The organism is Streptomyces sp. NPDC001536, from assembly GCF_042894505.1.
In the GTDB taxonomy this organism is placed as follows: Bacteria; Actinomycetota; Actinomycetes; order Streptomycetales; family Streptomycetaceae; genus Streptomyces.
Genome location: NZ_JBIAVQ010000007.1, coordinates 1 through 110,813 on the forward strand (window position 1 = coordinate 1; position 110,813 = coordinate 110,813).

Annotated in this window: 105 protein-coding genes and 1 pseudogene (1 of these 106 running past the window's edge); 60 read left to right on the forward strand and 46 right to left on the reverse strand. The window is 71.5% G+C overall.

Features of this window, described 5'->3' with window-relative positions:
* From ACFY0U_RS19930 to ACFY0U_RS19965, 8 genes are all read left to right on the forward strand, one after another.
* Positions 1 to 264, forward strand: a 264-nt coding sequence (locus ACFY0U_RS19930; RefSeq protein WP_388637228.1) for an alpha-glucosidase C-terminal domain-containing protein, incomplete at its 5' end; no start/stop codon positions are given.
* Positions 265 to 292: 28 nt separating this feature from the next.
* A complete protein-coding gene (locus ACFY0U_RS19935) occupies positions 293 to 1,657 on the forward strand; it encodes a maltokinase (RefSeq protein WP_388637231.1) in 1,365 nt (454 codons plus the stop codon).
* 4 nt (positions 1,658 to 1,661) lie between these two features.
* Positions 1,662 to 3,866 (forward strand): 1,4-alpha-glucan branching enzyme, encoded by a 2,205-nt coding sequence (glgB, locus tag ACFY0U_RS19940; protein ID WP_388637234.1) that lies wholly within the window; start codon positions 1,662 to 1,664, stop codon positions 3,864 to 3,866.
* Positions 3,867 to 3,928: 62 nt separating this feature from the next.
* A complete protein-coding gene (locus ACFY0U_RS19945; protein WP_388637237.1) occupies positions 3,929 to 5,014 on the forward strand; it encodes a glutamate--cysteine ligase in 1,086 nt (361 codons plus the stop codon).
* 154 nt (positions 5,015 to 5,168) lie between these two features.
* The gene (locus tag ACFY0U_RS19950; RefSeq protein ID WP_388637240.1) at positions 5,169 to 7,073 is read left to right on the forward strand and encodes an AMP-dependent synthetase/ligase; all 1,905 of its coding nucleotides are present in this window, start codon (positions 5,169 to 5,171) and stop codon (positions 7,071 to 7,073) included.
* A 144-nt stretch (positions 7,074 to 7,217) separates the two neighbouring features.
* Positions 7,218 to 7,592 (forward strand): ATP-binding protein, encoded by a 375-nt coding sequence (locus ACFY0U_RS19955; RefSeq protein ID WP_388638249.1) that lies wholly within the window; start codon positions 7,218 to 7,220, stop codon positions 7,590 to 7,592.
* 220 nt (positions 7,593 to 7,812) lie between these two features.
* On the forward strand, positions 7,813 to 9,156 hold the full coding sequence (locus tag ACFY0U_RS19960) for an NAD(P)/FAD-dependent oxidoreductase (RefSeq protein WP_388638251.1): 1,344 nt from the start codon (positions 7,813 to 7,815) through the stop codon (positions 9,154 to 9,156).
* Positions 9,157 to 9,208: 52 nt separating this feature from the next.
* Positions 9,209 to 11,413: an FUSC family protein gene (locus ACFY0U_RS19965; protein ID WP_388637243.1), complete on the forward strand. Its 2,205-nt coding sequence runs from the start codon at positions 9,209 to 9,211 to the stop codon at positions 11,411 to 11,413.
* Between the two features lie 12 nt (positions 11,414 to 11,425).
* Here the strand turns inward: ACFY0U_RS19965 and ACFY0U_RS19970 are convergent, their stop codons facing one another.
* From ACFY0U_RS19970 to ACFY0U_RS19985, 4 genes are all read right to left on the reverse strand, one after another.
* Positions 11,426 to 12,271: a DUF1206 domain-containing protein gene (locus tag ACFY0U_RS19970; protein WP_388637246.1), complete on the reverse strand. Its 846-nt coding sequence runs from the start codon at positions 12,269 to 12,271 to the stop codon at positions 11,426 to 11,428.
* A 55-nt stretch (positions 12,272 to 12,326) separates the two neighbouring features.
* The gene (locus ACFY0U_RS19975) at positions 12,327 to 13,178 is read right to left on the reverse strand and encodes an ANTAR domain-containing protein (protein WP_388637249.1); all 852 of its coding nucleotides are present in this window, start codon (positions 13,176 to 13,178) and stop codon (positions 12,327 to 12,329) included.
* A 58-nt stretch (positions 13,179 to 13,236) separates the two neighbouring features.
* On the reverse strand, positions 13,237 to 14,064 hold the full coding sequence (locus tag ACFY0U_RS19980; RefSeq protein WP_388637252.1) for a SigB/SigF/SigG family RNA polymerase sigma factor: 828 nt from the start codon (positions 14,062 to 14,064) through the stop codon (positions 13,237 to 13,239).
* A 189-nt stretch (positions 14,065 to 14,253) separates the two neighbouring features.
* The gene (locus ACFY0U_RS19985) at positions 14,254 to 14,673 is read right to left on the reverse strand and encodes an ATP-binding protein (protein ID WP_388637254.1); all 420 of its coding nucleotides are present in this window, start codon (positions 14,671 to 14,673) and stop codon (positions 14,254 to 14,256) included.
* 192 nt (positions 14,674 to 14,865) lie between these two features.
* On the opposite strand from ACFY0U_RS19985, the gene ACFY0U_RS19990 reads away from it, so the two are divergent.
* The 3 genes from ACFY0U_RS19990 (at position 14,866) to ACFY0U_RS20000 (ending at position 17,335) form a co-directional block, all read left to right on the forward strand.
* The gene (locus tag ACFY0U_RS19990; RefSeq protein ID WP_388637257.1) at positions 14,866 to 15,090 is read left to right on the forward strand and encodes a hypothetical protein; all 225 of its coding nucleotides are present in this window, start codon (positions 14,866 to 14,868) and stop codon (positions 15,088 to 15,090) included.
* A gap of 29 nt (positions 15,091 to 15,119) precedes the next feature.
* A complete protein-coding gene (locus tag ACFY0U_RS19995) occupies positions 15,120 to 16,607 on the forward strand; it encodes an aminotransferase class I/II-fold pyridoxal phosphate-dependent enzyme (RefSeq protein WP_388637260.1) in 1,488 nt (495 codons plus the stop codon).
* 275 nt (positions 16,608 to 16,882) lie between these two features.
* Positions 16,883 to 17,335: a cyclic nucleotide-binding domain-containing protein gene (locus ACFY0U_RS20000; RefSeq protein ID WP_388637263.1), complete on the forward strand. Its 453-nt coding sequence runs from the start codon at positions 16,883 to 16,885 to the stop codon at positions 17,333 to 17,335.
* A 4-nt stretch (positions 17,336 to 17,339) separates the two neighbouring features.
* Here ACFY0U_RS20000 and ACFY0U_RS20005 read toward each other — a convergent pair whose 3' ends face one another.
* Together ACFY0U_RS20005 and ACFY0U_RS20010 are read right to left on the reverse strand one after the other, a co-directional pair.
* Complete coding sequence (locus tag ACFY0U_RS20005) at positions 17,340 to 18,635, reverse strand: MFS transporter (RefSeq protein WP_388637266.1); 1,296 nt, start codon at positions 18,633 to 18,635, stop codon at positions 17,340 to 17,342.
* Between the two features lie 104 nt (positions 18,636 to 18,739).
* A complete protein-coding gene (locus ACFY0U_RS20010; protein WP_388637269.1) occupies positions 18,740 to 19,357 on the reverse strand; it encodes a LysE/ArgO family amino acid transporter in 618 nt (205 codons plus the stop codon).
* Positions 19,358 to 19,426: 69 nt separating this feature from the next.
* Here ACFY0U_RS20010 and ACFY0U_RS20015 point away from each other — a divergent pair, with 69 nt between their 5' ends.
* Entirely contained in the window at positions 19,427 to 20,323 is an 897-nt protein-coding gene (locus ACFY0U_RS20015) for a LysR family transcriptional regulator ArgP (protein ID WP_388637272.1), read from the forward strand.
* 64 nt (positions 20,324 to 20,387) lie between these two features.
* Here the strand turns inward: ACFY0U_RS20015 and ACFY0U_RS20020 are convergent, their stop codons facing one another.
* Positions 20,388 to 21,107, reverse strand: a complete 720-nt coding sequence (locus ACFY0U_RS20020) for a TetR/AcrR family transcriptional regulator (protein ID WP_388637275.1) — start codon at positions 21,105 to 21,107, stop codon at positions 20,388 to 20,390.
* Between the two features lie 116 nt (positions 21,108 to 21,223).
* Here ACFY0U_RS20020 and ACFY0U_RS20025 point away from each other — a divergent pair, with 116 nt between their 5' ends.
* Positions 21,224 to 22,444 carry a saccharopine dehydrogenase family protein gene (locus tag ACFY0U_RS20025; RefSeq protein WP_388637278.1) on the forward strand — a complete coding sequence of 407 codons (1,221 nt, stop codon included), beginning with the start codon at positions 21,224 to 21,226 and terminating at the stop codon, positions 22,442 to 22,444.
* A gap of 109 nt (positions 22,445 to 22,553) precedes the next feature.
* Positions 22,554 to 22,808, forward strand: coding sequence for a WhiB family transcriptional regulator (locus tag ACFY0U_RS20030; RefSeq protein ID WP_388637281.1), 255 nt, complete (start codon positions 22,554 to 22,556; stop codon positions 22,806 to 22,808).
* Here ACFY0U_RS20030 and ACFY0U_RS20035 read toward each other — a convergent pair.
* Genes ACFY0U_RS20035 through ACFY0U_RS20050 form a run of 4 tightly spaced genes read right to left on the reverse strand, consistent with a single transcriptional unit; the run spans position 22,764 to position 27,451 of the window.
* Positions 22,764 to 24,596, reverse strand: coding sequence for a sensor histidine kinase (locus tag ACFY0U_RS20035; protein ID WP_388637284.1), 1,833 nt, complete (start codon positions 24,594 to 24,596; stop codon positions 22,764 to 22,766). The two genes, ACFY0U_RS20030 and ACFY0U_RS20035, sit on opposite strands and share 45 nt — an antisense overlap.
* Entirely contained in the window at positions 24,593 to 25,273 is a 681-nt protein-coding gene (locus tag ACFY0U_RS20040; protein WP_388637287.1) for a response regulator, read from the reverse strand. Before ACFY0U_RS20040 ends, ACFY0U_RS20035 begins: the two co-directional genes overlap by 4 nt.
* 19 nt (positions 25,274 to 25,292) lie before the next feature.
* Positions 25,293 to 26,024 carry a L,D-transpeptidase family protein gene (locus tag ACFY0U_RS20045; protein ID WP_388637290.1) on the reverse strand — a complete coding sequence of 244 codons (732 nt, stop codon included), beginning with the start codon at positions 26,022 to 26,024 and terminating at the stop codon, positions 25,293 to 25,295.
* 41 nt (positions 26,025 to 26,065) lie between these two features.
* A complete protein-coding gene (locus tag ACFY0U_RS20050; protein WP_388637292.1) occupies positions 26,066 to 27,451 on the reverse strand; it encodes a M1 family metallopeptidase in 1,386 nt (461 codons plus the stop codon).
* A 141-nt stretch (positions 27,452 to 27,592) separates the two neighbouring features.
* Here ACFY0U_RS20050 and ACFY0U_RS20055 point away from each other — a divergent pair, with 141 nt between their 5' ends.
* Complete coding sequence (locus ACFY0U_RS20055) at positions 27,593 to 27,940, forward strand: DUF488 domain-containing protein (RefSeq protein ID WP_388637295.1); 348 nt, start codon at positions 27,593 to 27,595, stop codon at positions 27,938 to 27,940.
* Between the two features lie 21 nt (positions 27,941 to 27,961).
* Here the strand turns inward: ACFY0U_RS20055 and ACFY0U_RS20060 are convergent, their stop codons facing one another.
* The gene (locus ACFY0U_RS20060) at positions 27,962 to 29,635 is read right to left on the reverse strand and encodes an FAD-binding dehydrogenase (protein ID WP_388637298.1); all 1,674 of its coding nucleotides are present in this window, start codon (positions 29,633 to 29,635) and stop codon (positions 27,962 to 27,964) included.
* A 16-nt stretch (positions 29,636 to 29,651) separates the two neighbouring features.
* Positions 29,652 to 30,371: a TetR/AcrR family transcriptional regulator gene (locus ACFY0U_RS20065; RefSeq protein ID WP_388637301.1), complete on the reverse strand. Its 720-nt coding sequence runs from the start codon at positions 30,369 to 30,371 to the stop codon at positions 29,652 to 29,654.
* 119 nt (positions 30,372 to 30,490) lie between these two features.
* Between ACFY0U_RS20065 and ACFY0U_RS20070 the strand changes: the two genes are divergently transcribed.
* From ACFY0U_RS20070 to ACFY0U_RS20080, 3 genes are all read left to right on the forward strand, one after another.
* Positions 30,491 to 31,117 (forward strand): alpha-ketoglutarate-dependent dioxygenase AlkB, encoded by a 627-nt coding sequence (locus ACFY0U_RS20070; protein WP_388637304.1) that lies wholly within the window; start codon positions 30,491 to 30,493, stop codon positions 31,115 to 31,117.
* 224 nt (positions 31,118 to 31,341) lie between these two features.
* The gene (locus ACFY0U_RS20075; protein WP_388637306.1) at positions 31,342 to 32,088 is read left to right on the forward strand and encodes an MBL fold metallo-hydrolase; all 747 of its coding nucleotides are present in this window, start codon (positions 31,342 to 31,344) and stop codon (positions 32,086 to 32,088) included.
* Between the two features lie 41 nt (positions 32,089 to 32,129).
* The gene (locus ACFY0U_RS20080) at positions 32,130 to 33,365 is read left to right on the forward strand and encodes a DUF4032 domain-containing protein (protein WP_388637309.1); all 1,236 of its coding nucleotides are present in this window, start codon (positions 32,130 to 32,132) and stop codon (positions 33,363 to 33,365) included.
* Position 33,366: 1 nt separating this feature from the next.
* Here the strand turns inward: ACFY0U_RS20080 and ACFY0U_RS20085 are convergent, their stop codons facing one another.
* Positions 33,367 to 34,239 carry a universal stress protein gene (locus ACFY0U_RS20085; protein ID WP_388637312.1) on the reverse strand — a complete coding sequence of 291 codons (873 nt, stop codon included), beginning with the start codon at positions 34,237 to 34,239 and terminating at the stop codon, positions 33,367 to 33,369.
* 62 nt (positions 34,240 to 34,301) lie between these two features.
* On the opposite strand from ACFY0U_RS20085, the gene ACFY0U_RS20090 reads away from it, so the two are divergent.
* The 5 genes from ACFY0U_RS20090 (at position 34,302) to ACFY0U_RS20110 (ending at position 41,167) form a co-directional block, all read left to right on the forward strand.
* Positions 34,302 to 34,661 (forward strand): VOC family protein, encoded by a 360-nt coding sequence (locus tag ACFY0U_RS20090; protein WP_388637315.1) that lies wholly within the window; start codon positions 34,302 to 34,304, stop codon positions 34,659 to 34,661.
* Positions 34,662 to 34,726: 65 nt separating this feature from the next.
* On the forward strand, positions 34,727 to 36,403 hold the full coding sequence (locus ACFY0U_RS20095) for an FAD-dependent oxidoreductase (RefSeq protein ID WP_388637318.1): 1,677 nt from the start codon (positions 34,727 to 34,729) through the stop codon (positions 36,401 to 36,403).
* A complete protein-coding gene (locus ACFY0U_RS20100) occupies positions 36,400 to 37,857 on the forward strand; it encodes an ATP-binding protein (RefSeq protein ID WP_388637321.1) in 1,458 nt (485 codons plus the stop codon). The genes ACFY0U_RS20095 and ACFY0U_RS20100 overlap by 4 nt, the downstream gene beginning before the upstream one ends.
* Entirely contained in the window at positions 37,854 to 38,207 is a 354-nt protein-coding gene (locus tag ACFY0U_RS20105; RefSeq protein WP_388637324.1) for a UBP-type zinc finger domain-containing protein, read from the forward strand. The genes ACFY0U_RS20100 and ACFY0U_RS20105 overlap by 4 nt, the downstream gene beginning before the upstream one ends.
* A 41-nt stretch (positions 38,208 to 38,248) precedes the next feature.
* On the forward strand, positions 38,249 to 41,167 hold the full coding sequence (locus tag ACFY0U_RS20110) for an AAA family ATPase (protein WP_388637328.1): 2,919 nt from the start codon (positions 38,249 to 38,251) through the stop codon (positions 41,165 to 41,167).
* Here ACFY0U_RS20110 and ACFY0U_RS20115 read toward each other — a convergent pair whose 3' ends face one another.
* The 4 genes from ACFY0U_RS20115 to ACFY0U_RS20130 are packed head-to-tail and all read right to left on the reverse strand — an operon-like array spanning position 41,168 to position 47,719.
* Positions 41,168 to 42,367 (reverse strand): SGNH/GDSL hydrolase family protein, encoded by a 1,200-nt coding sequence (locus tag ACFY0U_RS20115; protein ID WP_388637331.1) that lies wholly within the window; start codon positions 42,365 to 42,367, stop codon positions 41,168 to 41,170.
* Complete coding sequence (locus ACFY0U_RS20120) at positions 42,364 to 44,712, reverse strand: glycoside hydrolase N-terminal domain-containing protein (protein WP_388637333.1); 2,349 nt, start codon at positions 44,710 to 44,712, stop codon at positions 42,364 to 42,366. The genes ACFY0U_RS20115 and ACFY0U_RS20120 overlap by 4 nt, the downstream gene beginning before the upstream one ends.
* Before the next feature lie 20 nt (positions 44,713 to 44,732).
* Positions 44,733 to 46,526, reverse strand: coding sequence for an alpha-galactosidase D (locus ACFY0U_RS20125; protein WP_388637336.1), 1,794 nt, complete (start codon positions 46,524 to 46,526; stop codon positions 44,733 to 44,735).
* A 26-nt stretch (positions 46,527 to 46,552) separates the two neighbouring features.
* On the reverse strand, positions 46,553 to 47,719 hold the full coding sequence (locus tag ACFY0U_RS20130) for an ROK family protein (RefSeq protein ID WP_388637339.1): 1,167 nt from the start codon (positions 47,717 to 47,719) through the stop codon (positions 46,553 to 46,555).
* Between the two features lie 95 nt (positions 47,720 to 47,814).
* On the opposite strand from ACFY0U_RS20130, the gene ACFY0U_RS20135 reads away from it, so the two are divergent.
* Entirely contained in the window at positions 47,815 to 48,555 is a 741-nt protein-coding gene (locus ACFY0U_RS20135) for a hypothetical protein (RefSeq protein ID WP_388637342.1), read from the forward strand.
* Between the two features lie 15 nt (positions 48,556 to 48,570).
* Here ACFY0U_RS20135 and ACFY0U_RS20140 read toward each other — a convergent pair whose 3' ends face one another.
* A complete protein-coding gene (locus ACFY0U_RS20140) occupies positions 48,571 to 50,328 on the reverse strand; it encodes a M4 family metallopeptidase (RefSeq protein ID WP_388637345.1) in 1,758 nt (585 codons plus the stop codon).
* A 303-nt stretch (positions 50,329 to 50,631) separates the two neighbouring features.
* Here ACFY0U_RS20140 and ACFY0U_RS20145 point away from each other — a divergent pair, with 303 nt between their 5' ends.
* From ACFY0U_RS20145 to ACFY0U_RS20165, 5 genes are all read left to right on the forward strand, one after another.
* Positions 50,632 to 51,858: a serine hydrolase domain-containing protein gene (locus tag ACFY0U_RS20145; RefSeq protein WP_388637348.1), complete on the forward strand. Its 1,227-nt coding sequence runs from the start codon at positions 50,632 to 50,634 to the stop codon at positions 51,856 to 51,858.
* A gap of 82 nt (positions 51,859 to 51,940) precedes the next feature.
* Complete coding sequence (locus ACFY0U_RS20150; RefSeq protein ID WP_388637351.1) at positions 51,941 to 53,359, forward strand: CAP domain-containing protein; 1,419 nt, start codon at positions 51,941 to 51,943, stop codon at positions 53,357 to 53,359.
* A gap of 57 nt (positions 53,360 to 53,416) precedes the next feature.
* A complete protein-coding gene (locus ACFY0U_RS20155) occupies positions 53,417 to 54,094 on the forward strand; it encodes an AIM24 family protein (protein ID WP_388637355.1) in 678 nt (225 codons plus the stop codon).
* A gap of 99 nt (positions 54,095 to 54,193) precedes the next feature.
* Complete coding sequence (locus ACFY0U_RS20160; RefSeq protein WP_388637358.1) at positions 54,194 to 55,153, forward strand: threonine/serine dehydratase; 960 nt, start codon at positions 54,194 to 54,196, stop codon at positions 55,151 to 55,153.
* A 120-nt stretch (positions 55,154 to 55,273) separates the two neighbouring features.
* Positions 55,274 to 56,884 (forward strand): serine/threonine protein kinase, encoded by a 1,611-nt coding sequence (locus tag ACFY0U_RS20165; RefSeq protein WP_388637360.1) that lies wholly within the window; start codon positions 55,274 to 55,276, stop codon positions 56,882 to 56,884.
* Here ACFY0U_RS20165 and ACFY0U_RS20170 read toward each other — a convergent pair.
* Entirely contained in the window at positions 56,876 to 58,288 is a 1,413-nt protein-coding gene (locus ACFY0U_RS20170) for a serine hydrolase domain-containing protein (protein WP_388637363.1), read from the reverse strand. The genes ACFY0U_RS20165 and ACFY0U_RS20170 overlap by 9 nt on opposite strands.
* Before the next feature lie 84 nt (positions 58,289 to 58,372).
* Here ACFY0U_RS20170 and ACFY0U_RS20175 point away from each other — a divergent pair, with 84 nt between their 5' ends.
* The 3 genes from ACFY0U_RS20175 to ACFY0U_RS20185 all read left to right on the forward strand — a co-directional run bounded on the left by ACFY0U_RS20175 (position 58,373) and on the right by ACFY0U_RS20185 (position 60,967).
* On the forward strand, positions 58,373 to 59,347 hold the full coding sequence (locus ACFY0U_RS20175; protein WP_388637366.1) for an LLM class F420-dependent oxidoreductase: 975 nt from the start codon (positions 58,373 to 58,375) through the stop codon (positions 59,345 to 59,347).
* A 97-nt stretch (positions 59,348 to 59,444) separates the two neighbouring features.
* Positions 59,445 to 60,476 carry a hypothetical protein gene (locus tag ACFY0U_RS20180; protein WP_388637369.1) on the forward strand — a complete coding sequence of 344 codons (1,032 nt, stop codon included), beginning with the start codon at positions 59,445 to 59,447 and terminating at the stop codon, positions 60,474 to 60,476.
* Positions 60,477 to 60,541: 65 nt separating this feature from the next.
* Positions 60,542 to 60,967: an SsgA family sporulation/cell division regulator gene (locus ACFY0U_RS20185; protein ID WP_388637371.1), complete on the forward strand. Its 426-nt coding sequence runs from the start codon at positions 60,542 to 60,544 to the stop codon at positions 60,965 to 60,967.
* Positions 60,968 to 61,047: 80 nt separating this feature from the next.
* On the opposite strand, the gene ACFY0U_RS20190 is transcribed toward ACFY0U_RS20185, so the two are convergent.
* A complete protein-coding gene (locus ACFY0U_RS20190) occupies positions 61,048 to 61,536 on the reverse strand; it encodes a DUF6328 family protein (RefSeq protein WP_388637374.1) in 489 nt (162 codons plus the stop codon).
* A gap of 58 nt (positions 61,537 to 61,594) precedes the next feature.
* On the reverse strand, positions 61,595 to 62,578 hold the full coding sequence (locus tag ACFY0U_RS20195; RefSeq protein ID WP_388637377.1) for an aldo/keto reductase: 984 nt from the start codon (positions 62,576 to 62,578) through the stop codon (positions 61,595 to 61,597).
* A gap of 138 nt (positions 62,579 to 62,716) precedes the next feature.
* Between ACFY0U_RS20195 and ACFY0U_RS20200 the strand changes: the two genes are divergently transcribed.
* Complete coding sequence (locus tag ACFY0U_RS20200; RefSeq protein ID WP_388637380.1) at positions 62,717 to 64,396, forward strand: cholesterol oxidase substrate-binding domain-containing protein; 1,680 nt, start codon at positions 62,717 to 62,719, stop codon at positions 64,394 to 64,396.
* Here ACFY0U_RS20200 and ACFY0U_RS20205 read toward each other — a convergent pair.
* From ACFY0U_RS20205 to ACFY0U_RS20215, 3 genes are all read right to left on the reverse strand, one after another.
* Positions 64,393 to 64,977: a TetR family transcriptional regulator gene (locus ACFY0U_RS20205; protein ID WP_388637383.1), complete on the reverse strand. Its 585-nt coding sequence runs from the start codon at positions 64,975 to 64,977 to the stop codon at positions 64,393 to 64,395. The genes ACFY0U_RS20200 and ACFY0U_RS20205 overlap by 4 nt on opposite strands.
* On the reverse strand, positions 64,974 to 66,428 hold the full coding sequence (locus ACFY0U_RS20210; protein ID WP_388637386.1) for an MFS transporter: 1,455 nt from the start codon (positions 66,426 to 66,428) through the stop codon (positions 64,974 to 64,976). Before ACFY0U_RS20210 ends, ACFY0U_RS20205 begins: the two co-directional genes overlap by 4 nt.
* Before the next feature lie 79 nt (positions 66,429 to 66,507).
* The gene (locus ACFY0U_RS20215) at positions 66,508 to 67,719 is read right to left on the reverse strand and encodes an FAD-dependent monooxygenase (RefSeq protein WP_388638253.1); all 1,212 of its coding nucleotides are present in this window, start codon (positions 67,717 to 67,719) and stop codon (positions 66,508 to 66,510) included.
* Positions 67,720 to 68,032: 313 nt separating this feature from the next.
* Here ACFY0U_RS20215 and ACFY0U_RS20220 point away from each other — a divergent pair, with 313 nt between their 5' ends.
* Positions 68,033 to 68,398, forward strand: coding sequence for a tyrosinase cofactor (locus ACFY0U_RS20220; protein WP_388637389.1), 366 nt, complete (start codon positions 68,033 to 68,035; stop codon positions 68,396 to 68,398).
* 31 nt (positions 68,399 to 68,429) lie between these two features.
* Positions 68,430 to 69,254 carry a tyrosinase family protein gene (locus ACFY0U_RS20225; RefSeq protein ID WP_388637392.1) on the forward strand — a complete coding sequence of 275 codons (825 nt, stop codon included), beginning with the start codon at positions 68,430 to 68,432 and terminating at the stop codon, positions 69,252 to 69,254.
* On the opposite strand, the gene ACFY0U_RS20230 is transcribed toward ACFY0U_RS20225, so the two are convergent.
* Entirely contained in the window at positions 69,255 to 69,956 is a 702-nt protein-coding gene (locus ACFY0U_RS20230) for a ribonuclease H (protein ID WP_388637394.1), read from the reverse strand. It lies immediately after the preceding gene.
* A gap of 33 nt (positions 69,957 to 69,989) precedes the next feature.
* The gene (locus tag ACFY0U_RS20235) at positions 69,990 to 70,787 is read right to left on the reverse strand and encodes a VOC family protein (protein ID WP_388637397.1); all 798 of its coding nucleotides are present in this window, start codon (positions 70,785 to 70,787) and stop codon (positions 69,990 to 69,992) included.
* A gap of 145 nt (positions 70,788 to 70,932) precedes the next feature.
* Between ACFY0U_RS20235 and ACFY0U_RS20240 the strand changes: the two genes are divergently transcribed.
* Entirely contained in the window at positions 70,933 to 71,937 is a 1,005-nt protein-coding gene (locus ACFY0U_RS20240; RefSeq protein WP_388638255.1) for a zinc-binding alcohol dehydrogenase family protein, read from the forward strand.
* On the opposite strand, the gene ACFY0U_RS20245 is transcribed toward ACFY0U_RS20240, so the two are convergent.
* Positions 71,894 to 72,316: an STAS domain-containing protein gene (locus ACFY0U_RS20245; protein ID WP_388637400.1), complete on the reverse strand. Its 423-nt coding sequence runs from the start codon at positions 72,314 to 72,316 to the stop codon at positions 71,894 to 71,896. The two genes, ACFY0U_RS20240 and ACFY0U_RS20245, sit on opposite strands and share 44 nt — an antisense overlap.
* A gap of 221 nt (positions 72,317 to 72,537) precedes the next feature.
* Here ACFY0U_RS20245 and ACFY0U_RS20250 point away from each other — a divergent pair, with 221 nt between their 5' ends.
* The 3 genes from ACFY0U_RS20250 (at position 72,538) to ACFY0U_RS20260 (ending at position 75,865) form a co-directional block, all read left to right on the forward strand.
* Positions 72,538 to 73,212, forward strand: a complete 675-nt coding sequence (locus ACFY0U_RS20250) for a response regulator transcription factor (protein ID WP_388637403.1) — start codon at positions 72,538 to 72,540, stop codon at positions 73,210 to 73,212.
* 9 nt (positions 73,213 to 73,221) lie between these two features.
* Positions 73,222 to 74,880 carry an ATP-binding protein gene (locus ACFY0U_RS20255; protein WP_388637406.1) on the forward strand — a complete coding sequence of 553 codons (1,659 nt, stop codon included), beginning with the start codon at positions 73,222 to 73,224 and terminating at the stop codon, positions 74,878 to 74,880.
* Between the two features lie 79 nt (positions 74,881 to 74,959).
* Positions 74,960 to 75,865 carry an SGNH/GDSL hydrolase family protein gene (locus tag ACFY0U_RS20260; RefSeq protein ID WP_388637408.1) on the forward strand — a complete coding sequence of 302 codons (906 nt, stop codon included), beginning with the start codon at positions 74,960 to 74,962 and terminating at the stop codon, positions 75,863 to 75,865.
* 3 nt (positions 75,866 to 75,868) lie between these two features.
* Here the strand turns inward: ACFY0U_RS20260 and ACFY0U_RS20265 are convergent, their stop codons facing one another.
* Complete coding sequence (locus tag ACFY0U_RS20265) at positions 75,869 to 76,348, reverse strand: VOC family protein (protein WP_388637411.1); 480 nt, start codon at positions 76,346 to 76,348, stop codon at positions 75,869 to 75,871.
* A 123-nt stretch (positions 76,349 to 76,471) separates the two neighbouring features.
* Here ACFY0U_RS20265 and ACFY0U_RS20270 point away from each other — a divergent pair, with 123 nt between their 5' ends.
* The 3 genes from ACFY0U_RS20270 (at position 76,472) to ACFY0U_RS20280 (ending at position 79,030) form a co-directional block, all read left to right on the forward strand.
* Positions 76,472 to 77,677 carry an epoxide hydrolase family protein gene (locus ACFY0U_RS20270; protein ID WP_388637414.1) on the forward strand — a complete coding sequence of 402 codons (1,206 nt, stop codon included), beginning with the start codon at positions 76,472 to 76,474 and terminating at the stop codon, positions 77,675 to 77,677.
* A 110-nt stretch (positions 77,678 to 77,787) separates the two neighbouring features.
* The gene (locus ACFY0U_RS20275; protein WP_266831408.1) at positions 77,788 to 78,426 is read left to right on the forward strand and encodes an ATP-dependent Clp protease proteolytic subunit; all 639 of its coding nucleotides are present in this window, start codon (positions 77,788 to 77,790) and stop codon (positions 78,424 to 78,426) included.
* Position 78,427: 1 nt separating this feature from the next.
* Positions 78,428 to 79,030: a ClpP family protease gene (locus tag ACFY0U_RS20280; protein WP_388637417.1), complete on the forward strand. Its 603-nt coding sequence runs from the start codon at positions 78,428 to 78,430 to the stop codon at positions 79,028 to 79,030.
* 14 nt (positions 79,031 to 79,044) lie between these two features.
* On the opposite strand, the gene ACFY0U_RS20285 is transcribed toward ACFY0U_RS20280, so the two are convergent.
* Positions 79,045 to 79,434, reverse strand: a complete 390-nt coding sequence (locus ACFY0U_RS20285; protein ID WP_388637420.1) for a helix-turn-helix domain-containing protein — start codon at positions 79,432 to 79,434, stop codon at positions 79,045 to 79,047.
* 362 nt (positions 79,435 to 79,796) lie between these two features.
* Between ACFY0U_RS20285 and ACFY0U_RS20290 the strand changes: the two genes are divergently transcribed.
* Complete coding sequence (locus ACFY0U_RS20290) at positions 79,797 to 80,684, forward strand: RNA polymerase sigma factor SigF (protein WP_388637423.1); 888 nt, start codon at positions 79,797 to 79,799, stop codon at positions 80,682 to 80,684.
* 34 nt (positions 80,685 to 80,718) lie between these two features.
* Here the strand turns inward: ACFY0U_RS20290 and ACFY0U_RS20295 are convergent, their stop codons facing one another.
* Together ACFY0U_RS20295 and ACFY0U_RS20300 are read right to left on the reverse strand one after the other, a co-directional pair.
* On the reverse strand, positions 80,719 to 81,174 hold the full coding sequence (locus ACFY0U_RS20295; RefSeq protein WP_388637426.1) for an ATP-binding protein: 456 nt from the start codon (positions 81,172 to 81,174) through the stop codon (positions 80,719 to 80,721).
* A 114-nt stretch (positions 81,175 to 81,288) separates the two neighbouring features.
* Positions 81,289 to 82,554, reverse strand: a complete 1,266-nt coding sequence (locus tag ACFY0U_RS20300; protein WP_388637429.1) for a DUF6777 domain-containing protein — start codon at positions 82,552 to 82,554, stop codon at positions 81,289 to 81,291.
* Positions 82,555 to 82,715: 161 nt separating this feature from the next.
* Here ACFY0U_RS20300 and ACFY0U_RS20305 point away from each other — a divergent pair, with 161 nt between their 5' ends.
* Positions 82,716 to 84,020, forward strand: a complete 1,305-nt coding sequence (locus ACFY0U_RS20305; RefSeq protein ID WP_388637432.1) for a streptophobe family protein — start codon at positions 82,716 to 82,718, stop codon at positions 84,018 to 84,020.
* A complete protein-coding gene (locus ACFY0U_RS20310; RefSeq protein ID WP_388637435.1) occupies positions 84,017 to 84,430 on the forward strand; it encodes a nuclear transport factor 2 family protein in 414 nt (137 codons plus the stop codon). Before ACFY0U_RS20305 ends, ACFY0U_RS20310 begins: the two co-directional genes overlap by 4 nt.
* On the opposite strand, the gene ACFY0U_RS20315 is transcribed toward ACFY0U_RS20310, so the two are convergent.
* The 4 genes from ACFY0U_RS20315 to ACFY0U_RS20330 form a co-directional block, all read right to left on the reverse strand.
* The gene (locus ACFY0U_RS20315; RefSeq protein WP_388637438.1) at positions 84,417 to 85,406 is read right to left on the reverse strand and encodes a serine/threonine-protein kinase; all 990 of its coding nucleotides are present in this window, start codon (positions 85,404 to 85,406) and stop codon (positions 84,417 to 84,419) included. The genes ACFY0U_RS20310 and ACFY0U_RS20315 overlap by 14 nt on opposite strands.
* Positions 85,396 to 85,935 carry a hypothetical protein gene (locus ACFY0U_RS20320; RefSeq protein WP_388637441.1) on the reverse strand — a complete coding sequence of 180 codons (540 nt, stop codon included), beginning with the start codon at positions 85,933 to 85,935 and terminating at the stop codon, positions 85,396 to 85,398. Before ACFY0U_RS20320 ends, ACFY0U_RS20315 begins: the two co-directional genes overlap by 11 nt.
* Positions 85,936 to 86,032: 97 nt before the next feature.
* A complete protein-coding gene (locus tag ACFY0U_RS20325; RefSeq protein WP_388637444.1) occupies positions 86,033 to 88,372 on the reverse strand; it encodes an FHA domain-containing protein in 2,340 nt (779 codons plus the stop codon).
* A 52-nt stretch (positions 88,373 to 88,424) separates the two neighbouring features.
* Entirely contained in the window at positions 88,425 to 88,835 is a 411-nt protein-coding gene (locus ACFY0U_RS20330) for a hypothetical protein (protein WP_388637447.1), read from the reverse strand.
* A 393-nt stretch (positions 88,836 to 89,228) separates the two neighbouring features.
* Here ACFY0U_RS20330 and ACFY0U_RS20335 point away from each other — a divergent pair.
* A pseudogene (locus tag ACFY0U_RS20335) lies at positions 89,229 to 89,339 on the forward strand (nuclear transport factor 2 family protein); the annotation flags it as partial.
* A gap of 62 nt (positions 89,340 to 89,401) precedes the next feature.
* Positions 89,402 to 89,689, forward strand: a complete 288-nt coding sequence (locus ACFY0U_RS20340) for a DUF1905 domain-containing protein (RefSeq protein ID WP_388637450.1) — start codon at positions 89,402 to 89,404, stop codon at positions 89,687 to 89,689.
* Here ACFY0U_RS20340 and mgrA read toward each other — a convergent pair.
* Entirely contained in the window at positions 89,679 to 90,674 is a 996-nt protein-coding gene (mgrA, locus tag ACFY0U_RS20345) for an L-glyceraldehyde 3-phosphate reductase (RefSeq protein WP_388637453.1), read from the reverse strand. The genes ACFY0U_RS20340 and mgrA overlap by 11 nt on opposite strands.
* A 147-nt stretch (positions 90,675 to 90,821) precedes the next feature.
* Between mgrA and ACFY0U_RS20350 the strand changes: the two genes are divergently transcribed.
* The 3 genes from ACFY0U_RS20350 (at position 90,822) to ACFY0U_RS20360 (ending at position 93,844) form a co-directional block, all read left to right on the forward strand.
* The gene (locus ACFY0U_RS20350; RefSeq protein WP_388637456.1) at positions 90,822 to 91,739 is read left to right on the forward strand and encodes a LysR family transcriptional regulator; all 918 of its coding nucleotides are present in this window, start codon (positions 90,822 to 90,824) and stop codon (positions 91,737 to 91,739) included.
* 67 nt (positions 91,740 to 91,806) lie between these two features.
* Complete coding sequence (locus ACFY0U_RS20355) at positions 91,807 to 93,306, forward strand: carotenoid oxygenase family protein (RefSeq protein ID WP_388637459.1); 1,500 nt, start codon at positions 91,807 to 91,809, stop codon at positions 93,304 to 93,306.
* 28 nt (positions 93,307 to 93,334) lie between these two features.
* Complete coding sequence (locus ACFY0U_RS20360) at positions 93,335 to 93,844, forward strand: DUF664 domain-containing protein (RefSeq protein WP_388637461.1); 510 nt, start codon at positions 93,335 to 93,337, stop codon at positions 93,842 to 93,844.
* Here the strand turns inward: ACFY0U_RS20360 and ACFY0U_RS20365 are convergent.
* The gene (locus tag ACFY0U_RS20365) at positions 93,832 to 94,896 is read right to left on the reverse strand and encodes an adenosine deaminase (RefSeq protein ID WP_388637464.1); all 1,065 of its coding nucleotides are present in this window, start codon (positions 94,894 to 94,896) and stop codon (positions 93,832 to 93,834) included. The two genes, ACFY0U_RS20360 and ACFY0U_RS20365, sit on opposite strands and share 13 nt — an antisense overlap.
* 57 nt (positions 94,897 to 94,953) lie before the next feature.
* Complete coding sequence (locus tag ACFY0U_RS20370) at positions 94,954 to 95,349, reverse strand: VOC family protein (RefSeq protein ID WP_388637468.1); 396 nt, start codon at positions 95,347 to 95,349, stop codon at positions 94,954 to 94,956.
* A gap of 173 nt (positions 95,350 to 95,522) precedes the next feature.
* Here ACFY0U_RS20370 and ACFY0U_RS20375 point away from each other — a divergent pair, with 173 nt between their 5' ends.
* Both ACFY0U_RS20375 and sph read left to right on the forward strand, forming a co-directional pair.
* Complete coding sequence (locus tag ACFY0U_RS20375) at positions 95,523 to 95,981, forward strand: pyridoxamine 5'-phosphate oxidase family protein (protein WP_388637471.1); 459 nt, start codon at positions 95,523 to 95,525, stop codon at positions 95,979 to 95,981.
* Positions 95,982 to 96,112: 131 nt separating this feature from the next.
* On the forward strand, positions 96,113 to 97,087 hold the full coding sequence (gene sph, locus ACFY0U_RS20380; RefSeq protein ID WP_388637474.1) for a sphingomyelin phosphodiesterase: 975 nt from the start codon (positions 96,113 to 96,115) through the stop codon (positions 97,085 to 97,087).
* Here the strand turns inward: sph and ACFY0U_RS20385 are convergent, their stop codons facing one another.
* The 3 genes from ACFY0U_RS20385 to ACFY0U_RS20395 form a co-directional block, all read right to left on the reverse strand.
* Positions 97,088 to 97,981 (reverse strand): aldo/keto reductase, encoded by an 894-nt coding sequence (locus ACFY0U_RS20385; protein WP_388637477.1) that lies wholly within the window; start codon positions 97,979 to 97,981, stop codon positions 97,088 to 97,090. It abuts the gene before it with no gap.
* A gap of 179 nt (positions 97,982 to 98,160) precedes the next feature.
* Positions 98,161 to 99,483: an aldehyde dehydrogenase family protein gene (locus ACFY0U_RS20390; protein ID WP_388637480.1), complete on the reverse strand. Its 1,323-nt coding sequence runs from the start codon at positions 99,481 to 99,483 to the stop codon at positions 98,161 to 98,163.
* Positions 99,484 to 99,605: 122 nt separating this feature from the next.
* Positions 99,606 to 100,043, reverse strand: coding sequence for a MarR family winged helix-turn-helix transcriptional regulator (locus ACFY0U_RS20395; protein WP_388637483.1), 438 nt, complete (start codon positions 100,041 to 100,043; stop codon positions 99,606 to 99,608).
* 78 nt (positions 100,044 to 100,121) lie between these two features.
* On the opposite strand from ACFY0U_RS20395, the gene ACFY0U_RS20400 reads away from it, so the two are divergent.
* From ACFY0U_RS20400 to urtE, 6 genes are all read left to right on the forward strand, one after another.
* Positions 100,122 to 101,234, forward strand: coding sequence for a substrate-binding domain-containing protein (locus ACFY0U_RS20400; protein ID WP_388637486.1), 1,113 nt, complete (start codon positions 100,122 to 100,124; stop codon positions 101,232 to 101,234).
* A 241-nt stretch (positions 101,235 to 101,475) separates the two neighbouring features.
* Complete coding sequence (urtA, locus tag ACFY0U_RS20405) at positions 101,476 to 102,717, forward strand: urea ABC transporter substrate-binding protein (RefSeq protein WP_388638257.1); 1,242 nt, start codon at positions 101,476 to 101,478, stop codon at positions 102,715 to 102,717.
* 60 nt (positions 102,718 to 102,777) lie between these two features.
* Positions 102,778 to 103,674: an urea ABC transporter permease subunit UrtB gene (urtB, locus tag ACFY0U_RS20410; RefSeq protein WP_388637489.1), complete on the forward strand. Its 897-nt coding sequence runs from the start codon at positions 102,778 to 102,780 to the stop codon at positions 103,672 to 103,674.
* On the forward strand, positions 103,671 to 104,759 hold the full coding sequence (gene urtC, locus ACFY0U_RS20415) for an urea ABC transporter permease subunit UrtC (protein WP_388637492.1): 1,089 nt from the start codon (positions 103,671 to 103,673) through the stop codon (positions 104,757 to 104,759). Before urtB ends, urtC begins: the two co-directional genes overlap by 4 nt.
* Positions 104,756 to 105,517, forward strand: coding sequence for an urea ABC transporter ATP-binding protein UrtD (gene urtD / locus ACFY0U_RS20420; protein ID WP_388637494.1), 762 nt, complete (start codon positions 104,756 to 104,758; stop codon positions 105,515 to 105,517). Before urtC ends, urtD begins: the two co-directional genes overlap by 4 nt.
* Positions 105,517 to 106,209, forward strand: a complete 693-nt coding sequence (gene urtE, locus ACFY0U_RS20425; protein ID WP_388637497.1) for an urea ABC transporter ATP-binding subunit UrtE — start codon at positions 105,517 to 105,519, stop codon at positions 106,207 to 106,209. The genes urtD and urtE overlap by 1 nt, the downstream gene beginning before the upstream one ends.
* Here urtE and ACFY0U_RS20430 read toward each other — a convergent pair.
* Together ACFY0U_RS20430 and ACFY0U_RS20435 are read right to left on the reverse strand one after the other, a co-directional pair.
* Entirely contained in the window at positions 106,199 to 107,365 is a 1,167-nt protein-coding gene (locus ACFY0U_RS20430; protein ID WP_388637500.1) for an RNA polymerase sigma factor, read from the reverse strand. The genes urtE and ACFY0U_RS20430 overlap by 11 nt on opposite strands.
* Positions 107,365 to 107,721, reverse strand: a complete 357-nt coding sequence (locus ACFY0U_RS20435; RefSeq protein WP_388637503.1) for a YciI family protein — start codon at positions 107,719 to 107,721, stop codon at positions 107,365 to 107,367. The genes ACFY0U_RS20430 and ACFY0U_RS20435 overlap by 1 nt, the downstream gene beginning before the upstream one ends.
* Positions 107,722 to 107,824: 103 nt before the next feature.
* Here ACFY0U_RS20435 and ACFY0U_RS20440 point away from each other — a divergent pair, with 103 nt between their 5' ends.
* Together ACFY0U_RS20440 and ACFY0U_RS20445 are read left to right on the forward strand one after the other, a co-directional pair.
* Positions 107,825 to 108,883, forward strand: a complete 1,059-nt coding sequence (locus ACFY0U_RS20440) for an acyl-CoA dehydrogenase family protein (protein ID WP_388637506.1) — start codon at positions 107,825 to 107,827, stop codon at positions 108,881 to 108,883.
* Positions 108,880 to 109,122, forward strand: a complete 243-nt coding sequence (locus ACFY0U_RS20445; protein ID WP_388637509.1) for a hypothetical protein — start codon at positions 108,880 to 108,882, stop codon at positions 109,120 to 109,122. Before ACFY0U_RS20440 ends, ACFY0U_RS20445 begins: the two co-directional genes overlap by 4 nt.
* Here the strand turns inward: ACFY0U_RS20445 and ACFY0U_RS20450 are convergent.
* The gene (locus ACFY0U_RS20450; protein WP_388637512.1) at positions 109,119 to 110,264 is read right to left on the reverse strand and encodes an LLM class flavin-dependent oxidoreductase; all 1,146 of its coding nucleotides are present in this window, start codon (positions 110,262 to 110,264) and stop codon (positions 109,119 to 109,121) included. The genes ACFY0U_RS20445 and ACFY0U_RS20450 overlap by 4 nt on opposite strands.
* Before the next feature lie 46 nt (positions 110,265 to 110,310).
* Positions 110,311 to 110,813, reverse strand: the end of a protein-coding gene (locus ACFY0U_RS20455; protein WP_388637515.1) for an SfnB family sulfur acquisition oxidoreductase. The gene runs 682 nt beyond the window's last position; only the last 503 of its 1,185 coding nucleotides appear in the window; the start codon falls outside the window, past its right edge; its stop codon occupies positions 110,311 to 110,313.

The window sequence follows — 110,813 nt, forward strand, 5'->3', positions numbered from 1 at the left end:
CTCCAGTCGTCCAACCCCGCCGTCATCGCGTTCCTGCGCGAGTACGAGGACGACCTCGTCCTGTGCGTGCACAACTTCTCCCGCTTCGCACAGCCCACCGAACTCGATCTCCGTGTTTTCGACGGACGCCACCCCGTGGAACTCATCGGAGGGGTCCGCTTCCCCGCCATCGGTGAACTGCCGTACCTGCTGACCCTGGCAGGACACGGCTTCTACTGGTTCCGGCTCGCCCGAGTCGCATCCCGCATCGGCCGCCGAGCTTGAGCGACCGCCGATGAAAGGAGGCGTCACCATGCCGAAGACCGCATTCCCCCATCCAGGCGGCACGACCGCCACCGGGCCCATGGCCTCGCTCGCCGGGCTGCTGCGCGAGTGGCTGCCCCGGCAGCGCTGGTTCGCGGGCAAGGACCGGCCCGTCACGGACCTCTCACTGCTGTCCATGACGGAGCTGTTCCCGGGCTGTCTGCATCTGCTGGTGCAGACCGCACACACGCCCGTCCCCGCGCCCGGCGGCACCACCGCCACGGCCGGCGACTGCTACCAGTTGCTGCTCGGCGTACGCAAGCACCTGTCGCCGCGCCTGGGCCGCGCCCTCATCGGGCGGGCGGAGGACGGGCCGCTGGCCGGGCTGACGGTCTACGACGCGCTCCAGGACCCGCGGGTCGCACAGCTGCTCCTGGAACGGCTGCGGCACCCCGGCACGGCGGGCCCCCTGAGTTTCGAGGCCGACCCGTCCGTGTCCGTCCCCGCGGGACTCGTGCCGCGGATGCTGGACGCCGAGCAGTCCAACTCCTCGCTGGTGTACGGGGACTCGTTCATCCTCAAGGTCTTCCGGCGCATCCAGCCCGGCGTCAACCCCGACCTGGAGGTCCCGGGCGCGCTGGCCGGGCAGGGGTGCCGACGGGTGCCGGCACCGGTCGCCTGGTTCCGGACGACGCACCCGCAGGAGGCGACGCTGGGCGTGCTCCAGCCCTTCCTGCCCGACGCGTCCGACGGCTGGACACTGGCTCTCCAGGCGCTCGCCTCCGGCGACGACTTCACGGCGCAGGCCCGCGAGTTGGGGCAGGCCACGGCGGAGGTGCACCTCGCGCTGGCCTCGGCCTTCCCGGCCCGGGCACATGCCGAGAACGGCCGGACGGCGACCGCGATGACCGAGCGGCTCGGCGCCGCCGCGCACTGCGTACCGGCTCTCCAGCCGTACGTCCCCGCGCTCCAGACCGCGTTCGCCGCCCTCACCACCTGCGACCCCGGTCCGCCCGCCCAGCGCATCCACGGTGATCTGCATCTGGGGCAGGTGCTGCGGGCCGGCCGCGAGTGGTTCGTGATCGACTTCGAGGGTGAACCCTCCCGTCCCCTCGCCGAGCGCCGCAGCACCCACTCCCCCGTGCGCGACATCGCCGGGATGCTGCGCTCCTTCGACTACGCCGCCCGCCAGCGCCGCCCCTGGCGCCCGGAGTGGGCGCGCCGCTGCCGAGAGGCCTACTGCGCGGGATATGCCTCGCTCGCCGGGTGGGACCCGCGCAAGAAGCACGGTCTGCTGCGCGCCTACGAGACGGACCGCGCCGTGTACGAGGTGCTGTACGAGGCCCGGCACCGCCCCGACTGGCTGCCCGTGCCGATGGCGGCGATCGAACGTCTCGCCGTGAGAGGAGCCTGACGTCATGGCACTGCGCGACATCACACCCCCCGAGGCCGGCGGCCCGCTCCCCTGCCGGGCCGCACCTCCCCTGGACCCCGCCGACCGCACGCGGTTGCTGTCGGGCGCCCACCACGACCCGCACGCGTTGCTCGGCGCCCACCCGGTACCGGGCGGGATCGCCTTCCGGGCGCTGCGGCCCTTCGCCCGTGCCGTGGAGGTGGTCGTCGACGGGGAGCGCAGCAGCCTCTCGTCCGAGGGCGACGGTCTGTTCTCCGGCGTACTCGCGCTGGAGGCGATTCCCCCGTACACCCTGCTGGTCTCCTACGAGGACGACGCCGGGCAAGAGGTGCACGACCCGTACCGCTTCCTGCCGGCCCTCGGTGACATCGACCTGCATCTCATCCGCGAGGGCCGGCACGAGGAGCTGTGGAAGGCCCTCGGTGCCGAGCCCATGACCCATCAGGGCGTGACCGGGACCCGCTTCACGGTGTGGGCGCCCAACGCACAGGGCGTGCGGGTCACCGGGGAGTTCACCTGCTGGGACGGGACGGCGTTCCCGATGCGCTCCCTCGGCGCGTCCGGGGTGTGGGAGCTGTTCCTGCCGGGGATCGGCGAGGGCGCACGGTACAAGTTCGAGATCACGTCCCGCTCCGGCGACCGCTTCCTCAAGGCCGACCCGATGGCACGCCGTGCCGAGGTGCCGCCCGCGACGGCGTCCGTGGTGACGGCCTCCCACTACGAGTGGGGCGACCAGGAGTGGCTGGCGCGGCGCGGGGACGTGCCGGTGCACGAGGCTCCGTTCTCGGTGTACGAGGTCCATCTGCCGTCCTGGCGACCGGGGCTGACGTACCGTCAACTCGCCGAGCAGCTCCCGGCGTACGTCAAGGACCTCGGGTTCACCCATGTCGAGCTGATGCCGGTCGCCGAGCACCCCTTCGGCGGCTCCTGGGGCTACCAGGTCACCGGGTTCTACGCGCCGACCTCGCGGCTGGGCTCGCCGGACGACTTCCGGTATCTGGTGGACGCGCTGCACCGGGCCGGACTCGGTGTGATCATGGACTGGGTTCCGGCTCATTTCCCCAAGGACGACTGGGCGTTGGGGCGGTTCGACGGGGAGCCGTTGTACGAGCCGGGAGACTCGCGGCGGGCCGAGCATCCGGACTGGGGGACGTACGAGTTCGACTTCGGGCGGGTCGAGGTGCGCAACTTCCTCGTCGCCAACGCCGTCTACTGGTGCGAGGAGTTCCATATCGACGGGCTGCGGGTGGACGCGGTCGCCTCGATGCTCTACCTCGACTATTCGCGCGACTCCGGTCAGTGGACGCCCAATGTGTTCGGCGGGCGCGAGGATCTGGACGCGATGGCGTTCCTCCAGGAGATGAACGCGACCGTGTACCGGCGGGTGCCGGGGGTCATGACGATCGCCGAGGAGTCCACCGCGTGGGACGGGGTGACGCGGCCCACGGAGAGCGGCGGACTGGGCTTCGGTCTGAAGTGGAACATGGGCTGGATGCACGACTCCCTGGGCTACATCCAGCACGAGCCGGTCCACCGCAAGTACCACCACCACGAGATGACCTTCTCGATGGTGTACGCGTACAGCGAGAACTACGTCCTGCCGATCTCCCACGACGAGGTCGTCCACGGCAAGCAGGCACTGGTGTCGAAGATGCCGGGCGACTGGTGGCAGCAACGCGCCACCCACCGCGCCTACCTCGGCTTCATGTGGGCCCACCCCGGCAAACAACTCCTCTTCATGGGCCAGGAGTTCGCCCAAGGAGCCGAGTGGTCGGAGGCCGACGGCCCGGACTGGTGGCTCCTCGACCCCGGCTACGGCGCCGAGCCCGATCATCGCGGGGTACGGGATCTCGTCCGCGACCTCAACACCGTCTACCGCGCGACGCCCGCTCTGTGGCAGCGGGACACGAGCCCCGACGGCTTCCGGTGGATCGTGGGAGACGCGGCAGACGACAACGTCTTCGCCTTCCTCCGCCTCGACGCCGGTGGAGCCCCCCTGCTCGCCGTCTCGAACTTCTCCCCCGTCGTCCGCCACGACTACCGGCTGTGCGTCCCGGGTGACGTCCCGGCCTGGCGGGAGGTCCTCAACACCGACGCGGAACGCTACGGCGGCGGTGGCGTCACCCGGTCCGACCCGGTGAAACCGGAGGACGGTGTCGTACGGCTCACTCTGCCCCCGCTCGCAACCGTGTGGCTCTCGCCCGTGTGATCAGCCGTCCGCTGGGCAGTCGGGCCGTACACCTAGTCGTCACGGCAGAAGGGCGGCATCACGTGCGCACCGTCGGAGTGGAGGAGGAACTCCTCCTGGTCGCCCCGGAGACCGGCGAACCACGAGCGCTGTCGGCCGCGGTGCTCGCCCGTGCCGCGCACGACGGCCCGAACGGTGGCGTCTTCGAGAAGGAGCTCCACAACCAGATGCTCGAGTTCGCCACCCATCCCCAGTCGGAGATGGCGGAACTCGGCGCGGAGATCGTCCGCTGCCGCAAGGAGGCGGCCCGGCACGCCGGGGAGATCGGCTGTGCGGTGGTCGCCCTGGCGTCGTCGCCGCTGCCGGTCAGCCCTTCGGTCGGCATGGGGCAGCGCTATCAGTGGATGGCGGAGCAGTACGGCATCACCAGCAATGATCTCGTCCTGGGGTGTCATGTCCATGTGTCCGTCGAGTCCGACGACGAGGGCGTCGCCGTGATCGACCAGATGCAGCCCTGGCTGCCGGTGCTGGCGGCGCTGAGCACCAACTCCCCGTTCTGGCAGGGTGAGGACACGCGGTACAGCAGCTATCGCAGCCGGGTGTGGCAGCGGTGGCCGTCGACCGGTCCGACCGAGGTGTTCGGCTCGGCCGAGTGCTATCACCGGCGGGTGGCGGACATGGTCGCGACCGGCGTGATCCTCGACGAGGGGATGATCTACTTCGACGCCCGGCTGTCCCGGCGCTATCCGACGGTGGAGATCCGGGTCTCGGACGTCTGTCTGCACGCGTCCACCGCCGCGCTCATCGCCACCCTCGCCCGCGCCCTCGTGGAGACGTCGTCGCGTGACTGGCGCGCGGGCCGCAAGCCGTGGGGACACAGTGTGAGCCTGCTGCGACTGGCCGCCTGGCGGGCCGCCCGGTCCGGCCTGACGGAGGAGCTGCTCCACCCGGCGACCATGCGGCGGCTGCCCGCGGAGACGGTCGTACGGGCACTTCTGGACCACGTCGGCGACGCACTGTCCGACAGCGGTGACCTCGAGCGAGCGCGGGAGGGCTGTGCCGAGTTGCTGCGGCACGGCAACGGCGCGCGCATCCAACGGGAGCTGCTGGCGCGGACCGGAAGCCTGCGGGAGGTCGTCACGGAGTGCGTGCGCCACACGCAGGAGTAGAGCGGTCCCCGGACCCCCGGCCCCTCCCCGGTCATCAAGTCGGTTCCAGTTGTCGAATACCCGCATCGAACGCGCTCACCTCGGCTAGATTCGGGCACCGCCGATAACAGTTCTCATCGGCGGAGTCACACCCCGTACACACCAGGAGCAGCGCATGCGCGACGTCGCCCTCGCTCCCCCGTCCGTCTCGCCGCTGACGGGCGGACTCGCCGACAGCGTCTTCGAGACAGCCGCCCGCAACCCCACCGTCCCGATGCTCGCGCGCCGTCCGCACCCCTCCGCCACGACCTGGGAGGAGGTGACCGCGGTGGAGGTGCGCGACGAGGTCGTCGACCTCGCCAAGGGCCTGGTCGCCTCCGGGATCGCCCCGGGCAACCGCGTGGCGATCATGGCGCGCACCCGGTACGAGTGGACGGTTCTCAGCCATGCGCTGTGGGCCGTCGGCGCCGAGGTCGTGCCGATCTATCCGACGTCCTCGCGCGATCAGGTCGCCTGGATCCTGCGGGACGCGGACTGTGTCGGCGTGATCGTCGAGGACGAGCAGAGCGTGATGACGGTCGGCTCGGTGTGCGCGTCACTGCCGCGGCTGCGCCATGTCTGGCAGCTGGACGACGGGTCGCTGGAACAGCTCGTGAAGCGGGGCGAGTTCATCCCGCTCACCACGGTCGAGTCGCTGCGTCGCATCGTGATGCCGGACTCCACCGCGGCCGTCGTCTACACCTCCGGCACGACGGGCCGGCCGCTGGGCTGCGCGCTGAGCCACCGAAGTCTGGCGAGCGCCTGCGACACCCTGCTGGAGGGGTGGGGCCACACCGTGGTGCCGCCGGGCGGTCAGGGCTCGGTCCTCGCTTTCCTGCCCTTCTCCCATGTCTACGGCCTGTTCGTGCAGAGCCTGTGCATCCGCGGCGGCATGGTGATGGGCCACGAGCCGGATCTGAGCCCCCAGACGCTGTCGGCGTCCCTGCTGTCGTTCCGGCCCACGTACTTCTGCGGCGTACCGTCGCTCTTCGAGAAGATCTACAAGAACTTCCTGCGGATGGCCCAGCAGGCGGGCCGCGGCGCCCTGTTCGAGCGGGCCGCGGAGACGGCACGGGACTTCGCGGGGGCCGTCGAACGCCACCGGCTGGGGCTGGGGCCGGGTCCCGCCCTGGATCTGCGGCTCCAGCACGCGCTGTACGAGCGGACGGTGTACCGCAGACTGCGGGCCGCGCTGGGGGGCCGGGTGCTCCGCGCGGCCTCGGGCGGGTCGCCGCTGGGCCGCGAACTCTGCCTGTTCTACGAGGGCATCGGCCTCTATGTGAACGACGCCTACGGGCTGACGGAGACGAGCGGCGGCGTCACGGCACAGCCCGTGGGCCGGGAGAAGGCGGGCACCGTCGGCCGGGCCCTGCCGGGCACGGACATCCGGGTGGCCGACGACGGGGAGATCCTGGTGCACGGCCCCTCGGTGTTCCAGGGGTACGTCAACGACGAGTCCGCCACCCGCAACGCGCTCGGCAGCGGCTGGCTGGCCACGGGCGACCTCGGGCGGCTGGACGCCGAGGGCTATCTCACGATCACCGGCCGCAAGAAGGACGTCGTCATCACCAGCGGCGGCAAGAGCGTGGCGCCGGCCTTCCTGGAGCAGCGGCTGCGGATGCATCCGCTCATCCATCAGGCGGTCCTCGTGGGGGACAACCGGCCCTGTGTGGGCGCCTTGATCACCCTGGACCCGGAGTTCCTCGCCCACTGGCGCGGCGGACTCGCGATGCCGGGTGACGCGCCGAGCCGGGAGGCGCGCGAGGCGAACGCGCTGCGGGAGGAGATCGGGCGCGCGGTGGCCGCGGCGAACAGTTCCGTGTCCCGTTCGGAGTCCATCCGCGTCTTCCGGGTGCTGCCGGAACCCTTCGACCGCACGAGCGCGCTGCTCACCCCGTCGATGAAGCTGCGTCGCGACGCGATCGTCGAGCACTACGCGTTCGAGATCGACGCGATGTACCAGGCACGCTCGCGCGCCCCGCGGCAGCAGCTGCCGGACGAGGTCACCGGCTGGGACGACTCGGACAACGTGTTCCGGTGACCTTGATCGGGTCCCGGGAGTCCGATTGACCTCAGCGACCCCGGGAACCCGCAGAAGTGGCGCCCACGAGGAGCGCCGGACAGGACTGGCACGCGAACCAGGCAGGAAGCACCATTGGCCTCCGTGGAGATCCCGAGTCGCACCATGAGCTTTGCCGGTGAGCCGCAGAGCGTCACCGCTGCGCGGATCGCCGCGGACGAGTTCCTGTACACGCTCGCGCAGGCCTCGGCGCCTGCGACGCCCGAGCACTGGGACGACATCCTGCTCGTCGTCACGGAGCTGGCCGCCAACGCCGTCCAGTACGCCCCGGGCCCTTTCGACCTGTCCATGCGCCGCACCTTCGACGGCGTCCATGTGACGCTGCACGACACGAATCCCACACCGCCGGCCCCGCGTTCCTTCCATCCCAGGACCGGTGGCGGCGGTGTCGGATGGCATCTGATCCACGCCCTGTGCGACCAGGTGAGTGTGGTGACGGAGGGCAACGGCAAGGACGTGCACGTGTTTCTGCCCTGGTGAGACACACGACATTCACTCGCAGCCGGTGCGCGGGAGCACCGCGACGGGCAAGGTGGTGCACGACGCGTTCGTCTGGCTGCCGCGCCCGGCTGGCGGAACGGCTTGAGGCACGGTGGGATCGATGTTGCGAAGCGGAGATCCAGGGCAGGCGAACGGCATCCGACTCGGACCGCCGGAGCCGCAGAAGGGAAGAAAGACCGTGACACGACCCAGGATCCTGGTGGTTGGCGCAGGCTTCGCCGGCGTGGAATGCGTTCGCCGGCTGGAACGCAAACTCGCCCTCGACGAGGCCGACGTCACGTTGGTGACGCCGTTCGCCTACCAGCTCTATCTTCCGCTGCTCCCCCAGGTCGCCTCCGGGGTGCTGACGCCCCAGTCGATCGCCGTCTCGCTGCGCCGCAGCAAGAAGTACCGCACCCGGATCATCCCGGGCGGTGCCATCGGCGTGGACCTCAAGTCCAAGGTCTGCGTCATCCGCACCATCACCGACCAGATCATCGACGAGCCGTACGACTACATCGTGCTGGCCCCCGGCAGCGTCACCCGCACCTTCGACATCCCCGGCCTCACCGATCACGCCTTCGGCATGAAGACACTCGCCGAGGCCGCCTATGTCCGTGACCACGTCATCGCGCAGCTCGACCTCGCCGACGCCAGCCAGGACGAGGCCGAACGGGCCTCGCGGTTGCAGTTCGTGGTCGTCGGCGGCGGCTACGCGGGCACCGAGACCGCGGCATGTCTCCAGAAGCTCACCCACGCCGCCGTCAAGCGCTACCCGCGTATCGATCCCGGGCTCATCAAGTGGCACCTGATCGACATCGCGCCCAAGCTGATGCCCGAGCTGGGCGACAAGCTGGGCAGCGCCGCCCAGCAGATCCTCACCAAACGCGGCATCGAGATCTCGCTGGGCACGTCCATCGCCAAGGCGGGCCCCGAGGAGGTCACCTTCACCGACGGCCGGGTGGTCCCGACCCGCACCCTGATCTGGACCGCCGGCGTGGTGGCGAGCCCGCTCATCGCGACGCTGGGCGCGGAGACGCTCCGCGGAAGGCTCGCGGTCACCGCCGACATGAACCTGCCGGGCCACGACGGGGTGTTCGCGCTCGGCGACTCGGCCGCGGTGCCCGACGAGGCCAAGGGCGAGGAGGGCGCGGTCTGCCCGCCCACGGCCCAGCACGCGATGCGGCAGGGCAAGCACGTCGCCGACAACGTCATCGCCACCCTGCGGGGACAGTCGACGACGCCGTACAGCCACAAGGACCTCGGACTCGTCGTCGACCTCGGCGGCAAGGACGCCGTGTCCAAGCCGCTCGGCATCGAACTGCGCGGTCTGCCCGCCCAGGCCGCGGCCCGCGGCTACCACTGGGCGGCGCTGCGCACCAATGTCGCCAAGGTGCGCGTCGCGACCAACTGGACGCTCAACGCGCTCGCGGGCGACGATTTCGTGCGCACCGGCTTCCAGGCCCGCAAGGCCGCCAAGCTGCACGACTTCGAGTACACCAACGCGTATCTGACGCCGGAGCAGGTCCAGGCGCACGTCGAGGGGACGGACCGTCAGGAGTAGTCCGCTCGGGGCGCGGGAGACGGGTCGTCCGGGGCGGGCGCGGCTGCGGGACGTGGTGGCCGCGTCCGACCCCGGACTGCTGCGGCTGGCGGCCGGGCTGCGGACGGTGGGCGCCATCGCGCTCACGCTGGCCGTGCTGGGCCTGGCGGGGGCCGAGGTGCCCCATCTGGTGGCGGGGGCGATCGCGGCCATGGTCGCCACCTTCGCCATCCGGGAGAAGCAGCGCGCCCGGCAGGCCGTCACCCTCGCGCTGGGCCTGCCGGTGGCGCTGGCCGCCGTCACCCTCGCCGCGCTGCTGCGCTCCCATGTGGTGGCCGGCGACCTGTTCTTCGTCGCGTTGATCTTCTGCGCCGTCTACGGGCGCCGGTACGGCGACCGGGGCACCTCGCTCGGACTGATCGGGTTCCAGGTCTACTTCGCGTCCCTGTTCGTCGGCGCCACCGTCTCCGCGTTGCCCCAGCTCTACGGCACTCTCGTCGTCGCCTTCCTGGCCAGTGCCGTGGCGCGATTCGCGCTCGTGCCCGAGACGCCTTCGGGGATGCTGGAGCGGCTGCGGGGGGCCTTCCGGGCCCGGCTGGCCCAGCTGGTGGCGGCGCAGCTGGAGCTGCTGGACGCGGCGGGGCCGGAGGAGGCGGAGAAGGCTCTGGAGCATGTGCGCGACGGCACGGCCCGGCTGCACGAGACGGCGCTGCTGATCCAGGGCCGGCTGGAGGAGGGGACCGCCGACGAGGCGGTGGCGCGGCTCGTGCAGCGGCGGGTCGCGGACGCCGAGGTCGCGGCCGAGCGGCTGGGCCTGTTGCTGCTGACCGCGCGCAGCGCCGAGCGGGCGGACACGCTCACCCTGCATCTGCCCGGTGCGCCCGTGCCGCCGGCCGGGCCGCTGCCGGTGCGGGACCAGGCGAAGGACACCCTGCGGCGCGATCTGGAGGCGCTGCGACTGCTCGTCCTGCGGCCGGTCTCCGCGCGGCCCGGAACGGGGCTCTCCCAGGTGCGCAACCGGCTGCTGGGATACCGGGACGAGGAGAACCTCCCGGCCGCGCCACCGGCTGTCCAGGACGTCTTCCGGGGCATCGGCGAGGCGAGCCGCGCGGTGCTGGGGCTGCGGATCGCTCTCGACGGGCCGCAGGACGAGTCCGACGACAGCCCGGCCACGGCCCGTTCGCGTGAGGAACTGGACGCGGAGGACGCGGCCATCGACGCCGGCGAGGAGCCCGCCCAGGAGGCACCGGCGGGGTTGCGGCGGCCCACGACTCGGGCGGCCGTACAGGTCGCGGTGGGGTCGTCGCTGGCCATCGTGGGCGGTGAGCTGCTGTCCAGTCAGCGCTGGTACTGGGCGGTGCTGACCTGCTGGATCGTGTTCATCAACACCGCCTCCACGGGCGAGATCCTGGTGAAGGGCTACCGGCGGCTGCTGGGCACCGTGCTCGGGGTGGTGGCCGGCATCGGCCTCGCGGGGCTGGTCGGCCACCACACCTGGACGGCGTTCGCGGTGGTGCTGGTCTGCGTCTTCCTGATGTTCTACACGGCGCCGCTGTCGTACACGCTGATGTCCTTCTTCGTCACCGCCGCGCTGGGCGTGCTGTACACCCTGCTGCACACCTACAGCCTGTCGGTGCTGGTGCTGCGGGTGGAGGAGACGGCTCTCGGGGCGGCCTGCGGGGTCCTCGCGGCGGCGCTGGTACTGCCGGTGCGCACGGACCGCCGGACGAACGACCTTCTCGTCGAGGTGCTGGACCGGCTCGCGGAGGTCACCGAGACGGCGGTGGACCAGCTCAGCGGCGGGCCTCCGGCCGAGCTCCTCGACAAGGCCCGCGACCTGGACCAGGCGCTGGCCGACCTGCGGGCCGCCACCCAGCCGCTCACCCACCCCGTCACCCCGCTGCGGGCCCGGCGGGACACCGCGCGGTACGTCGTCGCGCTGCTGGAGACCTGCGCGTACCACGCGCGTGCCCTGGCCGCGACGGCCGAGCTGCTGCCCACCCACCCGTCGATCGCGGCGGATCCCCGGCTCCGTGGGGCGGGGCGGCGCATCCTGCACAACATCGGTGCGACGGCGGCCCACGTCGCGGACGAGCGGTCCACCGAGGAGGTGGAGACGGGGCCGAGCATCGCTTCCCTGCTGGAGCCCGCCGTCCCCGGGTCACCGCGCTTCGGCCGGGTCACCGACCGGGTGCTGCGGCATCTCCAGCGGCTGGACGAGGGTGTGGTGGGGCTGGCCCGCCCGCTGCGGGTGCCGGTGGCGCGGCCCAAGGGCTGACGCCGGGGCGGCTCACACCTTGCGCCAGCGTGCCATCGCGAAGGAGAAGAGGCCGAACAGCACCAGGCCGACGGCCACGAGGGCCAGCAGCCAGGGGCCGAGCGGGGTCTCGGCGAAGGAGCGGAGCGTGTCGTCCAGGCCCTTCGCCTTGTCGGGTTCGTAGTCGACGGCGGCCCGTACGGCGAAGGCGCCGGCGGCCGCGAACACCAGCCCGCGGGCCGTGCCGCCGCCCACCCCGGTCACGTCCACCAGCCGCCGTACCCGCGGCGACATCTCGCCGAGCTTGAACTTGTCGCGGTAGGAGCGCATGACGGCCCGGGCGGCGAGCCACACACCGGCGACGGCGATCCCCACGCCGGCCGCGCCGACGATCCACTGCCCGGCGGGCATGTCCAGGACCTTCGCCGTGACGTCCTTGGACTGCTTGTCGCTCGATCCGCTGCCACCGCCGCTCGATCCCGCGCCCGCCGCGAACGAGATGACGGAGTAGGCGACGAACGCGTAGAACACGAACCGGGCCAGCGCCAGCAGGCGCTTCTTCGCCTTGCGTCCGTCCGGGCCGACCGAGCCGAACACCACCTCGGACAGCCGCCACAGCGCCATGCAGACCAGGCCGATGCCCAGGGCCCACAGCAGGACGGCGCCGAAGGGCTTGTCCGACAGTTCGGCGAGCGCGCCGCCGCGGTCGGCCTGGCGTTTCCCGTCGCCGAAGGCGATCTGGAGGGCCAGCAGGCCGACCAGCAGATAGATCACGCCGCGTGCGACGAGTCCCGCGCGGGCGGCACCCTCCGTCGCCGAGCGGCGGGTCGAACGCCGGGCCGCGATCCGGCCTGTCCATGCGCTGGCAGTCGAGTTCATTTTCGGCCTCCCGCACTCCGAATGCCCCGGTCACGGCCATGCACACACCGCGGGCCTACGGCTGGGCGCTCCCGTTGCCCAGGGCGTGCAGGTGCTCCAGTGCGTCCAGGACCACGGTGCGCTCGTGCCAGACGAGCCATTGACCCGCCTGCGCGCCCACCGCCTCCAGCGCCTTGAGCTGCGCCGTCGTCAGTCCTTCCAGGGTGTGGTCGACGTGGGCGGAGACCATGCCCACACACCGGCCGGACGGGGTGGTCAGCGGCACGCTGTGGCAGGCCCGGCTGCCCGCCGCGAGGATCGCCTCGCGGGCGGACGCGGTGAAGACCGGATCCGCCTCGACGTCGTGCACCGTGACCTGGGCGACGTCGCGTGCGGCCTGCGCACAGGACGTGCCCTGCTCTCCGACATGACTGAAGAAGTCGACGAAGTCGTCCGTGAGTCCGGTGTGCGCCTCGATGCGCAGGCCGCCCCTGACCCGGTCGACGAGCTGGACGTTTCCCATGTCCGTGCCGACCACGGCGAGCGTCTGGGTCAGTACGGCCTTCAGGACGCCGCCGCGGTCGCCGGGCCCGACCCGCCGTGCCGCCGGGAAGCCCAGGGCGGGCTGGGCCAGCCGGGCGCGCCGTGGGAACCACAGCGCGTCCCGGTCCTGGGGGCGCGGGGCGGACAGCAGGGTCTCGGCCAGGGTGCGCATCTTGACGTTGTACCGCTGGGACGCCAGCCGCATGAGCGTGAACGCCCTGTCCGCGTCGGCCAGGGCATACCGCTCGCGCAGCATGCCCTGTGCCTCCGCGATCAGGGCGTGGGCGCGGGCCCGGGCGCGCAGATCGCGCACCTCGGCCCGCAGCCGTTGGTTTTCGTCGTGCTCCGCTCCGTCGTCTGCGGCTGTCCGTGCGGGCTCCGTCATGGGACTCCTCTGTTCCGTTCTCCCGAAACAGACGCCTGCCCGCATCCCGCCCGGACAGTCAGGCGCCGGTGCGTTCTCCCAGCGCCTCGGCGCGCACCCGGGCGCAGCTGCGGCTGATGAGCCGGGAGACGTGCATCTGGGAGATGCCGAGCTGGTCGGCAATGCGGCTCTGTGTCATGTCCTCGAAGAAGCGCATGTAGAGGATGGCGCGATCGCGTTCGGGCAGCCGGCGCAGGCCCGCCTTGGCCGATTCGCGGTCGACCACGGTGTCGTACGAGGAGTCGGCGGCGCCCAAGGTGTCGGCGAGGCTGTATCCGTCGTCGTCGGAGGAGAGTTCGGCGTCCAGGGACAGGGCGCTGAAGCTCTCCAGCGCCTCCATTCCCGTGGTGACCTCGTCCTCGGTCAGGCCCGTGTGGGCGGCGACGTCCGCGACGGTGGGTTCGGCGCCGCCCGGCGTCTGGGTGAGCTCGCGGCGGGCCACCCGCACCTTGTTGCGGAGTTCCTGCACCCGACGCGGCACCCGCAGGGCCCACATACGGTCGCGGAAGTGGCGCTTGACCTCGCCCGTGATGGTCGGGACCGCGTAGCTCTCGAAGGCGCCGCGCTCCGGGTCGAAGCGGTCGACCGCCTTCACCAGGCCCAGGGCCGCCACCTGGCGCAGGTCCTCGATGGACTCGCCGCGCTCACGGAAGCGGCCGGCGATGCGGTGGGCCATGGGCAGCCAGGCGGTGACGAGTTCGTCGCGTACGGCCTCCCGCTCGGGGCCGTCCTCAAGGGCGACCAGCCGGGCGAAGAGACCCGCGGTGTCGGGAGCGTCGTCGTGGCGCCGTCGGGGGGCCGCGGTGGTGGAGGTGCCGGGACGGCTTGTCGACATGTCAATTGGCATGCGGAATCGCTCCTGAACGGTGTTTTCAGGGAATTGCCGCGGGAACGGGCCGTCGACCGGACACCGGAAGGGGGCCCTGGAGCAGCCGTACCGCTCCCGCTGGCGCGCCTCCGGTCCGAAGCACGAAACTGCGTCTGCCCGCACCCCGGGGGAACAAACTCCGCTTCGCCCCGAAAGAGCGGCCACGTGTCAGGACAGGGGGACGACCGCGGTGATGCACTTGCCTCCGGAGGGCAGGTCGGTGACCCGTACGTCGCGTGCCAGCCGGCACACGATGGGCCAGCCGAGCCCGCCGATCCGGCGGCGCCCGTGCGGGTCGAAGGGTTCCGCGGCCACGGGAAACGCGTCGCTGCGGTCGCTCACCGAGACCCGTACCCCGGGCTCGCCCACATCGACGCTGAAGTCGGTGACTCCGCCGCCGTGCAGGATCGCGTTGGTGGTGAGCTCCGAGGCGACGAGCAGGGCGTCCCCCAGGGCTTCACGGTCGCAGTCGGTATGGGTGAGGCGGCAGCGTTCGGCCACGGCACGCTCGACGGCGCGGCGCGCCTCTGCCGGCTGGCACGGTCGTCGGCGCCGCTCGACAGATTCGGTCCTGCGCTTCTCGCACATCCCTGGGCTCCCTGTTTCGGTGGGGGGCAGGCCAGGGCGCTCGCGGACAACACGGCATTCGCGCCTTGCGGCAGCGGATCCGGCACGCTCCGCGAGCACCGCAGGTCTTGTCCTTTCGGCTCACCTCTGCGGGCCGTATCAAACCTCGTACGCCCGGGCCATCCGAAGTCATCCTCGGGGTACCCGGGTGACATGACGGATGTCGTGGATGCGGATGAACTGTTGCGGCGCATGCAGCGTGCCCGGGCCTGTGCGCTGGAGGAAGAGCGTGCCTGGCGGTCCCGCAGCGAGAGCCTGCGGCCGGACGATCCGGAGGGCTCGCGCGAGGCGGCCGTGCGGACGCTGACCTACGAGGCGGTGCTCAGGGTGCTGGACGAGATCCTGACGCCGGGCCGGCGACCCGGGCCGGCCGATTGACGGCGGTGCTCCCGGGAACCCGGCCCACCATGACTGTGGATCACACCGAGGCACCGGTACTCGAAGCGCTGGACGACTACCACCGCCAGGGGCGGCTGTCGTTCACTCCGCCCGGGCACAAGCAGGCCCGGGGCGCCGATCCGGCGGTGCGGGAGGTGCTGGGCGACGCGGTGTTCCTCGGTGACGTCCTGGCGTCGGGCGGTCTCGACGACCGGCTGACCCGGGGCCGGGTGCTGGAGCGCGCCGAGGAGCTGATGGCCGACGCCGTGCACGCGGAGCACACGTTCTTCAGCACGTGCGGCAGTTCCCTGTCGGTGAAGGCGGCGATGCTGGCCGTGGCGGGACCGCACGAGAAACTGCTGATCGGGCGGGACGCGCACAAGTCGGTCGTCTCGGGGCTGATCCTCTCGGGCATCGAGCCCGTGTGGGTCGAGCCCCGCTGGGACGCCGGGCGGCATCTGGCGCATCCGCCGTCCGCCGCCGAGTTCGACAAGGCGTTCGCCGACCATCCCGACGCGAAGGGCGCCCTGGTCACCAGCCCGACCCCGTACGGCAGTTGCGCCGATCTGGGGGCCGTCGCCGAGGTGTGCCACCGCTACGGGCGCCCGCTGATCGTGGACGAGGCCTGGGGCGCGCATCTGCCCTTCCACCCCGATCTGCCGTCCTGGGCGATGGACGCGGGCGCCGACATCTGTGTGACCAGCATCCACAAGATGGGCAGCGGCCTCGAACAGGGCTCGGTCTTCCATCTGCGGGGCGATCTCGTGCCGCCGGAACTGCTGCGGCTGCGCGCGGATCTGCTGGGCACCACCAGTCCGTCGGTGCTGATCTACGCCGGACTCGACGGCTGGCGGCGGCAGATGGCCCTGCGCGGCAAGGAACTCATGGGCGCCGCGCTGGAGCTGGCCGCCGACGTGCGGGCCGCCGTCGAGGAGATCGAGGGGCTGCACGTCGAGGACCGGGACGACTTCTGCGGTCGGGGACTCGCGGACGGCTTCGACCCGCTCCCCGTCGTCATCGACCTCGACGGCCTCGGCATCACCGGCTTCCAGGCGGCGGACTGGCTGCGTACGCACCGGAAGATCGACGCGCACCTCACCGACCACCGCCGGATCGGCATGCAGATCACCCATGGCGACGACGAGGGCACGGCCGGGCAGCTCCTCGACGCGCTGCGGGACCTGGCGCGGTCCGCGCCCGGACTGCCCGCGGCTCCGCGGGTGGAGGTGCCGCCGCCGTCCGAGCTGCGGATGGCACAGGCCGTCCTGCCGCGCGACGCGTTCTTCGGCCCCACCGAGGAGGTGCCGGTACGGGAGGCCGCCGGCCGGGTCGCGGCGGAGATGGTCACGCCGTATCCGCCCGGGATCCCGGCCGTGCTGCCCGGCGAGCGGCTCACCGAGCCCGTGCTGCGCTATCTGACGACCGGACGGGCCGCGGGGATGAACCTGCCCGACCCGAGCGATCTCGGCCTGGAGACGATCAGGGTGCTGGCGGCGGACCGGGCCGGCACGGAGTGAAACGGGTCACGTGCCCGGCTTTCGTATACGCACAATGCTCCGAGATGGTTTACGGTTCATCCATAGGTCGTCATGGAGTCGACGGTACACGTCCTTCGTAGATCACCTCTCATACGGCCCTGGCTGGCCTCCCCCGTCCAGCCAGGGCTTTTTTCATGCCCGCGCGACGACAGCACGGGAAGTGTCCGCCGCCGAGGTGCCCTGGTCGTCCGCAGCGGCTGAAATGGGCGTAGGGAAAGCACCGGAACCGAATCGCCGGCGAGGAGCCCCGCGTCATGACCAAAGCGACGAAACTGCTGACCGCCCTGCCCCCGCCGCAACGGCAACGCCTGATGGCCCTGGCCCAGGAGGTCTCCTTCCCGGAGGACGCCCGCATCTTCGAACCAGGGGGTACGGCCGACCGCTTCTGGGTCATCCGCTCTGGCGCGGTCTCCCTGGACCAGCAGGTGACGTCCCTGCAGCGGGTGACCGTGGCCAGTCTCGGCTCGGGGGATCTGCTCGGCTGGTCGTGGCTGTTCCCGCCGCACCAGTGGGACTTCGGCGCGGTGGCCTTCAGCCCCGTGCGGGCCTATGAGTTCGACGCGGCGGCGGTGCTCGGTCTGTGCGAGGAGGATCCCCAGCTCGGCCTGATCCTCGTGCGCAGTGTCGCCGAGATCCTGGCCTACCGGCTGGAGACGACCCGCGGCAAGCTCCTGGAGCAGTACTCGATCAGCAGGCGTGCCCGGTGAGCGCTCAGACGCGGTAGCGGCGCAGCGCCGGTACGGCGGCCGCCAGGACCAGCATCACGGCCACCACGAGGAGGCCGCCGCCCGCGACGGCCGCGCGCGGTCCGAAGGCCGAGCCGGCGGTGCCGTGCAGGACGTCGGCCAGACGTGGCCCGCCCGCGACGACGACGGTGAAGACGCCCTGCATGCGGCCGCGCATCTCGTCGGTGGCGGCGGACAGCAGGATCGCCCCGCGGAAGACCATGGAGACCATGTCGGCCACCCCGGCCAGGGCGAGGAACGCGACCGCGAGCCAGAGGCTGTCGCTCAGCCCGAAGCCGGTGATGGCGGCGCCCCAGGCGACGACCGCGCCGATGACCATCCAGCCGTGCCGGCGGGCCCGGGAGAACGTTCCGGAGAACAGCCCGCCCAGCACGGCCCCGATGGGGATCGCCGCGAACAGCAGACCGAGGGCCAGACCCTCGCCGTAGGGCGCGTAGGTCTGCGAGGCCAGCTGCGGGAACAGGGCGCGCGGCATGCCGAGGACCATCGCGATGATGTCGGCGAGGAAGGACAGCAGCAGCACCTTGTGCAGGGAGATGTACCGGAACCCGGCGGCGATCTCGCGCACTCCCGCGCGGCGCTTGGTCGGCGACGCCAGGGGCGGCAGCGCGGGCAGCCGGTAGACCGCCCACACCGTGACGCACAGCGCCAGGGCGTCGATGAGGTAGAGCTCCGGCAGACCGATGACCGGGATCAGGGCGCCCGCCAGGAGCGGGCCGACCACCTGGCCCGTCTGCATGACGGTCGAGCCGAGGGCGTTGGCGGCGGTCAGCTCGTCGGCGGGCACGAGCCGGGCGATGGAGGCGTTGCGGGCCGGCGCGTTCAGACCCCAGAACGCCTGCTGCACCGCGAGCAGGACCATCAGCACGGCCACCGACTCCAGGCCGGTGACGGCCTGTATCCAGAAGAGCAGCGAGGTGACGGCGATCCCGGTGTTGGTGACGAACAGCAGCTTGCGGCGGTCCATGCTGTCGGCGATCGCGCCGCCCCACAGCGCGAACACCATCAGCGGCAGCAGCCCGGCGAGACTCGCGTAGCCGACCCACGCGGACGAGCCCGTGATGTCGTAGATCTGCTTGGGCACCGCGACCGCGGTGAGCTGGCTGCCGACGGCCGTGACGATGGTCGACGTCCACAGCCGGCGGTAGGCCGGGCGGCGCAGCGGGCGGGTGTCCATCGCGAACCGGCGCCAGCCGCGCCGGGCGGACTCCCGCTTGGGGGCCGTCGACTGCTCTTCGGTGCTGCTCTCGCTCGTGTCCACGGGCTTCCTGGTTGGTCGTTACATCTTTCGGAACCAGGGATCACTATGGCAGCTCCGTCTGAGCATGCGGGACCCGCAATCTCAGCTTCCGGACAGGGAGTTGCTCAGGCCCCGGCGATCAGCATCCCGCCCATGGTGATCATCGTCGCGGCGACCAGTCCGTCCAGGACGCGCCAGGCCATGGGCCTGGCCAGGAAGCGGCTCAAGAGCCGGGCACCGAAGCCCAGCGCCGCGAACCAGCACAGGCTGGCGAGCACGGCGCCCAGTCCGAAGGTCCAGCGCAGCGCGCCGCGGTCGGCGGCGACGGAGCCGAGCAGGAACACCGTGTCGAGGTAGACGTGCGGGTTGAGCCAGGTCAGCGCCAGACAGGTGAGGACGGCCCGCTTGCGGGAGCCCGCCGCCTCGCCCTCCGTCCGCAGGGCGTCACCGGCCGGCCGGAACACCCGGCGGGCGGCGAGGGCGCCGTAGCAGAGCAGGAAGACACCGCCGATCCAGCCGACCGCGGTCAGCGCCTGCGGCCACGCCACCACCACCGCTCCCAGTCCGCCGACACCCAGGGCGATGAGGGCCGCGTCCGAGAGGGCGCAGATGCCGACGACGGCGAGGACGGAGTCGCGGCGGACGCCCTGGCGCAGGACGAAGGCGTTCTGGGCGCCGATGGCGACGATGAGCGAGAGGCCGGTGCCGAATCCGGCGGCAGCGGCGGTGAGCGAAGCGGTCATGGCATCGACGCTAGGCGGGCTCCGATCTGGAGTACAGCTAAAGATTCTTACGTATCATTAGCGCTCGTGATGACAGAGCTTCCCCTCGATCAGGTCCGGACCCTGCTGGCGGTGGTCGACGAGGGCACCTTCGACGCGGCCGCCGCGGCCCTGCATCTGACGCCGTCGGCGGTGAGCCAGCGCGTCAAGGCCCTGGAGCAGCGCACCGGGCGGGTGCTGCTGGTGCGCACGAAGCCGGTGCGGCCGACCGAGTCGGGCGAGGTGATCGTGCGGTTCGCGCGGCAACTGGCGCGGCTGGAGCGGGACGCGCGGGCCGAGCTGGGCATGAGCGCGGTCGGGGAGTCCACGCGGGTGTCGGTCGCGGTCAACGCCGACTCGCTGGCGACGTGGTTCCTCCCGGCGCTGAACCGCGTTCCGGACGGGCTCCGGCTCACCTTCGAGCTGCACCGCGAGGACGAGGAGCACACGGCGACGCTGCTGCGGGAGGGGCTGGTGATGGCGGCGGTGACCTCGTCGCCGGACGCCGTGTCGGGTTGCTCCGTGCGTCTGCTGGGGCGGATGCGGTACTTCGCCGTGGCCAGCCCGGAGTTCGTCGAGCGGTATCTCGGCGGCCCGCTGCGGGACGCACTCGCGGAGGCGCCCTCGGTGGCCTTCGACCGGCGCGACTCCTACCAGGACCGTTTCGTACGGAGCCTGCGCCGCGGCCGGGGCGGCGCCAGCCCCGCCCGCCACTACGTCCCCACCTCCGAGGGCTTCGTGGCGGCCGTCGCGCTGGGCCTGGGCTGGGGCATGGTCCCCGACGTCCAGGCCGACCCGCTGCTGGCCACGGGCCGGCTGGTCCACCTCGCGCCCGACCGCCCGATGGACGCGCCCCTGTACTGGCAGCAGTGGAAGCTGGACTCGCCCGCACTGGCGTCCGTGGCCGAGGCGGTGGCCACCGCGGCTGCGGAGGCGCTCACCTTCTAGGCGCCGACCTCCCACCTCCGAGGTGCGCCGGCCGCGTGTGTTCGCGAGAGGCTGGCGAGCCGCATCACCGGCTCGTTCCGCTCAGCAGCGCGGTCAGTTGGGCCTCGGCGCTGTCCAGGAGCATCTCCAGTGCCGTCGGATAGGCGCTGTCCACCATGCGCGACGCCAGCAGGGGCGCCGCCTCCGCGATCCGGGGGTGCGTGGTGCGGGGCAGACGGGCGTACGTCGAGCGCCACATGTCCTCGTCGGCGTGGAGCGCGGCGCTGGGCAGGGCCAGGGAGGCGGCGTCGAGGGCGGCGAAGGCCAGGGTCTGGTCGATGAAGGCGTGGTAGATGCGGACCGTGTCGGGCAGCGGGAAGCCCGCGGTGCGCAGCACGTCGAGGACCGCCTCGTCGGCGGCGAGCTCGTGGGGCCGCCCGGTGACCCGGTTCGTGGTCAGCACGGCGGCCTGCGGATGGGCGAGGTAGGCGGCGTGGAGGCGCAGCCCGACCGCGCGCAGGTCCGCCCGCCACCGCCCCGTCGGCTCCCAGCCCCGCAATGCCTGTCCGATCAGCGCGTCGCCGATCGCCAGGGTCAGGTCGTCCATGCCGCGGAAGTAGCGGTACAGGGTGCTGGGGTCGGCGTCCAGGGCCAGGCCCAGGCGGCGGGCGGTGAGCCCGGTGCTGCCGTGTTCGCGCAGCATGCGCAGCGCGGTCTGGACGATCAGCTCCTCGGACAGCACGGTGCCGCTCTTGGTGGGGCGACGCCGGCGCCGCTTCTCCTCGGGTACGACCGCTTTCGGCATGCCGCTCCTCCTTATGCCAACGCCATTGACCTTATGCGAGCGGGCGGCGTTGTATCTCCGTCAGGGGCCCCTTCGATGTCTTCGACCTTCGACCTTCGACCGACGGAGTGCTTGTCATGCGTGTACTGCTCGTGGGAGCCGGTGGAGTGGGCACCGCCATCACCCGGATCGCGGCCCGGCGGCCGTTCTTCGAGGCGATGGTGGTGGCGGACTACGACCTGGGCCGCGCCGAGGCCGCCGTCGCCGCACTCGGCACCGAGGGCGACCGTTTCCGGGCCGAGCGCGTCGACGCGAGCGACGAGGCGGCCGTGGCGGCGCTCCTTGAGCGGCACGCGTGCGACGTCCTCCTCAACGCGACCGACCCCCGCTTCGTGATGCCGTTGTTCCGGGCGGCCCGCGCCGCCGAGGCGACGTATGTCGACATGGCGATGTCACTGTCCCGCCCGCACCCCGAGCGCCCCTACGACGAATGCGGGGTCAAACTCGGCGACGCCCAGTTCGAGGAGGCGATCGGCTGGGAGAAGGCGGGGGTGCTGGCGCTCGTCGGCATGGGGGTGGAGCCGGGTCTGTCGGACGTCTTCGCGCGGTACGCGGCCGATGAACTCTTCGACGAGATCGAGGAGATCGGCATCCGCGACGGCGCGAACCTCACCGTCGACGGCTACGACTTCGCGCCGTCCTTCAGCATCTGGACCACCATCGAGGAGTGCCTGAACCCGCCCGTGGTCTACGAGGAGGAGCGCGGCTGGTTCACCACGCCACCGTTCAGCGAGCCCGAGGTGTTCGACTTCCCCGAGGGCATCGGCCCGGTGGAGTGCGTGAACGTCGAGCACGAGGAGGTGCTGCTCGTCCCCCGCTGGGTCGACGCCAAGCGCGTCACCTTCAAGTACGGCCTGGGCGAGGAGTTCATCCAGACGCTGAAGACGCTGCACCTGCTGGGCCTGGACCGCACCGAGCCGGTCACCGTGCCGAGCGCGGACGGACCGGTCCGGGTCTCGCCCCGGGACGTGGTCGCCGCCTGCCTCCCCGACCCGGCGACGCTGGGCGAACTCATGCACGGCAAGACCTGCGCGGGCACCTGGGTGAAGGGGGTCAAGGACGGGGCGCCGCGCGAGGTGTACCTGTACCACGTGGTGGACAACCAGTGGTCCATGGCGGAGTACGGCTGCCAGGCGGTGGTCTGGCAGACGGCGGTGAATCCGGTCGTCGCCCTCGAACTCCTCGCCACGGGCGCCTGGTCGGGCTCGGGCGTCCTCGGCCCGGAGGCCTTCCCCGCCGGTCCGTTCCTGGATCTGCTGACCGCGTACGGCTCTCCGTGGGGGCTGCGCGAGCAGTGAGAACCGTCTCTCCCAGAACTCCGTTGTTTCACTTGCGCATCGACAGGTGACCCGAAAGCGAGTAAGCCATCCGCGAGGGCACGGACGACTTAGGGCGCAGGTGACATCGATGGAAAACTGGCGAGAGCGTGCCGTATGCCGCCACGAGGACCCGGACCTCTTCTTCCCGATCGGAAACACGGGTCCGGCACTGGTGCAGACGGAACAGGCGAAGGCGGTCTGCCGCCGCTGTCCCGTACGAGAACGGTGCCTGGAGTGGGCCATGGACACCGGGCAGGCGATCGGTGTCTGGGGCGGTATGAGCGAGACCGAACGACGCTCACTGCAACGGCGCCGGGCCAGGGCCGGGCGCACCGCCGGGTAGTCCCGGCACCCGGAGGGTGAAGACACTGCCCGCGCCGGGTTCGCTCGTCGCCCGAGCCGTGCCGCCGTGCGCGGCCACCAGGTGGCGGACGATCGGCAGACCGAGACCGCTGCCGCCGGTACGACGGCTGCGGGACTTCTCGGCCCGCCAGAACCGGTCGAAGACATACGGGAGATCCTCGGCGGCGATCCCGCTGCCGGTGTCGGCGACCTCGAGGACGACATCGTCACCCTCGCACCGTGCCGCGAGGGTGACGATCCCGTCCGCGGGCGTGTGCCGCAGGGCGTTGGAGACGAGGTTGCCGAGCGCCTGCCGCATCCGCACCGGGTCGGCGTCCAGCCACGGCGTGCCCTCCGTCTCGGTGCGCAGGGCGACGCCCGCCGTGTCCGCGGCCACCCGGTACGCCGCGGCGACCTGACCGATCAGCTCGTCGGCACGGACGGGCTCGCGGTGCAGCCGCAGCGTGTCCGCGTCGGCGGCGGCGAGGTCCTGGAGGTCGTCGATGACGCGCTGGAGGACGAGGGCCTCCTCGTGCAGGGACGCGAGCAGTTCGGGGTCCGGTGCCACCACCCCGTCCTTGGTGACCTCCAGCCACCCGCGGATGTTGGTGAGCGGGCTGCGCAGTTCATGGGCGATGTCGCTGACCATGGCCTTGCGCTGCGCCTCCAGGCGTTCCCGGCGTTCGGTGAGGTCGTTGAAGGCCGCGGCCAGGATGCCGGTCTCGTCGCGCGTGGTCACGGGCACCCGCACATGCAGCTCCGGCGGCTGCTGGGCCGCCGCGGTCAGCGCGCGGAGCGGCCGGACGAGCCGCGTGGCGACGACGGCTGTCACGGCGACGGTGACGGCGAGGACCAGCCCGGCGACGCCGACGACCTTGGCCTTGTTGGCCGGTGACATGTCGAACCGCACGGCGGTGCGGTCCCCGCCGCCCAGGAACAGCTCGGCGGTCGGCGCGACATAGGGGTCGAGCTGGGCGCGGCGCGCGTCGTCGACACAGTTCCGCACGGTGCGGGCGGCCTCGGACCCGGGCCGTACGTCGAACTTGCCCAGCTGGTAACGGCCGTCCAGGCCCTGGGTGGTGACGTCGACGGAGACGAACAGCGGCGCGACGAGCTTCAGGTCGTTGCGGCCCAGGCAGCCGCGGGCCCGTTGCGTCAGGTCCGCGAGGGCCTTCTCCTCCCCGGCGGTGGGGGTGTTGAGCTTCCCGTCGGCGCATTCGAGGGGCGTCTCGGTGTTCTCGCTGAGGACCGGCCGGCCGCTCGGCGTCTCGACGATGTCGGCCTCGACGCCGTAGCGGGCGAAGCACTGCTGCCGTATCAGGGCCAGCTTGCCCAGCCTGGCGCGCTCCTTGTCCGTCAGCCGGTACGGCCCCACCACCCGCGGATCGATGCCGCTGCGCTGGGCTCCGCGCTCGGTGTAGGTGTCGGTGCGCAGCGGGTCCACGGTGGCCGCGGCGCGCGGCGGCAGGGAGGTGCCGGGCGGCGCGGAGTCCACGATGGTCCGGCGGTCGGTGGTGGTCAGGGCGATACGGCGGCCCGTCTTCTCGGACAACGTGCGGACCATCGACCCGACTCCGCGCCATTCCGGGTGCGTTGCCGCATAGCCGCTGAGCCGGGCGAGGACGTCCATGTCCTCGGCGAGGACCTGCCCCTGCTCCTCCCGCAGCGCACGGGTGGTGGTCTCCACCGCCAGCCAGGCGGTCGCGGCCACCGAGCACACGGCGATGAGCACGGAGGTGATCAACAGCCGGACCGAGAGGCGCTTGCGCAGGGGTATGCCGCGGCTCATCCGCGGCCGCCGCTGAGCTTGTAGCCGACGCCGAACACCGTCAGCAGCCGGGTCGGCCTGCGCGGATCCGTCTCGATCTTCCGCCGCAGGTTCATGATGTGGACGTCCACGGCCCGCTCGGTGGACGCCCGGTCGATGCCACGGGTGCACTCCAGCAACTGCCGCCGGGAGAACACCCGCTCGGGTTCGGCGGTCATGGCCAGCAGGATCGCGAACTCGGCGGGCGTGCACTCCACGTCCTCGCCCTCGCACCGCACCTCGTGCCGTACGGGATCGACCTGCACCCCCGCGGCCCGGACGAGTCCCGCGGTGCGTCCGCTGCGCCGCAGGACCGTGCGGATCCGGGCCATCAGCTCTCGCGGGCTGTAGGGCTTGGTCATGTAGTCGTCGGCGCCGACGTCCAGGCCGAGCAGCACGTCGTCCTCGGTGGAGCGGGCGGTGAGCATGAGCACCGGGATGTCGTCCGCCCGCCGCAGCGCCCGGCACACGCCGAGGCCGTCGACCACGGGCAGCATCAGGTCCAGCACGACCAGGTCGGGCCTCAGCCGCCGCACCGCGTCGAGGGCGGCGGCGCCGTCGTGGACCACGGTGGCGGTGTGGCCCTCCGCCAGCAGGGAGCGGCGTATGAGTTCGGCCTGCATCTCGTCGTCCTCGGCGACCAGCACATGTGCGCACACCTGGCGGATCCTAAGCCGCTCAGCGGGTCAGGGAGTCGGCGTCGCCCATGACGACGACCGGGTGGCGGGCCGGGTCCAGTGCCCGGAGGAGCTCCTTCATGTGCTTCTCGGCGATGCTGACACAGCCGTGGGTGGGCCCGTCGTGGTCGACGTGCAGCCATATCCCGCCGCCGCGGCCCGCGCCGAGCGGGCGGGTCCAGTCGAGGGGTGAAGTGCCGGGCTCGCGGTTGTAGTTGATGGCGATCACGTAGTCGAAGGAGCCCGCCAGGGGTTCGCCCTCGAAGCCGGTGCCGGTCGCGGTGAAGCCGCTGCCGTGGTCGTACGGCAGCCGGGTGCCGGGGTCGCGGAGCCGTCCGCCGGCGTCGGTGAGGCCGAAGACGCCGATGGGTGAGCGCAGATCGCCGGCGCGGTGGTCGTCGGTCCAGCCGCGCAGCGCGTTGTGCGCGGGCCAGGTCCGCCCGGCCTGCCATCCCGCTTCGGTGCGCTCGTACAGGACGACGGTGGACCGCGGGGAGTTCTTGCCGCGTCCGGTGACGACGACGGCCTGGCGGGCGTCGTCGGGCACCTTCGCCCACGTCTTGGGCCCCAGGCCGGGCAGTTGCTGCGGGGCGACCTCCAGGGAGAGGGTCGGCGCGGGCTGGATCGTCGTGGGAGTCGGCGGCCGCTCGGGGGTCGCCACCGCCCCTCCCCCGCACCCGGTGAGCACGAGGGAGACGGCCAGCAGCGCGACGTGGGGTCTGCGTGTGATCATGCGTCGACCTTCGCCGACAGTTGTTTGGAACTCGTCAGGTTCTAGGGAGAGGTGGGCTTGCCCTGCCCGTACACCCACTTCTGGAACAGCCCGTCCAGGTCCTTCCCGGACTCCCGCTCGGCCAGACGCACCAGCTGCGCGGTCGTCCCGTGGCCGTCGCGGTGCTCGGTGGCCCAGGCCCGCAGGATCCGGAGGAACACCCGGTCCCCGACGGCCTTGCGGAGCTGGTGCAGGGCCATCGCGCCACGGGCGTAGACGGGCGTGCCGAAGATGTTCGCGCCGCTGCCCGGATCGCCCGGCGGGAACTCCCACAGCCCGTCGCTCGCGGGCCGGGCGTACAGCGCGTCGAAGGTCTTCTGCGCGCTGTCGCCGCCGTGCTGTTCGGCGTAGAGCCACTCGGTGTAGGTCGCGAAGCCCTCGTTGAGCCAGATGTCCTTCCACGAGGTCAGGCTGACGGAGTCGCCGAACCACTGGTGGGCGCTCTCGTGGACGAGGGTGCTCAGGTCGGGGGCCTGGTCGTACACCGGCCGGGTCTGGGTCTCAAGGGCGTACCCGACGTTCGGGGCCCGGTCGACGATCGAGCCGGCGGCCTTGAACGGGTAGGGCCCGAAGAGCTCGCTCTCCCAGGCCAGGACGGACGGCAGCTTCTTCAGGACGGGTGCGGCGGCGTCGGCCTCGCGCGGATCGACGGCGTTGTAGACCTGGATGCCGTCGCGGGTGGTGTACCGCTCGACCTTGAACTTCCCGACCGTCGCCGTGGCCAGATAGGCGGCCATGGGCTCGGACTGGCGCCAGCGGAACGTGGTCCGCCCGTGGGCGGTCGTCTGCCCCAGGAACACGCCGTTGGCGACGGCGGTGCGCCCCTTGGGGACGGTGATCGTGAAGTCGTACGACGCCTTGTCCTTGGGGTGGTTGTTCGCGGGGAACCAGGTCATCGCGCCCTGCGGCTCCCCCGCGACGAAGGCGCCGTCGTCGGTGGGGATCCAGCCGTCGAGGGAACCGTCCGGGTCGGTGACCGGGGCCGGTTCGCCGTGGTAGGCGACGTTGACGCGGAACCACTGCCCCTTCTCCAGGGCCTTGCGCGGGGTGACCACGAGTTCCTGGCCGTCGCGACGGAAGTCCGCCTTGTCACGGCCGACGGTCAGGCTCGTGACCTTGAGCCCGTTCAGGTCGAGGTCGAAGCGGCTGAGCTTCTGGGTGGCGCGGGCGTACAGGACGGCCTTGCCGTCGAGCCGGCGGCTGTCCGTGTCGTAGCGCAGGGTCAGGTCGTAGTGGCCGACGTGGTAGCCGCCGTTGCCGGCCAGCGGGAAGTACGGGTCGCCCGCGCCGGACGAGCCGGCCGACGGGGGTGCGGCCGCCCCGAGCAGCGCCACCAGGGCGACGGGGACGGTTCCGAGGACGACGGTGCGTCTGACGGCCTGCGGCACGTGCGCTCCTGCGGTTGGGGGGTGGCAGACGGTTTCACACTAAGGGTGATCTCGGGGGAACTCACCCTTGAGCCGGTCAAGTCCCGCCGCTCCCCGAAGTACGCTCCCGGCACGTCACCACCCCCGTGGAAGGGCCCCATCATGAGCGTTCGCGTGCGCCGCGTCTACGAGCCGCCCGAGCCGCAGGACGGTGTCCGCGTCCTGGTCGACCGGCTGTGGCCGCGCGGCCTGTCCAAGGACGCGGCGCGGGTCGACGAGTGGCCCAAGGCCATGACGCCCTCGACCGAGCTGCGCCGCTGGTACCACGCGGGTGAGGGGTCCTACGAGGAGTTCGCCGGGCGTTACGAGGCGGAGCTGGCCGCCCCCGAGGCGGCCGAGCTCCTGGACCACGTGCGCGACCTGGCCCGCAAGGGGCCCCTCACCCTGCTGACGGCCGCGAAGGCTCCTGAGGAGAGCCACGCGGCCGTGCTCGCACGCCTGCTGGACTGACCGAGGCGCAGCCGGTGTGCCTCAGCCGGTCTGCCGTGCCGCCGCCCGTCCCGCCGCCCGTCCGGAGAACAGGCAGCCGCCGAGGAAGGTGCCTTCCAGCGCGTTGTAGCCGTGCACACCGCCGCCGCCGAAGCCGGCCACCTCACCGGCCGCGTACAGGCCGCCGATCGGACTGCCGTCGGCGTCCAGGGCGCGGGAGTCCAGGTCGGTCTGGATGCCGCCGAGGGTCTTGCGGGTGAGGACGTGCAGCTTGACGCCGATCAGCGGGCCGGCGTCCGCGTCGAGGATGCGGTGCGGGGTGGCGACCCGGCCGAGCTTGTCGCCGATGTAGCGGCGGGCGTTGCGGATGCCCTGGATCTGGGCGTCCTTGCTGTACGGGTTGGCGATCTGGAGGTCGCGTGCCTCGATCTGGCGGCGCACGACGGCGGCGTCGAGGAGCGGCTTGTCCGTCAGGGCGTTCATCTTCTCGACGAGTTCGTCCAGGCCGGGCGCGGTCACGAAGTCCGCGCCCTTGCGCAGGAACGCGTCCACCGGACCCGGGGCGCCCTTGCCCAGGATCCGCTCCTTGAGGAACCCGACCCGGTCCTTGGCGGTGATGTCGGGGTTCTGCTCGGAGCCCGACAGCGCGAACTCCTTCTCGATGATCTTCTGGGTGAGGATGAACCAGGAGTGGTCGTAGCCGGCGATGTCCTCGGTGGTGCGCAGGTACTTCAGGGTGCCGAGGGTGTCGTAGCCGGGCAGACACGGGTCGGGCAGCCGGCGGCCCAGCGCGTCGAACCACATCGAGGACGGGCCGGGCAGGATGCGGATGCCGTGGCCGGGCCAGATCGGGTCCCAGTTCTGGACGCCCTCGGTGTAGTGCCACATGCGGTCGCGGTTGACCAGGCGTACGCCCGCCTCGGCGCTGATGTCGAGCATGCGCCCGTCGACGTAGGCGGGGACGCCGGTGACCATCTCGGCGGGCGGGGTGCCGAGGCGCTCGGGCCAGTAGCGGCGCACGATGTCGTGGTCGGCGCCGATGCCGCCGGTGGTGACGACGACGGCCTGGGCGGTGAGTTCGAAGTCGCCGACGCGGTCGCGGTTGGACTTCACGCCCCGTGCCGAGTGGTCCTCGGCGAGGACGGTGCCGCGCACACCGCGCGCCTGCCCGTCCTCGACGACGAGCTCGTCGACCTGGTGGCGGTAGTAGAAGGTGAGCAGCCCGTCGCGGGCGGCCTGCTTGGCGTAGTTGACGAACGGCTCGACCACGCCCGTGCCGGTGCCCCACGAGACGTGGAAGCGCGGCACGGAGTTGCCGTGTCCGTGTGCGCGCAGGTCACCGCGTTCGGCCCAGCCCACGGTCGGCAGGAACTTGATGCCGTGCCCCTCCAGCCAGGACCGCTTCTCCCCCGCCGCGAACTCGACGTAGGCGCGCGCCCAGCGCACCGCCCAGGAGTCCTCGTCGTCCTCGCGGTCGAACCGGGCGCTGCCCTGCCAGTCGTTCCAGGCCAGGTCGAAGGAGTCCTTGATGCCGAGGCGCCGCTGCTCCGGGGAGTCGACGAGGAAGAGCCCGCCGAAGGACCAGAAGGCCTGGCCGCCGAGGTTGGCGGCGTTCTCCTGGTCGACCAGCGCGACCCTGCGGCCCCGGCTGGTCAGTTCATGCGCGGCGACCAGGCCCGCGAGCCCCGCTCCGACGACGATGACGTCGGCATCCATGGCGACCGTCCCTTCCTTATGCGGTGATGTTGTTCGGACGTGGTTCGCGCGATCCGCGCCGGCCGTCCGCGCCGGCCTGTCCTTCTGCCGCCGGTCCGGGGGGCGTCCCCCGGGACGGTGCGGTGCTGCCGTCGGTCAGCAGCGCGGTGAGCAATTGCTTGAGCCAGGCGCGGGCCCGCTCCAGGTCCCGGTCCAGCAGCAGTTGGGTGGTGACGCCGTCGTAGGCGGCGACCACGGCGTGGGCGGCCCCGTCGAGGTCGCCGAGGACCGCGGGCAGCGGGGTGTGGCCCTGCGCCCGGGCCAGCCGTTCGGCGATCGCCCGGCGCAATCGCTCCCGGTGCTCCAGCAGGGTCTGCGCGACGGCCGGTTCCCGGGCGGCGTGCACCAGGAAGTCCGTCTTCACCAGCAGCCAGTCCCGGTCCAGGAGCAGCACCTCGGTGACGCGGTCGACGGCGGCGGGCACGTCGAGGTCGGGTCCGTCGAGGGCCAGCGCGCCGGAGACCTGGTCGGCGATCAGGTCGGCCCGCTGCTGGTAGAGGGCGAAGAACAGCTCGTCCAGGCTGTCGAAGTTCGAGTAGAAGGCGCCCCTGCTGTAGCCGGCCGCCTCGCAGACCTCCTCGATGGAGACCCGCCCGAAGCCCTTGGCGGCGAAGACCGCGAACGCGGCGTCCAGGAGGTTGGCGCGCGTGCGGACCCGGCGCTTGGTCACGCGCTTGGCCGTGCCCTCCAGTGCCATGTCCGGCCCTCCGTTCGATACGGGAATGTATCCGATACAACGATGCATCGAAAGAGCCGGATTCCGAGACACCGCCACACGATGGGAACACATTTTCGAATTAGGAGTACGCTGGATCCATGACCACGCACCTCCAGGCCTCGCTCTTCGACCAGACGGACGAGCTCCGGCTCGGCCGCCTCGACGGGATCCGACGGACCGCGCTCGGACACGGCGCCTGGATCGACGTACTCCCTGGTTGGCTCGGCGGCTCCGACGCACTGTTCGAACAACTCGCCTCGAAGGTTCCGTGGCGGGCCGAGCGCCGGAAGATGTACGACCACGTCGTCGACGTACCGCGCCTGCTCGCGTTCTACGGCGTGGACGACGTCCTGCCGCACCCGGTGCTGGCCCAGGCCCGCGAGGCGCTCACCGCGCACTATGCCGAGGAGTTGGGCGAGCCGTTCACCACGGCCGGGCTCTGCTTCTACCGCGACGGCCGGGACAGCGTCGCCTGGCACGGCGACCGGATCGGCCGGGGCGCCCGTGAGGACACCATGGTCGCCATCCTCTCCGTCGGCGCGCCCCGTGATCTCCTGCTGCGTCCGATGCGCGGCGGCGACACCGTGCGCCGCCCGCTGGGCCACGGCGACCTGATCGTGATGGGCGGCTCCTGCCAGCGGACCTGGGAGCACTCCATACCGAAGTCGACACGCGCCGCGGGACCACGCATCAGCGTCCAGTTCCGCCCGCACGGCGTGCACTGAGGCAGAGAGGCGGCTGCTTCGGAAGCACGCAGGGGGCTGCCTCCGGCGGACGGCGCCGGAGGCAGCCTTTCCGCCGGGTGCGCGTCCTTCCGCCGGGCCCGCGTCCGGTGTTCTTCCGCGCGGCGACCACCGTGTTCGGGACGCGACCGGACCGGTCGCCTCCGCCTCCCTGCCGGTCTGCTTTGCTGGGCCTGTCGAGCAGGCCCTCACCCCTCGGGACGATCATGCAGACGGACGTGCAGCAAGTCGCCGACGGCACCTACCTGGTGCACGGGAGCAACACCAACTGGGTGATCCTCACCGAGGGCGACGCCGTCACCCTGGTCGACACCGGCTACCCCGGGGACCGCGAGCAGGTGCTCGCCTCCCTTGCGCGGGTGGGCGGTTCACCGGAGGCGGTCGCGGCGGTGCTGATCACGCACGCCCACAACGACCACCTCGGTTCGGCCGAGTACCTGCGCGCCACGTACGGCACCCCCGTGTACCTCCATGACGCCGAAGTGCCGCACGCCCGCCGGGAGTTCCTCCACCAGGTGACCGTCGCCGACGTCGTGCGCAACGGCTGGCGGCCGGGTGTCCTGCCGTGGGCGCTGCACGCGATCCGCTCCGGCGGCAAGGCACACGTCCCGGTCACCGCCCCCGAGGCGTTCCCCTCCGAGGGCGCGCTCGATCTGCCGGGCCGGCCGGTCCCCGTGCACACGCCGGGCCACACCGACGGACACGCCGCCTTCCACCTCCCCGGCACCGGCGTACTGATCTCCGGTGACGCCCTGGTGAGCGGCCACCCGACCTCGCGGGTCAAGGGGCCCCAGCTGCTGCCCGACATGTTCCACCACGAGCGCGCCCGTGCCGTGGGCTCACTGGACGTCCTCGCCGCGCTGGAGGGCGACCTCCTGCTCCCGGGCCATGGTCCGGCGCACCGCGGTCCGGTCCGTGAAGCGGCACTTCAGGCCAAGGAGCGTGCCCTCTAAGGTGAGGTGACGATCACCCGCGAGACGAGGACGAACGACCCATGGCACTGCAGATCAGCGCGACCAACCCGGAGCACCCCGCGCTCCTGCTGGAGCTGCCGTGGGACGTCCCCCTGGAGGAGTGGCCGGAGGAGGTCCTGGTCCCGCTGCCGCGCGGCATATCCCGGCACATCGTGCGGTACGCCCGCGCCGGCAGCGAGGTGATCGCCGTCAAGGAACTGGCCGAGCGGCCCGCCCTCAACGAGTACGACATGCTCCGCGACCTCGACCGGCTCGCCATCCCCTGCGTGGACCCGCTGGCCGTGGTCACCGGCCGCACCGACCAGGACGGCAAGCCCCTGGAGTCGGTCCTGGTCACCCGTCATCTGGGCGGCTCGATGCCGTACCGGTCGATGTTCGAGACGACGATGCGGCCGGCGACCATGCACCGCCTCATGGACGCCCTGGCCGTCCTGCTCGTACGACTGCACCTGGCCGGGTTCGCGTGGGGCGACTGCTCCCTGTCCAACACGCTCTTCCGGCGGGACGCGGGCGCCTACGCCGCCTATCTCGTCGACGCCGAGACCGGCGAACTCCAGCCCCGTCTCAGCGACGGCCAGCGCGAGTACGACCTCGACCTCGCCCGCGTCAACATCAGCGGCGAGCTCCTCGACCTGGAGGCCTCCGGGGCGCTGCACCCCTCCGTGGACCCGATCGAGTTCGGCATGGAGATCTGCGCGCGCTACCGCGGTCTGTGGGAGGAGCTCACCCGCACGTCCGTCTATCCGGCGGGCAAGTACCACTACATCGAGCGCCGGATCCGCCGTCTCAACGAACTCGGTTTCGACGTGGCCGAGATGCAGATCGAGCACGCGGCCAACGGTGACACGGTCACCTTCGTGCCGAAGGTCGTGGACGCCGGCCACCACCAGCGCCAGCTGCTGCGGCTGACGGGCCTGGACACCGAGGAGAACCAGGCCCGGCGGCTGCTGAACGACCTGGAGAGCTGGATGGCCACCCAGGACGACTACGCCCCGGGCGACCCTCTCGGCGCCCGCCCCGAGGTCCTCGCCCACCGCTGGGTGCGGGACGTCTTCCGCCCGACCGTGCGCGCGGTGCCGCTCGAACTGCGCGGGTCGATGGACCCGGCCGAGATCTACCACGAGCTCCTCGAACACCGCTGGTACCTGTCGGAGCGGGCGCAGCACGACATCGGCCTGGACACGGCGGTCGAGGACTACATCGAGAACGTCCTGCCCAAGGCGCGCGAGACGCTCCAGCCCACCGTCGAGGACTGACTCAGACGGGCGGGACCACCGCCACCGGGCACTCGGCGTGGTGCAGCACGCCATGGGCGACGGAGCCGATCCGGGCGCCCACGGCGGTGCGGTGGGCACGCCTGCCGACGACCATCAGCTGGGCCCGCCCCGCCACCGACAGCAGCACCTGTCCCGCGCTGCCCATCTCGACGTGCTCCACCACCGGGACATCGGGGAACCGCTCCCGCAGCGGGTCCAGTGCGGCGCCCAGCGCCTTCTTCTCGCGCGGCTCCAGACCTCCCGCCTCGTCGAGGAGCTTGAGGGAGCCGGGGCTGTAGGCGAACACCGGCGGCAGCGTCCAGGCCCGTACCGCACGCACGGTCGCCCCGCGCGCGGCAGCGGTCTCGAACGCGAACCGCAGGGCGGCGGCACTGTCCTCCGGCTCGCCCTGCTGGCCCACGACGACCTCGCGTCCGGCGGCCTCGGCGGAGGGCTGGTCCCCGGCGCGTACGAGGACCACCGGCCGTGTGGTCTCGGCGATGACCTGCTGTCCGACGGAGCCGAGCAGGAACCCTACGACCGGCCCGTGGCCGCGCGAGCCCAGCACCAGTGCCTCGGCGTCCGCCGCCGCGTCGACCAGCGTCTCGACGGTGTCGCCCTCCAGGAGGTCGGTGGTCACGGTGAGGCCCGGGTACCGCGTGGTGACGGCCCGGGTCGCCTCGGTCACCGTCTCCCGCACCCACCCGGCCTGCGCGTCGGGGGTCGCCACCTCGACGGCGTCGTACGCCTCGAACCGCCAGGCCTGCACCACCCGCAACGCGAGATCGCGGCGGACCGCCTCCCGGGCCGCCCAGTCCAGCGCGGCGAGGCTCTCCTCGGATCCGTCGACTCCTGCGGTGATCGGGCGCGTCATACGGCTGTCTCCCTGTGTCGCGGTCACGTCCGTCGGCCCCCAGTCTTCACTACGCTGCCGGCATGAGCCTGGTGTGGGAGCAAGTCAATGTGGACGCGCGCGACGCGGAGGCCCTGGGCCGCTGGTGGGCCGAAGCGCTCGGCTGGGTGGTCGTGAACGACGCCCCCGACGAGTACGAGATCCGGCCGGAGAAGGACCGCCTGCCCGGTCTGCTCTTCAACCCGGTTCCGGAGGGCAAGACCGTCAAGAACCGCCTCCACCTCGACTTCCGCCCCGACGACCAGGCCGCGGAGGTCGCCCGCCTCCTGGCGCTCGGTGCCCGGCACGCGGACATCGGACAGGGCGAGCAGCCGTGGGTGGTGCTCCAGGATCCCGAGGGGAACGAGTTCTGCGTGCTCGGCGACCACCGCACGCGAACCTGAGCGAAGCGGGACGTTCGAACATACGATGGCCGAAGTCGCAGCCGAACTCTCGGGGTGGGAGACGTATGGCACAGGCCGCCGAAGCAGCGCGGACCGTCATCCTGACCGTGGACGACGACCCGGGGGTCTCCCGTGCCGTCGCCCGGGACCTGCGGCGGCGCTACGGCGAGTCGTACCGGATCGTGCGCGCGGAGTCCGGGGAGTCCGCGCTGGAGGCGCTGCGCGAGCTGAAGCTGCGCGGGGACCTGGTGGCGGTGATCCTGGCCGACTACCGGATGCCGCAGATGAACGGCATCGAGTTCCTGGAGCAGGCCCTGGACGTGTATCCGGGCGCGCGGCGGGTGCTGCTGACGGCGTACGCGGACACCAACGCGGCGATCGACGCGATCAACGTCGTGGATCTGGACCACTATCTGCTCAAGCCGTGGGACCCGCCGGAGGAGAAGCTCTACCCGGTCCTGGACGACCTCCTGGAGGCGTGGCGGTGCAGTGAGTACCGTCCGGTGCCCGCGACCAAGGTGATCGGGCACCGGTGGTCGGCTCGCTCCTCGGACGTGCGGGAGTTCCTGGCCCGCAACCAGGTGCCGTACCGCTGGTACTCGACCGAGGAGCCCGAGGGTCAGCGGCTGCTGGCCGCCGCGGGTCAGGACGGGCAGCGGCTGCCGGTGGTCATCACCCCGGACGGCACTCCCCTGGTCGAGCCGGAGGCGCCCGATCTGGCCGCGCATGTAGGTCTGGCCACGACGCCCACCGCGGACTTCTACGACCTCGTCGTGATCGGCGGCGGCCCGGCCGGGCTGGGGGCCGCGGTGTACGGGGCCTCGGAGGGGCTGCGGACCGTCCTCGTGGAGCGGTCCGCGACCGGCGGGCAGGCGGGGCAGAGCTCACGCATCGAGAACTACCTGGGCTTCCCCGACGGGGTGTCGGGCGCCCAGCTCACCGACCGGGCGCGGCGGCAGGCGGCCAAGTTCGGCGCCGAGATCCTCACCGCCCGTGAGGTGGCGGGGCTGGAGGTGAACGGGGCGGCGCGGACCGTGCGGTTCTCGGACGGCTCCGCGGTCGCCGCGCACAGCGTGATCCTGGCGACCGGTGTGTCGTACCGGCAGCTGGAGGCGCCGGGCTGCACCGACCTGACCGGGTGCGGGGTGTACTACGGCTCGGCGCTCACCGAGGCGGCCTCCTGCCAGGGACAGGACATCTACATCGTCGGGGGCGCCAACTCCGCGGGGCAGGCGGCGATGTACCTGTCCCGGGGCGCCAAGTCGGTGACCCTGCTGGTGCGCGGGCCCGACCTGTCGGCGTCGATGTCGCACTACCTGATCCAGCAGATCAACGAGGCCCCCAACATCTCGGTCCGCGCGCGGACCGTCGTCGAGTCCGCCCACGGCTCCGACCATCTGGAGCAGCTCACGCTGCGCGATGTGGACACCGGGGAGACCGAACTCGTCGACGCGCAGTGGATGTTCGTGTTCATCGGCGCGGCCCCGCTGACCGGCTGGCTGGACGGGACGGTGCTGCGCGACGAGCACGGGTTCATCCTGGCCGGGCCCGACCTGACCGCCGACGGACGGCCGCCGGCGGACTGGGAGCTGGACCGGCCGCCGTACCACCTGGAGACCAATGTCCCCGGCGTGTTCGTGGCGGGCGACGCGCGCGCCGAGTCCGCCAAGCGGGTCGCGTCGGCAGTCGGAGAGGGAGCCATGGCCGTGATGCTCGTCCACCGGTATCTGGAGCAGTCATGAGCGGGCAGCTCGTGCCGTGCAGCCCCGCGGAGATCGGGGCGCTGTTCCTGTTCGAGAAGCTCTCCCCCGAACAGCTGGGCCAGTTGTGCAGTGCCGGGCGGGTGGAGAGGTTCGAACCCGGGCCCGTCTACACCGAGGGCGAGCCCGCGACCTGCTTCTACGTGATGATCGAGGGCACGGTCGTGCTGTCCCGCCGGGTCGGCGGCGACGACGTGGAGGTCACCCGGACCTCGCAGCGCGGGGTGTACGCGGGGTCCATGCAGGCCTACCTCGGCGACCGGGTGCAGCAGGTCTACAAGAACTCCATGCGGGTCACGGAACCGACCCGGTTCTTCGTGCTGCCCGGTGAGAAGTTCTCGGAGTTCATGCAGGAGTGGTTCCCGATGGCGGTCCATCTGCTGGAGGGGCTGTTCTTCGGATCGCAGAGCACCCAGCGGGTCATCGGCCAGCGTGAACGGCTGCTCGCGCTGGGTTCGTTGTCCGCCGGTCTCACCCACGAGCTCAACAACCCGGCGGCCGCCGCCGTCCGCGCCACCGCGACCCTGCGCGAACGCGTGGGCAAGATGCGGCACAAGCTCGCCGTCATCGCCCAGGGGAACTACGCCCCCGAGGTCATGGCGAACCTCATCGACATCCAGGACCGCACGGCCGAACGCGTCGCCAAGGCACCGACGTTGAGCCCGCTGGAGGCCTCGGACCGCGAGGACGCGGTCACCGACTGGCTCGACGACCACGACATCCAGAACGGCTGGCGGCTCGCCCCCACCTTCGTGCAGGCCGGTCTCGACGTGGACTGGCTGGACCAGGTCGCCGCGGCCGTGGACGAGGATCTCCTGCCCAACGCGATCGGCTGGCTCAACTACACCGTCGAGACCGAGCTGTTGATGGACGAGATCAACGACTCGACCAACCGCATCTCCCACCTCGTCGACGCCGCCAAGCAGTACTCGCAGCTGGACCGGGCGCCCTTTCAGAACGCCGATGTGCACGAACTCCTGGACAGCACCCTGCTGATGCTCTCCGGCAAGATCGGGCAGCAGATCAAGGTCGTCAAGGAGTACGACCGGACGCTCCCGAAGATCCCGGCGTACCCGGCGGAGCTCAACCAGGTGTGGACCAACCTGATCGACAACGCGGTCGCCGCGATCAACAGCGCGGGCGGGGAAGGCACGTTGACCGTCCGGACGGCGCTCGATCACGAGCGGCTGCTGGTGGAGTTCCGGGACACGGGACCGGGGGTGCCGAAGGAGATCCGCAGCCGGATCTTCGATCCGTTCTTCACCACGAAACCGGTGGGCGAGGGGACGGGGCTCGGGCTCGACATCTCCTGGCGGATCGTCGTGAACAAGCATCACGGGACGCTTCAGGTCGAGTCGGAGCCGGGCGACACGCGGTTCCAGGTGCTGCTGCCGCTCACCGCCGCGGAGAGTGACACGAGCGAGGAGTTGGAATGACCGAGATCCAGGGAGTCGACACCGCCGTGCCGCCGAGCGGGAACGGGTGCGTCGAGTGCGACGCCGCCGGTGGATGGTGGTTCCATCTGCGACGGTGTGCGCAGTGCGGGCATGTGGGGTGTTGCGACTCCTCGCCCGCGAAGCACGCCACAGCGCATTTCCAGGAGACCGGGCATCCGCTGGTGCAGAGCTTCGAGCCGGGTGAGGAGTGGTACTGGAACTTCTCGACCAAGGAGATGTTCGAGTCCGGGCCCGCGCTCGCGGCGCCGGACAGCCATCCGGCGGATCAGCCGGCGCCGGGTCCGCAGGGACGGGTTCCCGCGGATTGGGCGAAGACGTTGCGGGCCTAATTGGCTCGGGGGCCTCTGTGCTTTGGTGACAGGATGTGTCCGTGCCTCCGACCTCCTTCTCCTCTCCCCTCATCGGCCGTGCCGACGAACTCGCCCGGCTCGACGGTGTGCTGTCGCGTGCCCGCGGAGGTGAGGCGCGTGCCGTCCTGATCGCCGGGGACGCCGGAGTCGGCAAGACGCGGCTCCTCGGCGAGGCCTCCGAGCGGGCCGCCCGTGCCGGGATGACCGTGCTCACCGGGCACTGTGTGGACCTCGGGGACGTCGGACTGCCGTATCTGCCGTTCACCGAGATCCTCGGGGTCCTCGCCTCCGACGAGCGGTTCGCTCCGGTGCTCTCCGGACACCCGGTGACCGGGCGGCTGCTGGGGGGCGAGGGCGACGGCGGACGGTTGCAGCTGTTCGAGGGCATGGCGGGGCTGCTGGCCGATCTGGCCGATGTCGCACCGCTGTTGCTCGTGCTGGAGGATCTGCACTGGGCCGACCAGTCCTCGCGGGACCTGCTGAGGTTCCTGCTCAGCAGGGGCATCCTCCAGCGGTCCGCGGGCGGGGCGCCCACCCATCGGCTGGCGGTCCTCGCGTCGTACCGGGCGGACGATCTGCATCGGCGCCATCCGCTGCGGCCGCTGCTGGCCGAGCTGGTGCGGCTGCCGGCCGTGGAGCGGCTGGAGCTGCGGCCGCTGGGCGACGCCGAGGTGACACGGCTGGTGCAGGCTCTGCGGGAGCAGTCGCTGCCGGACGTCACGGTCCGGCGGATCGTGGAGCGGGCCGAGGGCAACGCCTTCTACGCCGAGGAGTTGGTCGCGGCGACCGACACCGGGGCGGGCGGGGTGCCGAGCGGCCTGGCCGACGTACTGCTGATCCGGTTCGAGCAGTTGTCGGACACCGCTCAGCTGGTGCTGCGCACGGCGGCCGTCGCCGGGCGGCGGGTCGAGCACGATCTGCTGAGGGAGGCCGTCGGGCTTCCGGAGGACGAGCTGGAGTCGGCGCTGAGGGAGGCCGTCGGGAGGCAACTTCTCGTACCGGGCGACGGGGACACGTACTCCTTCCGGCACGCGCTCGCCCGCGAGGCCGTCTACGCCGATCTCCTGCCCGGTGAACGGGCCCGGTTGCACGGCGCGTTCGCCCGGCTGCTGTCCGGGCGGGGCCATCGGGCCGAGTCCGCGGCGGAGCGAGCCCACCACTACCGCGAGAGCCATGATCTCGCCGAGGCCCTGGCCGCCTCACTGGAGGCTGCCGACCACGCCCAGCGAGTCGGAGCTCCGGCCGAGGAGCTACGGCATCTGGAGGCGGCCCTCGACCTGTGGTCGGCGGTGGAGCCGTCGGCACGTCCCTCCGAGGACCGGGTCACCCTCACACTGCGGGCGTCGGCCTCGGCCGCGCACGCCGGTGAGTCGCACCGTGCGGTCTCCCTCACCCGGGCCGCGCTCGCGGGCATCGACCAGGATGCCGACTCCGAACTCGCCGCCCGGGTCCGCTACACCCTCGCCGGGAACCTGATCAGCGTCGACAACCTGACCGCGGCGTTCGCGTACAGCAGCGAGGCGCTCGCCCTCATCCCGGCCGATCCGCCGTCGCGGACCTGGGTGTGGGCTGCGGCCACCCATGTGATGGCGGCTCGCCATGTCGGCGAGAACGAGACCGCGCTGCGGGTCGCACGCGAGGCGCTGCGGGTCGCCGAGCAGCTGGGGGCTGCGGACGCCCGAGCCGATCTGCTCATCTCCCTCGCCGGCCTGGAGGGGGCGGGCCGCCGCACCCCGGAGGGGCGTGAACGCCTCGGTGAGGCCCGGGAGTTGGCGCAGGGTTCGGGCAATGCGTCCGTGGAGCTGCGGGCGCTGTTCAATCTCGCGATCGGCAGCTACGAGTCCGGGGACCTGGAGGAGGCGCTCCCCTGGTTGGCCGAGGGCATCGATCGGGCCCGCCGTGCCGGGCTGCTGTCCTCGCTGTACCCCCAGGCGATGCGCCATCTCCAGCTACTGCTTCTTTACACGCTGGGCCGCTGGGACGAGGCGCTGCGGGCGGCGCACGGGGCCGGGACGCTGCCCGCGCTCGACGGTTACGCGGCCGGGCCGGCGCTCTATGTCGCCCTTGCGCGCGGCGACTTCACGGCCGTCGACCGGGCCCGCGCTCTGCTCCGGGGCCACTTCGACTGGATGGCCACACTCGTCGCGAGTATCGCGCTGACCGAGGCGGCGGCCCTGCGCGGGGACGCCGAGGCAGCGGTGGAACAAGTGCGCTCGTCCGTCAAGGCGCTCACCGACGACGCGGGCATCCGTCCCGACGTCTCGGTCCGGCTCGCCGCCCTCGCGCTGTCCGCGGTCGCCGACACCGCCGCCGGGCTGCGGCAGGCCGGCGACGCGGCGGGTGCGGGACGCTGGGCGGCCACGGCGGACGAACTGGTGGAGCTGGCCCGGCACACGGCGATGCGCGGCGACGACGGCAATCCGCAGGGGCCCGAAGGACAGGCCTGGCTGGCACGCGCCGAAGCGGAGTGGGCGCGGGCGGTGTCCGGGCCGGACCCGACGGCCTGGCAGAAGGCGGTCGCCGCGTTCGGCTTCGGCGACCCCTACGAGCTCGCCCGCTGCCGACTCCGTTTCGCCGAGGCCCTGTTGGCGGCCGATCGGCGCGAGGAGGCGGCGGCCGAGGCGACCGCCGCGCGGGAGACCGCCGTGCGGCTGGGGGCGACGCTCCTGCTGGACCGGACGGACCAGCTCATACGCCGGGGCCGCCTCTCGGCCACCCCGACGACCGCGACCGGCACCTCCCCGCTCACCGCCCGCGAACAGGACGTGCTGAAGCTCCTCGCCCTGGGCCGCAGCAACCGGCAGATCGGCGAGGAGCTGTTCATCAGCGGCAAGACGGCCAGCGTGCACGTCTCCAACATCCTGGCCAAGCTGGGCGCCGCGAGCCGTACCGAGGCGGTGGCCGTGGCCTATCGGGAAGGCCTGATCGCCCCGGGGTGATCAGCGGTCCCGGCAGTCGAGGCTCGGCAGGTCGACGGCGTCCGCCATGGCCTGCATCCCCTTGTCGTTGGGGTGGATGTGGTCCCCGCCGTCCAGGGCGGGGAGCATCCGCTCCTGGTCGTAGGGGCTGCGCAGGATCCGGTCGAAGTCGGTGACCGCGTCGAACTCGCCGCTGTTGCGGATGAACGCGTTGACCTCCTGGCGTACGGCCTCGGCGGCCGGGTCCCACTCCGACCAGCCCTTGAAGGGCCCGACGGTGGCACCGACCACGCACTTGCCGGCCGCGTGCGCCCGATCCAGGATCTCCCGGTAGCCGTCGATCAGGTCCTGGACGGTGACGCCGGTGTGGGCCTTGATGTCGTTGACGCCCTCGAAGAGGAACACGGTCCGTACGCCGGGCAGGGTGAGCACGTCCCGCTCCAGCCGGTTCAGGGCGCTCTGCCCGGCGCCGTCCGCCAGCACCTTGTTGCCGGAGATCCCCTCGTTGGCCACGCCCTTGACCGTGTTCCGCGAGGTCTGGAGCCGGCGGGCCAGGTAGTCGGGCCAGCGGCGGTTGGCGTCGGTCGTGGACTGCCAGCCGTCGGTGATGGAGTCACCGAGAGCGACGACCGCGCCGGCGTCGGCGCGCACCGACACCGCGTCCAGGTAGAACCAGGACCCGGTGGTCTCGGTCCAGTGCGTGCCGCCCTCCTCGGCGGTGTGGTCGCCCTGGGTGGCGTACGACGTCTGCATGGCCATCCAGTGGCCGGTGAGCGGGCCCGCCGCGTCCGGCGTGTGGACGCTGACGACCAGGTCGGTCCCGGCGGGCAGTTTCCGCGGCAGCGGGTCGCTGTACACGGTGGCGCCGGGCGGGACGGTGACGGACGTCGAGCCGTCGAAGGTGAGCCGCCGGTTGCTGCCGCGGACGAGTTCGGCGCCCTCCTTCCGGATGCCCGCGTAGACGCTGTCGAAGGTCACCGGCCGGTCGCCGAAGGCGTTGGAGAGCCGGATGCGCGGGTCCCGGCCGGCGACGCTGGTGCGCACGACCATGCGGTAGCCGCGGTCGGCGACCGCCTCGCCGATGCGGTCGGCGCTCGCGCCCCAGGTGACGACGCCGTCGGGCGGGCCCTGGACGGCGGCCCCCGCCGGTGTGGCCTGGAGGACGGCGGCCAGCAGCGTGACCACCAGCAGCCGGCCGAACCGGACGGGGCGGCCCCTCATCGGTCGAAGTCCTTGAGCGTCACGGACGCACCGGGCCTGAGCGCCACGGTCCGGGAGGTCCCGGCGAACGCGACCGTCGTGGTGCGGCCGCCGGTGCTGCGGATGCGTGCCTCGGTCGGTTTCCCATCCCTCCACCGTAGGTCGACGACGAATCCGCCGCGCGCACCGGCCCCGGTGAGCGAGCCGGAGGCGGCCCACGCGTCCGGGAGGGCCGGGAGGAGTTCGAGGTGGCCGGGGCGCGAGTACAGCAGCATCTCGATCATCGCGGCCGGGGTGCCGAAGTTGCCGTCGATCTGGAAGATGCCCCGGCCCCGTTCCACCTCGTAGATGTCGAAGAGGTTGAAGGCGGTGCCGTTGCTGCCGCCGGTCGAGGGACGGAGGTTGTTCACGACCAGCTGGTAGGCGTTGTCCGCGTTCTTGAGCCGGGCCCAGCACAGGCTCCGCCAGGCGTTGGCCCAGCCGAAGCTCTCCATGCCGCGCGCGGTGAGCAGGGCGGTGGCGCCTTCGACGAGCGCGGCGGGCGTGGAGCCGTCGGGGCGGATGCGGTCGCCGGGGAAGAGGCCGACGAGCGGGGACAGGTGCCGGTGGGTGGTCTCGCCGAGGTTGTCGGGGGACATCCACTCCTCCAGCCAGCCCGTGGTCGGGCTGACCCGCGGCAGATACAGCCGCTTGCGAAGGCCGGCGATCGTGTCGGCGAAGCCGGTGTCCTTCTTCAACTCGGCCGCCGCGACGCAGTAGTTGCCGAAGAGCGCCCACACGAGCTCCTGGGCGTAGGTGATGCCTTTGGCATCGAGCGGGCCGTGTTCGGGCGACCAGTCGCTGTCCGCGATGAGCACTTCCTCGGTGGTGCCCGGGAGGGTGGTGGTGAGGAGTCGGGCCTCCCAGAACTCGCAGGCACCCTTCAGCAGCGGGTAGATCTTCTCCAGATGGGCGCGGCCACCGGTGAACTCGTGGTGCTCCCAGAGGGAGTTGCACAGCCAGGCGTTGCCCGCCGGGTGCCACCACCAGCCCATGCCGCCGTGGATGTTGGTGGAGATGGCGACGGTCCAGCCGGCGATCTTCCCGGTGGAGTTGCGGTAGCGGTTGCGCGGGTCGTTGAAGTGGGTGCGCGTGAGTTCGGTCCAGGAGGGGAGTTGGTCGACGCAGTAGTCGGTGAACGCGTCGAAGCACGCGGACAGTCCGGCCCGGTCGGCCATCCAGTAGTTCATCTGGAGGTTGATGTCGGTGTGGTAGTCGCCCATCCAGTCCGGGTCATTGCCGTCGAGCCACAACCCCTGGAGGTTGAGGGGCAGGCTGCCGCGTGAGCCCGCGATCATCAGGTACCGGCCGAACTGGAGGTACTGGGCCTCCAGTTCGGGATCGGGCACGTCGTCCCGGGCGCGCGCCCTGAGCCGCTCCCAGGTGTCGAGGGAGCGTTGTTCCTCGGACGAGGTGCCGAGGGAGACGTCGAACTGCCCGAACAGGGCGCGGTGGTCGGCGACATGAGTGCTGAGCAGGGTGTCCGCGGTATGACGGGCGGCGGCCCGGACCTTGGTGCGGGCCAGCTTCTCGGGGTGCAGGGACGGGTCCCGGTAGTGACCGGCGGCGTCGGGCGCGTAGTTGGTGCCGCCGCTGAGCACCACGGTGAGCTCCTTGCAGCGGGCGAAGGAGATGCCCGAGCCGCCGGCGCTGACCGTGCCACCGGTGCCGTACGCCGTCACGGCGGCCCCGTAGCGCAGCCCGTTCGGGAAGGCGGCCCCGTACGACACCGCGCTGCCCTCGCCATGCGTCCCCTCCAGCGCCACCGTGCCGGAGTACCGTCCGCCGCCGCTCTGGGAGAAGTGCAGGACGATCACGTCGTCGGGGCGACTGGCGAAGATCTGCCGCCGGTACGTCACTCCGGAGCGGACGTACGACGTGGTGATCACGCCCCGGTCGAGGTCGAGGGTGCGGCGGTAGCCGGAGACGGCGGACAGGTCGTGGTCCGGAATGTCGACGGCGAGCCGGGCGAGCAGGGTGAAGGAGCCGAAGTCGTTCCGGCCGTAGGGGAACTGACCGTCGGCGTCGAGGGTGTCGTTGAGGCCGCCGGTCCACATCGTGGCGTCGGTGACGAGGAGGAGTTCGCGGCCGGGGTCGTTGCTCGCGAGGGCACCGAGGCGGCCGTTGCCGATGGGCAGGCCCTGCTCGATCATCGAGTGCTCGTCGGCGGGGGCCTGCCACCGGAGCCGGTGGCGGGCGTCGGCGTCGGTGTCCAGGGCGGGCGAGCCGGCGGGTCGGTGCGGTGCCGCGGTCGCCGTGAACGGGGGCAGGGCGGCGAGCGCGGCGGTCAGCGCGAGGACACCGCGTCTGGAGGGGGCGGGGGTCATGGCGGCTCCTGGAGGCTCGGTCAGGACTTCGGGATGTCGATCCGGTCGATGTCCGGTGCGTAGCCGGTTCCGCTGTCGAACGTGATCGTGTTGGCGCCGGCCTTGAGCGTCACGGGCACGTACACGCTGGACACGGTCCCCCAGTCGCCGGTGGCGGGGAGCTTGTGGCGGGTGGCGCCGCCGCCGTTCGCCGAGACGTCCACCGAGCGGGCGTCGCCGCTGATGTACGAGACCTTGATCTGGTAGGTGCCCGCCCGGGCGACGACGACGTCGTTGAAGGTGAGCTTGCCGCCGAGGTACAAGTTGCCGACCTTCTTTCCGTCGGAGCAGGCGGAGCAGTCGGCGACGGAGGCGTTGCCGGCGAGGGTGTTCGTGGCGGACTCGGCCTCGACGCCCGTCCAGGTGAGCCGGTCTCCGCGCGGGGTGACCGTGAACAGGCGTGAGCCGTGGGCCGGCAGGGCCTGGGTGATCCTGTTCTTGTGGGTGCCGAGGTTCTCGTGGTTCCAGAGGTCCCGGACGGCCGCCTTTCCGGTGAAGCCGAGGGTCGTCCAGTCGGCGGTGACGGCGGCGGGGGCGTCGGCGAGGTTGAACAGGGCGACGGTGTAGGTGCCGTCGGGGTTCTTCGCGGCCCACACCTGCTGGGGGTCGGACGGGGTGACCGGGTGGGCGGGCGGGTTGGGGCCCTGGTCGATGGCGATGACCTCGCGGTTGGTCAGCAGGGACAGGCCGTAGGAGTCGAGACGGGTGAGGTCGTCGCCGGTGTAGAGGGGGGACTTGGCGATGGCCCACAGGGTGGCGTAGCTCTGTCGTTCCGCCTTGGTGAGGCCGTCCATCTCGCCGTTGCCGACGTCGAGGGAGTCGAGGTCGTTCCAGCCGCCCGGTCCGGCGTGCCGGGTCCAGGCGGGGGTGTCGTCCCAGCGGTCGTCGACGGAGTTCTCCCAGCTGACGAGGGTGTTGCAGTAGCACTCGACGTCGGTGTCGAGGCGCCAGCCCTGGGAGTACTTCTTCCAGTCCTCGGCGTGGCCGATGTCGAGGGACCAGGAGAGTTCGAGGTGGATCGGGCGGCCGGTGGCGGCGATCGCCTTGTTCCAGGCGGCCACGTCGGCAACGTTGTCGTACTGGTCGCCGCTCTTGCCGGAGCCGGGGCCGACGCCGTCGAGTTTGAGGAAGTCGTAGCCCCAGTCGGCGATCATCCGGGCCTGGGAGTCGATGTACTTGGCGGTGCAGGGGCGGGAGAAGTCGAGTTTGTAGGAGCTGTCCCAGCCGTTGGTGGTGCGCAGGTCGCCGTAGACGATGTCGGCGGTGGTGCAGCCGTCGGCGTTCCAGATCGGCGTCTTCCCGTCTCCGTAGGCCCCCTTCTCCAGGCCGGCCGGCAGGTAGATGCCGGCCTTGAGGCCCTTGGCGTGGATGCGGTCGGCGACGGCCTTCATGCCGCTGGGGAAGCGGACCGGGTCGGCCTTCTGGCGCCCGTACCGGTCGAACCCGGACTTCCAGGTCTTGTCCATCCACCAGCCGGCGTCGATGTTGACGTACTCGTATCCGAACTTCTTGAGCTTGGCGGCCATCGCGTCGCTCTGCTTGAGGACGTTGGCCTCGGTGAGGTAGCTGTAGTCGCCGTCCGGGTTGAGGCCGGGGTACTTGGACGACTGCATGCTCCAACTGGACCAGCCCATGTAGGGCTTGGCGGCGAGGGCGGGCGCGGCGGTCTCGGCGCCGGCCGTCGGTGCGACGGTGACGGCGCCGGCGGCGAGGGCGAGGACCACCAGGGTTCTGAGGGTGCGTGCGGGCATGACGGAGTACGGGGATGACCGCATGGGTCGTACCTCCCGGGTCGTGGGGGTTATGTGTCGGCTCGGACGAAGGACTGGATCGCGGTGGCCGCGGCCCCGCGGGCCCACTCCTCGAAGGGCAGTGGGCGGGTCTGGACGTCGCACTGTGCGGCGGAGCCGAAGGCGGCCGCGACGAAGGCGTCGCGGATCTGTCCGGCGAACAGGTCGTAGGCGGCGAGGCCCTCGCCGGAGATGATCACGCGCTCGGGGCCCAGGAGGTTGGCGACGGTGGCGATGCCGCGGCCGATCGCCTCGCCGGCCCGTGCGTACACCTCGCGGGCTCCGGCGACGCCCCGGCGGGCGAGGGTCAACGCCTCGGCGGCGTCGGCGAGTTCGACGCCGGTGATCTCCTGGATCCGGCGGACGATCGCGGCCTCGCCCGCGATCGCCTCCACGCAGCCTCGGTTGCCGCAGTGGCACAGGGGGCCGTCCGGGTCGACGGTCACATGGCCGATCTCACCGGCCACGCCGTGCGCCCCGGCGACCACCCGGCCGTGCACCACGAGGCCGCAGCCGATGCCCGCGCCGACGGTGACCACGGCGAAGTCGGACAGGCCCGCGCCGGCGCCGAACCACTGCTCGGCGACGGTCAGGGCGCGCACGTCGTTGTCGACGGTGACCGGCAACCCGGTGGTCAGGGTGGCGAGTTCGGCGAGGGGGACATCCCGCCAGTCGAGGAACGGCGAGTAGCGGACGGTGCCCTCGGTCCGGTCCACGTCTCCGGAGACGGCGATGCCGAGGCCGAGGACCGGGACACCGTCCGCCTCGGTCAACAGGTCCTGGACCAGGTCCGCGATCGACGCCAGCACCGCCTTGGCCGACCGGTCGCTCAGCGGCACATGGCGGGCGACGCGGATACGGCAGCACAGGTCGGTGAGGACGCCGATGATCTCGCCGCCGGTCACCTTGACGCCGATGAACAGGGCGCGTCCGCCGGCGACCCGCACCAGGTTCGCGGGCCGCCCGAGTGCGGGGCGGGCCTCCTCGTCCGCGCCCTCCACGAGGTAGCCGGCCTCGATGAGGGGCCGGACCGCCTTGGTGACGGCGGCCGCGGACAGCCCCACCCGCCGGGCCACTTCCAGCCGGGCGAGCGGGCCTTGGGACAGGACGGTGGTGAACACCTGTGAGGCGGCTGGTGTGTTGACGGGGAACGTCTCGGCGCGAGTGATCGGGCGCATGGCCGGGAACTTAGAGTGGTTCTTTTCCGTCGTCAATAAAAGAAGCAGGATTCGTCTGTGACCGGACTGTCAGTGCCGGGCGGCACAATCGCCCCATGACGACGATCAATTGGGCCGAGCTGACCCATGCCTACGGCAGCGCGGAGGACATCCCGGGACTCTTCGCGCGGCTCGGCGGCCCCGAGGACGACAAGGTGTGGAACGACCTGTGGTCCGCGCTGTGCCATCAGGGGTCGGTGTACGAGGCGAGCTGGGCGGCGATGCCGGTCCTCGCGGACATCGCGCTGGGCCGGGCGCCCGGCGAGCCGCTCCAGGCGGTGCTGATGGCCGGGTTGATCACGACGGACTCGGACCCCGCCCGCCGTGAGCGCTTCGCCCATGAAATCGAGGAGCTGCTGGGCGTCGCGCGTCGGCTGTTCGCCGCGCGGGATCTGGAGATGGGCGACTTCGTCTATCTCCAGATGGCCGTCCTCGCCTTCGAGGACGGCGGCGTGTGGTCCGCGGCGCTGGAGGGGCTGCTCAACGAGGAGTACGAGCTGGAGTGCCCAGCGTGCGAGGACGGTCTCTTCGTCGCCTTCGGTTCGTACGGCCACTTCTCCGCGTCGGGCGACTATGTGACCGGCCCGGGCGCGGAGGACGAGGAGGGCCGGGCGCGGCTCATGCCGGCGGCTCCGGAGCGGCTCGGGGGGATCGGCGCGCGGCTGCACCGGGAGGCCGTGGCGGCGGGCCGGGACGAGGTGGCACTCGCCCTGACGTATGTCTTCGGCAGGGCCCACTGCCCCTCCTGCGACGCCGAGTTCGGTGTGTCCGACGAGGTGGAGAGGCAGTGGGTCTGACCGCGGGGTGTGCGGTCAGTGCCGGGCGGCCGGGGTGTTGGCCGCGGTCACGTTGACGGCGGCCCAGGACCGGTTCACCGCCTTGTACTCGGTGCTGCCCGCGCCGTAGAGGTCCTTCGCCGCCTTCAGGGTCGCCGTGCGGGCGTCGTGGAAGTCGGTGGTGGAGACCATGTAGCGGGTCAGGGCCCGGTAGTAGACCGCCGTGGCCTTGGCGCGTCCGATGCCCTTCACGGGCAGGCCGTCGACGGTCGGCGAGTCGTAGGTGACGCTGCCGATCTTCTTGCGGCCGCTGCCCTCGGCGAGCAGGTAGTACGCGTGCGAGGAGACGCCGGAGCCGGCGTGGACCTCGGCGTCGTAGACGGCCGGTGACCAGTAGTCGATCGCGCCTTCGAGCACGTCCAGGGAGGGCTTGTCGAGGCGGCGCAGGAACTTCTGGTCCAGGCCGAGCTTCTCGCCGAGCAGGTAGTTCGGCGGGTTCTTCGGGTTGTTGGCGCTGAACTCGACGTTCGAGCCGAAGATGTCGGCCAGCGACTCGTTGAGGGAGCCGGCCTCGCCGTACTGGTTGCCGTCCGCGTCCACGCGGGTGGGCTCCAGACGGGCGGTGGCGTCCACGACACCGTGGGTGAGTTCGTGGCCGGTGACGTCGAGGACGACGAGCGGCTTCTTGAACATGTCGCCGTCACCGTCCCCGTACAGCATGCAGCCGCAGGCCGGGTCCCAGAACGCGTTGGCCACCTTGTTGCCGAAGTGGACCATCGCCTTGGCACCCTTGGAGTTGTTGGCGATGCCCTTGCGGCCGAAGGTCTTCTTGTAGAAGTCCAGGGTCTTGGTGATGCCGTACTGGGCGTCGACGGCGGCGCTGGCCCGGTTGGAGACGGTGCCGTTGCCCCACTTGTTGGTGGTGCTGGTGAACTTCTTGCCGCGGGCGAAGTTCTCCAGCTCCTGGCCCTTGGCGTCCCGGGTCTCGGTGCCCCAGCGGTTGGGGTCCTTGAGGACGTAGCTGCGGCTGCCCGTCTTGGTGGTGGTCAGCGTGACCTTGCCGGCGAAGAGGGAGTTGCCGGTGCCCGAGGCGGTCGCCGCGAGGGCGTCGGCCCGCGGGGCGGTGCCGGTGGCCGGGTCCAGCTTCTCGCCGCGCTCGCGCAGGGTGTCGATGAGCTGGGGCGAGAGGAACTCGTCGCTGTCCGGGGTGTTGCTGCGCACCTTGCCGGTGACGGCGTCGACGACGACCGTGCGGGAGCCGCCCGCCTCGGCGGTGGCGCTGCCGGTGACCCGCACCTGGTAGGCGAGGGCCGAGGCACCGCGACGGGCGTCCACGACGAGTTCCGCCGGGCCGGCGTCCCCCTCGGCGACGGCGGCGGCGCGCTCCTGGGCCTGCCGGGCCGTCAGCCGGGCGTGCGCGGCCTTGGGGTCGACGGTGTGGTCGGCCGCTCGGGTGACGCCCGCGTAGGCCAGTTGCCCGGTGAGGTGGACGACGAGGTCGCCGCCGAGGACCGGCATGCCGCGGTGGGCCCGGACGAACCGGACGTGCCGGGCGCCCTCCGGGTCGATCAGCACGTCCTGGGCCCGGAGTTCGTCGCCCGGGGCGACACCGGTGGCCGAGGAGTGGGCGAACGCGGCGGAGCGGGCCGCCTCGACGACGGATGTGGCGGTGACGGCCGGGGACTTCGCCGGCTGTCCCGTGGACGGGTCGGCGACGGCCGTGCCCGCGAGCCCCGTGGCGGCCGTCGTCACCGCGACGGCGACGGCCAGGCTGCGTATAGGGGGTCTACGCACTGTTGAGGGTTCCTTCGTGCGAAGGCGGCCGGGATCACCAACCGCCCTGGGTCATGGCGCGGTTGAGCGCCATGGGGGCTGGTCGGGCCCCGGAACGAAACCCTTACGGATGAGTCATGTCCATGTAAAGCCGGAATAGTCGCTTTTCCAACACTTCATGGCAATACTTTGCGAATCCGCAGCGCTCAGTGAGCAACGAGTGACCAACTGTGCGTCGGCTGTGGAGATGTGACGGGGTGCGAGGAGGTTGCCCGGTGTGCGTGTGATCGATCTCGCATCGAGGAGAAACGGGAGAACACTCGGATGACATCAGCAACGCTGCGCAGGGCGACGGTCTCGGGCGCGGTCCTGCTGTCCCTGCTCGCGGTCCCGGCCCACGCCACGGCCGACGAGAACGCCACGGTCCCGACCAGCGCCGCGGCCCTGCCCCAGCCGGACATCACAGGGCTGCGCGACGTACTGCGCACCGCCCGGCGGCAGGGCGCACCCGGCGCGATGGCGCGCATCGACGACGGCGGCACCGTCCACCGGACGGTCACCGGCGTCGCCGACCGCAAGACCCTGCGGACCATCAGCACCCTCGACCGGTTCCGCATCGGCAGCGTCACCAAGACCTTCTCCGCCGTGGTGCTGCTGCAACTGCGCGACGAGAAGAAGCTCAGGCTCAACGCCTCGGTCAACCACTATCTGCCGGGCCTGCTGCCCGACGACCGCATCACCGTGCGGCACGTCCTGAGCCATCGCAGCGGTCTGTACGACTACACCAACGACATGTTCGCGAAGTCGGTCCCCGGCTTCGAGGCCGTGCGCACCAAGGTCTTCACCTACCGCCAGCTGCTGAACCGCTCGCTGGCGCACGCCCGCACCAACAGCCCCGGCGCCGCCTACGCGTACTCCAACACCAACTTCGTGGTCGCCGGCATGCTCATCGAGAAGCTGACCGGCCGCTCCGTGGGAACCGCCTACCAGAGCCGCATCATCGAGCCGCTCGACCTGCGCGACACGCTGTACGTGCACCCCGCCACGAAGATCCCCGGCCGCCACACCCGCGGCTACATGACGTCGGACACGGCAGGCGCCGCGCCGATCGACGCCACCGTGCAGACGACGTCCTGGGCGCAGAGCGCGGGCGCGCTCATCTCCACCGCCGAAGACCTCAACACCTTCCTGTCGGCACTGCTCGGCGGAAAGCTGACCTCCGCCGACAGCCTGGAGCAGATGCAGCGGTGGTGGAAGGTCAACAGCACCACGGCGTACGGCCTGGGCCTGCGCCGCCGCACCCTGTCGTGCGGGACGTCGGTGTACGGCCACACGGGCGCCGTCCAGGGCTACTACACGTACGCGTTCACGTCGAAGGACGGCAAGCGCAGCCTCAGTGCGCTCGCCACCACCTCCAACAACGCGACGGTGCTCAACACGATGGCGGGCACCCTGGAGTCGGCGTTCTGCGGCAAGCGGGCGGCGACGGTCCGAGGCTCGGCGCACGTCGAGCGGCACGAGGACATCGCCCCCGGAGTCGCGCTGGACTGACCGGGCGGGAACCCCTGCGGCCGGGCGCACGTTCTTCGGACAACCCCCAGCGGGTTCCGTACGACGACACCAGGACGGCGCGATGACCGAGTTGGTCCCCGGGGGCAATCTGCCCCTCCCGGGCGGTGCCGTGACCGTCCGGGTGCCCGGTCCCTTCGATGTGTCCGCGCTCATCACCGACGACAGCGGCAAGGTCCGGGGCGACGGCGACTTCGTGTTCTACAACCAGCCCGCCGCCCCGGGAGCCCGGCTGTCCGGCGACACCCTGGCCCTCGACCCGGCCCGGCTGCGCGCCGGCGCCACCCGGATCACGGTCGCCGTCACCCCCGCCGACCCCGGCACTCCCCTGGGCCGGCTGCCCGCACCCACCCTCCACCTCACCGGCCCGGGCGGCCGCACGCTCGCCCGGTTCGCCCCGCCACGCCCGCGCCAGGAGACCCTGCTGCTGCTCGCGGAGATCTACCGGCGTGGCCCGGGCTGGAAGCTGCGCGCGCTGGGGCAGGGGTACGCCGACGGCTTGGCGGGGCTGGCACGGGACTTCGGGGTGGACGTCACCGAGGACCCGGGCCCGGCCTCCGCCCCGCCCATGGCCTCGTCGACGCCCGCTCCCGCGCCGATGCCCTCGCGGCCGCCCGTGGCCCCGCGCATGCCCTCGGCGCCCGTGGCCCCGCGCACGCCCCCGACACTCGTCTGGCCTCGCAGCTCCTCCCCCCACGCGGCCGCCTCCCCCGACGGCTTCCTCCCCCTGGTCAACTCCGCCCGCGCCGCCGCCGGTTCCCCGCCCGTCTCCCCCGACGCCCGCCTCACCTCCGCCGCCCAGGCCCACGCCTCCGCGATGGCGGCAGCCCGGCGCCTCGGCGTCCAGGTCGCGGACGGCGTCTCCGTCTACCAGCGGCTCACGGCCACCGGATACGCGTACGTCACCGTCGGCGAACACCTCGTCTCCGGCCCGCGCACCCCCGCCGAGTTCGTCGACTACTGTCTGCGCACCGCCCAGCCCCGCCAGACCCTCAACGACCCGGCCTTCACCCACGCCGGTCTGGCCCACGCGTCCGACAGCCGCACCGGCGACACGTACTGGACAGCGCTGTGGGCCAGGCCCCTCACCCCGGGCGACCTGAGCCGTACGGCCTCCGAGGTCGTCGACCTCACCAACCACGAGCGGGCCCGGCACGGCCTGCCTCCCCTGGCCGTCGATCCCTTCCTCACCACCGCCGCGCAGGCCCACAGCGCCGACATGATCGCCCGCGCCTTCTACTCCCACACCGCGCCGGACGGCAGCCAGCCGTGGGACCGGGCGGCGGCCGCGGGGGCGAGGCGGCGCTCGATCGGCGAGAACATCGCCTGCGGCCAGCGGTCCCCCGCCGAGGTCGTGGAGGGCTGGATGAACAGCCCGGGCCATCGCGCCAACATCCTCAAACCCGACTTCACCCACATCGGGATCGGCTTCGCGGGCGGCGGCGCGTCGGGCACCTACTGGACACAGCTCTTCGGCGCCTGAACCGACACACCGGTGGGCCCCATGGCGGAACGGAAACGTCCGGGACACCATGCCCCCATGAAGGGTGACCTCTTTTCCAGTGAGCACATGGTCCAGCCGGCCACGACGCCCGGCATGTCGGTCGAGAACGCGAAGTGCCTCAAGTACACGGTGAACGGCGAGATGCTCGCCCGCCAGGGGGCGATGATCGCCTACCGCGGCAACCTCCAGTTCGAGCGCAAGGGCCAGGGCGTCGGCGGCATGCTGAAGCGCGCGGTCACCGGTGAGGGGCTGCCGCTGATGACCGTGCGCGGCCAGGGCGAGGCCTGGTTCGCGCAGGAGGCGCAGAACTGCTTCGTCGTCGACGTCGACCCGGGCGACGAGTTCACGGTCAACGGCCGCAACGTCCTGTGTTTCGACGCCTCGTTGTCGTACCGGATCTCGACGGTGAAGGGCGCCGGCATCTCGGGCGGCGGTCTGTTCAACAGCGTCTTCACGGGCAGCGGCAGGCTGGGGCTGGTCTGCGAGGGCAACCCGCTGGTGATCCCGGTCTCACAGCAGTACCCGGTGTACGTCGACACGGACGCGGTCGTCGGCTGGACCGCCGGCCTCCAGACCTCGCTGCACCGTTCGCAGTCCATCGGGTCGATGCTGCGCGGCGGGTCGGGCGAGGCCGTGCAGCTGATGCTCCAGGGGCAGGGGTATGTCGTCGTTCGGCCGAGCGAGGCGACACCGCAGAAGCCGCAGCAGCACTGAGCCGGTCACCCGGGCCGCCCGAAACGGTGTTGACCGGCGCCCCGCACCCGCGCGAGGGTCGAACCGGTGCGGATCGTCCGTGCCGGAAGGGTGAGTGTCTTGATCGGGATCTCCGACATCGAAGCCGCGGCCGAGCGGATCGCCGCACACGTCGTCCGCACCCCGACCGTGCCGAGCCCGGGGCTGTCGGCACTGCTCGGCGCTCCGGTGACCGCCAAGCTCGAACTCCTCCAGCGCACGGGTTCGTTCAAGGCGCGCGGTGCGACGGCGAAGCTGCTCTCGCTCACCGAGGCCGAGCGGGCGGCCGGGGTCGTGGCGGTCAGCGGCGGCAACCACGGCATCGCCCTCGCGATGACGGCCGCGGCACTCGACGTGAAGGCGACGGTCGTCATGCCGCGTTCGGCGCCCGCCCATGCCGTGGAGATCGCGAAGGACGCCGGTGCCTCGGTGCGGGTGACCGACGACATGGACGGCGCGTTCTCGCTGGTGACCCGGTTGCGGGACGAGGGCCTCACCCTGGTCCACCCCTTCGACGATCCGCTGGTGATCGCCGGACAGGGCACCGTGGGGCTGGAGTTCGCCGAGGACGCCGGTGACCTCACCGACGTGCTCGTCAGCATCGGGGGCGGCGGGCTGATCGCCGGTGTCGCGGTGGCGCTGCGCGCCCGGCGCCCGGGGTTGCGGATCTGGGGTGTGGAGACCGAGGGCGCCCAGGCCATGTCCGAGGCGCTGGCCGCGGGCGGCCCGGTGCCGGTCGCACTGTCGTCGATCGTGTCCACCCTCAGCGCGCCGTCCGTGTCGCAACTGACATACGACCATGTGTCGGCCCTCGTCGACGAGGTCCTCGTGGTCAGCGACCGGGAGGCGGTGCGGGGTTCGCTCCAGCTCGCCGACCACGCCAAGGTGTGGGCCGAGCCCGCCGCCGGCTGTCTGCTGCCCGCGGCCCGGCGGGTGCTTGAGCGGGTGGGCGACGGCGCCCGGCTGGGACTGGTGGTGTGCGGGGGCAACGCGACGACCGGTGATGTCAAAACCTGGGCAGAACGTTTCGAATTGCTCTGACCATTCGTCAAAACCCCTCTCGTGACAGCTCATCAGGAAAAGCACCCCGGTTTCCGGTGAACGCACCCCGTCACGCCCCCCGTACCTGTGGGAAAGGTGAGAGACAGGGTTCAGCGAGGGATGACCATGGTCAAGGCGCACGTCTCCACACACGAGTTGGTCGCCGGAAGGTACCGGCTGCTGGAGGTCCTCCACCGCGAGACGAACCGCATCTGCTGGTACGGGGAGGACGTCGAGGCCGGGCGCCCGTGTCTGCTCACCCAGATCGGGCTGCCACCGGATCCGGACGGCGAGAGCTCGCGCCGCGCGATCGCCCGGGTCATCCGGATGTCCGAGACCATGGGGCTGCTCTGCCCGGGCCGGGTCGCCTCGGTCGTCGACGCCGTCGAGGAGTACGGCACCCTGTGGACCGTCACCGAGTGGATCGAGGGCACCTCACTGGGCGAAGTCCTGGAAAGGGAAGGCACGTTCGACTACGTGCGGGCGGCCCGTATCGGGCTCGAACTGCTCGACGTGCTGGAGGCGGGGCACGGCGAGGGCATCACCCACGGCGAGCTCAGCCCCGGCCAGGTGTTCGTGCGGGACAAGGGCCCCGTCGTCGTCACCGGCTTCGGCCTGACCGGCGCGACGCTCGCACCCCGGGTCAGCGCACCGTCGTACGCCTCCCCGGAACAGGCCCGCGACGAGCGCATCGGCCCGGCCGCGGACCTGTGGGCGCTCGGCGCGATGCTGTACACGATGGTCGAGGGCCGCCCGCCCTTCCGGGACCGGGACAGCCCGGAGACCACGTTGAAGGGCGTGGACCGGCTGCCGCTGCGCAGCCCGGTGCGGGCCGGGCCGCTCACCCAGACCGTGCAGGGACTGCTCCGGAAGAACTCCAGGGAGCGGCTGAACCGCCAGGTGGTCCGGGAGGCGCTCACCCGCGTCGTCAGCGAGGATCCCGAGGCGGCCCTGGCATCGGTTGCCCGGCCCCGGCTGCGCGGCCTGGCCTCCGGTGGGTCCCGCTGGAGCAGACGCACCATGGCCGCGGGCACCGCACTGGCCGTCGTCACCGTCGCGGTGGCGGTCGTCGCCGTGGCCCGTGAACTGTCCGGCGGTTCGGACGACTCCGCGTCCGACGCGGCCACGCCCAGACCGACCGCCTCGGCCTCCGCCTCCGCCCCCGCCGCACAGCCCAGCCAGGCACCCACCCCGACACCGACGGCCCCGACTCCGACGCCCACGCCCACGCCCACGCCCACGAGCGCCTCGCCATCGGCCCAGCAGCCGCAGTTCCAGCACTACACCTCACCGCAGGGCTTCTCCGTCTCCCTCCCCGAGGGCTGGGAGGCGCTGAGCACGACGAAACAGGACGACCTGGCGTACCGGGTCGTCCTCGGCGCGAAGGGCGATCCGCGCACGCTCGCGGTCACCTACAGCACGCGCGTGGGCGACGACCCGGTCGCCGTCTGGCGGGACGACGTCGAGCCGGGGCTGAAGCAGTCGGGCAGCGACTACGAGCGGATCGGGGAGATCCGCGCGACGACGTACCAGGGCCGCGAGGCCGCCGACCTGGAGTGGCTCGCCACCGTCGACGGCAACCGCGTGCACACCCTGGGGCGTGGCTTCCTCCTCGGCTCGGGCGAGGGCTTCTCGCTGCGCTGGACGACGCCGGCGTCCGACTGGGACGACGACGCCAACCAGCGGGCCCTGGACACGATCCTGCGGACCTTCCGCGTGCCCTCAGACTGAGTCGCGGGGTGCGCGCATCGCGCGGACGCGGGAGCTGTGCAGCGGCTGGGTGCGCCACCGCGCGGTGAACGTCCGGTCCGTGAGCGAGCAGGTCAGGTCGACGTGGTGCGGGGTCTCCAGGAAGGCCAGGTCCAGGACGAGGGTGTCCGGGTCGCTCCATCCTCCGCTCACCGCTGCGGGCACCCGTCCCTCGGTAACCGTCCAGCCCGGTTCGCCGCACCGCAGCTCCAGCCGGTGGCCGTCCTCGACGAGGGTCAGGCGCCCGCCCTCCGCGTCGACCTCGACCGCCGTCAGCTTCGGGAGCGCCTCGCAGACACCGCCGTACGGTGTGAACGCGACGGCCCGCTCCGGCGGTGCCGCCTTGCCCGCGGCCGACGGCAGCGCGAGCCGGGACATCCGCTCGGCCAGCGCCGCGTCCTCCTTCTCTCGTCCGGGCAGCGGGCCGGCGCCGAACGCCGGCAGCAGATGGCTCCAGACCAGGTCGAGCACCTTCTGCATCTCCCCGGTGGCCCCGGTGATCGCGACCACCGCGTCCTGCTCGGGCAGCACGAGGCAGTACTGCCCGTAAGCGCCGTCCCCGCGGTAGCCGTGCCGGGACATCCAGAACTGGAAGCCGTAGCCCTGCGCCCAGTCGATCCACGTGCCGTCCCCGTTGACGATGTGCGACCGGGTCGCCTCGTCCACCCACTCCTGCGGCAGCAGCCGCTCGCCCTCCCACACACCGCCCTGGAGGTAGAGCTGGCCGAACCGGGCGATCGCGTCCGTGGTGGCGTGCAGCCCGCTGAAGCCCAGTTCGCGTCCGGTCCGGTCGCACAGCCAGGCCACGTCGTCGATGCCGAGGGGTTCGAAGAGGCGCGGGCGCAGATAGTCGGTCAGCGACTGGCCGGTCACCCGCTGGACGATCGCGGCGAGGGTGTAGGTGGCGGGCTGGTTGTAGGCGAAGACTGTGCCCGGGTCGCGGTCCGGCGGCAGCAGCAGGAAGCCGCGCACCGGCTCCTCGCGGTCCGTGGCCAGCGCCCGGTCGTGGGTCTCGGCCTCATGGCCGCTGGCCATCGTCGTGACATGGCGGACGAGCATCGCGCGGCTGCGCGGGTCGGTGATGTCGGCCTCGAACTCCGGGAAGTAGGAGATCACCGGGTCGTCGAGCCGGAGCAGTCCCTCGGCGGCGGCGAAGGCGGCGGCCGTCGCGGTGAAGCTCTTGCTGAGCGAGTACAGGAGATGGGGGCGGTCGGCGGTGTACGGCGCCCACCATCCGGACGCCACGACCTTGCCGTGGCGCAGGACCATCAAGCTGTGCGGCTCGATGTCCGGGGCGGCTTCGAGGGCGTCGAGCAGGGCCTGCACGCCGGTCGCGTCGACGCCTTCGGCGGACGGTGTGCTCGTGGGCAAGGGGCGAACACTCATACGATCATCCTCTCCCGGCGGTCACGTCATGATCCAGAGGCCCGCGAGCCGTTTTCCGTGCCGCAGCCCGGGGACTCGCCCCGTATGGTGCAAATCGGATACACGATGATGACCGAGCAGGCCGGGCCCCGAGAGCTGGTCGACCATGTGGTGCGGGCCGAGGAGGTCGGTTTCGACTTCTCGGTGACCTCGGACCACTACTTTCCGTGGCTGCGTTCACAAGGGCACTCGCCGTACGCGTGGAGTGTGCTGGGCGCCGCCGCGCAGGCGACCTCACGCATCCCGCTGATGACGTACGTGACCTGTCCGACCTTCCGCTACCACCCGGCCGTCGTGGCGCAGAAGGCGGCGACGATGCAGTTGCTCTCCGAGGGCCGGTTCCGGCTGGGGCTCGGCTCGGGAGAGAATCTCAACGAGCATGTGGTGGGCGGCGGTTGGCCGTCCGTGGACGTACGGCACGAGATGCTGGAGGAGGCGGTCGAGATCATCCGGGCGCTCTTCCGGGGCGGACATGTGAACCATCGCGGGACGCACTTCGACGTGGAGTCCGCCCGGCTGTGGGATCTGCCCGACGTGGCGCCGCCCGTGGGCATCGCGGTCTCCGGCGAGCGGTCCTGCGCGCTCGCGGGCCGGCTCGCGGACCTGGTGATCGCGACGGAGCCCGAGGCCGGCCTCCTCGACGCCTTCGACCGGCACGGCGGTGCCGGCAAGCCGCGCGTCGGCCAGCTCCCGGTCTGCTACGACCCCGACCGGGACACCGCCGTGAAGCGCGCCCACGCGCAGTTCCGCTGGTTCGGCAGCGGCTGGAAGGTCAACTCCGAGCTGCCGCACCCCGACGCGTTCGAGGGCGCCACACAGTTCGTGACGCAGGACGACGTCGCCGCCTCCATCCCGTGCGGCGACGATCCGGACGACTTCGTCGAGGCCGTACGGCCCTACGCGGAGGCCGGGTTCACCGAGATCGCCCTGGTGCAGATCGGCGGCGAGTCGCAGCCGGCGTATCTGGACTGGGCGGAGAAGACCCTGCTGCCCGCGCTCCACGACGCCCTGGACCGCTAGACACACAGGGGCTGCCAAAGCATCGTCAATGGGTGGATATAGGCTGCCTCCCTGCACCTGTGCGGTGCGACCGGCCCCCCACCCAGGAGAGTCACCTGTGACCCTAGCGATCGCCCCGTCCGAGACGTCCCCCGCGCCCCTGTCCGACCTCGTGGCGCGGGACGCGCGGGAGTTCGGCGTCTACGCGCGGACCGGAGGCTGGGCCTTCGGGCTGATGGTGGCGCGCAGCGTACGGCCCGGCGGCCAGGGCGCGGACGAGACGCCGAAGGTGTCCGCTAAGGAGTTCGCCGAGCTCGCCGGCTGCTCCGCCGATCGTGTCATGCGCTACTACAAGGCGTGGGACCGGGCCGCCGACGACGGTCTCGTCCCGCAGTTCGAGGCGCTCGCGCCGGGGCAGGAGGTGGAGCTGCCGGACGCCGATGTGTGGCTGACCTACTACGTCTCCCGCAACAGCGCGACCTCCGAGCGCGGCACCGCCATCGCCGAGGCCGCCGAGGCCGAGGGCATCCGGCCCACGAAGGCGCTGGAGGTCGCCGAGAACCCCACCGCGCTGCGCGCCGCGATCCTCGCCGACCCCTCCACCGCCCGGGCCGCCCGCCAGGCGCTCCTGGACCGGGTACGCGAGGACCCCGACCTCCAGGCCGAGTTGGCCCGTGACGTCGTGCGCACCGACGACCTGAAGAAGGCCGTCGCCACCGAGAGCAGGTCCGCCGACCGCATCGGCTACGTCCGGCAGATCGCCGAGTCGGGCCAGATCAAGACGCCCGCCGGACAGACCGTCGACGCGCCCGCCGACCTCCGACAGGAGGCCGAGCGGCACCTGTCCCTCCTCGACGAGCTGGACGAGGACGAGGACACCGGCGAGTGGGCCACCGAGGCCTACGGCACCATGAAGACCCTGGTCGTCGAGGCCGTGGAGGCCGATCCCGAACTCCGTGTCCAGGAACGCCGGACGAAGTTCTACAGCAGCCTCCAGAAGGCGACGAAGGTGTTCGAGGAACTGACCTTCGACGACGCGCAGGACTTCTACGAGGACGACATGGTCCAGCAGCTCGAGGAGTTGCAGCAGGCGATCGGCGCGTGCATCACGGCCCTGCGCGGAGCTCAGGAGAATCAGTCTTCCGGGTGAGCATTTCGTGCGTGAGAGGGGTACTTGAGGGCAGCACCGCGTTCGTTCTTCCCGGAGGACCTCACGTGAACTTCTCGACGCACAAGACCTTGGTCGTTCAGCTCCAGGCGGGCGACACGGACCGTTTCCCCGTGCTCGCCCACCTGGACTACGACGCCTGCGACCCGTTCGCCGTCACGGTGGTGTTCAGCCACGACGGCCGGGTGCTGGCCCGATGGCGCCTCGACCGGGAGATGCTCGCCGCGGGGCTGACCGGACCGGTCGGGCTGGGGGACGTACGGCTGCGCCCCGTGTCCGCGGGCGCGGGCAAGGAGCTGCGCATGGAGTTCCTCGGCGACGCCCGGCCCGGCGGCGGCAGACACCACGCCGTGGTGTTCGCGTGGGCGCCGACGGTCGCGGCGTTCCTGAGCCGGACCTACGAGGTGGTGCTGCCGGGGCAGGAGGAGGTCGAGGTCGACGACTTCCTCGCGGAGGTGATCGCACGGGGCTGAGGGGAGCGGCCGTTCGCAGGCGGCGGGCGCCTCAGCCGCTCATGAGGCGCCCGCGCGGCCGGCAGCCGGCCGCGCGGGCCTCACTCCGTCGTATAGCGGAACCGGATCCACAGCGGCAGCAGGAACCAGCACACGAGGTACCAGACGACCACCGCGGTGACCAGCCAGGGCACGTAGGAGTCGTGGGTGGCGACCCGCAGGATCAGCAGGAGCGAGGCGGCCGTCGTGGCGAGGAGCAGGACCAGGCCGATGAAGGTCAGCCGGGCCGCCCACTGCACCGCACGCGGTTTGATGCGGCGCCCGGACACGAGGCGGTGCAGGGACACCGGGCCGATGAGGGCGCCGGTGGCGGTGGCGCCGAGGACGACCGTCACGATGTAGATCGCCTGTTCGGTGTCGCCCAGATCGGCGTACTTCGGTGTGAAGACGACGGTCAGCAGGAAGCCGAACAGGATCTGCACGCCCATCTGCGCGACACGGATCTCCTGCATGAGCTCGGCCCACATGCGGTCGGCCCGCTCGTCCTCGGTCTCGTCGCGTCCCGTTCGTCTGTCCGCTGACTGCACCATGCGGGACGGGTAACCCGGCGTCTGATCGTTCAAACAGCCGGGCTCCCGTCCCGGCGGACTACCAGCGGTTCTCGACCTGGTCCTTGATCCGCCCCTCGTAGAGGTCCCGGATCGCGGTGAGCGTCTCCTCGGACAGCTCCGGCAGCGCGGCGGCGGCCGCGTTGGCGCGGGCCTGCTCGGGGTTGCGGGCGCCGGGGATCACCGTGGTCACGCCGGGCTGCTGGATGATCCAGCGCAGCGCCAGCTGGGCCGGGGTGTAACCCTCGGGGGCGAGAGCGGAGAACTCGGCGGCCGCCTCCACGCCGGTCGCGTAGTCGACGCCGGAGAAGGTCTCGCCGACGTCGAAGGACTCGCCGTGCCGGTTGTAGGTGCGGTGGTCGTTCTCGGGGAAGACGGTGTCCTTGGTGTACTTGCCGGACAGCAGACCGGAGGCCAGGGGCACCCGGACGATGATGCCGACGCCGGCCTCCCGCGCGGCGGGGAGCACCTGCTTGAGCGGCTTCATGCGGAACGCGTTGAAGATGATCTGCACGCTCGCCACGCCCGGCCGGGCGATCGCGGTCAGGGCTTCCTCGCAGGTCTCCACGCTGACGCCGTACGCGGCGACGCGCTCCTCCTCGACGAGGGTGTCCAGCGCGTCGTACACCGCGTCCGTCGAGTAGACCGGGGTCGGCGGGCAGTGCAGCTGGACCAGGTCGAGGCGGTCGACTCCGAGGTTGCGGCGGGAACGGTCGTTCCAGGCGCGGAAGTTGTCGAGGACGTAGTTCTCCGGGATCTGGTCGACCCGGCGGCCCATCTTCGTGGCGACCAGCACATGCAGGTCGGGCCGGCTCCGCAGGAACGTGGCGATGGTCTGCTCGCTGCGGCCGTCGCCGTACACGTCGGCGGTGTCGAAGAAGGTCACGCCCGACTCGGCGGCGGCCTCCAGTACCGAAAGGGCTTCCTTGTCGTCGACGTCTCCCCAGTCGGCACCCAGCTGCCATGTCCCGAGACCGACGACGGATGCGTGCTGACCCGACCTACCGAAAATGCGCTCGTCCATGGCGTCAGTGTGTCACCCGTCACCGCTGTGCGCGGAATCGGCACCTCCGGCGCCCCGCCTGTGAATCTTTCACTCACACGAGTGAATCAGCTCGACGAGCAAGCGCTCTCTGTCAAGCAGGTCCCTAGCTTGACCCCCGTGACCCACAACTGGACCCGCAGAAGCTTTCTCCTCAGTGCCGCCGCCCTGACCCTCGTGCCGGCCGATCCGGCCGTCGCCGCGCAGGAACTGCCCGGCTTCCCGGACGATGTGGCGCTCTACCGCTCCGCGTACCGGAACTGGGTCGGCGAGATCACCGCCGTCGGGCTGTGGGCCTGCGCGCCCTCCGACGGGGACCAGGTGGCCGCCGTCGTCAACTGGGCCTGGCGGAACGGCTGGCGGGTGCGCGCCCGGGGCTTCTCGCACGGCTGGTCCCCGCTGACGATCACCGAGGACACGTCGTCGGACGCGCCCGTGCTGCTCGTCGACACGACCGCGCACCTCACCGATCTGCGCCTCGATTCCGCCACCGCCGTACGGGCCGGGGCCGGCGCCTCGATGGAGTCCCTGCTGACCTTCCTGGAGGGTCACGGCCTCGGTCTGACGGCCGCGCCCGCGCCCGGCGACCTCAGCGTCGGCGGTGCCCTGGCGATCGACGCGCACGGCAGCGCCGTCCCCGCGCAGGGCGAGGAGCGGCTGCCGGGTCAGACGTACGGCTCGCTGAGCAACCGGGTGCTGTCGGTGACGGCGGTCGTGTGGGACGACGGCAGCGGGGCCTATGTCCTGCGGACCTTCGAACGTGACGAGGCGGACGCCGCCGCGCTGTCGACCCATCTCGGGCGGACCTTGGTCACGGAGGTCGTGCTGCGGGTCGGCGCGAACGTGAACCTGCGCTGTGTCAGCCGTACGGACATCCCGGCCGGCGAGCTCTTCGCCGCGCCCGGCAGCGACGGACGCACCCTGGCGAGCTTCCTGGACGAGGCCGGGCGCGTGGAGGCGATCTGGTTCGCCTTCACCGAGTTCCCGTGGTTCAAGGTGTGGAGCGTGCGGCCGACGAAGCCGCTCACCTCGCGCCGCGTGACGTCGCCGTACAACTATCCGTTCTCCGACAACGTCCCGACCCTGGTGGCGGACCTCGCCGGGCGGATGGTCTCGGACGCGGCCTGGTATCTGGCGCCGGTGCTCGGGAACGCGCAGTACGACACCTCCGCGCTCGGGCTCGTGGCGACGCTGTCCGCCGACATCTGGGGGCCGTCCAAGAACACACTGCTCTACATCAAGCCCACCACTCTGCGGATCAACGCCAACGGCTACGCGGTGCTCACCTCGCGGGACCAGGTGCAGCGGGTCGTGGCCGAGTTCACCGCCTTCTACCGCGAACGGCTCACGGCGTACGCGGCCCTGGGCCGTTTCCCGGTCAACGGCTCGGTGGAGATCCGCGTGACGGGCCTCGACGACCCGGCCGAGGCCGAACTCGACGGAGCCCGCGCCCCGTTGCTCTCCGCCCTGCGGCCCGACAGCGAGCACCCGGAGTGGGACACCGCCGTCTGGCTGGACGTGCTCACCCTGCCTGGCACCCCGTACGCGGAGGCGTTCCTGCGTGAGCTGGAGCGGTTCCTGCTGGACAGCCACGACGGCACCGACGCCCTGACCCGCGTCGAGTGGTCCAAGGGCTGGGCCTACACGGACGACTCGGTGTGGGACGACGAGGAGGTGCTCGGCACGGCGGTGCCCGCGTCCCTCGGTGACGGCGTCTGGGGCCAGGCGGCCGGCATCCTGGACCGTCTCGACCCGCACAAGGTGTACGGCAACGCCTTCCTGGACCGGCTGTTCGGCTAGGGCGTGAGCTGGGCCTGGACCACGGGTGCGTACCGCTCGACGATGGTGCCGAGCGTGCTCGCCCTCAGGTGGGGGCCGCGGGCGATGCCGTACATCACGCCGAGGCCGAGGAGGGTGCCCACGACGAGTTCGGCGCGCAGTCCGGCGTCGGGGCCGGTGAGGCGTTCGGCGAGGCGTTCGGTGACCTGGGCGCGGAAGTTGGCGCGCAGGATGTCGCCCTGTTCGCCGTGCAGCGGGGCGAAGGCGATGCGCAGCAGGGGGTCGGCGCCGCGCTCGCGCTGGCTCTCCAGGACGTGCCGGACCATGTGCCGGCCCAACTCCTCCAGGGGGGCGTCCAGCAGCGCTTCCGCGTCGGTCTCGAAGGACATGACACGGGCGAAGAGCGCGTCCTTGTTGCCGAAGTACTTCAGGATCAACGGCGGGCTCACCCCGGCGCGTTCGGCGACCGCCTTCAGGGTGATGTCGGCGTGGGCGTGGCGGGCCAGGAGGTAGCGGGCCGACCGGAGGATGGCCGCCTTGGTCGCCTCGGCGTCCCGGCGTGCGGACGGGGAGGCGGTCGGTGGAGTGCTCACGGCACTCATGCTCCCTCCATCACCTCCTTGCGGGCTCCCCGGGCCCGGCGTGTTCCGCCGGCCCGCGGGTCGGCGGGGATGCACAGCGCGGTGGCGCACGCCATCAGGGCGACGGCGCCCGCGACGCCGAAGGCCAGCAGATAGCCGTCCAGGGCGGGTACGGGAACACCGTCGACCAGGCTGGTGTGGCGGACCAGGACCGCAGCGACGGCGGCGCTCGACACCGCCTGCCCGATGGTGCGCATCAGGACGTTGACGCCGTTGGCGGAGGCGGTCTGGCTCGCCGGGACGGCGTGCAGGATGAGGGTGGGCAGCGCCGAGTAGGCCAGGGTGGTGCCGGTGCCCACGACCGCCGCACCGACCATGATCATCCACAGGTCGTGGCTGTCGGCGACGCGCACGGCGTAGCCGGCAGCGATGACCAGCGCCCCGAGGGCGAGCGTGACGCGCGGTCCACGGGACGCGGAGATCCGGGCCGAGACCGGCGAGAACAGCAGCATGATGAATCCGCCCGGCAGCAGCACCAGACCGGTCTGGACGATCGACAGCCCGAGCCCGTACCCCGTGGCCTCGGGCGCCTGCACCAGCTGGGCCGTGACCAGGGAGTTGGCGTAGAACGCGAACCCGGTCAGCAGCGCGGCCACATGCGAGAGCCCGACCCGCGGCTTCGACACCAGGCGCAGATCGACCAGCGGCCGTTCGGCCCGCAATTGCTGCCACCACCACAGCGCCAGTACGACGACGGCGGCGCCGAAGAGTCCCAGGATCCGCGCGCTGCTCCACCCCCATTGCCCGCCCTGCGACACCCCGAGCAGCAGGCACACCAGCCCGGCGGCCAGACCGAAGGTGCCCGGCACGTCGAAGCGGCCGGGCTCGCGCACCGGCGACTCCCGTACCGCCCACGACACCGAGGTGACACCCACCGCGCCCAGGACGGCGGTCACCCAGAACATGGCGTGCCAGTTCGCGTACTGCACGATGACCGCCGCGAGCGGCAGGCCCAGCGCGGCGCCGATACCGACGGTCGAGCTCATCAGGGCCACCGCGTTGCCCCGGCGTTCCGGCGGGAGTTCGTCGCGCAGGATGCTGATGGACAGCGGGACGACGGCGGAGGCGGCGCCCGAGAGGGCGCGGGCGGCGATGAGCACGCGGATGTCGGAGGACAGGGCGCACAGCACGGAGCCGACCGTCATCAGGCCCAGCGCCGCCATGAGCACCCGGCGCTTGCCGTACATGTCGCCGGCCCGGCCGAGGACCGGGGTGAGGACGGCGCCGGCGAGCAGGGTCGCGGTGACCATCCAGGAGACGGCGCCGGGTGAGGCACCGGTCAGCCGCGGCAGGTCCGGCAGCAGCGGGACGACCACGGTCTGCATGACGGCCATGAGGATGCCGCCGAACGCCAGCACCGGGACCGTCAGCCGTTCCCGCAGGGACCGGGGTATCGCGGCGGGCTCGTCCATCGGCACTCCAGCGGAAAACATGGGTGAATGGCAATTCACCATAGCCGGTGAATTGCCATTCACCCAAGAGGGAAAGCCGCTACTTCCGCTCCCCCAGGGCCCGGGCGTGGGCGCTGCGCGCGATCTTCGGCCCCAGCCAGCGCTTGAGCCGCCGCAGCGCTTCGAGCTGCCCCGCGGCCTTGTCGAGCCGGTAGTACAGCTGGGGCGGGACGTAGGGCAGCAGGGGCGAGTGGCGCTGGCCGAGCAGGGCGAACATCTGCTGCGGGGGCAGATGGATGTAGCGCGGGAGGTTCTCGTACCACTGGGCGCTGTAGCGGGCGGCGCTCTGGACGGAGAGGAGCTCGGCCTTGCGCTGCCGCTCGTAGCGGGCGAGGGCCTGCGGGAGCTCGGTGTGCTCGCGGAGCGCCGTTGCCAGGGCGATGGCGTCCTCCAGGGCGAGGGTGGTGCCGGCGCCGATGGAGTAGTGGGTGGTGTGGGCGGCGTCGCCGATGAGGACGAGGTTGCCGCGGGACCATGTGCGGTTGGTGAGGGTGCGGAAGTTGAGCCACTGGGCGCTGCCGTCGGAAGAGGAGCGGCCGATGAGGGAGTGGCCGTCCAGGACGTCGGCGAAGAGCTTCTCCAGCAGGGTCAGGCCCTCGGCCTCGTCCGCGCGGTCGAGGCCGAGGCCCGACCAGGTCTCCGGGGCGCATTCGATGACGCAGGTGCTGCGGTCGGGGCCGAAGCCGTAGCCGTAGCACCAGATCCAGCCGTGGTCGGTCTCGACGAAGGCGAAGGTGAAGGCGCCGAAGACCTTGGTGGTGCCGAGCCAGACGTAGTGGTTGCGGCCCGCCTTGACCTCGGTGCCGAAGTGGCCGGCGTGGGCGGTGCGCAGTGCGCTGTGGACGCCGTCGCCCGCCACGATCAGGTCGGCGTCGGGCAGGTTCTCCGGGGTGATCCCGTGCTCGAACTCCAGCCGCACGCCCAGTTCCCGGGCGCGAGCGGCGAGGAGTTCCAGGAAGCGGTGGCGGCCGATGCCGTGCCCCTCGTCGCCGCGGTGGCGGGTCGTCAGGTCCCGGACATGGGCGACACCGTCGTTCCAGCGGACCGAGTGCTCCTCGACGGCTCGCGCGGTCTCGGGGTCGTGCTCGTGGAGCTTGTCGAGCAGACCGCGCCAGTAGGTGACGCCCCAGCCGTAGGTCGAGCCCTCCGGATTGCGCTCGTAGACGGTGATGTCGTGGGACGGGTCCTGCCGTTTCAGCAGGATCGACAGATACAGGCCGGCGGGCCCGCCACCGACGCAGGCGACCTTCACACGCACCCCAGGAATTACTCAAAGCGGTCAGTTGACGACGCAGAGTAGCAGGCGATTGCGCCAGTTTCTCCAGGTGAGCCAGGCCACTGACGACACACCCGCCCGCCAAGGACCACCCGAAACACGGTCCTCGACGGAAGGAATTTCCCGTTCCGGCGTTCCACGGGCCCCGCCGAAGCAAGATCATCTTCGTTCAACGTTGCACGACATGTTGGTAATTGTCCGGATCGTAGCCAACCGGTCCTGAGGGATTTCTCCCGCTCTCGGCGGGCCCGATAGGCATGCGGAGTCGCCCACCACCGGAAGGACTCCCATGCCCGAACTGACCCGGCGCCGCGCGCTCACCGCCGCGGCCGCCCTCGCCACCACGGCCGCCGTGACCGCCACGACCGCCGTCGCGACCCCGGCGGCCGCCCACGACCACTCCCCCGAGGCCTTCGACGAGGTCTACAAGGGCCGCCGCATCCAGGGCCGCCCCACCACGGGCGGCGGTCACCACCACGGCGCCGGATACGCCGTGTTCGTCGACGGCGCGGAACTGCACGTGATGCGGAACGCCGACGGCACCTGGATCAGCGTCGTCAGCCACTACGACCCGGTACCGACGCCGAAGGCCGCCGCACGGGCCGCCGTCGACGAGCTGCGGGGCGCACGGCTCGTCCCGTTCCCCGCCAACTGACCTGTACCGCGAGCACCTTGGAGTACCGCACATGACCGTCCGCAAGAACCAGGCGAGCCTGAGCGCCGACGAGAAGCGGCGGTTCGTCGCCGCCGTCCTGGAACTGAAGCGCAGCGGCCGCTACGACGCCTTCGTCACCACGCACAACGCGTTCATCATGGCCGACACCGACACCAGCGAGCGCACGGGCCACCGGTCACCGTCGTTCCTGCCCTGGCACCGCAGATACCTCCTCGAGTTCGAGCGGGCCCTGCAATCGGTGGACGCGTCGGTGGCGCTCCCGTACTGGGACTGGTCCACCGACCGCTCCCCGCGCGCCTCGCTGTGGGCGCCCGACTTCCTCGGCGGCACCGGCCGCAGCCGGGACGGCCAGGTGATGGACGGGCCGTTCGCCGCGTCGGCCGGCAACTGGCCCATATCCGTGCGGGTGGACGGCCGCACGTTCCTGCGCCGCTCGCTCGCAACGTCCGTGCGCGAGCTGCCGACGCGGGCCGAGGTCGACTCGGTGCTCGCCATGCCGACGTACGACATGGCGCCCTGGAACAGCGCCTCGGACGGCTTCCGCAACCACCTGGAGGGCTGGCGCGGGGTCAATCTGCACAACCGCGTCCATGTCTGGGTCGGCGGCCAGATGGCGACCGGGGTCTCCCCCAACGACCCGGTGTTCTGGCTGCACCACGCCTATGTCGACAAGCTGTGGGCCGAGTGGCAGCGCAGGCACCCGGACTCGGGGTACCTGCCGGCCGCCGGGACACGGGACGTGGTCGACCTGGACGAGACGATGAAGCCCTGGAACGACGTACGCCCGGCGGACCTGCTGGACCACCGGGCGCACTACACCTTCGACACCGACTGATCAGGCGTCCGCAGTGCGGCACTCCGGGTGGCCCCAGCCCTGCGCGTTCTTGGCGATGTCCGCGCCGGCCGCGTAGGGGCGGCCGCACAGACAGCGGCCGGGGAACTTCGCCTTGATGGTGCGAGACGCCGAGGAGGCCGAACCGCCGCCGCGCCGGGGCGACTTGGCCTTGGCGGGGCGGGAGGTCTTCGGGGTGTCGGGCGAGGGCGGCGGCTCGGGCGAGCCGTGGTCGCTGCCCGCGGGCTCCTGGACGACGGCGGCCTGGCTGGCGGCGCGGTCCGCGAAGTCGTTGAGGCGGTCGCCGTCGACCTGGTGGGCCGGGACATAGCGGAAGTCGACCGTGCGGCCGTCGAGCAGTTCGTCGATACGGACGACCAGGTCCTGGTTGGCGACCGGCTTGCCGGCGGCCGTCTTCCAGCCGTTGCGCTTCCAGCCGGGCAGCCAGGTGGTGACGGCCTTCATGGCGTACTGGGAGTCCATCCGGATCTCCAGCGGCACGTCCGGCTCGACCGCCGTCAGCAGACGTTCCAGCGCGGTGAGTTCCGCGACGTTGTTGGTGGCCCTGCCGAGCGGCCCCGCCTCCCAGCGGGCCGGGGTCTCCGTGTCGTCCGCGACGACCCAGGCCCATCCTGCCGGTCCGGGGTTTCCCTTCGAAGCGCCGTCGCAAGCGGCCACCACACGTTCACGCATGGGCCCGATCATGCCACGGACGGGCGGGGCGCCCGGTCTCAGGCCTCAGACCTCCGAGGTCTTCGGCATCTCGCCCTCGGTCGTGCCCAGGTCGATCACCGAGAAGTTCGCACCCTGCGGGTCGCTCAGTGCGGCGAACCGGCCGAAGGGGCTGGTCATCGGCCCGAAGCGCAGGACGCCGCCGAGCTTGGTGGCCTTGGCCACGGCGTCGTCGCAGTCGGAGACGGCGAAGTAGACGTTGACGTACGACGGGACCTCGGGCGGGAAGTCGTCCGTCATCTTCATCCGGCCGAGGACGGTGTTCTCGCCGACGTCGAAGATGCGGAAGTCGATCGCGTCGTCCTCCATCTGCTTCGCTCGGTACGGGAAGACCGCGGTGAGGAAGTCGTCCGTCTTCGCGGGCTCGCGGGTGAAGAACTCCGCCCAGGCGTACGCCCCGGGCTCGCTGATGACCTCGAAGCCCTCGTGCTGTCCCGCCTGCCAGACGCCGAAGACGGCACCGCTCGGGTCGCGGGCCAGGCACATGGTGCCGAAGTCGCCGACCGCCATGGGCTCCATCAGTACCTCGCCGCCGTTCTCACGGATCTTGCCGGCGGTGGCCGCGGCGTCCGGGCTCGCGAGATAGAGGCACCACTGCGACGGGCCCTCCTCCTGGCCCGGCATGGGCGGGACGACGGCGGCGACGGCCTTGCCGTCCGAGTACGCCTGGGTGTAGTTGCCGTACTCCGACGACGCCTCGCCGAAGGTCCAGCCGAGGACGTCGCCGTAGAAGCTCTTGGCGCCCTCGACGTCACTGAACATCGCATCGGCCCAACAGGGGGTTCCCTCAGGTTGTACGGCCATGACTGCGGCCCTCTCCGGTTCGGTGGTGGGTCCGGTCTCTCACGCTAGTCACCGCGCCGCCGGGCCGCGCGCCGAACGGTTCGGTCCGTTTCAGACTGGAGAGGGGGCCGTCACGGAGAGGGGGAGCGGTATGACAGGCGGTGCGATGCGGGCGTGGTCCGTGGTGCGGCCGGGGCCCGTGGAACTCGGCGAGGAGGCATCCCTCCGGTTCGCCTTCGTCGAGAAGCCGATGCCGGTGCCGGCGGACGACGAGCTGCTGGTGCGGGTGACCGCGTGCGGGGTGTGCCGGACCGATCTGCACGTCGTCGAGGGGGATCTGCCGGTGCGCCGCGCCGGGGTGACGCCTGGGCACGAGGTCGTCGGGGTGGTGGCGCGGGCCGCGGGCGGGTTCGCCGTCGGCGACCGGGTGGGCGTGGCCTGGCTGCGCCGGACCGACGGGAGCTGTCCCTCCTGCCTGCGCGGCGCCGAGAACCTGTGCCCGGCCTCCCGCTACACGGGCTGGGACGCCGACGGCGGTTACGCGGAGTACACGACCGTGCCCGCCGCCTTCGCCCACCGGCTGCCGGAGAGCCTCGACGACGTCTCGGCCGCCCCGCTGCTGTGCGCGGGCATCATCGGCTACCGCGCCCTGCGCCGGGCCGCGCTCCCGCCGGGCGGCCGCCTCGGGCTGTACGGCTTCGGCGGCAGCGCTCACCTGTGTGCCCAGGTCGCGCTCGCCGAGGGTGCCACCGTGCACGTCCTCACCCGCGGGGCGGCGGCGCGGCGGCTGGCGCTCGACCTGGGCGCCGCCTCCGCGCAGGACGCGTACGCCCCGCCGCCCGAGCCCCTGGACAGCGCCATCCTGTTCGCCCCCGTCGGCGAACTGGTCCCGGTGGCGCTGCGCGCCCTCGACCGGGGCGGCACGCTGGCCGTCGCCGGGATCCACCTGAGCGACACTCCCCCGCTGCGTTACGAGAGCGAGCTGTTCTACGAGAAGCAGGTGCGCAGCGTCACCTCGAACACCCGCGAGGACGCCCGGGAGTTCCTGGCGCTCGCCGCCCGCTACGGCGTCCGGTCGACCACCCACACCTATCCGCTGTCTCGGGCCGACCAGGCGCTGCGGGATCTCAAGGCCGGCCGTTTCGACGGGGCGGCCGTGCTGGTGCGGTGAGCCCGGACAGCGCCTCGGTCAGAGTGGCGAATGGATTCAGCACCTCCGCCGTGCCGTTCGCGCGCAGCAGCCGCAGTTGACCGCTGTCACACAGCAGGGCGAATCCGCGACCCGCCTCGCTGACGCGGCGCCGGAAGCGCAGCACCGCGTTGAGGCCGGCGGAGTCGATGAAGGAGACCGGGCGCAGATCGACGACGTGGCCCGGGGCGGCCACCGCCGCCAGGGAGTCGAGCCAGAGGCTCAGGTGGGCGACGGTGGCCAGATCGATGTCGCCGTGCAGTTCGGCGACCAGCAGTCCCGTCTCCGTGCGCAGCAGCGCGTGTTCGCCGGCCGGGGGCCAGGAGGCCGCGCCGAAGGGCTCCAGAAAGGTGTCGTGCAAGCCGTCCGTCCCCGTTTCGTACCTGCCGCCTGCTCCGGCACGGGCGCGTGCGGTGACTTCGTCATCCCCGCACCGCAGGCACCCGCGCCGGAACTCCCCCTTGGCGGCTCCCCCTTGAACCTTGGGTGTTTACTGTTCTACCTTCGCCACATGGTCGGGGCATCAACGCCCGCTCATCGGTTGCACAACGAGCGGACGGCAGTTGGGCCAGGTGATGCGGTATGCGTCCGCACCTCGCCCTGATCGAGGACGACTCCGATTTCGCACTGATGTGCCGTTCCTATCTGGAACGCGAGGGCTTCACGGTCACCTGGGCCATGGACGCCCGCGCCGGCAAGTCCGCCCTGTACGAGGGCGGCGTCGATCTGGCCGTCCTCGACCTGGGCCTTCCCGACGGCAGCGGCCTGGAACTGCTGCGGGCGCTGCGCTCCACGAGCCGTCTCCCGGTCATCGTGATCACCGGCCGGGGTGCGGAGGCCGACCGGGTGGCGGGACTGGAGATCGGCGCCGACGACTACCTCGTCAAACCGTTCTCGCAGCGCGAACTGGTGGCCAGGATCCGCGCGGTACTGCGCCGCTCGCAGCCGCCGGAGACACCGGCCGTGCTCCAGATCGGCTCCCTGCGCGTCGACACCGCCGCCCGCCAGGCCTCCTCCGAGGGTTTCCTGCTGACGCTGCGGCCCAAGGAGTACGCCCTGCTGGAGCTGCTGGCCGCGGCGCCCGGCCGGGTCTTCTCGGCGGAACAGCTCCTGGAGCGGATCTGGGGCGCCTCCTGGCAGCAGCCCGCGACCGTGATCGAGCACGTCTACCGGCTGCGCGGCAAACTCGCCCGGCTGCCCGCGCCCGCCCCACGGATCACCACCGTGCGCGGCTACGGCTACCGACTCGACCCCTGAGAGCGACGCATGGCCGACGCCCCGGACTTCCGGCGCCTGTTCGACGCCGTCCTGTCCCCCCTGCTGGTCCTCACCCCCGACTTCACCATCGTCGAGGTCAACCGCGCGTATCTCACGGCCACCCGCACCGAACGCGCCATCGTCGGGCGTCCCGTCTTCGACGTGTTCCCCGACAACCCCGACGATCCGTCGGCGGACGGCGTCGCCAATCTGCGCCGCTCCCTGGAGGCGGTGGTCGCCACCGGCCGTACCGACACCATGGCGTTGCAGCGCTACGACATCCCCACCGACGAGGGGGGTTTCGCCGAGCGCTACTGGAGTCCGGTGAACTCGCCCGTCCTGGACGCCGACGGGGAACTGTCGTACATCATCCACCGGGTCGAGGACGTCACGGAGTTCGTCCATGTGCGCCACGTGGGGCGGGAACAGCAGCGGGTGGCCGCCGAGGCGCAGATGCGCGCCGAGGGCATGGAGATCGACCTGTTCGTACGGGCCCGGGAGATCCGCGAGGTCAACGAGCAGCTCCAGCGGGCCAACACCGAACTGGACGCGGCGGGGCGGCGGTTGCGGGAGGAGCAGGAGGCCAAGGACCGGTTCATCGCGACGCTCTCGCACGAACTGCGCAACCCCCTCGCGGCGGCCACCGCGGCCACCGAGCTGCTGGCCCTCGACATGCCCGACGGCCATCCGGCGCTGTCCGTGCTGGAACGGCAGCTGGGCACGCTGGTGCGGATGAGCAACGACCTGCTGGACGGCACGCGGGCGGTGACGGGGCGCCTTGAGCTGGTGCGGGAGCGGATCGACGTCCGGTCCGTCGTCGAGGGCGCGTGTGCCGACATCCGCCATCTGTTCGGGCACGAGGGACGCGGGCTCGATGTCGGGGTGCCGGGCGAGCCGGTGATCGTGGACGGCGACCGGCTGCGGCTGGCGCAGGTGCTGACCAACCTGCTGTCGAACGCGCTCAAGTACACACCGCCGGGCGGGCGCACCGAGGTCGCGCTGGGCGTCGAGGGCGGGCGGGCCCGGCTGACCGTGCGGGACGACGGGATCGGGTTCGATCCCGCTCAGGCCGAGGACCTGTTCGGGGTGTTCATGCGGGCGGCGCCGGCCGGGCCCGACACACCGGAGGGGCTCGGGCTGGGGCTCGCGGTCGCCCGGACCGTGGTGGAGCTGCACGGGGGCCGGATCTCCGCGCACAGCGAAGGGCCGGGCCGGGGCGCCGAGTTCACCGTGGCGCTGCCGATCGCCGACCCCGGCGCGCCCGAGCCGGCGCGGCCGGTGGTGGTCCGTCCGGCCAGGCGGCAGCTGTCCATCCTGATCGTGGAGGACAACGCGGATCTCGCCCTCACCTACCGCACCCTCCTCCAGCGGCAGGGCCACCACGTCACGGCGGTGCACACCGGCACCGACGCGCTCACCGCCACCGAGGGCCGCCTCTTCGACGTCGTGCTCTGCGACCTCGGTCTGCCCGACGTGGACGGCTACACGGTCGCCCGCACGATCAGGACCCGGCCGCACGGTGAGCGGCTGCGGCTGATCGCGGTCTCCGGTTTCAGCCAGGGGACCGACCGCACCCGGTCCCGGGCGGCCGGGTTCGACGCGCATCTGGCCAAGCCGTTGCCGTTGAACGACCTCATCGACCTCCTGGAGTGCCCCGACGAGCCATGACCGGCGCACGTCTTCCGCCCGGTGCCCCGCTGTGCTTGCCTGGGGAGCCGTTTTCGGTGTCCGGGGCGGGAGTCGCCGTATGCGCAAGCCGTGGATCGTGGGGATGCTGCTGGCCTCAGTGCTGCTCGGAGCGTGCTCGGACCCGGCGTCCGGGCCCGAGGCGGCCCCCTCCTCCGTCGCACCTCCGAAGCCGGCCGGCCCCACGCATCAGCGGGCCGCCGGCAGCCCCGTCCCCACGGCGAAGGCTCCGGTGGTGCTGTATCTCGGGGACTCGCTGGCGATGGAGGCCCAGAAGGTGGTCGGTCAGGAGCTGCGCCGGGACCTGCGTGCCGAGTACACGAGCAGGCCGTACTCCGGGACGACGGTGTGCGACTACCTGGAGGGCACCGGCGCCAAGTCCCTCGTACCGGACCGGGACAAGGCGGCCGCCCTGGTGCGCTCGCTGCGGCCGGACTTCGTGGTGCTCCAGTTCTGGGGCAACGCGTGGGGCTACACGTGGTGCATGGACGGCATCACCCACGCCGAGGCGCCGACGACGTACTTCAAGCGGTACCAGGCCGACATGGCCCGTCTGACCGCGCAGATCGCGACGGCGGGCGGCGCGCACCGGCCGCGGATCGTGTGGGTGGCGCAGGGCCCGGACCCGATCACCCCCGACCGGGTCCGGCGCGTGAACGAGCTCTACGCGCGGCAGGCCGCCGCCTCGGACGACCTGGTCGCCGACGCGGGGGCCAAGGTGAGCGCGGCCGGGGCCCGCTACAGCTGGGTCCAGTACCTGCCGTGCACCGCCTACGAGCGTGCGCACTCCGCGTACTGCACCCAGCCGGGCCGGGACCGGACCGCCCTCCACCGCGACAAGGACTATCTGCACTTCTGTCTGGCGCCCACCACGTCCACGCCGAAGCCCTGCCCGGTCCGCTCCCCCGGCATCCTGCGGATCGCCCGGGAGATCACCCGGGTGATCGGCCGGACGCCTGTCGACTGACGCTCACCGGCCCTCGTAGGCCTTCTCCAGAGCCGCGATGTCGAACTTGCTCATCGCCATGTACGCCTCGGTCACGCGGGCCGTCTTCGCCGGGTCCGGGTCGGTGATCATGGCCTGGAGACGGTCCGGGACGACCTGCCAGGACACCCCGTACCGGTCCTTGAGCCAGCCGCAGGGGCCGGGCTCGCCGCCCTCGGTGAGCTTGCTCCAGTAGTAGTCGATCTCCTCCTGGTTCTCGCAGAAGATCATGAAGGAGACGGCCTCGGTGAACTTGAACTCGGGGCCGCCGTTCAGCCCGAGGAACTTGTGGCCGTTGGCCGTGAACTCGACGGTCATCACCGTGCCCGCGGGCTGCATCGCCCCCTCGGGGTAGCGCGCGACCTTGCCGACACTGGAGTTCTTGAAGACCGAGACGTAGAAATGGGCCGCGTCCTCGGCCTGGCCGTCGAACCAGAGACACGTGGTGAAGCCGTCGGTTGCCATGAGTACCTCCTGGGCGTGGGAACGCTGTCTCCTGTGTCGACCGATCCTCGCCGCGAAACTCATCGGTCGCGTGGCCGGTTGATCCAGGTGGCCGGTACACCGTTCGGAACTAGCATCCCGGTCATGACGTCTTCGCCCGCCGACAGCGGCCTCCGCCCCTTCCGCATCGACATACCGCAGACCGACCTCGACGATCTCCACGACCGCCTCGACCGGGTCCGGTGGCCCGACGAGCTGCCCGGGGTGGGCTGGTCGTACGGCGTGCCGTCGGGATATCTGCGCGAGCTGGTGCGGTACTGGCGGCACGAGTACGACTGGCGGGCGGCCGAGGCGCGGCTGAACGAGTGGCCGCAGTTCACGACCGAGATCGACGGCGCCCAGGTGCACTTCGCGCACATCCGCTCCCCCGAACCGGAGGCCACCCCGCTGGTCATCACGCACGGCTGGCCGGGGTCGATCGTCGAATTCCTCGACATCGTCGGCCCGTTGACGGATCCGGCCGCCCATGGCGGCGACCCCGCCGACGCCTTCCACGTCGTCCTGCCGAGCATCCCCGGCTTCGGCTTCTCCGGGCCCACCCGGGAGACCGGCTGGGAGGCGGGCCGGATCGCCGACGCGTGGGCCGAGCTGATGACCCGCCTCGGCTACGAGCGGTTCGGCGCCCAGGGCGGCGACTGGGGCGCGGCCATCTCCCGCGCACTGGGCCGCGTCCACCCGGAGCGGGTCATCGGCGTCCACCTCAATCTGCTGCCCGGCGCCCAGGCCGCCACCGAACCTACCGAGGAGGAGCTGGCGGGGCTGAGCCCCGAGGAGCGGGAGCGGACCCTGCTGTCGTGGCGCAGGTGGGAGGCGTGGTTCCGGGAGGGGGCCGGCTACGCCCAGCTCCAGGCCACCCGGCCGCAGACCCTCTCGTACGCGCTCACCGACTCGCCGGTCGGTCAACTCGCCTGGATCGTCGAGAAGTTCCAGGAGTGGACGGACTCCGGCGAACTGCCCGAGGAGACCGTCGACCGGGATCAGATGCTCACCAATGTGATGCTGTACTGGCTGACGGGCACGGCGGGTTCGTCCGCCCGCATCTACTACGAGCGCGCTCACGCCAAGGGCGAGCGGATCTCGGCTCCGCACGAGCCCTCGACCGCCCCGACCGCCGTGGCCGCCTTCCCCGGTGATCCGCAGATCCCGCTGCGCCACAAGGCCGAGCGCACCGAGAACCTCGTGCGCTGGACCGAGCTGGACCGGGGCGGGCACTTCGCGGCGATGGAGGAGCCCGACCTGCTGGTGGACGACGTCCGGGCGTTCTTCCGGCAGTTGCGCGAGAAGGGCTGAGACCGGGCTCTGCTCGTGGCGAATCTGCCGCGGGCAGAGAACGCGCTGAAGGGCGTCCCGCCAGGTCAAGAGTGGAGTCGACGGCATCCCCGCGACCCCGAGGAGAACCGATGACTCCACTCACCACGCTCGCCCCGCGCGCCGAGGAGGGCGACACCCCGCCCTCCCGCTTCGACGACCAGCTGGCCGCCCAGTTGCTCGGCCAGCGGATCGTCCTGCTCGGCACCCAGGTCGACGAGGTCTCCGCGAACCGGGTCTGCTCCCAGCTGCTGATCCTGTCCGCGGAGGACCCGCGCACCGACATCAGCCTGTACATCAACAGCCCGGGCGGCTCGGTGTACGCGGGCCTCGCCATCTACGACACCATGCGGCTCATCCCCAACGACGTGTCGACGCTCGCCATGGGGTTCGCGGCGAGCATGGGCCAGTTCCTGCTCTGCGGCGGCGCGCCCGGCAAGCGGTACGCCCTGCCGAACGCGCGGATCATGATGCACCAGGGGTCGGCGGGCATCGGCGGGACCACGGCCGACATCGAGATCCAGGCGGAGAACCTGGACCACAGCAAGCGGACCATGGAGCGGCTGCTCGCCGAGAACACCGGCCAGACGCCGGAGACCATCGCCCGGGACGGCGACCGCGACCGCTGGTTCACGGCCGAACAGGCCAGGCAGTACGGAATGGTGGACCGGGTCGTGGAGTCGCTCGCCGACGTCCGCCCGGCCGCCTCGAAGCGACGGATGGGGCTGTGACATGGGGAACTACACGATTCCGTACGTCGTCGAGCGGACCGCGAACGGTGAGCGCTCCTCGGACGTCTTCAGCCGGCTGCTGTCGGAGCGGATCATCTTCCTCGGCACGGAGATCGACGACGGGGTGGCCAATGTCGTCATCGCGCAACTCCTCCATCTGGAGTCGTCGGCACCGGACAACGAGATCGCGATCTACATCAACTCCCCCGGCGGCTCGTTCACTTCGCTCATGGCCATCTACGACACGATGACCTTCGTCCAGGCGCCGATCTCGACGTTCTGCGTCGGACAGGCGGCCTCCACGGCGGCCGTGCTGCTGGCCGGCGGGGATCCCGGGCGGCGGTTCGTGCTGGAGCACGCGCGGGTGCTGCTCGGCCAGCCGGCCAGTGGCGGCAGCCGGGGGTCGATCTCCGATCTCGCCCTCCAGGCCAAGGAGATGGTCCGGATCCGCACCCAGGTCGAGGAGGTGCTGGCCCGCCACACCCACCACGACCCGGCGACGCTGCGCGCCGACATGGACCGCGACAAGATCTTCTCCGCCGAGGAGGCGGTGGCCTACGGACTGGCCGACGAGGTGGTGAGCCGGCGCCTCGCGAGTGTCTGAGGCGCCGGGTCCGCTCAGGCGGCCAGGCAGAGCCCGTCGTACGACGAACCGGGCGCCGCCCTGCGGCTGGTGACCGAGTGCCGGCCGGCGATCCGGACGAGCTCGCCCTGGGCCCGCCCGAGCAGGTCGCCGAGACCCAGTCCGAGAGCGTGGGCGGCGGCCGCGAGGACCTCCGACGAGGCCTCCTTGCGGCCCCTCTCCACCTCCGAGAGATACGGCATGGAGATCCTTGCCGCGTCGGCCACGTCCTTCAACGTGCGCTCCTGGGCGAGCCGTTCACGGCGCAGGACGTCACCGACCAGGTCGCGCAGCAAGGGCTCCTTGGGGGGCGGTGCGGCGGCAGGGCGGGCGGTCCCGGGGCGCAGCGGGATCACGCGGGCTTGGTTCGTCGCTTCTTCGCTCACCTCCCCAGCCTAGAAGCCGTGGCCGACAGGGGAAGGGATCAGCGTTCCGCTCTGGGTGGAATCACCGGGGCGGGCGCGGCACGCGTCCCCGAGGATGTGACATCGGTCATAGTCGCGGGTGTCCGTCGCACGCCACCCGGCCTGCCGCCCCCTGTCCCCCGATCCCGGACACGCCACGGGCATGCGCCGTCACGCACCGGGTAGGCGCAAGGAGACTGCCCGCGGGCAACCCGCTGGTCAGCGGCGGACATACGCATACGTCGCCGCTATGCGGGTACCCGAGGGACCGCGAAGCACAGTTTTGGTAAACAACCGAGGCTGAAGAGGCTGACGTCAAGCCGTGACTTGCGTGGGAGAGGTACATGGACACCGCCGTGATCCGGTCGGAGGCTCAGGTCGGGGAGAAGACCGCCGGGACCAGCGCGGGTGAGACATCACTGCCAGGAGTCGTGGACCCCCGGAGCGTGGCTCCGCGTGACGCGCGGGAGCTGTCGCGCCAGTTCTTCCAGCGCCTGACCGAGCTGGAAGAAGGCACGCACGAATACCAGTACGCGCGCAACACGCTCATCGAGATGAACATGTCCCTCGTGCGCTTCGCCGCCGGCCGGTTCCGCGGTCGCGGCGACGACATGGAGGACATCGTCCAGACCGGCATGATCGGCCTGATCAAGGCCATCGACCGGTTCGACCTGTCGCGGGAGGTCGAGTTCACCTCCTTCGCCCTGCCGTACATCGTCGGCGAGATCAAGCGGTTCTTCCGTGACACCACCTGGGCGGTGCATGTGCTGCGCAGGCTCCAGGAACTGCGGGTCGAGCTGGCCAAGGCACGCGAGGAGCTGGCCAGTCGGCTGGACCGGGAGCCGACGGTGGCCGAGCTCGCCACCCTGATGAACATCGCCGAGTCCGAGGTGATCGAGGCGCAGATCGCCGCGAACGGCTACAACTCCTCCTCGCTGGACGCCGCGCTCACCGGCGACGGGCCCGAGAACGGCGAGTCGGTCCTGGCCGACTTCATCGGTGTGGAGGAGGACGGACTGCGTCTGGTCGAGGACTTCCAGTCGCTCGCCCCGCTGATGGCCGAACTCAGCGAGCGCGACCGGCAGATCCTTCATCTGCGGTTCGTGGAGGAGGCCACCCAGGCGGAGATCGGTGAACAGCTGGGCTGCTCGCAGATGCATGTGTCCCGGCTGATCAAGCGGATCATCACCCGGCTGCGCACGGGCATGCTGGGCGAGCTGGGCTGCGCCTGAGACGAGAGGTGACCGCCGAAGGTACCTTCGGCGGTCATCCCTTCTCGAACCGCAGGACGGCGCTGACTCTCTTGCCCACCGGCACCCGCTCGGCGCTGACCTCGGCCGCCAGCGCGTGCACGATCTCCAGGCCGTGCCGGCCGACCCGCTCGGGATCCCTGGGGAAGCGCAGGGGCAGTGCCGCGCTGCTGTCGTAGACCGACACCGTGACGACCGCGTCCGTGCCCTCCAGGTCGAGTATGTACGGCCCGTTGCTGTGCCGGTCCGCGTTGGTGACGAGTTCGCTCACCACCAAAAGCACCTCGCCGTCGGCCCGGTCGCCGATCTCGGCGCACCACTCGGTCCTGAGCTGCTCCAGGAAGTGGGCGGCGAAGTTGCGGGCCTCGGCGATGCATCCCGGCTCGCCGGTGAAGTGGGCCGCCCGCCGTAGTGGATCCACGGGCACGTCGAAACCAGTCGGTATCACTGCCCCGTCCAGGTGCTCGATCATGCGTTTCTCTCTCGGAAGCCGGACTGGCCGGACGCCTGCTGCACCAGTGCTCGTACCCCGAGTGCGGCTCCGCAGTCCCCATACCGGGTCGTGTCGGTCACACGGCCGGTGACGTCACCGCGAACTCGGGGCACTGTACGTGGACGCCGACTCCGTCGTCGTGTCGAGTGACAGCGGGGGCTGGGGCGCGGACGTGTCCTCGGACGGCTCTTCCTCCTCGGTCGTCCCGGAGTCCGACGTGGGCGGCTCGGAGCTCGGCGGCGACGAGAACGGGGCGATCGCGGTGGGCGGGCACGTTGTCGCCGTCTGCGAGTCGGTGGGCGTTCCGGAGGGAGTGTCGGACGGAAGGCCGGTGTCGGTGGTGAGGCACGGCTCCGGGGAGGAGGGCGAGGTGGGCGGCGTGGTCGGTGTCGACGGGGACGTGGGCGCGGTCGGCGTGATCACGCTCGCGGACGGGGAGGCCGGGTTGACCGGCGGCTCGGTGGGCTTGTCCTTGTGGCCCGGGTCGCCGCGGTGGCGGGCGATCCAGTCGTCGGAGTCGTGGTCGTAGATCACGAAGATGTTGACGACGGTCACCGAGGGCGCGACCACCACGACGTTCGAGGGCCGGTACGACGACCAGGTGTCGCCGGTCCGCTTCGGGGTGCTCTGCTGGGCGACCGGCGGGGTCAGGGGGTTGCCGCACGCGCAGCGCACCCGGGGCACGCCGCGGTCGTCGACGAGGACGGCGGTGCCGGACTGGAGGACGGCCTGGTAGCCGGTGGCCTGTCCGTCCCGGTAACCGTGGTTGGTGACCCGGGTGTCCATGCGCAGCTGGACCGGGGTGAGCGAGCGCAGGTAGGCGGGGACGCCGGACGGCTGGACCCCGGCGACCGAGGCGAAGGCCTGGTTGACCGGCGGATTCGCCGTCAGGGCCGTGATCTGGCGCTCCACGTCGCAGCTGGCGACGTTGCGGGTGCCGCCGTAGAGGCCGGGCGCGCCGCCGTCGACGCCGCGTACCGCGTTCGCGGAGGCCGACTCGGTGGCCGGGGAGGCGGAGACGGGCGCGGCGGAGCTGTCCGTCGCCGTCGACTCGGTGAAGGGGTCGGGGCCGGCCTTGCCGGCGGCCTGGAGGAAGACCTCGCCGCTCCCGCTCCGGCCGGAGCCGCCGTCGGAGCGGGTGAGGACAAGGCCCAGGGCCACGGCGACCACGACGGCGGTGGCGAGCAGGGCGATGCGGGGCACGGAGCGCCACCAGGGGCGGTGCGGCTCCGGCGAGGGCGCTCCCCCGCTGCTGCCCGGGGGCTGTGACGGTGGCCCCGAGGGCGGCTGGGAGGGTCCCGACAGGGGGCCGGAGGGCGGTCCTGTGGGCCGGCCGGAGGACGGAGGTTCGACGCTCACGAGCCCTTCTTCCCGACGTGGGACTTCTACGGCTTTTATGCATTTACGCCGCTTTTATCCACGCCCTGTTCATTGTGTGCTCGGGTCCCGTGCCGCTCGCAAGCCGACGCGGACGGCCCTCTCGGCGGGCGGGGCGCCCAAGCCCTGCTTAGCGTGGCAGGGTGAGCCCGCGAACCCGCTCCGACCAGGCCATTGCCCCGCACGGCTGGGTACAGGCCCTGCTCGCGGTCCTGTCCGGACTGATCGCCATGGGCCTCGCCGCGACCCTGGGACTGTGGGCGGCCGGAGCGACGGACCTGCCCGACGGAGCGTTCCCCCGGGTCGTGGCGGCGACGATCGTCACCGCGGTCGGCGGCACGATCGAGCTCTCCGGGAACGCCGGTGGGCTGGCCGACACCCAGGCGGGCCTCACCGTGATCCCGCTGTCCGTCACGCTCGCCGGAGCACTGGTGCTCGCCGCGGGCTTCCTGCGGCCGCTGCGGCACCGGGCGGTGGCGGGCGCCGGGGAACTGGCCGGCTGGGCCGCCCGGGTCGCGGTGCTGTGGCTGCTCGCGCTGATCGGGCTGGCCCTCGCGGCCCGCCAGACCTTCCAGCTCTCCCTCGGCGACGGCACGCTCTCCGACCTGGGCGAGGCGTTCGGTGTCTCGCCCCAGGTCGGTTTCGAGACGGACCTGCCCCCGACCCTGTTCTTCGGTCTGCTGTGGTTGGCCGGCGTCCTCGTGCTGGCCCTGCTGGTCTCGCGCGGAGCGCCGCTCCCGGCCGGGCTGCTGCGCTTCCAGGCGACGGTACGGCCCGCGGCCTACGCGATGGTGGTGCTGCTCCTGGCCTACGTGGCCCTGGGCATCGTCATCGGCGTCGTCGTGGCGGTCACGCGGGGGCATGCGGCGGAGACCCTCGCCGTGATCCTGCTCGGCATGCCGAACCTGGTGTGGCTGGCGCTCACGATCGGCCTGGGTGCCACCTGGAACGGCCGGGTGGAGGGTCCCTTCGGGCTGCCGATGCCGCACGTCCTGGACGAGGTGCTGCGCGGTTCGGACACCGCCACACTGAATCTGCGCACGCTGGCCGAGCACGACGGCCGGGTGTGGTGGCTCGTCGCCGTGGACGCGGTCCTGCTGCTGGCCGCCGCGTTCGTGATGGCGGCGCGCTCCCCGGCCCGGATGCGCGCCTGGCAGCACGCCCTGCACATGGCGGTCGCGCTCGCGCTCACGGTGCTGATGATCTGCCTCGTCGGCCGGATCTCCGCGCACTACGGCCTGTCGGTCCTCGGCATCGGCGACCTCGGCGGCGATCTCGACGGGGAGCTCCTCCTCAAGCCCGAACTGTGGACCGCCGTCGGTCTCGCCGCGCTGTGGGGGCTCGTCACCGGTCTCCTGGGCGCACTCCTCGCCCGTCCGGTGCGCCGGACGGGCGAGGCGAAAACGGCTGGGACCGCCGACGCCGGGCGTGACAGTGTGCGGCCATGACGCTGCCGCTCGAAGACCGCCTGGCCATCACCGAGTTGATCTCCCTGCACGGCCATCTGGTCGACGACGGTCAACTGGACCGCTTCGAGGAGGTGTTCACCTCCGACGTCGTCTACGACCTGACCGCCTACGGACAGGGCGAGGTCACCGGCGTCGCCGCGCTGCGGGAGGCGGCGCTGGCCCTGGGCGCGGCGAATCCCGTCGCGCACCATGTCACCAACGTGGTGATCGGCGAGGTGACGGGCAACGAAGTGCGGGTCCGGTCCAAGGGGTTGGGAATCATGGCCGACGGCTCGTGCGGGTCGGTGACGTACGACGACACGGTCGTCCGGGTGGGCATGGGCTGGCGGGTCTCGCGCCGCACGGTGTCGCCGCGACGGGTGCCGCTGAACGAGACTAGCCGCCCCTGAAGACCGGTCGGGCCCAGGGCGGCGGCCGCTTCGGGCCCTCCCGCGAGGTCTCCACCGCCTTCAGGTCGACCTGCGTCGGCGTGTGGGGGACGAAGCGGTCGCCGGTCGTGGCCGCGCGCAGGGCCGCGACGAAGGCGAGGCAGGTGTCGTAGCGGGCGTCGGGGCTCTTGGCGAGGCCGCGGGCGAACACGGCGTCGACGTCCGGGGCGAGGTCGGGCCGGGACTCGGTCAGCGGGGGCGGATCGTCGTACTGGTGGGCCCACAGCAGGGCCATGTCGTCGTCGCGGCGGAAGGGCGGGCGGCCGGCGAGGGACTCGTAGACGACGCAGGCGAAGCCGTACACGTCGCAGCGTCCGTCGACCGGCTTGCCGGAGATCTGCTCCGGTGCCACGTAGTCCAGCGTGCCCACGAACTGGCCGACCGTCGTGAAGCCGGTCAGGGACAGGGACTTCTTGGTCAGGCCGAAGTCGGTGAGGTAGGAGTGTTCGGGGTGGTCGCTGTCGGTGCCGCGGGCGATCAGGATGTTGCCGGGCTTCACGTCCCGGTGGACGAGCCCGTGCTCGTGGGCGGCGTCCAGCGCCGAGGCGACCTGGGCGGCGATGCGCAAGGCGACGGCGGGCGCCAACGGGCCCTGGCGGTCCAGGAGATGACGCAGGTCGCTGCCCTCGACGTAGCGCATGGCGATGTACAGGACGCCGTCCGTCTCGCCCGCCTCGAAGACGGGCACGATGTGCGGGTGGTCGATCGCGGCGGCGGCCCGGGACTCGTGGGTGAAGCGGCGGCGGAAGGTGTCGTTGCGGGCCAGTTCGGGGGCGAGCAGCTTGAGCGCGACCGTGCGGTCGAGGCGCAGGTCGCGGGCGCGGTAGACGACGGCCATGCCGCCGCGGCCGATCTCGCGCTCGATGCGGTAGCCGGCGACCCGCCGGCCGATCAGCTCGGAGGGCCGGCCGGAGAAGAGGCTCGTGTCACGGGCCATCGGGGGTCACGACCTGGGTGGGGGCGTGGTCCTCGGCGGCGGCACGGGGTGCCTCGTCCGTCGCGAAGGTGCTCAGCCGGGTGCCGTCGGCGTACATCCAGCGGCCGTGCTGGGCGTCGTAGAGCCATACGGACTCGCCGTCGACGACGACTCCGACGCGGCGGCCCCGGGTACGGGCCTGGAAGGCCTCGCCGTCCAGGGCGCCCGAGGCGAGCTCCTCGACCGCGGCCCGGTAGTCGCCCAGGGTCTGTTCGGCGCGGGCCAGCAGGGGGCGCGGGTCGGCGGTGCGGGCGAGCGGGCTGTCCGCGGCGGGCGGGTCTGGGGGGACGGCGACGAGGAAGCGGCCGTCGACCCAGGCCGACCAGCCGTTGGCGCACAGGACGTGGCCCCAGTCGCCGCGCCGCTCCACCAGCTGGACCGGCAGCAGCGGGTCGAGGGGGACGGCGGGGCGGCCGGGGTCGGGGGCCTCCCAGGCGGGCATGCCGTGCTGGGGGACGACGTGGGTGGGCCGGAAGCCGGGGGTCGCCATCAGGGCCGCCTGCCTGTCGGGGTCGCCATCAGGGCCGCCTTCGTGTCGGAGTCGCCGTCATGGCCTGCCTCCCCGTCCGGGTCGCCATCGCTCGCGCCTACTTCCGCAGTACGGCCGGTTCGTGCCGGCGCAGCAGCCGGGAGACGACGTAGCCGAAGACGACCGACAGCACGACGAGCATGGCCACGTTGAGCAGCCACACCCCCGCCGAGTGCCGGAACAGCGGGTCGCCGGTCAGCTCGCCGGGCACGATCCGGGCGAGTCCGACGGTGCCGGCCATCGCGCCGAGCGCCCATCGCGAGGGCACCAGCCACGACAGCTGCTCCAGGCCGGGTACGCCGTCCAGCTTCAGCAGGGCGCCGCAGAAGACCACTTGGACGATGGCGAGCAGCACGAGCAGCGGCATCGTCACCTCCTCCTTGCGCACCAGGGCGGAGACCAGCAGGCCGAGCATCATCGCGGTGAACGCCAGCAGGGCGACAGCGACGGTGATTTCGGCAAGGGGCGGCATCAACACGCCTTCGCCGCCGGGCGCGTTGAGGTCGACGCCGAGCAGGGCGACCAGGGTCAGCACGACCGCCTGGAGCACGGTGATCGTGCCGAGGACGACGACCTTGGAGAGCAGGTACGCCGATCTGGACAGGCCCACGGCCCGCTCCCGCTGGTAGATCACGCGTTCCTTGACCAGCTCGCGCACGGCGTTGGCCGCGCCGGTGAGCACACCGCCGACGCACAGGATCAGCAGCGCGTTCATCGCCGTCTCCTGCGTGAGCCTGCTGCCGGCCAGGGCGCGGGCCATCGCGCCCATCACGAACGGCAGCGCGATCATGATGACCAGGAAGGTGCGGTCGGCGCTGAGAGCCGTGGCGTAGCGGCGGATCAGGGTGCCGAGCTGGGCGCCCCGGCTGCGGGGCCTGGGCGGCGGGGCGATGACGACCGGGCCGGATCTGGACACCCGGGGCTGCCCGGTCGCCTCGGAGACGTAGTGGCGGTGGAAGGGCGAGGCGCGGAACTCTCCCGCCCAGTCCCGGCCCTGGTCCCGTTCGAAGGCTTCGAAGGCCTCCGGCCACTGCTCGTAGCCGAAGTAGGCGAGGGTGTCCTCGGGCGGGCCGTAGTAGGCGATCTTCCCGCCGGGGGCGAGGACGAGGAGCCGGTCGCAGACGTCGAGGCTGAGGACGCTGTGGGTGACGACGATGACGGTGCGGCCGTCGTCGGCGAGGCCGCGCAGCATGTGCATCACGGAGCGGTCCATGCCGGGGTCGAGGCCCGAGGTCGGCTCGTCGAGGAAGAGCAGCGAGGGTTTGGTCAGCAGCTCCAGGGCGACGCTGACACGTTTGCGCTGGCCGCCGGAGAGGCTGTGCACGGGCTGGTCGGCACGCTGCTCCAGGCCCAGTTCGCGGATGACCTCCTCGACCCTGGCCTGTCGCTCGGACTTGACGGTGTCCTGCGGGAAGCGCAGTTCGGCGGCGTAGGACAGGGCCGCGCGGACGGTGAGCTGGGCGTGCAGGATGTCGTCCTGCGGCACGAGGCCGATGCGCTGGCGCAGCTCGGCGTAGTCGCGGTACAGATCGCGGCCGTCGTACAGGACCGTGCCGTGGTCGGCGGGGCGCTGTCCGGTGAGGGCTCCCAGCAGGGTGGACTTGCCCGCGCCGCTCGGGCCGACGACCGCGAGCAGGCACTTCTCCCCCACCGGGAACGACACATGCTCCAGGAGCGTCTTGCGGCCGCGGTCGACGGCGACGCTCAGATCCTGTACGTCGAGGGAGACCTCGCCGGTGTCGACGTACTCCTGGAGCTCGTCGCCGACGAGGCAGAACGCCGAGTGGCCGATGCCGACGACGTCTCCGGGGCCCAGCTGTGCCCGGGTGACGGGGGCGCCGTTGAGGTAGGTGCCGTTGTGGCTGCCCAGGTCGACGATCTCGTAGGTCCCGTCGGGGTGGGCGCGCAGCTCGGCGTGCCGGCGGGAGACGACCAGGTCGTCGATGACCAGGTCGTTGTCGGCGGCGCGGCCGATGCGGACGGTGCGGGAGGGCAGCGGACGGACGGTGGTGGGCTGTCGAAAGGTGCCGGTCAGGGCGGGCATGGACACCGCCGAGGGGCGCTCCCGGGGGGCCGGTGCGGTACTGGTCAGCACCGCCCTGGGGCCGTCGGCGGGGCTGCCGAAGCGGATCACGCTGCCGGGGCCGACACTCCACTCGTCGACACGGCGGCCGTCGGCGTAGGTGCCGTTGGTGCTGTGCTCGTCCGCCAGGGTCCAGTGGTCGGCCTCGGGTCGCAGGACCGCGTGGTGCCACGACACCCGGGCGTCGTCGATCACGATGTCGCTCGATGGATCGCGCCCGACGTGGTAGTCGCGGCCCGGACTCATCACCATGGACCCCGTCTCGGTCTCCAGGAGGAGCTCAGGCGCGGTCGGCGCGTTCGGCCGCTCTGCCATGCCGAAATTCTACCGATTCGTCCAGATGTACGCCCGATGTCGCCTCGAGGGCTCAGCCCACGGACACGACCAAGGCCGGAATCGTCCGCTGCATCCGCAGGGCGTCCACCGACTCGGCGAGCAGCTCGTACTCGGTGGTCTCGTCGCTGGTGGCGATCCGGATCAGCCGTCCGGCCGCCAACTCGTCGGCCACCAGCTCCTGTTGGGCGTCGTCCCCGCACCAGGCGCGCAGCACGGCGGGCACATCGGGCACGGTGTCGGCGACCGGGACGAGAGCGCCCGGCGGTAAGTGCTCGGCGTCGGGCTGCGGGTCGAGCCGCTCCGCGATCCAGGCGGCCCGGTCGCGCAGCCACCACAGCGCCAGGGCGAGGGTGGGCGCGCGATAGCTGCCCAGGGGCACGCCGATACGTTTCCCCTCGCACGTTCCGTACGCGGTGACATGGCACAGGAATTCGTCGTGCACGTTCACTCCCCCGGTGCGTAGTGCGCCTCTCGGCTTGCCTCGCTTTCGGTGCGGCTCTCGCTTGCGGGTACCACGGCTCATGTGCGGTGCGTGATGGCATCCTCGCTGGATGTGAATGCCCTGTCAGTTGAGTATGTTCACTACTGAAACACTGTCACCACGACTTTCCGGCCAGTCTCCTGGCATATTCACCAAGGGAGTTGGCCGAAATCCGGCGACCGTCGGCATTGGCCCAGGGGTGATCGACGCGCCGCGGCGCCGCGGGCAACGGTGCGTACCGGGTCACCACGACCGCGATCCGGTCCCTGACCAGCAAAGACGGCCTCAACGGAGGCTGATTTCGCATGCCGCCGGCACCGAACGTCACGTGACGTGGGCGGCCATGAGCAGATCGAGGCCGACGGCAGCGCAACGGTCGCGGGATTCGACGTGATCACGCTGGACGAGAAGGGCCGTATCCGGTCGGTGCTCGGTTTTCTGGACCGGGTGCCCGCCGGGGCATGATGAGTTTTGGTGCGCGCGGTGGTCTCTTGAAGGAAGAGCACCGCGAGTGAGAGGCGTCCGCCATGAGTACGACCGAGAAGCTGGACCGGCAGTTCACCGCCGAGCTGGTCAAGAGCCCCGCCGAAGGGGGCTGGACCTATCTCGTGTGGCCCGAGTCCGTCGCGTTCTTCGGCACACGGGGGCTGGTCAAGGTGACCGGCACGATCGACGGTCACCCCTTCCGCGGCTCCTTCATGGCGCTGGGCGACGGCAGGCACAAACTGCCCGTGAAGGCCGAGGTGCGCAGGGCCATCGGGAAGGAGGCGGGCGACACGGTGACCGTCCGCCTCCAGGAGCGGCTTACTTCTTGAGCACGGCGTCGATACGGGCCAGCTCGTCCGCGTCGAAGTCCAGGTTGCGGATGGTGCCGACACTGTCCTCGATCTGCTGCGGGCTGCTCGCGCCGACGAGCGCGGAGGTCACGCGGCCGCCGCGCAGGACCCAGGCCAGGGCCAGCTGGGCCAGGGTCTGGCCGCGGGACTCGGCGATGCCGTTGAGCTCGCGCAGCTGGGCGACCAGGTCCTCGGTGAGCGCGTCGGAGTTCAGGAACGGACTGTCGCTCGCGGCCCGCGAGTCCTCCGGGATGCCGTCGAGGTAGCGGCCGGTGAGCAGGCCCTGCTCCAGCGGGGAGAAGACGATCGAACCGACCTCCAGCTCGTCCAGGGCGTCCAGGAGGCCCTCGTCCTCGGGGCGCCGGTCGAGCATCGAGTAGCGCGGCTGGTGGATGAGGAGCGGGGTGCCGAGCTCGCCGAGGATCCGGGCGGCCTCGCGGGTCTGCTCCGCGGAGTAGTTGGAGATGCCGACGTAGAGCGCCTTGCCCTGCTGCACGGCCGAGTGCAGGGCGCCCATCGTCTCCTCCAGCGGAGTCTCCGGGTCGGGGCGGTGCGAGTAGAAGACGTCGACGTAGTCCAGGCCCATCCGCGTCAGGCTCTGGTCCAGCGAGGACAGCAGGTACTTGCGGGAGCCCCACTCGCCGTACGGGCCGGGCCACATCAGATAGCCGGCCTTGGTGGAGATGATCAGCTCGTCACGGTAGGCGGCGAGGTCGGACTTCAGGGCCTCACCGAAGGCCGACTCGGCGGCGCCGGGCGGCGGGCCGTAGTTGTTGGCCAGGTCGAAGTGGGTGACCCCGAGGTCGAAGGCGCGGCGCAGGATCGCGCGCTGCGTCTCGACCGTGCGGTCCGCCGGGCCGAAGTTGTGCCACAGGCCGAGCGAGATCGCGGGAAGCTTCAGGCCGCTGCGTCCGGTGCGCCGGTAGGGCATGTCCGTGTAGCGGTCGGGGTGTGCGGTGTACAACGCGACTCCAGAGGGGTTGGCACGGTTTCCTGAGAACCACGGTTTCCTGAGAACCGCTGTCCACTACCGCCGTCCACTCTTTCGCGACCTGGGGGCATTGGTCCAACAGAAGAATCCGATGGAATTCAGCGGATACGCTTCTCAGTCATGGAACTCCGACATCTCCAGCACTTCGTCGCGGTCGCCGAGGACCAGCACTTCACCCGGGCGGCCGAGCGACTGCTGGTGTCCCAGTCGGGCCTGTCCGCCTCCATCCGGGCGCTGGAGCGGGAGCTTCAGACACCGTTGTTCGTGCGGACCACCCGGCGTGTGACGCTCACCCCGGCGGGCCGGGCCCTGCTGGGCGAGGCGGAGCGCATCCTCGCGCAGGTGCGGGCGGCCCATGAGGCGGTGGCCGCGGTGCAGGGCGTGCTGCGCGGGATGCTCGCGCTCGGATCGGAGCAGTGCATCGCCGGGGTGCACGTGGCCGGCCTGCTCGCCACGTTCCGGCGACGGCACCCGGATGTGGAGATCTGTCTGCGGCAGGCGGGCTCGGGCGCGCTCGCGGAGGAGGTCGCGGCCGGACGCCTCGACCTGGCCTTCGCGGTGCGCACGGCGCAGGAGGACACCGACCAGCTGCGGGTCGTACCGCTGGCCGGTGAACCGATGACCGTCCTGTGCCACCCCGACCACCGGCTCGCGCGCCTCGGAGCGGCCGTGACCCCGGAGGATCTGGGCGGCGAGGTCTTCGTCGACTTCCACCCGGACTGGGGCCCGCGCCGCACCACCGACGCCGCGTTCGCCGCCGCGGGCGTACGGCGGGCGGTCGCGCTGGAGGTGAACGACGTGCACAGCCTCCTCGACCTGGTGGACGAGAACCTGGGCGTCGCCGTCGTACCGCGCCACTTCCGGCACAAGCGCCCGTCGCTGACCGCGCTGCCCGTCAAGGGCACCGGGGAGACCGTGTACGAGACGGTCGCCCTGCTGCCGCCCGAGCAGGCCACCAGCCCGGCCGCGCGGGCCCTGATGGAGCTCCTGGAAACAGGGGGCGTAGGTACACCCCAGGACGGGACCCACCCCTCCTGACCCGGCCCGTCTCCCACCGCAGACTCGTGACCGTCCCTCACGGCAACTGCGGTCAGGAGTACGGGAAATGACGGATCACACACGACGGAACGTCCTGCGCGGCGCGGCGGCGATCGCGGCGGCGGGCGGGCTGGTGGGCACGGGAACGGGGACGGGACCGCGTGCGGCCGCCGCCGCTCCGCAGGCGCCCACCGCGCGCCGATTCCCCTTCCTGGAGGGCGCGTTCAAGCCCGTCACGGAGGAACTGACGGCCTTCGACCTGCCGGTCACCGGCCGCGTCCCCCGCGACCTCAACGGCCGCTATCTGCGCAACGGCCCCAACGTCCTGGGCCTGGAGGACCCGCGCGCCCACCACTGGATGCTCGGCGACGGCATGGTGCACGGCGTCCGGCTGCGCGACGGCCGCGCCGAGTGGTACCGCAACCGCTGGGTGCGCTCCTCCCAGGTGGCGAAGAAGCTCGGGGAGCCCTACCCGCGTCCGGTGCCGCCGGACGACTTCCCGTGCAACACGCACGTGATCCCCTACCGGGGGCGGATCCTCACCCTCCAGGAGAGCGGGCCGCTGCCGTACGAACTCGACGACGAGCTCAACACCGTGGGCACGTACGACTTCCGGGGCACCCTGAAGGGCCCGCTCACCGCGCACACCAAGTTCGACGTCCACGCCGGTGAACTGCACGCCATCGCGTACTACCCGACCTGGGACCATGTCCGGCACCTGGTCGTGGACCCGACGGGCCGGGTCTCACGCACCACCAGGATCCCGGTGGCGGACGCGCCGATGATCCACGACTTCGCCCTCACCGAGCACCACGTGGTCATCCTCGACATGCCGGTCACCTTCGACCCGGCGGCCGCCGAGCGCGGGGACATCGTCCCGTACGTCTGGAACGACAGGCACCCGGCCCGGATCGGAGTACTGCCGCGCAAGGGCGGTGCGGTCCGCTGGTTCGAGGTCGACCCGGTCTACTACTCGCACACCCTCAACGCGTACGAGGAGGGCACGGACATCGTCATCGACACGACGAACTTCGACGCCCCCTTCCTCGTCGCCGGCAACGGCTCGGGCGGCCCCTACAGCTCGGGCACCCCGAGGCTCGACCGCTGGACGATCGACCTGCGGCACGGCCGGGTGCGGACCAGGACCCTCGACGACCGCCCGCAGGAATTCCCGCGCGTGAACGAGGCGTTGGCCTCCCGCAGGCACCGCTACGGCTACGCGGCGGCGTCCGCGGAGATGACGGTGGCCTACATGGCGGTCGACGGCAACCCGCCCGACCGGGCGTTCGGCAACGCGCTCATCAAGCAGGACCTGCTGCGCGGCACGACCCAGGTCCACCGGCTGCCGCGCGGAGCGGCCGCGAGCGAGGCCGTGTTCGTACCACGCGAACACGCTGCGGCCGAGGACGACGGATACGCGATCGCGTACGTCCACAACCCCGATCGCGGAGCGTCCGACCTGCTGATCCTCGCCGCCCAGGACTTCACCGGCGAGCCGGTCGCCCGGATCCATCTGCCGGGTCGGGTGCCGCTGGGGTTCCACGGGAGCTGGATTCCGGACGCATGAGACGGCCGGGTGCGCGATGGTGGACGGTATGCATGCAAAGGACATCCTCATCGACGGTTTCAGCCGCATCCAGGAAGAAGTCCACGCCGCCGTCGAGGGCCTGACCCCCGACGACCTCAACCATCGCCTCAGCCCCGACGCCAACTCGATCACCTGGCTGGTCTGGCACCTCACCCGCATCCAGGACGACCACCTGGCCGACGCCTTCGGTCTCGACCAGGTGTGGCTGGCCCAGGACTGGGAGAAGCGCTTCGGCCTCGACCTGCCGCCCCGCGACCACGGGTACGGCCACACCTCCGCGCAGGTCGCGAAGGTGCGCGTCGACTCCCCCGACCTGCTGACCGGTTATTACGACGCCGTCCACGCCCAGAGCCTTCAGGCGCTGCGCGGGGTGACCGCGGCGGACCTGGAACGGGTCGTGGACACGAACTGGGATCCGCCGGTCACCCTGGGCGTCCGGCTGGTCAGCGTCCTGGCCGACGATCTGGAGCACGTCGGCCAGGCCGCCTATCTGCGGGGGCTGCGTCAGAGCGCGTAGCCCGGCAGGACGACGTCCTCGATGAGGGCCTCGCGCTCGTCGAACGGGATGAACGCGCTCTTGAGGGCGTTCACCGTGACCGTGCGCAGGTCCTCGACCGTCCAGCCCGCCTCCTCGACCAGCAGGGACATCTCGCGGGTCATCGTCGTGCCGGACACCAGGCGGTTGTCGGTGTTGAGGGTGACGCGGAAACCGAGGTCCTTCAGGGCGGTGATCGGGTGCTCGGCGATCGAGGTGGCGGCGCCGGTCTGGAGGTTGGAGGTGGGGCACATCTCCAGGGCGATACGGCGGTCGCGGACCCAGCCCGCGAGCCGGCCGAGCTTGCCGTCCACGATGTCCTCGGTGATCCGGACGCCGTGGCCGATGCGCTGGGCGCCGCAGACCTGGAGGGCCTGGTGGATGCTGGGCAGGCCGTGGGCCTCGCCGGCGTGGATGGTGAACGGGACGCTCTCGCGGCGCAGGTGCTCGAAGGCGGCGAGGTGGTCGGCGGGCGGGAAACCGTCCTCGGCGCCGGCGATGTCGAAGCCGACGACGCCCGCGTCACGGAAGGCGACGGCCAGGTCGGCGGCCTCGCGGACCCGGTCGAACATCCGCATGCCGCACAGCAGGGTGCCGACCCGGACCGGGGTACCGGCGGCGGCCGCCTTGGCCATGCCGGCCGCGAGACCCTCCTGGACGGTCTCCACGACCTCGCTCATGGCGAGTCCGCCCTGGGTGTTCAGCTCGGGGGCGTAGCGCACCTCGCCGTACACCACACCGTCCGCCGCCAGGTCGAGGACGTACTCCTCGGCGGTGCGCAGCAGGCCCTCGCGGGTCTGCATCACGGCGAGGGTGTGCTCGAAGGTGGCTATGTAGCGGACCAGGTCGCCGGAGTTCGCGGCGTCGTAGTACCAGGCGGCCAATTCGTCCGGGTCGGTGGTGGGCAGGGTGTGGCCGACCGCGTCCGCGAGCTCCACCACGGTGGCGGGGCGCAGGCCGCCGTCGAGGTGGTCGTGCAGGACGGCCTTGGGCAGTCGGCGGACGGTGTCGATGTCTACGCGCGTAGCGGTCATGGTGGATCTTTCCTTGGCAGGGCGGGACGGGGTGGTACGGCGGGTGCGGTGCGGTCTTCAGTCGGCGGGCTGGAGCAGGTCCCAGCGGTTGCCGTACAGGTCCTGGAACACGGCGACCGAGCCGTAGGGCTCGTGGCGCGGCTCCTCCAGGAAGGTCACGCCGGCGGCGCTCATCCGGGCGTGGTCGCGGGCGAAGTCGTCGGTGTGCAGGAAGAAGCCGACGCGCCCGCCGGTCTGGTCCCCGACCCGGCCGCGCTGGGCCTCGTCCTTGGCGCGGGCGAGGAGCAGTCCGGTACCCCCGCCCTGTCCCGGTCCCGGCTCCACGACGACCCAGCGGGAACCGTCGGGGCGCGGGGCGTCTTCGGCGAGCCGGAAGCCGAGGGCCTCGGTGTAGAAGCGGATCGCCTCGTCGTAGTCGTCGACGACGAGGGTGACCAGGGCGATGCGTCTCATCGGGGCCTTTCGGAGGGCGTGGTTAGCGGAAGAGGTTATACGTAAAACGTGGCGGACGCCAGTCGTATCCGGACGGCCGGCGTCGGGCCCGCCGGACCTAGGACGCACGCCCGAGCCGGAGCGGGCCCCGGGACCGAGGCAGGGGCGCCCGACGGCCCACTAGCGTCCCGGTCATGAAGATCGACAAGCCCCCTCGCGGGGCCGAGGAACGCAAGCAGGACGTCCTGGCCCGGCTGGAGCGGGAGCGCGACATCTGGGTGGCCTCGGCGGACGACGACGGGCTGCCGTGCATGGTGCCGCTCTGGTTCGTGTGGCACGCGGACTCCGTATGGCTGGCGACACGGCTGACGAACCCGACCGGCCGCAACCTGCGCGACGGCCGCCGGGCCCGGCTGGCGTTCGCGGACACCCGGGACGTGGTGCTCGTGGACGGCTCCGTCGAGACGTACACCCTCCAGGAGGTGCCGGCCGCGGCGGCGGCCGCGTTCCTCGCCAAGCACGGCTGGGACCCGCGGGAGGACAGCCCGTCGTACGCCTTCTTCGAGGTGCGGCCCTACGCGGTGCAGGCGTGGCACGAGGTACGGGAGCTGCCGAAGCGGCACATCATGCGGGACGGGGTGTGGGTGGTCTGAGGCGGGGCGGGGCGGTGCGGCCGTCGTACGTCCGCCCGACATTCTTTCCCCGCACGGGAGTTACCTGGGAGTAATTCCCGGTGATTTGATGTGCGGCGCCACTCAACCCCCTTCACCCTCAGGGAGATCCAGTGACGCCTCTCGTACCGCGCCGCACCCTGGGCGCGACCGTGCTCGCACTCACGCTCGCGGCGACCGCCGCCCCCACCGCCACGGCCGCCGATCAGGCGCCGCCCGTGCGGGTGCTGACGTACAACGCGTTCCTGTTCAGCAAGAGCCTGTATCCGAACTGGGGCCAGGACCACCGTGCCGCGGAGATCGCGCGGGCGCCCTTCTTCCACGGCAACGACGTCGTGGTGCTCCAGGAGGCGTTCGACAACTCCTCGTCGGACGCGCTGAAGAGCGCCGCGGCGGGCGAATATCCGTACCAGACGCCGGTGGTGGGGCGGAGCAGGAGCGGCTGGGACGCCACCGGAGGCGCCTACTCCGCGACCACTCCTGAGGACGGTGGGGTCACTGTGCTCAGCAAGTGGCCGGTGGTGCGCAAGGAGCAATACGTGTACAAGGACGCGTGCGGGGCGGACTGGTGGTCCAACAAGGGGTTCGCGTATGTGGTGTTGGACGTGAACGGCGCGCGGGTGCATGTCGTCGGGACGCACGCGCAGTCGACCGACCCGGGCTGTGACGCCGGTGAGGCGGCCGCGATGCGCAGTCGGCAGTTCAAGGCGATCGACGCGTTCCTGGACGCCAAGAACATCCCGGCGAGTGAACAGGTCCTGGTCGCCGGGGACATGAACGTCGACTCGCACACAGCGGAGTACGGCTCGATGCTCGCCGACGGGGGCCTGGTGGGTGCCGACGCGCGTACCGGGCATCCGTACTCCTTCGACACGGCGGAGAACTCGATCGCCCGTGACCGTTACCCGGACGACCCGCGCGAGGATCTCGACTACGTCCTGCACCGCGCGGGACACGCACGTCCGTCGGGGTGGCGCAACGAGGTCGTCAAGGAGGAGTCGGCGCCCTGGACGGTGTCGAGCTGGGGAACCGACTACACCTACACGAACCTGTCCGACCACTATCCGGTGATCGGTGACCTCGGCTGATCAACCTGCCTCGGTGTGAGTCGAGTTGAGGCGGGCCAGCTCGTCGTCGGTCAGCCGGATCGCACCGGCCGCCACGTTGTCGACGAGGTGGTCGGGGTTCCCGGTGCCGGGAATGGCCAGCACGTGCGGGCCCTGGTGCAGTGTCCAGGCGATACGGAGCTGCGCGGGGCTCGCACCGTGCGCCCGTGCGATGGCCAGCACCTCGTCGTCGTGGTGGGTGGTCGCACCCTGTGCGCCCGCGGTGCCGGCCACCGCGTAGAACGGGACGTAGGCGATGCCCTGTTCGCCGCAGATGCGCAGGAGTTCGTCGGGGTGGTCGAGGGCGTAGCGGTTCTGGACGCTCACCACGGGGGCGATGGCCTGGGCCTCGGCGAGGTGGCGGGGCTCGACGCCGGAGATGCCGAGGTGGCGGATCAGGCCCGCCTCGCGCAGTTCCGCGAGCGCGCCGAAGTGCTCGGCGATCGAGTCCTGTCGCATGCGGCGCAGGTACACCAGGTCCAGGTGGTCCCGGCCCAGCTGGCGCAGGTTCTCCTCGACATGGCCGCGGAGGTCCTCGGGGCGGGCCGAGGTGCCCCACTCCCCCGTGTAGTCGCGGAAGGGGCCGACCTTGGCGGCGATGACCAGGTCGGCGGGGTACGGGGCCAGCGCGGTGTTGATCAGTTCGTTGGCGGAGCGCAGGGACGAGAAGTAGAAGGCGGCCGTGTCGATGTGGTTGACGCCGAGCTCGATCGCCTTGTGCAGCACGGCGATCGACCGTCGCCGGTCGCTCGGCGTCCCGTGGTGGAAGGCGGCACTGCCCGTCAGCCGCATCGCGCCGAGGCCGAGGCGGTTGACGGTCAGGTCGCCGAGTTTCCAGGTGCCCGCGGCGTCCGCGGTGATCGTTTCGGAGGTCATCAGCGGAGTGTCACACAGGGGCCGGCGGCGGACGGTCCCTTTACGGACTCATGGATCAGCCGTCCCAGGTCCGGTCCGCGACCTCGGGCGCCGGCCCCCCGGCCAGTGCCTGGACCGCCGCCTCCGGGTCCGACCCCTACAACACGTGTACGCACAAGGTCAGTTCAGCACAGCACCCCTCAGCCGAGCGGCTTGTCCAGCACCGCCTTGCGGTGGCTGAACGTCTCGATCGAGTACCGCCCGTGGTAGTTGCCCATGCCGCTCTCCCCCACGCCGCCGAACGGCAGGTCGGAGACGGTGAGATGGGCGAGCGGGAGGCCGTAGCCGAGGCCGCCGGAGGAGGTCTCGGCGGCGATCCGGTGCCGCGTCTCCTCTGACTCGGCGAAGACGTACAGGGCGAGCGGCTTGTCGCGGTCGTTGATGAAGTCGATCGCCGCGTCGAGGTCCGGGACGGTGACGATCGGGAGGATCGGGCCGAAGATCTCCTCCCGCATGACGGGCGAAGCGGGGTCGACGTCGGCGAGGACGGTGGGCGCGATGTACTTCGTCGGGCGGTCGGTGTCGCCGCCGACGACCACGCGCCCGGAGTCGAGCAGCCCGGTCAGCCGGTCGAAGTGCCGTTCGTTGACGATCCGGCCGTACTCGCCGGAGGCCGAGGCGTCGCTGCCGTAGACGGACTCGACCGCCTTGCGGAGCAGGGGCTCGAGGGCCGCGGCGGTCTCCGGGTCGGTGAGGACGTAGTCGGGGGCGACGCACGTCTGGCCCGCGTTGAGGAACTTGCCGCGGGCCAGTCGGTCGGCGACCACGGAGAGGTCGGCGTCGCGGTCGACGAACGCCGGGGACTTGCCGCCGAGTTCGAGGGTGACCGGGGTCAGGTGCTCGGCGGCGGCGCGCATGACGACACGGCCGACGGTGCCGTTTCCGGTGTAGAAGATGTGGTCGAAGCGCTCGGCCAGCAGGGCCGTGGTCTCCGGGATGCCGCCCTCGACGACGGCCAAGGCCTCGGTGTCGAGGAACGCCGGCAGCAGGCGGGCCAGTGCCGCGGAGGTCGCCGGGGCCATCTCGCTCGGCTTGACCACGACCGCGTTGCCGGACGCCAGGGCGCCGACCACGGGGGCGAGCAGGAGCTGCGCCGGGTAGTTCCAGGGGGCGATGACGAGGACGACACCGAGCGGGTCGTACTGCGTCCAGGCGGTGGCGTCGGCGCCGAGGTGCGCGGGGACCGGGGCGGACTCGGGGCGCAGCCAGTCGTCGAGGTGGTCGAGGGTGTGGTCGATCTCGCGGATCACGAAGTCGATCTCGGTGCGGTAGGCCTCGGCGGCGCTCTTGCCCAGGTCGGCGTGGAGGGCGGCGGCCAGGTCGGTGCCGTGCTCGGTGAGCATCTCGCGCAGTCGGCGCAGCTGCGTGGTGCGCCATACGACGGGCTTGGTGCGGCCGGTGCGGAAGGTGGCGCGCAGCCGGGCCACGATGTCGGCGGGCTGCTCGGGGGTGGGCTGGTTCACGATGCCTCACTGGTGCTGCGCGGGCCGCTGCGGACGACCTCGAACGGTTGGATGTAAATACCAACCTTTCTCCACCAAGATGCATTCCCCTACCACGTAAGTAACTTTGCGCTACACCGCTGTCACACTCGGGTGGCCGAGTCCAGCGTGCCCGCGAGCCGATCCAGCAGGGCCCGCAGGAGCTCCTCGTCACTGTCCCCGAGGGCGGGCCAGTCGGCGCGGACCGCACGGTCGACGCGGCGCCAGTACTCCTGGCCGCGCGGGGTGAGGTGGGCGAGGATGCGGCGCCGGTCCAGCGGGTCGACGCGGCGGTGGACGAGGTTCTGGTCGACGAGCTGGTCGATGAGCTTGGTCAGCGTCGGCGGCGGCAGGAAGGCGGACTCGGCTATCGCCGTCATGTGGTGGCCCTGACCGTCGGCGAGCAGGCCGAGCACCCGCCAGGCGTCGAGCGAGCAGCCCTCCTGGTCCAGGACCGCCTGGAGGCGGCGCGCCGCCAGTCGCTCGGCCCGCGTCAGGAGCTGCACCAGGTCGCGGGGCTGACGCGGAGATGAGGTGGGCATCGCGCTCCTAGGTCACGGGGTGCGTACATCGTATGAGACAGGCTGGAGTTCACCGGGCGGACCCGAAATCATGACGCCATGTTCCGGCACGATCCTCCCGCAGCCGAGTGGTTCACGGCCGACGCCTCGGTGCTCGGTGTGGCCCTCGTGTTCCCGATGCAGGGGCCGGCCGGGATCTTCGGGCCCACCTGTGAGCTGTGCGCGCAGTTGGCGGCCGAGGAGGTCAACCGGGCGGGCGGGGTGCTGGGGCGGGAGCTGCGGCTGCTGCCCGTGGACGGCGGCGGTTCGCCTCGGGAGATCGCCGACCATGTCGAGGCGCTGGTGGACCTGGGGGTCGTGCAGGGGGTCACGGGCTGGCACATCTCCTCGGTGCGGCAGGCGCTGGCGCCGAGGATCGCCCATCGGGTGCCGTACGTCTACACCGCCTTGTACGAGGGCGGCGAGCACACGGCGGGCGTATTTCTGACGAGCGAGACACCGCGCGACCAACTGCGGCCCGCGATGGGCCTGCTGGCGCACGAGCGCGGGGTGCGCCGGTGGTTCGTCGTCGGCAACGACTATGTGTGGCCCCGGCGTACGGCACGGGCGGCGCACGGGTACGCCCGCGAGTCCGGTGGCGTCGTGGACGGGGAGGTCTATCTGCCGCTGGGCACCCATGACTTCGAGCCGGTGCTGCGGCGCATCGAGCGCTCGGAGGCGGACGGGGTGCTCATGCTGCTGGTGGGCAGCGACGCGGTGCGCTTCAACCGGGCGTTCGCCGCCTACGGATTGCCCGCGCGCTGTCTGCGGCTCAGCACGCTCATGGACGAGAACATGCTGATGGCGAGCGGCCCTTCGGCCACCGAGGACCTCTACAGCACGGCCGGCTTCTTCGCCTCGCTCGCCAATCAGGACACCCTCGACTTCCACGGGCAGTACGCCGGGCGCTACGGCGTCGAGGCGCCCGCGCTGGGCAGTCTCGGTGAATCCTGTTACGAGGGTGTGCTGTTGCTCGCCGCGCTGCTCAAGCGGGCCGGGACGCTGGACGTGACGGCGATCGGAGCGGCGGCCGGGACGGTGTCGTACGAGGGGCCGCGCGGGCTGATGCATCTGCGGGGCCGGCATGTGCGCCAGCGGATCTACCTGGCGCGCGCCGACGGGCTGGACTTCGACGTGCTCACGGAGCTCGATCTTCACGGCTCCCGCTCTTGACATGCCCCGGCACCGCCAAGATACTTCCCACAGAAAGTAATTAGAATGCCTCGGGCGAATTGTGATTGCAGTTTCTGAATGCAGATCACATGCCGTCAGGGGCGTTTTTTGTTGCCTCCGGGAAAGTCTGGTGAAACACCCCGGAAACAGCGGGACTTGAGTCTGTGGACCGCACTTCAGCAGGCAGTCACCCGAGGGGGTTGGTTTGTCCAGCGGTTCCAGCGGTTCCCGCAGTTCCCGTATTCTCCGCCGACGTTTCCTGGCCGGCGGCGCCGCGCTCACCGCGGTGGTGGCCCTCTCCGCGTGCGGCGCGAAGACCGACGCGGCCGGCTCGTCGTCCGACAAGGCCGCGAAGATCGACGTCAGCGGTGACACGGTCAAGGTCGGTCTGCTCAACTCGCTCTCCGGCACCATGGCGATCAGCGAGGTGACCGTACGCGACTCGCTGAAGCTGGCGATCGACGAGATCAACGCCTCCGGTGGCGTCCTCGGCAAGAAGATCAAGCCGATCAGCGAGGACGGTGCCTCCGACTGGCCGACCTTCGCCGAGAAGGCGCAGAAGCTCATCAAGGAGGACGGGGTCGCGGCCACCTTCGGCTGCTGGACCTCCGCCAGCCGCAAGGCCGTCAAGCCGGTCTTCGAGAAGAACAAGTCGCTGCTGTTCTACCCGGTGCAGTACGAGGGCCTGGAGGAGTCCCCGTACATCTTCTACACCGGCGCGACCACCAACCAGCAGATCGTCCCGGCGCTCGACTACCTCAAGAGCAAGGGCCTGAAGAAGCTGTACCTGGTCGGCAGCGACTACGTCTTCCCGCGCACCGCCAACAAGGAGATCAAGGCGTACGCGAAGGCCAACGGCATGACGATCCTCGGCGAGGACTACGCGCCGCTGGGCTCCACGGAGTTCTCCACGATCGCCAACAAGGTGAAGGCCTCGAAGGCGGACGCCGTCTTCAACACCCTCAACGGCGACTCCAACGTGGCCTTCTTCAAGGAGTACAAGTCCGCGGGCCTGACCGCCAAGACCATGCCGGTCGTCTCGGTGTCGATCGCCGAGGAGGAGGTCAAGTCGATCGGAACGCAGTACCTGGCGGGCCAGTTGACGGCCTGGAACTACTACCAGACCACCGCGGGCGCGGCGAACGAGAAGTTCGTGAAGGCGTACAAGGCCAAGTACGGCCAGGACAAGCCGACCAGTGACCCGATGGAGGCCGCGTACACCTCGGTCTACCTGTGGAAGGCGATGGTCGAGAAGGCGAAGTCCTTCGACCCGGAGAAGGTGAAGGCCGCCTCCGACGGCATCACCTTCGCCGCCCCCGAGGGCACGGTCACCGTCGACGGCGCCTCCCAGCACGTCTACAAGACCGCCCGGATCGGCGAGATCGGCACCGACGGCCAGATCAAGGAGGTATGGAACTCCGGCAAGCCCATCAAGCCGGACCCGTACCTCAAGGGCTACTCCTGGGCCTCCGGCCTGTCCTGACCGTCACCGTCCGTGGGGTCCTCCGGGGCCCCACGGCGGCCGTCTCCCCGGAGCCGCCGTATGACCGTGATCCTCGGTCAGACCTTCACCGGCATCAGCATCGGTGCCGTCCTGCTGCTCATCGCGCTCGGCCTCTCGCTCACCTTCGGCCAGATGAACGTCATCAACATGGCCCACGGCGAGTTCATCATGGCGGGCGCCTACACGACGTATGTCCTGCAGAAGTCCATTTCCAGCGCGGGAATTTCGCTCCTTGTCGCACTTCCCGTCGCATTTCTCGTGTCGGGCGCGCTGGGCGCGTTGCTGGAATGGCTGTTGATACGACGCCTGTATCTGCGGCCACTTGACACTCTTCTCGTCACCTGGGGTGTCTCGCTGATGCTCCAGCAGCTCGCCCGGGACATTTTCGGCGCGCCGAACGTACAGACCCGGGCGCCGGACTGGCTGACCGGCAACATCACGATCATCGGCGGGGACGACCCGCTCACCTTCGCCAACAGCCGCCTGTTCATTCTGGGGTTGGCGATCGCGGCCGTGGTCGCGCTGTCGCTGACGCTGCGCCTGACCTCGCTGGGCAGGCGGATCCGGGGCGTGGTGCAGAACCGGGATCTGGCCGAGGTGTCCGGCATCTCCACCGAGCGTGTGGACCGTACGGCCTTCTTCATCGGCTCCGGGCTCGCGGGCGTCGCCGGGGTGGCGCTGACGCTGGTCGGGCCGATCGGGCCGACGATGGGCACCAACGTCATCATCGACGCCTTCCTGGTGATCGTGGTCGGCGGCATCGGACAGCTCAAGGGCACGGTCATCGTGGCCTTCGTGCTGGGCGTGCTCCAGTCGGTCCTGGAGTACTCCACGACCGTCAGCGTCGCCAAGGTGCTGGTGCTCGTCGCCATCGTCGCGTTCCTCCAGTGGCGGCCCCAGGGGCTGTACACGCTGCGTACGAGGAGTCTCGTATGAACCTCCTGACAGGCCGCTCGGCACGGGCGTGGGCGGGTTTCGCCGGGGCCGCGGTCCTCCTCTTCGCCGTCGCCCCGCTCCTCCTGTCGGACTTCCGGCTCGGGCTGCTCGCCAAGTACCTGTGCACGGCCATGGTCGCCGTCGGCATCTGTCTGGCCTGGGGCCGCGGCGGGCTGCTGACGCTCGGGCAGGGGGTGTTCTTCGGGCTCGGCGGATATGCGATGGCGATGCATCTGAAGATCGCCGACGCCGGTCCCGGCAACCTGCCCGACTTCATGCAGCTGTACGGCACGGCCACCGAACTCCCCTGGTGGTGGAAGCCGTTCGAGAACCCGCTGTTCGCGATCGCGGCAACTGTGCTGCTGCCGATGGCCGTCGCCGCGCTGCTCGGTCTGTTCATCTTCCGCCGCCGGGTCAAGGGCGCCTACTTCGCGATCCTCAGCCAGGCGCTCGCCGCCGCGCTGGCCATCTGGCTGATCGGCCAGCAGGCCACCACCGGCGGCACCAACGGACTCACCGACATCCAGGGCTTCTTCGGCTACTCCCTCGACGACCCGGTCAACCAGCGGATGGTGTACTTCGTCATCGCCGCGGCCCTGCTGCTCCTGATCGTGATCGCTCGCCAGCTGATCAACAGCCGGTACGGCGAACTCCTCGTCGCCGTACGGGACTCCGAGGAGCGGGTGCGCTTCCTCGGGTACGACCCGGCGAACGTCAAGCTCGTCGCGTACGTCGTCGCCGCCGGCATGGCGGGCCTGGCGGGCGCCCTGTTCGTGCCGGCGGTCGGGATCATCTCGCCGGCGCTGATCGGCATCGTGCCGTCCATCGAGTTCGTGATCGGCGCGGCGGTGGGCGGCCGGGCCAGTCTGGTGGGCGCGGTCCTGGGCGCGGTCGCGGTCGCGTGGGCCAAGACCGCGCTGTCCGAGGAGTTCCCGGCGGCCTGGACCTACTTCCAGGGGCTGCTGTTCATCGTGGCCCTGGCGTTCCTGCCGGGTGGTCTCGCCTCGCTGGCGGTCTACGTACGGCGCCGCAAGGCGGCCCCCGAGAAGAAGCCGACCGCCGTTCCCGTGGGAGAGGCAGCATGAGCGAGCTGGAGATACGCGGACTGCGGGTGTCCTTCGACGGGTTCACCGCCGTCGACGGGGTCGATCTCGACGTCAGCCCGGGTGATCTGCGCTTCCTCATCGGGCCGAACGGCGCGGGCAAGACGACCCTCGTCGACGCGGTCACCGGTCTGGTGAAGGCGGAGGGCTCGGTGCGGTTCGACGGCCAGGAGCTGCTGGGGCGGGCCGTGCACCGGATCGCGCGGTCCGGGATCGGGCGGACCTTCCAGACGGCCACCGTCTTCGAGGAGTTGACGGCCCTTCAGAACCTGGACATCGCGGCGGGCGCGGGCCGGAGCATGTGGACCATGCTGCGGCGCCGCAAGGACGTCCCGGAGCCCGTCGCGAAGGCGCTGGAGACGGTCGGGCTCACGGACCTCGCCGACTCCCCCGCCGGAACCCTCGCCCACGGCCAGAAGCAGTGGCTGGAGATCGGCATGCTGCTCGTCCAGGACGTGAAGCTGCTGCTCCTGGACGAGCCGGTGGCCGGGATGAGCCACGACGAACGGCAGGCGACCGGTGAGCTGTTGCAGCGCATCAGCGAGGAGCGCACGGTCGTCGTCATCGAGCACGACATGGACTTCATGCGGTCCTTCGCGCGCAGCGTGAGCGTGCTGCACGCGGGCAAGGTGCTCAGCGAGGGCACGGTGGCGCAGGTGCAGGCGGATCCGAAGGTGCAGGAGGTGTATCTCGGGCACGCGGCGACCGAGGACGCCCCTGCCGTCGTACAGGAGGCGTGATGTTGCAGATCGAGGACGTCCGCGTCGGATACGCCCGCAGCACGGTCCTGCACGGGGTGTCGATCGAGGTGCCGAAGAACGGTGTGGCCGCGGTGCTCGGGCACAACGGCGCCGGCAAGAGCACGCTGCTGCGCGCCGCCGTGGGGCTGCTCACCCCGAGCAGCGGGACGATCCGCCTCAACGGTGAGGACATCACGCGCCGCAAGCCGCACGAGCGGGTGGCGCGCGGGATGGCGTACGTCCCGCAGGGGCAGCAGTCGTTCCCGCATCTGACCACCGCGGAGAACCTCCAGCTCGTCGCGGACGGCCGTAAGCGAGGCAAGGAGGCGATCGCCGAGGCACTGGACCTGTTCCCGGCGCTGCGGACGCTGTCCGGTCGGCGGGCGGGACTGCTCTCCGGCGGTCAGCGGCAGCAACTCGCCATCGCCCGTGCCCTGGTGACGGAGCCTCGGCTCCTGCTGCTCGACGAGCCGACCGAGGGCATCCAGCCGTCGGTGGTGGCCGAGATCGAGGAGACGATCCTCGCGCTGGCCGCCCGGGGCGGGCTCTCGGTGCTGCTGGTCGAGCAGCACGTCGGCTTCGCGATGCGGGCGGCGCAGAGGTACTACGTCCTGGAGGCCGGGCGGGTCACGTCCTCCGGCGAGGGCGGCAAGGACTCGGAGCTCGCCGTGCGGGAGGCGCTCAGCGTGTGAGGCGGCGTTCGAGGTAGGCGCGCTCGGCCGGATTCCGGCTCAGCGCGACGGCCGCCTCGTACGCCCGCGCCGCCTCCGTGTCCCGGCCGAGGCGGCGCAGCAGGTCGGCGCGGACCGCGTGGAAGACGTGGTAGCCGTCGAGGTCGAGGGTGTCCACGAGGTCGAGTGCCCGTCGCGGTCCCTCGACCTCGGCCACGGCGACCGCCCGGTTCAGGGCCACGACGGGGCTGGGCGCCAGGGCCGTCAGCTGGTCGTACAGCTGGAGGACCTGCGTCCAGTCCGTGGGCGGTCCGTCGCTGTGGACGGCCTGGATGGCGGCCTGGATCTGGTAGGGCCCCGGCTGGTTCCGGCGCAGACATCGTCGTACGAGATCCTGCCCCTCGGCGACGAAGGCGTGGTCCCAGCGTTCCCGGTCCTGCTCGGGCAGCGGCACGAGGACACCGTCGGCGTCCTCCCGTGCGGCCCGGCGGGACTCGACGAGGAGCATCAGGGCGAGCAGGCCGGTGGCCTCGGGCTCGTCCGGCATCAGGTCGGTGAGCAGGCGGCCGAGGCGGAGCGCTTCCGCGCACAGGTCGGCCGTGCCCTCGTTGAAGATCAGGTAGACGACGGCGAGGACCCCTCGCAGCCGGTCCGGGAGGTCGGCGTCGCGGGGCACGCGGTACGGGATCCGGGCGTCGCGGATCTTCGCCTTGGCGCGGACCAGGCGCTGGGCCATGGTCGGCTCGGGGACGAGGAACGCGCGGGCGATCTGGGGTGTGGTCAGCCCGCCGAGCAGGCGCAGGGTGAGGGCGACCTGGGCCCGGGGCGCGAGGGCGGGGTGGCAGCAGGTGAAGATCAGACGGAGCCGGTCGTCGCGCACGGGGCCCTCCTCGGGCGGTGCGTCGGAGGTGTGCAGCAGGGCGGCCTCGGCGTGGCGGGCCTGGCGCGAGGACTCGCGGCGCAGCCGGTCGATGGCTCGGTTGCGGGCGGTGGTGATGATCCAGCCGGCCGGGCTCGGCGGCACCCCGGTCTCCGGCCAGCGCTGCACGGCCGTGGTGAAGGCGTCCTGCACCGCCTCCTCGGCGAGGTCGATGTCGCCGAGGTGGCGGACGAGGACGGCGACGGCCCGGCCGTACTCGGCGCGGAAGACGGCCTCGACGTCGACGGGCGGTGGCATCAGTCCTCGGCCTGGTGCATGAACGGGCGCACCTCGATGGGCAGGGTGGTGGCCCGCATCGCCTTCTTGCCCCACTCCAGGGCCGCGTCCAGGTCGGGGGCCTTGATGAGGCAGATGCCGCCCAGGTACTCCTTGCCCTCGGCGTACGGTCCGTCGGTGATCAGGACGTCACCGTCCCCGGGGCGCAGCACGGTGGCCGTGTCGGGGCCGTGCAGTCCGCCGGCGAAGACCCAGGCGCCGGCCTCGCGCAGTTCCGCGTGGAAGGTGTCGAGGTCGCGGACGATCTCCGCCATGGCCTCGGGGCCGGGCGGTGTTCCGTCGGTGGGGGTGATCACGCTGAGCAGGTAGTACTGCATGACGTCCTCCTGGGTGCCGTGTCGTTTCGTTCCCTCAGCTCCTACACGAACGGCCCACCCCCGGATCGACACCGCGCACGACGACATCGGGAGAATCTTTTCCATGACCATCGCACCGCACCCGCTCGTCGTCCGCACCCAGGAGCTCGCCGACCGCCTCCTCGCCCCGCAGGCGGCGCGGGTCGACCAGGCGGAGGTGCCCGTGAGTCACATCGGGGAGATCAGGCGGTCAGGGCTGCTCGGGGTGAGCGCGCCGAAGGACTACGGCGGGGCGGGCGCCCCCGACCCGGTGGCGCGGGAGATCCAGGAGATCCTGGCGGGAGCGTGCTGCTCGACCTGGTTCGTGCAGACCCAGCACCACACTCCGGTGCGGATGCTCGCGAAGTCCGAACTCCCCGTCCGGGAGCGGCTGTTGGGCCCCCTGGCGTCCGGCGAGCTGCTGGCCGGGATCGCGTACGCCCATGTCCGCGCCTTCCCCCGTGTCCCTGTGAGGGCGACGGCGGAGCGGGACGGCTGGCGGTTCGACGGGGCCGTGCCCTGGTACACGGGCTGGGGTCTGAACGACGTGATGCTGCTCGCGGGTGTGACCGACTCCGACGAGATCGTGTTCGCCTTCGCCGAGGCGCGCGAGCAGCCGGGGGTGCGTGCCTCGGAGCCGATGCGGCTGGCGGCGCTCACGGCCGCCCGTACGGTCTCCCTGGAGCTGGAGGGCCTGTGGCTGTCCGAGGAGAGCGTGGTGCTGCGCACTCCGCAGGAGAAGTTCGCCCTCCTCGACCTGCCCCGGAGCACCAACACCTCCCCGGCCGTCTTCGGCGTGACGTATGCCGCGCTGCGGGTGCTGGAGTCCAGTGGCGAAGGAGAGACGGCCCAGGAGATCCGCGGCCGGGTCGACGAGGTACGGCGGCAGGCGTACGAGCTGGCCGATCACCCCGTCGCACACGAGCGCGTCGAGGAACGACTGGCCCTCAAGACCCAGTCGTACGACCTGATGCGCGCGGCCACGACCGCGGCGGTCGTGGCCGGGGGCGGGCGCACCATGGACGTACGCCATCCCGCCCAACGGCTGTTCCGGGAGGGGATGTTCCTGCTGGTGCAGGGGCAGACGTCGGTGGTGCGGCAAGCCCATCTGGACGTGCTGGCGAGGATCTGGGAGACCCGATGACCAACGGTCCGACCGCCGTCGTGGAGGCGGCCTTCTTCGAGCGGTGTTTCCCGACCGCGGACCGGTTCGCGGAGCAGCTGCATGTGGTCCCGGCCGACGAGGAACTCGTCCCCGTGTACTACGAGTACGAGCTCACGACCGGCGGCCGGTACCGCAAGGTCGAGGCGATCACCGTCCGGGACGGACTCGTTCGAGAAGTCCGGGTCCTCTTCGGTGGCGAGGTCGGCGACCGCGGCTAGCTCGCGAACGGCACCTGCGCCGAGGGCGCGGCCGCCTTCTCGAACGGGTGCCGCCACAGCCCCTGGGCGGCGAGCCGCGGCAGGACGCCCTCGCCGAACCAGTACGCCTCCTCCAGGTGCGGATAGCCGGACAGGACGAACTCGTCGATGCCGAGGGCGTGGTACTCCTTGATCCGCTCGGCGACCTCGTCGTGGCTGCCGACCAGGGCGGTGCCCGCGCCGCCGCGGACCAGACCGATGCCGGCCCAGAGGTTGGGGTGGATCTCCAGGCCGTCGCGGCTGCCGCCGCTGTGCAGGGCGAGCATCCGCTGCTGCCCCTCGGACTCGCTGCGGGCGAGCCCGGCCTGGACCGACTTGACGGTCGCCGGGTCGAAGCCCGCCAGGAGCCGGTTCGCCTCGGCCCACGCCTGCTCGGAGGTGTCGCGGGTGATGACGTGCAGCCGGATGCCGAAGCGGAGGGTGCGGCCGTGCTTGGCGGCGAGCCCCCGGATCCAGGCGATCTTCTCGGCGACCGCGGCCGGCGGCTCGCCCCAGGTCAGGTACACGTCGACGTGCCGCGCGGCGACCTCGCCGGCGATCGGTGAGGAGCCGCCGAAGTACACCTCGGGGACCGGGTCGGGCACCCGGGCGAGCTTGGCGTCCTCGACCTGGATGTGCTCGCCCTTCAGGTCGACCGTCTTGCCGTCCCACAACCCCCGTACGACTTCGAGGAATTCGCCGGTACGGCGGTAGCGGTCGTCCTTGTCGAGGAAGTCGCCGTAGGCCCGCTGCTCATGGCTCTCGCCGCCGGTGACGACGTTGAGCAGGAGCCGTCCGCCGCTCTGCCGCTGGAAGGTGGACGCCATCTGCGCGGCGAGGGTCGGTGAGACGAAGCCGGGGCGGAAGGCGACCAGGAACTTCAGCCGCTCGGTGTTCTGGCTGACCATGGCGGTGGTGAGCCACGCGTCCTCGCACCAGGCGCCGGTCGGCGTGAGCGCGCCGACGAAGCCGAGGTCCTCGGCGGCACGGGCGATCTGGCTCAGGTAGGCGACCGTCGGCGGCCGGTCCCGTCCGGAGGCGGTGGCCGGGGTGCCGTGGCCGCCGCCGACGACATGGCGGCTGTCCCCGTTGGTGGGGAGGAACCAGTGGAAGGTGAGGGACACGTGGGGGTCTCCGATCGGGGATCTTCGGGGCCTTCGGGGTGCAGGGTCAGAGCAGGCCGTGGCGGGGTGGCCTGGTGCCGTTGAGCACGTACCGGCCGATGTGCTGGATCTTCCAGCGGGTCGGGTCGTGCAGGGTGTGGGTGCGGGCATCGCGCCAATGGCGGTGCAGATTCAGGGAGTTGAGCGCCGAGCGAGTGCCGGAGACCTCGAAGAGCGCGCTCGCCACGTCGACGGCGGCGTTCGCGGCCTGCACCTTGGCGGCGGCGACGGCGATGGACGCCTCTGCGGCGGAGTCGTCGGTGAGATCGGCCTGGGCCGCTTCCACAGCGCGCGCAGCTTCCCGCAGCAGCGCCTCCGACGCCCGCACCTGGAGGGCGAGTTCGCCGAACCTCTGGATCAGCAGCGGGTCCTCGGCGGCCGTCTCCAGGCCGCTCTCGAACCACGGCCTGCTCTTCGTGCGCACGAACTCCGCCGCCTCCGCCAGCGCACCCCCGGCGATCCCGGCGTCGATGGCGGCGTGCAGCAACTGGGCAACGGCACCATGGAGTT

Bases quoted from the DNA above. Each gene is read 5' to 3' on its own strand.
- ACFY0U_RS20240 (WP_388638255.1), top strand. From the start codon at position 70,933: ATGCGGGCGTGGTCCGTGGTGCGGCCGGGGCCCGTGGAACTCGGCGAG.
- ACFY0U_RS19955 (WP_388638249.1), top strand. From the start codon at position 7,218: ATGAGCTTTGCCGGTGAGCCGCAGAGCGTCACCGCTGCGCGGATCGCC.
- ACFY0U_RS20210 (WP_388637386.1), bottom strand. From the start codon at position 66,428: ATGGACGAGCCCGCCGCGATACCCCGGTCCCTGCGGGAACGGCTGACG.
- ACFY0U_RS19975 (WP_388637249.1), bottom strand. From the start codon at position 13,178: ATGACGGAGCCCGCACGGACAGCCGCAGACGACGGAGCGGAGCACGAC.
- ACFY0U_RS20350 (WP_388637456.1), top strand. From the start codon at position 90,822: ATGGAACTCCGACATCTCCAGCACTTCGTCGCGGTCGCCGAGGACCAG.
- ACFY0U_RS20275 (WP_266831408.1), top strand. From the start codon at position 77,788: ATGACTCCACTCACCACGCTCGCCCCGCGCGCCGAGGAGGGCGACACC.
- ACFY0U_RS20145 (WP_388637348.1), top strand. From the start codon at position 50,632: ATGACATCAGCAACGCTGCGCAGGGCGACGGTCTCGGGCGCGGTCCTG.
- ACFY0U_RS20440 (WP_388637506.1), top strand. From the start codon at position 107,825: ATGACCATCGCACCGCACCCGCTCGTCGTCCGCACCCAGGAGCTCGCC.
- glgB (WP_388637234.1), top strand. From the start codon at position 1,662: ATGGCACTGCGCGACATCACACCCCCCGAGGCCGGCGGCCCGCTCCCC.
- ACFY0U_RS20070 (WP_388637304.1), top strand. From the start codon at position 30,491: ATGACCACGCACCTCCAGGCCTCGCTCTTCGACCAGACGGACGAGCTC.
- ACFY0U_RS20130 (WP_388637339.1), bottom strand. From the start codon at position 47,719: ATGCGCCCGATCACTCGCGCCGAGACGTTCCCCGTCAACACACCAGCC.
- urtD (WP_388637494.1), top strand. From the start codon at position 104,756: ATGAGCGAGCTGGAGATACGCGGACTGCGGGTGTCCTTCGACGGGTTC.
- ACFY0U_RS20090 (WP_388637315.1), top strand. From the start codon at position 34,302: ATGAGCCTGGTGTGGGAGCAAGTCAATGTGGACGCGCGCGACGCGGAG.
- ACFY0U_RS20365 (WP_388637464.1), bottom strand. From the start codon at position 94,896: ATGACCGCTACGCGCGTAGACATCGACACCGTCCGCCGACTGCCCAAG.
- ACFY0U_RS20195 (WP_388637377.1), bottom strand. From the start codon at position 62,578: ATGGACGAGCGCATTTTCGGTAGGTCGGGTCAGCACGCATCCGTCGTC.
- ACFY0U_RS20310 (WP_388637435.1), top strand. From the start codon at position 84,017: ATGACGCTGCCGCTCGAAGACCGCCTGGCCATCACCGAGTTGATCTCC.
- ACFY0U_RS20135 (WP_388637342.1), top strand. From the start codon at position 47,815: ATGACGACGATCAATTGGGCCGAGCTGACCCATGCCTACGGCAGCGCG.
- ACFY0U_RS20235 (WP_388637397.1), bottom strand. From the start codon at position 70,787: ATGGCCGTACAACCTGAGGGAACCCCCTGTTGGGCCGATGCGATGTTC.
- urtB (WP_388637489.1), top strand. From the start codon at position 102,778: ATGACCGTGATCCTCGGTCAGACCTTCACCGGCATCAGCATCGGTGCC.
- ACFY0U_RS20255 (WP_388637406.1), top strand. From the start codon at position 73,222: ATGGCCGACGCCCCGGACTTCCGGCGCCTGTTCGACGCCGTCCTGTCC.
- ACFY0U_RS20045 (WP_388637290.1), bottom strand. From the start codon at position 26,024: ATGATCACACGCAGACCCCACGTCGCGCTGCTGGCCGTCTCCCTCGTG.
- ACFY0U_RS20060 (WP_388637298.1), bottom strand. From the start codon at position 29,635: ATGGATGCCGACGTCATCGTCGTCGGAGCGGGGCTCGCGGGCCTGGTC.
- ACFY0U_RS20445 (WP_388637509.1), top strand. From the start codon at position 108,880: ATGACCAACGGTCCGACCGCCGTCGTGGAGGCGGCCTTCTTCGAGCGG.
- ACFY0U_RS20230 (WP_388637394.1), bottom strand. From the start codon at position 69,956: ATGATCGGGCCCATGCGTGAACGTGTGGTGGCCGCTTGCGACGGCGCT.
- ACFY0U_RS20430 (WP_388637500.1), bottom strand. From the start codon at position 107,365: ATGCCACCGCCCGTCGACGTCGAGGCCGTCTTCCGCGCCGAGTACGGC.
- ACFY0U_RS19995 (WP_388637260.1), top strand. From the start codon at position 15,120: ATGACTGTGGATCACACCGAGGCACCGGTACTCGAAGCGCTGGACGAC.
- ACFY0U_RS19985 (WP_388637254.1), bottom strand. From the start codon at position 14,673: ATGTGCGAGAAGCGCAGGACCGAATCTGTCGAGCGGCGCCGACGACCG.
- ACFY0U_RS20025 (WP_388637278.1), top strand. From the start codon at position 21,224: ATGCGTGTACTGCTCGTGGGAGCCGGTGGAGTGGGCACCGCCATCACC.
- ACFY0U_RS20080 (WP_388637309.1), top strand. From the start codon at position 32,130: ATGGCACTGCAGATCAGCGCGACCAACCCGGAGCACCCCGCGCTCCTG.
- ACFY0U_RS20355 (WP_388637459.1), top strand. From the start codon at position 91,807: ATGACGGATCACACACGACGGAACGTCCTGCGCGGCGCGGCGGCGATC.
- ACFY0U_RS19970 (WP_388637246.1), bottom strand. From the start codon at position 12,271: ATGAACTCGACTGCCAGCGCATGGACAGGCCGGATCGCGGCCCGGCGT.
- ACFY0U_RS20000 (WP_388637263.1), top strand. From the start codon at position 16,883: ATGACCAAAGCGACGAAACTGCTGACCGCCCTGCCCCCGCCGCAACGG.
- ACFY0U_RS20065 (WP_388637301.1), bottom strand. From the start codon at position 30,371: ATGGCACTGGAGGGCACGGCCAAGCGCGTGACCAAGCGCCGGGTCCGC.
- ACFY0U_RS20085 (WP_388637312.1), bottom strand. From the start codon at position 34,239: ATGACGCGCCCGATCACCGCAGGAGTCGACGGATCCGAGGAGAGCCTC.
- ACFY0U_RS19935 (WP_388637231.1), top strand. From the start codon at position 293: ATGCCGAAGACCGCATTCCCCCATCCAGGCGGCACGACCGCCACCGGG.
- ACFY0U_RS20385 (WP_388637477.1), bottom strand. From the start codon at position 97,981: ATGACCTCCGAAACGATCACCGCGGACGCCGCGGGCACCTGGAAACTC.
- ACFY0U_RS20100 (WP_388637321.1), top strand. From the start codon at position 36,400: ATGAGCGGGCAGCTCGTGCCGTGCAGCCCCGCGGAGATCGGGGCGCTG.
- ACFY0U_RS20170 (WP_388637363.1), bottom strand. From the start codon at position 58,288: ATGAGTGTTCGCCCCTTGCCCACGAGCACACCGTCCGCCGAAGGCGTC.
- ACFY0U_RS20260 (WP_388637408.1), top strand. From the start codon at position 74,960: ATGCGCAAGCCGTGGATCGTGGGGATGCTGCTGGCCTCAGTGCTGCTC.
- ACFY0U_RS20150 (WP_388637351.1), top strand. From the start codon at position 51,941: ATGACCGAGTTGGTCCCCGGGGGCAATCTGCCCCTCCCGGGCGGTGCC.
- urtC (WP_388637492.1), top strand. From the start codon at position 103,671: ATGAACCTCCTGACAGGCCGCTCGGCACGGGCGTGGGCGGGTTTCGCC.
- ACFY0U_RS20120 (WP_388637333.1), bottom strand. From the start codon at position 44,712: ATGACCCCCGCCCCCTCCAGACGCGGTGTCCTCGCGCTGACCGCCGCG.
- ACFY0U_RS20155 (WP_388637355.1), top strand. From the start codon at position 53,417: ATGAAGGGTGACCTCTTTTCCAGTGAGCACATGGTCCAGCCGGCCACG.
- ACFY0U_RS20225 (WP_388637392.1), top strand. From the start codon at position 68,430: ATGACCGTCCGCAAGAACCAGGCGAGCCTGAGCGCCGACGAGAAGCGG.
- ACFY0U_RS20220 (WP_388637389.1), top strand. From the start codon at position 68,033: ATGCCCGAACTGACCCGGCGCCGCGCGCTCACCGCCGCGGCCGCCCTC.
- ACFY0U_RS20115 (WP_388637331.1), bottom strand. From the start codon at position 42,367: ATGAGGGGCCGCCCCGTCCGGTTCGGCCGGCTGCTGGTGGTCACGCTG.
- ACFY0U_RS20190 (WP_388637374.1), bottom strand. From the start codon at position 61,536: ATGGTGCAGTCAGCGGACAGACGAACGGGACGCGACGAGACCGAGGAC.
- ACFY0U_RS20015 (WP_388637272.1), top strand. From the start codon at position 19,427: ATGACAGAGCTTCCCCTCGATCAGGTCCGGACCCTGCTGGCGGTGGTC.
- ACFY0U_RS20295 (WP_388637426.1), bottom strand. From the start codon at position 81,174: ATGATCGAGCACCTGGACGGGGCAGTGATACCGACTGGTTTCGACGTG.
- ACFY0U_RS20395 (WP_388637483.1), bottom strand. From the start codon at position 100,043: ATGCCCACCTCATCTCCGCGTCAGCCCCGCGACCTGGTGCAGCTCCTG.
- ACFY0U_RS20020 (WP_388637275.1), bottom strand. From the start codon at position 21,107: ATGCCGAAAGCGGTCGTACCCGAGGAGAAGCGGCGCCGGCGTCGCCCC.
- ACFY0U_RS20320 (WP_388637441.1), bottom strand. From the start codon at position 85,935: ATGGCGACCCCCGGCTTCCGGCCCACCCACGTCGTCCCCCAGCACGGC.
- ACFY0U_RS20055 (WP_388637295.1), top strand. From the start codon at position 27,593: ATGAGCGTTCGCGTGCGCCGCGTCTACGAGCCGCCCGAGCCGCAGGAC.
- ACFY0U_RS20250 (WP_388637403.1), top strand. From the start codon at position 72,538: ATGCGTCCGCACCTCGCCCTGATCGAGGACGACTCCGATTTCGCACTG.
- ACFY0U_RS19980 (WP_388637252.1), bottom strand. From the start codon at position 14,064: ATGCCAATTGACATGTCGACAAGCCGTCCCGGCACCTCCACCACCGCG.
- ACFY0U_RS20125 (WP_388637336.1), bottom strand. From the start codon at position 46,526: ATGCGGTCATCCCCGTACTCCGTCATGCCCGCACGCACCCTCAGAACC.
- urtE (WP_388637497.1), top strand. From the start codon at position 105,517: ATGTTGCAGATCGAGGACGTCCGCGTCGGATACGCCCGCAGCACGGTC.
- ACFY0U_RS20340 (WP_388637450.1), top strand. From the start codon at position 89,402: ATGAGTACGACCGAGAAGCTGGACCGGCAGTTCACCGCCGAGCTGGTC.
- ACFY0U_RS20325 (WP_388637444.1), bottom strand. From the start codon at position 88,372: ATGGCAGAGCGGCCGAACGCGCCGACCGCGCCTGAGCTCCTCCTGGAG.
- ACFY0U_RS20315 (WP_388637438.1), bottom strand. From the start codon at position 85,406: ATGGCCCGTGACACGAGCCTCTTCTCCGGCCGGCCCTCCGAGCTGATC.
- ACFY0U_RS20400 (WP_388637486.1), top strand. From the start codon at position 100,122: ATGTTCCGGCACGATCCTCCCGCAGCCGAGTGGTTCACGGCCGACGCC.
- ACFY0U_RS20010 (WP_388637269.1), bottom strand. From the start codon at position 19,357: ATGACCGCTTCGCTCACCGCCGCTGCCGCCGGATTCGGCACCGGCCTC.
- ACFY0U_RS20095 (WP_388637318.1), top strand. From the start codon at position 34,727: ATGGCACAGGCCGCCGAAGCAGCGCGGACCGTCATCCTGACCGTGGAC.
- ACFY0U_RS20105 (WP_388637324.1), top strand. From the start codon at position 37,854: ATGACCGAGATCCAGGGAGTCGACACCGCCGTGCCGCCGAGCGGGAAC.
- ACFY0U_RS20030 (WP_388637281.1), top strand. From the start codon at position 22,554: ATGGAAAACTGGCGAGAGCGTGCCGTATGCCGCCACGAGGACCCGGAC.
- ACFY0U_RS20265 (WP_388637411.1), bottom strand. From the start codon at position 76,348: ATGGCAACCGACGGCTTCACCACGTGTCTCTGGTTCGACGGCCAGGCC.
- ACFY0U_RS20270 (WP_388637414.1), top strand. From the start codon at position 76,472: ATGACGTCTTCGCCCGCCGACAGCGGCCTCCGCCCCTTCCGCATCGAC.
- ACFY0U_RS20035 (WP_388637284.1), bottom strand. From the start codon at position 24,596: ATGAGCCGCGGCATACCCCTGCGCAAGCGCCTCTCGGTCCGGCTGTTG.
- ACFY0U_RS20290 (WP_388637423.1), top strand. From the start codon at position 79,797: ATGGACACCGCCGTGATCCGGTCGGAGGCTCAGGTCGGGGAGAAGACC.
- ACFY0U_RS20165 (WP_388637360.1), top strand. From the start codon at position 55,274: ATGACCATGGTCAAGGCGCACGTCTCCACACACGAGTTGGTCGCCGGA.
- ACFY0U_RS20075 (WP_388637306.1), top strand. From the start codon at position 31,342: ATGCAGACGGACGTGCAGCAAGTCGCCGACGGCACCTACCTGGTGCAC.
- ACFY0U_RS20280 (WP_388637417.1), top strand. From the start codon at position 78,428: ATGGGGAACTACACGATTCCGTACGTCGTCGAGCGGACCGCGAACGGT.
- ACFY0U_RS19950 (WP_388637240.1), top strand. From the start codon at position 5,169: ATGCGCGACGTCGCCCTCGCTCCCCCGTCCGTCTCGCCGCTGACGGGC.
- ACFY0U_RS20375 (WP_388637471.1), top strand. From the start codon at position 95,523: ATGAAGATCGACAAGCCCCCTCGCGGGGCCGAGGAACGCAAGCAGGAC.
- ACFY0U_RS20370 (WP_388637468.1), bottom strand. From the start codon at position 95,349: ATGAGACGCATCGCCCTGGTCACCCTCGTCGTCGACGACTACGACGAG.
- ACFY0U_RS20205 (WP_388637383.1), bottom strand. From the start codon at position 64,977: ATGAGTGCCGTGAGCACTCCACCGACCGCCTCCCCGTCCGCACGCCGG.
- ACFY0U_RS20175 (WP_388637366.1), top strand. From the start codon at position 58,373: ATGGTGCAAATCGGATACACGATGATGACCGAGCAGGCCGGGCCCCGA.
- ACFY0U_RS19990 (WP_388637257.1), top strand. From the start codon at position 14,866: ATGACGGATGTCGTGGATGCGGATGAACTGTTGCGGCGCATGCAGCGT.
- ACFY0U_RS20435 (WP_388637503.1), bottom strand. From the start codon at position 107,721: ATGCAGTACTACCTGCTCAGCGTGATCACCCCCACCGACGGAACACCG.
- ACFY0U_RS20360 (WP_388637461.1), top strand. From the start codon at position 93,335: ATGCATGCAAAGGACATCCTCATCGACGGTTTCAGCCGCATCCAGGAA.